Here is a 115,343-nt window from a genome sequence, read left to right as displayed (position 1 = left end):
ACTGATTCAAATGGAAATAAATTTGGTAAATCAACTGGTGGAGGAAATCTTTGATTAGATAAAGAATTAACCAAACCTTACTCAATGTATCAATTTTTAGTAAATCAACCAGATAGCGAGATGGAAAAGTTGCTTAAACAATTAACTTTCTTAAGTATCGCTAGAATTAGATTAATTTTAGATAAGCACGAAGAGCAGCCACAACTGAGATTAGCTCAAAAAGAGCTTGCTCATGAAGTTATTAAACAAATTCATGGCGAAAAAGAAGCTAATTTAGCTCAAAAAATTTCTGAACTTTTATTCAATAAAAATGTCAACTTTGATTCTTACTCACTTGAAGATATTGAACAAATTGCAAAACAAATTATCACTTACGAACTTGCTCAAAACCAAAATTTAATTGAACAATTAATTGAAAAGAAAATCGTTCAATCAAAAAGAGAAGCTAGAGAATTCTTGCAAAATAAATCAATAAAAATTAATGGTAATCCAATTACTGAAGACTTTAATTTACAATCAGATTTATTTGAAAACAAGTATGCAATCTTGCATGTTGGTAAGAAAAACGTTTACTGCATTAAAATTAAATAATCTACAGAGAGCACAACATTAGTAGTTGTGCTTTTTTAGTCCTATTTTTAATCAAAAAGAAAGGACTTTATTAACAAAATAAAATTTGTGTTTATAATTAAATTACTATGTCATCACAACAAGAGAAAATTCAAAAAAAGATCGAATCACTCACTAACTTAATCAACAAATGAAACAAGGAATACTACGTCGAAAATAACCCTTCTGTTAGCGACCAGGAGTATGACGAAGCGCTCCTTGAATTAGAAGAGTTGGAAAAACAGTTTCCTCGTTTTATCTTGGCTAATTCGCCGACATTGAGTGTTGGCGGTTTTGCTGAAAATAAATTCGCTAAATACACTCATGAAAAACCAATGCTTTCGCTTGCTAAAGCTTATAGTTTAGATGAAGTGGGTAGATTCTTTGATAACACATCTAAAGCTTTAAATGATAATAATTTAAGCTATAGCCTTGAGCCAAAAATTGACGGTTTATCAATTGCGCTTCACTATAATAATGGTGTTTTAGAAAAAGCTGTTACAAGAGGAGATGGTGTAATTGGAGAAGATGTCACTGAAAATATTTATCAAATTCAAACTATTCCCAAAAAAATTAATTATCTTTCTAAAATAGAAATTCGTGGAGAAGTTTTCTTACCAAAAACCCGTTTTGAAGAGCTTAATAAGCAGCTAGCTGCAAAAGATCAAAAAACATTTGCTAACCCAAGAAATGCGGCAAGCGGGACGTTAAGACAACTTGATCCTGAAATAGTAAAAGAAAGAAAACTTGATGCTATTTTATATGATATTGTAAGTCCGATTGAGCACAATTTAAAAACCCAAAAAGAAGCACTTGATTTCTTAAAAAAGAATCACTTTAATGTTAATCCTTATTCTTTTATTTCTTCCGATCGTGAATTTATCTTAAGGAAAATAGAAGAATTTAAAGCGATCAAAAATAACTTTGAATTTGATTGTGATGGTTTTGTTATTAAACTAGACAATGTAACTATGTGAGATAGTTTAGGAGCAACAGCTAAATTTCCAAGATACGCAATTGCTTTTAAATACGAAACTGAAGAAGCAATTTCAACAATTATAAATATTAAAACAACAGTTGGCCGTACTGGCAAAATTACTTACGTAGCAGAATTAGAACCAGTTTCCTTAAATCAAACAATAGTACGTAATGCGACATTACATAATTATGATTTTATTGACACTATGAATATTAATTTAGGTGACGAAGTTAAAGTAATAAAAAGTGGCGAAATCATTCCTAAAATTATCGGTTTGGTTAAGAAAAATTCTAACTCTATCTTTCCAAAAGTTTTAAATTGCGTTAGTTGCGGTAGCTTACTTATTGAAATAGATGATAATGTTGATCAATTTTGTATGAACGATGAATGTAGTGAAAAACAAATTAAAAACTTGATTCACTTTGTTTCTCGTCCAGCAATGAATATTTTAACTCTTGGTGAATCAAATATTCGCACATTCTTTGAACTTGGATTTTTAAGTGATATTCCGAGTGTCTTTGAACTTTTTAAATATAAAGATCAAATTATTCAGTTACCAAGTTATAAAGAGAAAAAAACAGATAACATTTTAAATAGCATTGAAGCTTCAAAAGAAATTTTCTTATACAAAGCCCTTTTTGCATTAGGTATAAAACATATTGGTGCACAAATTGCTGAAATAATTGCTCAAAAAATTAATAAACTCTCTGATTTAATTAATCTAGATTTTGAAACCTTAAGTGAAATTAACACAATTGGCCCAAAAATAATTGATTCACTACGTGAATATGTCTCAAATCCAAAAAATCAAGAAATATTAGTAAGATTAGACGAAGTTTTAGTTTATAAACAAAACAAGAAAAACGAAAGTGAATTGTTTTCTGGTTTAGTCTTTGTAATTACAGGAACACTGTCTAAAACCAGAGATTACTTTAAAAATCTAATTGAGCAAAACGGCGGTAAAGTTGCAAGTGCTGTTTCTAAAAATGTAAATTATCTTCTAGCTGGAGAAAATGCCGGAAGTAAACTTGACAAAGCTCAAAAAATAGGCGTCAATGTTATTAATGAAGAAGAACTAAATAAATTATTAACACCAAAATAAATTCTATTTAGGAATAAGCATTTAGATAAAATTAATTGTTTGAACATTAGACTGTTAGCAATTTATTTGCATTAATTAAATGAGTTTTTTGATGTTTTTAATTTTAAAAATATACAAATTTTCATAAAAAAATAAAATTTTAGAGAGTTAAAAACTTATAAAAACTTTGATGCTATAATTATTTTGTAGTTTCAGGTTACGAAACATAAATATAATTTTTCGAAATTAACTATTTATGTTTCTTTTTATTAATTTTGTGTTTAATTCAATAATATATCTGATGAAAAAAATGAAAGTAATTGAACGCAATATTATGAAATTTTTTTAAAAAAAAGGGGGTAGGATATGAATAAAAAATTTTTAGGCCAAGTGTTTACTCCTGATTTTATTGTTGATAAAATGATCAATTTAATTTCTATAAAAAAACCTAATTTAGTTTTAGAACCTAGCTCGGGTTCGGGAAATTTTTATAAAAAATTAATAAAAAAATATGAAAATGTAATAGGTGTAGAAATAGATGAAAAAATCGCTCACAAAAATGCCGTTATAGCTTCATATTTTGATACTAATTATCATCCAGATATTAATATTGGCAATCCTCCTTATGTAGATTTTAAAAACATAACAGATAAGCCGGAAAATTCTGTATTAATTTACAAACCTAATTTATATCTTTATTTTTTAGAAAAAGCACTTAATGAATTAAATGAAAATGGAGAATTAATTTGAATAGTTCCGGCATCTGTTTTTACAAATTCTAGTTCTAAAAAACTCAACGAAATTATTTATAATAATTTCTCTATAACTCATTTTGAGATGGTGCCTGAAAATATTTGAGAAAACGCATCTGTACCTACTGCCATTATCAAGATAATAAAAACAATAAATCATAAAGATAAAATTAATTACTTTTTTTCTAATGGAAAAATTTTATTTGGAGAAAAACCAGAGTTGATAGAAGAAATTATTATTAAAGTCGGCGGAGCTTCGGGTTTTAATTCAAATATCAGAAATGGCAATGTACCATTTGTGATTTCTTCTACAGAAAGAACCAAAAAATTAAAAAATATTGTTTATGAACCAAAAAAATGAATTAGACCCGTTCCTAAACCTCCTAAAAGATTTACTTATCAAATTTTTGTCAATTGTAAAACCAGAAGTAAAAATCCATTTTATATTCTAGAATATCAAAATAAAAATGAATTTATTAATTATGACGCTTCTGTTTTATGCTTATTTGTTAATTGTGATAAAGGTAATGCTTTAAATATTGTCAAAAAATTAAATACAATTAATTGAGAAAAAATGGGAATATTAAGAGATGGCAGATTTCATTTTTCACAAAGTATATTAAGTGCTCTCGTCTAAATTTATAAAAACGGTCTCAAATTCTTCTTTAATTTGGGCTCGTTTTTTTATTGACTTATATAAATTGTTGATTAAAAACTCTTTAGCTTCTTGAAATGTTCTTGTTTCTATTTCTCTGTTTTCTATTCATTTGCACTGAAAAGGTAAATTATTTCCGTTTGGAGTTAGTTTTTTTAACCTTCTCATAGAGTTAAATATAATATCTCTTCTATCATTTTTATTGAAAACAATAAAGAAATAATCTGTATTAGTTTCTTTTATATTTTCACTTAATGATTGGAAATATTTACTTCAATTTATAATAGTTTCGTTAGATGTACCAGTTAAAGAGAAATATAAACCTTCTTTAGAACTAATATTATCTGATGCCGAATTAGAAAAATCACTTATTTTAATATTAATAGGACAATAAAAATTGTTTTGATTATCCTTGATTAAAATATCATATCATCATCTAGGTCTTGGTTGCTTTTCAATACTCAAAGCTTTTTCTTTGAATATAGGTATGTTTTTATAAATTCTTAATATTTCTTTGATAACCTCTTCTTCATTATAAATAGAGTTAATTCTTCCATCATTATTATGTTTTGTTAAGTTAATACCATCTTTTTTTAATTCTTCTATTAATTCTTTTAAAACTAAATCGTAATCTTTTAATGTATATTTCATATAAATTCCTTTAAATTTATTCTTTTATATATAAATTATACAAATTATGATTTTTAAAATAAAAAAATAAACCAATGCAAAATAATGACTGAACATATTTAAGCATCGGTTTCTTTTTGAAGATAATGGAAGAAAAATTATTTTGTTCTTTTGATTTCTTTAAGACGAGCACTTTTACCTTTACGGTCTCTCATGAAGAATAATCTTTTTCTACGTACTTTGTTTGAACGAACAACTTCGATGTGTGCAATTAATGGTGAATTAACTGGGAAAGTTCTTTCAACACCAATTCCATATGACATTTTTCTAACTGTAAATGATTCTCTTGTTCCTGATTCTTTTTTAGAGATAACTAATCCCTCGAAAATTTGGATACGTTCTTTTTCACCTTCACGAATACGAACGTGAACTTTAACGTTATCTCCTGTTTGGAACTCTGGTAAGTCTGAACGTAATTGTGACTTTTCAACAACTTCTAATAATCTATTTCTCATTTTTAATCCTTTCAATGATGTCTGGGCGATTTTTGAGAGTTTTTTCTCATTGCGCCTTATCTTTTCATTCTTGTATTTCCTTATGATTTCCACTAAATAGAACTTCTGGAACTTTCATTCCTTTATATTCTCTTGGTCTAGTGTACTGAGGATAATCAAGTAAACCTATCCCTTGGAATGAATCATATTGATGTGATTCTTCCTTAATTACTCCGGGTAACAATCTAATTATGGCATCTGCCATAACCATTGAAGGTAATTCACCACCTGTTAAAACATAGTCTCCAATAGATAATTCTAAATCAACTAGTTCAACAACTCTTTCATCAAAACCTTCATAACGACCTGAAATAAATGTGATTTCTTTGTATGAAGCTAATTCTTGAGCTATTTCTTGTGTAAATTTTTTACCTTGAGGCGAAACAAGAATTTTAATTCCTGCTTTGTCTTTTAGAGACTCTAAAGCTAGATCAATTGGTTCCACTTGTAAAAGCAAACCGTGTCCGCCACCATAAATCTCGTCATCAACTTTGTGATGTTTATTAGTACTAAAATCTCTAAAATCAATAATTTCAAACTCTATAAGCCCTTTTTGTCTTGCTTTATCAATAATACTTTCATTGATAAATGGCTCATAATAATTCGGGAATAAGGTTAGAAAGTTGATTCTCATTATTTTTTAAGTTCTTCAGTTAATTTGTTTGCTCTGAATAAGTTAGCCACAGTTACAGTTGGTTGTGCACCTTCTTTAAGTCATTTTGCAGTTTGTTCTTTGTTTAAAACAAGTTCTTTTGTAGATGGATTGTAGTGTCCAAGTGCTTCGATAAATTTACCGTCACGTGGTGCTCTAGCATCAGCAGCAACGATTTTGTAAACAGGTCTAAATTTGCTTCCCATTCTTTTTAATCTAATTTTTACCATTTTTTCTCCTTTTAAATTTAGGTGTCAAGCAGTAGTGCTTTACACATAGTGTATATATTATAAAGAAAAATTGAGAAAACGTTATTTTATTTTAATTTTTTTATATAAAAAAGAGCAACTTTAAGCGAGCTCTCCTTATGTATTATCTTCTAAATAAATTATTTGCTTTTTTGTATTCGTATTCTTTAACTGTTTCTTTAAGTTTAAGAATTGAAGGCATATCATCAAAAGGTTTAACTTCTTGTGCATTGACTCATAAAATAACAAGGTAGTAGACAAGAATTTTTTGCTGAATTAAATATTCTTCTCAATATGTATCATAAGCATTTAAAAACACTTCTTCTTGTTCTTTTGTTAAAAAACTACCACAAATAAAGTAAGCTAAATCAAAGTGTTTATCACCCATTGAAGCATATTCTCAGTCGATAAAATAAACTTTGTTGTTTTTGTCCACTAAAATATTTGCAGCATATAAATCATTGTGTAAGGGTCTATTATTTTCGCTATTTTTAAGTATTAAATTAATTCTTTTGAAATATTCATTTAAAACATCAATATTAATGTTTTTTTCTTTTAGAATTTTACGATATGTTTTGACGCGAGAAGCGATGTTTCTCTTTGGAAAATCTAAATTTGAATCATGTAAGGTTTTGAAATTATTTGCTATTTGAATAAGAATATCATTTGTGAATTCAAGTGGTTTGCTATCAATTCATTCTCATGAAACTGAATTATCATCATTATGAATTAATTTAGGTACAAAATCGAATTCTTCGAGAAGGCTATAATCTAATTTGTGATTAAATTCATTTTGTTTTTTTTCTTGAAAAAAAACATTATTGTCTTTATAAGAGTTATTTGTGTGTCCAATTGTAATTTTAGTTTTCATACTCGCTACCTCGTTAATTTTTAGTAAGTAAATTATATTACTTAATTATTTTATTTAATCAAAAGTTAGCTAACTAAAATCGATTATTACAAAGTCACGAGCATTAGAAAGAAACGATTTAAAGATTTCTTAATTCATAAAAAAGAAAAATCTTAATAAGTAAGAATATATTAATCTATAGTATTATTATTGTTTCTATTAGTAGTATCAACTAAAAATGTAACCTAAAGATTTTATGTTTAAAATAAAGAAAATAAAAATACTGCTCCTTGAATCAAAAAGCAGCAAGTTTTATTAACTTTTTTGGACAACTATTTGTGGTTTAAATCTAAAATATGATCAAATTGATGATGAATATGGTTTGGTATGTGGTGAGAAATTAAGAGTATTGTTTTGTCGCTTTCGAGTAATTTATCAAGCATTTTATATCTACGGCTTTTATCAATGTTGCTTAATGATTCATCCAGAATATAAAGTGATCTTTGGTGTTTAAAGAGATCAAATAATAAAATTCTTTGTTTTTGACCTAAAGATAAATTATCTGTTTTAGTTGTTTTATTAAAATCAATAAAATCAATTTCGAAAATTTCAGCAAGCGCCTTATTGTTTTCAAGATCTCAAAAATCTGAATCAATTTCGCTTGGTAAAGTAATTGCAGAAGTTAGAAAACCAATGTTAGCAGATAAATTATCTTCTTTTTGAATTTTGTAATCATTTAAGAAAACATCACCAGTGTAATTATAAATATTGTTATTCAAAATGTTAATAAGAGTGGTTTTCCCGCTTCCACTTTCGCCTATAACTAGGTATTTTTTACCCTTTTCTAAAAGATAATCGAAATTATCAAAGATTGTTTTATTATCATATTTGAAGTTTAAATTTGACACTTTAAGAGATGCAAATTCTACTTGTGGTACAAGTTTTCCTTTTTCAAATTGATTAAAGAAGTTATTAACTTTTTTGTTATATTGTCTAATTGTGGACACCCCTTCAACCATCGAAAGAAGAAATTGGAAGTTGTCATCAAAGCTTTTAAAGTTACTTAAGAAAAGTATTAAAATAGCTAAATCTATTTTATTGTTATAAAACAATGTAAAACCAACAACAAAACAAATCACAACTTGAAGCACTTCGATCAAAAGAGAGACAAAATCAATCAAATCCTTTGTCAAGTTATAACCGAGCTTTCTTCTATAGTTTTGATTTACATCATTAGCAATAATTGAGACAATTAATTCTGTTCTATTTCCAAATAAGAAAGCAAATGCATTTCTAATGAAGTTAGAAACTTTCACATATCTAGATTCGCGTAAAGACACAATTTGAACGTTCTTTTTCGCTCTTAACATCATTCCTAAAAAGTTTAAAAGTAACTTAACAATTGAAATTCCTCAAAGTAAAAGAATTATTGCTCAAGATAAATAAGCGTATAAGAATGAAAATGCAATTAGATTAAAGAAGCTTCCGAAAAATACTACATAAACAAGCGAATATTGAGCTAAATACATCGAATCAGTTTCTAAATTATTCAGAAATATTTCTGGCTTACGAGTTTGAAATTCACGGGGGTGAAACTCTTTGTATTTTTCCATAAATGAAATTCTTAAGTTATTTTGAGTTAGATAAATAAGCTTTAAAAATCTCTTTTGATTTTGAATTTCAAGCGCTATATCTAAAATTTGCACTAGTAAAAATCCAAGAATATAAAAAAGACTTTGTTTAATGTCGCTGTTTGTTTGACTTAAAGATTCTAATGCCTTAAAAAAGAATCAAAGTCCTAAAGCATTAAAAATTGAGGTAACAATACGTAAAAGTATTGTTGTAAAAAACATTTTTTTGTCTTTTCAAATTAGTTTATCTCACCTCATAAAGTCCTCCGTCTCTAACTTCATAAATTCTAGTGAAATTAGAGTGTATCTCTGGATCGATGTTATGTGAAATCATGATTATTGTTTTGTCGCTTTCAAAAATGTGTTTTAAAACAGGTTCTACATTCTTTTTATCAATGTTGCTTATTGCTTCATCTAGAATTAAGATATCTTGGTCTGAATTAAAAGCACGAATTAATGCCATTCGTTGCATTTGTCCTTGTGAATATTGTAGGTTATGGATATTAACATTCTCTTGTAAATTAATATCTTTTAACTTGAATTTTTCCATTAAAACTTTGGTTTCTGGTTCTTTTGCAGAATCAAATAAAGTTAAATTCTCTAATAAAGTTCCTGTGATAAACTCACTTTTTTCTCAAACAGGAAACGCAAATTCTGCAAGATGGTTTTGCTCTGGATCGTCATTAATAGATATACTTTGTTGATCTTTAAAAGGAAGTAAACCAAGCAAATGATTTACAAAAGTGCTTTTCCCACTTCCACTTTCTCCAAATATCAAGATTTTTTCGTTTTTATTTAATTCAAAATTAACCTCTTTTAAAATTGTGCTATCAAGCTGGTTATCTAAAATTGTAACTTTAGTTAATCTTAATTTTTCAAAATGTTTTGGAGATTTCTTTGAGCCTTGAAAGTTTGGTAGATTATTAATTTGTTCATTTGAGATCTTAAATGATTTAATATACTTATCAAACTCCATTTTACCCATTACCATATTGAAGAATAAGTTAATTGCAATCGAAACATTATTCTTCAGTGTTGGAATATTTGAAACAAAAGTAGCTAAAAAGCTAATTGCCATATACTCAGGAGCAAAGATTGCTAAAACGAATGTGATAAAAATGTTTAATGTGTAAAATATAGCACTAAATGAATGTCGCAAAAAGAATAGCATTGCATATTTATTAGCAAAACGTCCAATTCTTTTTACTACTAATTGATCCATTTTCTCAATATATTTAGCTTCTAGTGCAGTCAAATCGTTTTTGTTAGCATAAGAATAAAGATTTTGAACCAATTTTGATGTCACATTTTCGGGTTCAATAATAATCTCTGAACTTAATTTTCCAACTTCTTGAGATTTAACTTGAGCTAAAACTGGTGCAAGTAGCACTAAAATGATTAGAGGGATTAAATAAGATAGCACAATAGGATTTAAAATTCCTAACGAAACAACTACACCTATAATTGAAACTATTTGTATTCAAAATGTAAGAATATTATCGTAAAATTTATCAATTAGAGTGTCAGAAGCTCTTGCTACGGCTACTATTTTTTCTTCTTTCTGTCCATATTCAATTTTAGCTATGTGTTGAGAAAGAAATTTCCTAACAACTTGTTTAAAAGCAAATTTTGATAAAAAATGCTTAAATATAGTCCTAAACAAGCTATTTAAAAATAAAAGTAGTCCGGCGGCGGCAGTAATTATTAAAAAAAGTATTAATGACCCCTTGGCTTTTTCGAAATTAACACTGCTTTCTTGTAATGTTTTTAAAAAACTATTTAATGCTCTAACTTCTAAAAAATTAAAAGCAAAAACTAGAGCCGAAAAAGCTAATATAAAAACAAAAGAAAACCAGTGATGTCGCAATTTGATTTTCATTGTTTTCTCCTTTTTTGTTTTTTATTTTTTTAAATTTTACAAAATTCTCTACTTCAAAAAAAAAAAAAAAAAAGCTAATTGAAAGTGGTTCTTTCGCCTCGGTTTCCTTATTGTTAATTTAAGTTTGGTTTGAAAAATTCAGTATAAAAAACACAGAACCTTTTAGGTTCTGCGAAATTAGAAATTTGTATTTTATTTTGTTAAAATGTTCATTAATAAACTTTGAATTTGTTTAATTTTTTCTGTGTTAACTGGACGACTTGATTCGGAAGATCTGTTTTCAAGACTTTTCACAACACCATCAAATAATTTTGAAAGTGTTTTAGATGCTTCCGGTTTATCTTGAATGATTTCATATTTAACAAAATCTACTATTTCTTTGTATGATGCTGCTTCTGTAGAGAAATTAGGATCATTAAGAACTTCTTCCATGTTTTCTTCATAACGTTCTAAAAAGTCGATTGCTTGATCTAATTTGGAATCTGAAAAAATCTCATCTTTGTACTGTGGATACATAACTGAAGCTACTACATTTATGTTTTCGACAAAAGCATTAATTAATTTTTGATCTGGATTAGAGTCTAAAAGTCTCTTAATAATGAACAATGATCTTAAAATACTTTCATCTCTATTTGCTAAAATAGGATATGTTTCAGCAATAGTAGCTCCTGAACTATTTTCGTTTGTGCTACCGTTTTCTGTGGTTGTAGTATTTGTATCGCTGTTTGAGCCTGCATTATTATCAGTTGTGTTTGTCGATGTATTAGATGTGCCATCATTTTGATTTGATGTAGTTTCTTTTTCTGATTCGTTTTTATTTGAACTTTGATTTTTAAATTCGTTATATGATTCATCATTTGTTGATTCAGCTATTTCATTCAATGTAATTAAAGCTTTGCTTGCATCAGAAATTGACGTACCTTGTCCAAAAGTTGCAATACTTGTACCAAAATTAATAAAACCATTAAGTGATTCGTTTTTAGTATAAAGAGTTGCTGCGTTTGACACAAGAGCTGCACTCGGAAGAAATGCTATAGTTAAACCAAAACCAGAAATTAATCTAATTAAAAATGATTTTTTACGAATGATTTGCCCGCCTGAAAGATAAGCTTCTTTGAGTCTTTTTGATTTATCTCTACTGTTTAAGATAGCAGAAATAATTAAACCTATGATAAAGAAAATAAAAGAAATCAAAATCGCAAAAAGAGGGTATACTATACCAATAAATATACTATTTAATGATTCAAATGCTTCTTGATATTTTTCATTATTATTCGCGTTTTCTGGGAAAATTTTACGAATAATCAAATGTGAAAATGTCTTATTTAAAATAATAACAAGAATTAAACTGAAAATAAATCCAACATAAATTGAAATAGCAATAGCTAATGATCCTTTTCAGCTTGTTTTAAGTCCAAGCAAAAAAGCAAATATTAAAACAAGAAAAATAAAACCTATTCCTACACTGGTAAATATTCTTTCATGCTCTGTTAAAAAAGATAAAACGCTTTTTCATCCTTCCATATTTAACCTTCCTTTAAAATTAATCTTAATTTCTTTTATTATAAATAATTCTTAGAAATATTAATTCAAATATAAAAATATTTACATTATATGTTTTATAATAGAAATATGAAAAAACCCAAGATTATTTTTATCGATTTAGACGGTACAGCAATGGATGCAAGTGCTGAACATAGATTTCAAAAAAGACCTTCAGAATACACTAAAAGAGTTATAAAAAAATTGAGTACTCAAATCCCGGTTGTTGTTTCAACAGGACGTGGAGTCAATGAAACTACCAAGGAAATAGTTCACTCACTTGGTAGCGATACATACATTGCGTGAAACGGCGCACAAATCGTTATCGATGGTGAAGTTGAACAAAAAGAAATTATTCCTAACGATGTTGTAGCTCAAGTATTTAAAGAGCTTCGTAAAAATAACTGTTTTGTTATTTTTAACTCAAATATTAAAGAACAAACATATGTTAGAAATAAATTTTATAAAATGTTAATGCATGTTGGTAAAGCTACTGCACATACATATAAAGAATTTCAAAATGATTTTCCAGTTTATAAAGCTCTTGTGTGATGTTTATCTAAAAATAAATTACACAAGGTTGCTCAAAAATTAAGAATCAAGTTTCAAGATAAAATTGAAGTTTCTTTAAGTGGTAGCCGTAACAATATTATTGAAATCACCAAGAAAGATGTTTCAAAAGGTGATGCTGAAGTTTGATTCTGTAACAGATTTGAGATTGATCCAATGAATGCAATCCATATTGGAGATTCTTTAAATGACGCTTCTACTAAAGGTAAAATAGGTAAATTAGTTGCTATGAAAAACTCTGTTGATGCTGTCTTATCAATAGCAGACGAAGTCACAGAATATGATTGCAACAACCAAGGTCTTGCTAAATATTTAGAAAAATTTATCGAAGAATAGTTCTTAATTTCATAATAAAAAATCCGCATAAGCGGATTTTCTTTTATAACTGAACCATTTTATTAACTAATTTGTAGTTTGTTTCATCATATTTTTTAAGATAAGCAAGTCCAAGTTTTTTCATTGTTAAAATAAATGCTACTTTACCTAAATCTATTTTGTTTGGATCTTTCTCATTTAAAAAACTTTGTACAAGTTTGATTTCTCTTCTCATTTCATCATCACTTGGTCTAATGTGCATTTTCTTTTGCACAATTGTAGATCAAAAGAATTGTGAAATCATTTTTCTTGCACCTTCGAGAACTTCTTTTCTTTCTGTTTCAGGTACATTTTGATCTTTAAGTGTGCTTAAAAGTAACTCATTTGGTATTTCAAGTACTGGATTTTTTGCTTGAATTTCTTGTAAGATTTTTTGTCCATACTCAAAAAGAGCATCTGTAAAAATTTGATTTGCTGTTGATTCGCGCACAACTTTTTTAGCATCTTCTAATGTTTTCACATCAGGCATATTTAAAAGATGCACAGTTTCATCTGTAATTGGCATATTTTTTTCTTCTTTGACTTGAAGGACTTTAACTTCCAATCTAAATCCATCTTTTTCAATTGTTTTAGAATCTCCTTTAGTAAGACCTAAAATTTCTTTCTCCACTGGTGTTTGTGCATTTTCATTTGCTTTAACTTGAATTTTTTGTTCGCTTGTTTGATCATTTTGTGAAATTTTAGCATCTAGCACAACAATATCATCATTTTGAATTGCACGATCAACATCAATATAAAATTTATAACTTTTAACAAAAGATTCGATAAATTCAGCAATTTTGCTTTCATAATCTTTGTCGTACTCAAATTCTGCACTTGGTTTAAAATCCAGTTCCACTTCATTAAATGAATCAAAGTAAAACTTCTTAAAAGTGAAGTGAAGTTTATCAATTGTAAACTCTACTTTTTCTAAAAGCGGAACAAAGGAAATTAAGTTTTCTTTCCCTAAATCTGCTTGAAAAATTTCGTTTCTCTTCATTTCAATATATGCATTTTTAGCAAGTTCTAAAATCATGCTTTGTTTAACTGCTGAAGGGTTATCTTTGTGTTTTTGGTTTAAGAAATTTAAAGCATCATTTTGTGCTTTAATTCATTCTTCACCTTCGAGGTTAAAATCTAATAATTGTTCTTTTAACATCTTTCTCCTTAATTGACTAATATATTAATTTTATCATTTTCCGCATTTAAATTTTAAGTAAGTTATTTCTATTCTTAACCTAACTTATTTTTACAAGATTTATTAATCCACAGATTTATGAAACGCAACTATAATAATAAACAATTTGTTGTCCTGAATAATTAAAATTCTAACCTAAAAAGTAGTTTAGCGGGACTATTGCTTTTGTCGAAAATGCACTTTGAGCATATTTGTTAAATTACAGGATCAAAAATAGATCGCTTAGGCTTGGCTACATACGAATTTTTTCTTGTTTAGAAAAAAGTTCAATATAAAATATGTCTTTTGTATTAATTTAATAAAGATAATGTGCTTGTCGATAAAACTCAACAAGGTTCAACTGACTTACTGGTTTAAAACTGAAATTTAATGCAAAACAAATCTAAATTCATTCAAAAGTAACAGATGTTAAAGAGTTCGCTCAATGATTAAATGATTTGCTGGAATTAAATTAGACTGACAAGCAAAATAAACTCAAAAAAGTAATTAAGGTTAAAAAACCTTTAAAAAGTGTTAGTATAATAATGAGTGATTTAATCACTTATACGAAAGCCGTCATAACAAGCAACCATTGCTGGGCGTATGAAAATAATAAAGGGTAACGTTTTTAGAAAGCGTCTAGCGGTTATGCGTAGGACGCTATTTTTTATCTCGTTATGCACATTAAAAACCAAGAAGAATTTATTTTATTAATACAACAATTAAAAAGAGTTATTGATAAATTTTATTTTAAGCACCACAATTTATACGTTTACGATAAAATGCTCTTTCAAACTAAATCAGAAAACATTGAACATTTAATTAGATTCCATTACATAAGCATGATTTATGGATATATTGAGTAACTAATCCCGAGCAATAAAGTTCAAAACCTATAACTGTCTAATTTTAGTCAGTTTTATTTTTTTCTTTTTTTAAGGAGATAAAAAACAAAGCCTTGCAGCTTTGTGAGATTAGATATAAAGGATTAGATAGGTTTTTAATTCGTTTTTTGCATTAATTGCTTTTAAGCTCTCACTAAAATTAGAATAATTTCATTTGGTCAGTGTCGTCTAAATGATTTAAAATTCCCATTTCAGCAATCGTTGTATATAAAGTTTGATTAATTCCAGAACGTTTTTTAAAGTCTTCTCTCGAACGAAAATCATTTTCTTTACGTGCTTGTACTATTTTTTCAGCAGCAGAGAGGCCTAGTCCTTTAATCGCTGAAAAAGGAGGGATTAATCTTTTGTTAGCAACATCGATAACTCATTCTTTTTCAAGTGACTGTTCTAAAATGATGTTCGAAATTGAAAAACCTCTTGCATAAAGCTCGCGAGCGATTTCCAAAGTTTGAATAAGTTCTTTATCTTTAACTTTTTTATTCTTAATAGCATCAAGCTCTTTTAATTTTGAATTAATTTTTTTAGCTCCAAAATCATCACTTAAAACTTCAACATCAAACTCATCAACTCTTGTTGTTAAATAAGTCGCATAATATGGTAACGGATGATAAAGTTTAAATCAAGCAATTCTTCATGCCATAAGCACATAGGCAGTCGCGTGTGCTTTAGGGAAAAGATACTTAATTTTCTTCATACTTTCAATGTATCAACCTGGTACGTTAGATTTCTTCAGTTCTTCTTCTTGCTCTGGCGTAATGCTTTTACCTTTACGCACTTGTTCCATGATTTTAAATGAATTTTGTGGATCTACTCCTTTATTCATTAAGTAAACCATAATATCATCACGACATGAAATAACATCTTTAATAGTCATTCCTTGATCTTTAATTAAATCTTGTGCGTTGTTTGATCACACGTCAGTTCCATGTGATAAACCAGATAATGAAATTAAATCAGCAAAACTTTCTGGTTTAGCTTCATAAAGCATTCTACGAACGAAGCTTGTTCCAAATTCCGGAAGTCCAAGCGCTCCAGTGATTTCACCTCCGATACTTTCTGGTGAAATATTAAGTGCTTCAGTTGATGAGAAAAGCGAAAGAACTTTCGGATCCTTGCTTGGAATATCTTTTTTAACATCAACTTTTGTAATGTTTTCAAGCATTCTAATAGCAGTTGGATCCACGTGTCCTAAAATATCTAGTTTTAAGACGTTATCGTGAATTGCGTGGAAATCAAAGTGAGTTGTTTTTCAATCAATTGAAATATCATCAGCTGGATAATTAATAGGCGTAAAGTCTTCAACATCATATTCTTTAGGTATAATGATAATTCCACCTGGGTGCTGTCCTGTTGTTCTTTTTACCCCTTCAATTTTTGTCGAAAGGAAGTCAATAAAGTTGTTTGAATATGTAAATCCATACTCTTCACAAGCTTTTTTAATATAACCAAAACCAATTTTTGATTTAATTGTTGAAATTGTTCCAGCTCTAAAAGTATGTGACTCACCAAAAAGTCTTTTAACTTCATTATGAACTTCGGCTTGAAAGTCTCCGGAGAAGTTCAGATCAATATCAGGGACTTTGTCCGCATTAAATCCTAAAAAGGTTTCAAATGGTATTGTTTGACCATCTTTTTTCATCACCACTTTACAATTAGGACATTCTTTGTCATCTAGATCGTATCCTGAAGTGATGTTTTTATCATCGGATAATTCGAAATAGTGACATTTTAAACAAATATAGTGTGGAGCAAGCGGGTTAACTTCAGTGATTCCTGCCATAGTAGCAACTAAAGAAGAACCGACCGAACCACGGCTACCAACTAAATATCCATTGTCCATTGACATCTTAACAAGCTTATGTGAAATTCAATAAACAACATCAAAACCATATTTCAGAATTGGTGTGATTTCTTTTTCAAGCCTTTTTTCTACTATTTCAGGTAAATTTTCACCATAAATTTCGTGTGCTCTTTTATAAACTAATTCATGTAATTTTTCTTTTGAGTTGTCGAATTTTGGTGTGTATAAATCACTATGAATTACAACTATGTCGTTTTCAATTTGATTTGCAATTTTATTAGTATTTTCAACCACAATTTCTTCAATGAGCTTGGCATCATTTAAGAAGCTAAATTCGTTTTTCATTTCGGTAGTAGTTAAGAAAAATAAATCAGGTAGAATAATTGAATTTGATCTTGCTTTTTGATAATTAAATAAAAAGTGAGCAACGTTTCCAATTCCTTTTGAATAAACTAAAGATTTATAAAAAATTTGGTCATCAGGATTAGCATAACGCACATCACCAATTGCAACAACTAATTTTCCTCTTTCTTTAGCTCGATTAATAAGAAGCGAAATCATATTTAAAACATCTTCTTTTGTAAAATCATTTTCGTCAACAAGATGTTTAAACGCTCTTGGGTGCGGCACCTCAATATAATCAAATTTATCAATTAATTCATTAAGTTTTAGATCACTAGAGTAAAATAAAGCATCTAATAATTCACTTCTAATTCCACCTGAACCATAAAGAAGGTTTTCGCTAGGCATCTTAAGATCTTCTCAAAATAGTTTTGGTGACTTAAAAAATCTTTCTGTAAGTTGTAAAGTCACAAGCTTAAAAAGTTCTTTTAGTCCAGCTTGATTTTTAGCTAAAACTGTAATTTGAGCTGAACGTTTTTTTTGTCTCAGTTCTGTTTGTTCAAAGTTATATAAAGTGTTTAAATCGTAAATACCTAAATTTTTTAAAAGAGGTAAAGCTAAAACTCATGCTTTTGCTAAAACTTCAGCATCATAATCAGCACGGTGAGCTACTTCAGAGTTATATTCAACCCCTAAATTCTTACAAAAGTCACCTAAAGCGTGTTTACTCTTATCATAGAAAACAAGTCTTGAAATAACAAGCGAATCAACAAACACAGTGTTAGGAAGCTCCATGTCATTGTCAAGAAATTTTTGTAAAATGAAATGCATATCGAAATTAGCATTGTGAGCTAGAGCAACTCTATTATTAAGAATTGAATAAATTTTTTCTAACCCTTCTCTTTCTGATAAACCTTCATTTTCAAGCATTTGATCTGTAATGTTTGTAAGGTTAATAGTAAATGCTGAAAGCTTCTTTTTTGCTTTCATGAAAAATTGGAAGTTGTTGTTTTGAACATAACCATTTTTGATTAAAGAACCACCAAACTCAATAATATCTCCAATTCTTGGCGAAAGGTGAGTGGTTTCAATATCGAATGCAACAACTTCTGAATTAAGAAAGTCGACATTCGTAAATTTAGGAGTTAAAATTGCTCCATTATTCTTTTTGATAACATCAAAAGAAACTCCATAAATAGGTTTTATACCAGCTTTTTTAGCAGCAAAGGTAAATTCAGGGAATGATTGAACACTGTTTGAATCAATGATAGCCACAGCTTCTTGGTTAAATTTTTTAGCTAAATTAACAATTTCTGTTGGCTCTAGAATACTATCCATGGTGTTCATTTTACTTCTAGTTGAAAGTTCAACACGTAGCTTCTCGTCTTCAAGCTCTTCTTCGCGTTCTAAAGTTTTTGACGGAATTTCAATAACCATGTTTCCATTGTTACATTGAATGTATTTAACATTATCGAAAGTATTAGTCTTAACTTCACCTAAAACATTAATTCATTGCCCTTCATTTAAACCAGAAAGTGAAATTTGCTCACCTTGTGAACGAATTGTCACTTTGATTGCTTCTTCAAGGTCTGTAACAAAAAAGTGATAGTAATAATTTTCATTAAATTTTGAGACTTCTTTTTTGTAAATCATCGCATCAAATTTAACTTTAATATTAAAAGCGTCATCAGGAATAGTGTGAATATATTTAATTGAAACTGGTTTAAAGTTTTCATTTTTATATGAGTTTTTATAGTAGCTATTTGATAAAGCTTTCTTACGTGCTAAACCAAATTCAGAGCTGGTATTATCAAATTTTGAATTTAAGTTTTCAGTAGAATTAGCTATATTTTCAAAAAACTCATCAATCATAGCATCATCACGAAGCTTGATGTCTTTTTTAATACCAACAAAGTTAGGAATAATTTCAACATCTAAAAAACCTAATGTTTGCATCTTTTTTGACAAATTTAAAATCGTAAGCTCAAAATCATTTTTATCTTCTTCCGAGCAATCAAAATTAAAGTTTCAATTGTTGTTTGCTTGATTATAAACTAGAACATTGATTAATTTAAATTGATCTTCAAGTGACTTAAAACTAGGGTCAATTTCAATTAGTTTGCGACAAAAATCAGCTATTTCAAGCTGTGAAACATCATAGTTTTTAATTTTAAAAGAAACTTCAAATTTTGCTTTTTTGCTATGTTTAATTAGATTTTGTAGTTTTAATAAATTTTGAATTTTTGGAATACCATTAACAATTACTGTAAATTCATAGTATGGAGCGTTATTTTCATCTCTTTTGATTGTAATTCTGGAATCTTCAATATAAGCGTCTTCAAACCCTTCAAGTTCCTTAACTTCAAGAGATTCCATAACCTTTCTTAAGGTCACATCTTTAAATTTATACATATAAAACAACCTTTCTTAATGGTTTTATAAAAAGAGAAAAATAATAAATCAAAGTGCAAATACAACTGAAATACTGTCAATTCGATCTAATAGACCACCATGACCTTTAAGTAGATTAGAAAAATCTTTAATACCTGTTTTTCTTTTTAAAAATGAAAAATATAAGTCACCTAAAATAGCAAAAGCTGGAGAAACTAAAAGATTCATCATAAAAATAAGTTTATAAGCGCCATAATTTTTTGAACCTAGAAAAATTTGACCAAGATTATCATCACTAGGAAAAGCTGCATTTCAAGCAAAGATAAAAGCAAAAGCTAAAAAGAGCGCAAAAAGATAACCAACAAGCGCTCCTTCAATTGTTTTTTTAGGGCTAATTTGCGGTGCTAATTTATTAGCAAATAATTTGTGTCCAAGTAATTTACCGCCAAAAAAACCACCAATATCAGCACCAATTGAAACAAGCACAAAAAGTAAAATGTACTCTAAACCATTTGAATGAGACATAAAAATGACAAATGTTTTAATAAAAGCAATTAACACAAACGATGTTACAAAGTAATATAGTGTCATTAATATGACTTTTTTTCAAATAATTCTTTTTCTAATTTCAATGACTTTAGCAACTAAAAACAGAATAGGAAGCGCAAAAAACATTAAGAAATTCACACTGTAATTTACATTGATAAAAAGAAATTTAACTTGTCCAAAAGCTGTTAAAACAGCATTTCCTGAAAGTAATCATGTTGATTTAAAATATTCAACATCGAGCAAACTTATTGCAAGCATGCAAACTATTAAAAAGACAATAATTAACTTGTTTTTGAAAAACACCTTGTTTAATTCATAAAAAATGTATGAAATAAGAATAATAAAAAATGTTAGCGAAGTAAACCTAAATGTTCAATATAAGCTTTTGTAATCAAAAATTAAATTACTAAATGATAATTTAAAAATAGAGATAAAAACAATAAATAAAAATGTTAAAAGTAGAGCAGGAAAAATTCTAGTTTTTCATAGATTATCTCTTTTTGGTAAAGTGTCTGTTTTCATATTCTAATTATACAAATCATAAAGGGAAAAAATAGAATATTTTTTATGCTTTAAAAAAGTTCTTTTGTTAATTTTGTGGAAAAATTTTCATTTTTCTTTTGATTTTTAAGGTTTTTGAGCTTGAGATAGTATAATTGAAAAGGATATAAGCTGAATTTATATCCACAAAATATCCAATTCATTTCGTTTTTATAAATAAGTTTTATTCATTTTTAATACATTTTTAGACTATATCTAATATGCTTTAACCATAAATTATATGGTTTTAATATAGTCCCTCCTTTCTAAGTATTTATTAGTCCAAATAGCTCCTTTATAGTGTTAAGTTTTATTTTTAATAATATATTACAAGAAAGTACATTATAGCTGCATTAATTTTATGCAGCTTTTCTTTTACAAAAAAAGACACAGCTTCTAAATTGAAGTTGTGTCTTTTTGAATTAACGATATGGTATAACGTGAATGTGTGTGTGCATCACCTCTTGTCCGGCTGCCGAGCCAGTATTAATGTGAATTTTAAACCCTTTGACAGAGCTATCTTCGCGCATTAAATTAGCAGCAAGCTCACGTGCTTTTAAGAAAGTGTAAGCAATTGTTTCTTGGCTATTTTCTAAAATGTTCGCACCAACCTCTTTAGGAATTATTAAAAAGTGTCCTGGCTGTTTTGGTGCAATATCGTAAATAGCAATAACTTTGTCGTCTTCATAAAGAAATTTAGCTGGAATTTCTTTATTAATTATTTTTTGAAAAATATTCATAATCTTAATCCTGTTTTACAAATGATAATGACTTAATTGTTTCATTAAAGATTTCATTATCACCTTTTTCTAATAAGTAACCAAGCGTCACAAAAGCGTTTTGAGCGTTTTGGTATAAATTAGAGTCATTAAGTGATAATAAAGCACTTAATTCAAGAATTTTTGAATCATATGGTGTACCTTCAAAACTGAGAACTTTAATTGTTTCTACTTTGTCACTATTATCGTCATTTTTGCCTGTTACCATGCTTTTATCTTTTCCGATTGGAGCTATTACATTAACGTATTTAATATCAATAGTTGAATTGTTTCTAGCAACTGGTACAGGTTCAACTGTCATATTTTGTTCATTAATTTCAACTATTTTATGGTCAATGTAGTTGTAAAAACCAACATAGTTAGCTTGGTAATTTGCAACATGTCTCATTGATTCAAAACTAAATGAAACACCTGCTAGATCACTAATAGCAGTGACACCTTGATAACCTGAAAGATTTTTTTGGTAACTGTTTTGCTCATTTAATCATAATTTGTCGCTAATTTTAGATGTGCTAATTGTTTTATTACTTAAAAATTGGTTATATTCAGCAATGCTATTGATTGTTTGGAATGCTTCAGCAAAAATTGCATCAGTATTTGAAGTTGTGTAACCTCAAACTTGCGCTAATTTTTTATCAACTGCATATTTAATCAAATTAAAGTTTTGTGTGTCGTATTTAAGTTTGTTACTATTAAAATTTGATCCATCTAATTTCTTTAAACTCTCTTCGTTTTCAATTTGGAAATATTTATAAACAAGTAAGGCTTTATTTGTTTCTCTTGCAACTTCAGTATCAAGATTTTGATAAAGCTTAATGAATTGTGCTTCGCTAACTTCATCAACGTAAGGATTTGTAACTAAACTTTCAAGTTCACTTGAAGCAGAAAGTGTCCCATTTGATAAAAGTGTATTAATTTTTTTAGCTAATTCACCTGGTTTTTTAACACTGTTTTGTGCTAATAAAGTGTTATAGATTTTAAAAGCGTCCGCTTTAAAATTGTCGTTTTCAAGTAGTTTAACATTCAATTTAAGTAGGTTTGAACTATCTGATTGCACGTTGTATAAACTTGCTAATGTGTTTGAAAGTCAAATATTTTCAGCTAAAGCTGTAATTTTTTCTTTGTTTGAAAGTTGTTTATCTTGTTCAGTTTTTTCTAATGTGTTTTGTTCTCTACCACAAGAAACAACTAAACTAGCAACAAGTGGAGTAGGAACTAATAAAGTTAAGAATTTTAAAGCTTTTTTCATTAGTTTCCTCCTTTAGCTGTTTCTTTGATTTTTTGTTTAAAAATATTTGTAATAGTTGTCTTTGCTTTGTTATTCTTTTCAACAATTTCCCCGTTAGCATTACGGTAAGAAATTACAACAGAAGCATTATTAATGTGTACGTTATAAGATTTTGTTAAACTCTTTTGAGCTTCTACTCATGTATGAATTCCTAATAATGAGTTGATAATTTTCTCATTTGAATTTCCCTGCACGATTGAATTATTTTGTGTTTTTAATTCTTGAACTTTTTCATCTGTATATTCAGAATTTGTTTTAAGTTTGGCTATAAAAGCATCATTTTTAAGTGCTTTAGCTAAAATAGTATTTTTAGTTTGTAAAGAGTTAATTGAGCTTAAGAAGTTAAGATCTTTAACTTCATCAAGTCTTGTTTGTTTAATGTAATTTTTTAAGAAAGCAAGAATTGTGTTTTCGTTAAGGTTTGTTCTTCTTACTCACTCAATTTTTCCGTCATTTAAAACAACAAATCCACCAAGATTTTTAACTACGTAAGCAAATGATGTTTGTTTGCTTAAATCAGGGTTATTAATAACAAATTGTTTTTTGAATGTATTTTGAATAAATTCACCAAACACAGCATCTGAAGAATTCTTAACAAAGTTATCAATTAAAGCATTGATTTGAGCAACTTTTTGAGCTAAAAAGTTTACATTTTGTGAATTAACTGTTTGATCTAAAATTAATTGAATTTGATTTTGAATATCTGTAGGTAAAACAAAAAGCTCGCTAAAATCAATTGTAGGAAGTGAATTAGGATCTTGATCCAAATCAAAGATTTCATTAGCTAATAACGCAATATTTTCAGCTGTGTTTGAAGCAAATTCATCAAGAAGTGAAGTAATCCCTTCTGTTCCAAGTTCACTTGCATTTTTTGATAAAAGATTTAAATAAGTTTTATACTTACCTACTTGCATCATGTTTGCTGAATTATTGATTGATGACATAAAATCACTTGCTTGTTCTTTAAAAATTCCATTTTGTGAGTTAAAAGCAATATCAGCTACTCTTTGGATTCTTGGGTTTTGTCTTTCTGAATCAGTAACTAAAGAATACTTAAGAATGTTAGCAAGAACTTTTTTATCTTCAGCTTCAAAGTTAAATTGAGGGTCTACACCGTTTTTAAATACACCTGGTAAAGTTAATTTAGTTGTAACACCTAAATTGTTTGTAGCTAAATAATCATTAATTAATGAATTTGGAGACATGTGACTAGGAATAAATGACTCAGTACTAATTGTAACAATTTGATCTGTTCCTGGAATTTCATAGTAATACATTCCTTGGAAATCAGAGTCTTTTAATGCTTGTTCATCTTCTATGCTTCTAAGATAAGGGAAAATAAGTTCGTTTTGACCAATTACAATCGACTTTCCGTTTTCATCTGTTGCAGCAATACCACCTTCACTAATTTGTTTGTATTCTTTTGAAGCTCTCTTAAGCATATTGATACTTTGTTTTTGAACTTTAATTCTAAATCTTCTTGTCGCTTCTTTTTCTACAATTTTGTAAGTAGCATATTCAATCGCTTCATCTTCTGTTTTGCTTTTTCCGTAATTATCACTTAAAAGTAATTGGTTGTATTTTTCTTCTCATCCTGATAGATATAACTTTTGTAAGTTTGCTTTTTGGTCAGCTAACTTATCTTTTTGTTCTTTACGAATTTCTTCAAGAGTCTTAAGTGCAATATTAGTTTTTTGCGTATCACCAGCATTTAATGAAGCATTGTAACGGAATTGATATGTTACAGAAGCTTTTTGTTCTTCTTCATATCAAAAGAAAACTAGTTTTTTATAGGCAGCATCTAAATTTGTTTCTACTTTTTCAGCATTAGATGAAAAAAGATTGTTTAAGCTTCCGATATTTTCAGCGTCAGTAGTTTTATTTCTATCGTTATAACGTAAAACAACTTTGCTATCCGCGCTTGGTTGTATGTAATTAACTTTAGCCACATTAAGTGCTAAAGGAACAGCAATACTTACTGCAACACCTGCTGTTAAAGCACCTGCTAAAATGAAAGTTCATAAACTTCTTTTCTTTTTGTTTGTTGTTTTTTTAGTTAAATTATTGTCATGTTTGTCATTGATTTCTGCTAAACGTTCAAAAAAACTTTTTTGTTGTTTTTTAGCCATAAAATTCCTACTTTCTAATCTAAAGTTTTACTTTATATAATATATATAGTATTTTTTATTATATTATAACAAAATAATTTTTTTTATTTATTCAAAGAAAACGAAGAAAAACCCCGCATTTTTACGAGGTTTTTGAAAAAAAGGAATAAAAAAAAGCGGCGTTCTATTTTCACCGTTAGGCTATCGTCGACGCTAAAGGGCTTAACTACTGAGTTCGGAATGGGATCAGGTGCACCCCTTTGCTATGGCCACTGATAATATTGTACTATATTTAAATTAAGTGTCAAGTAAAATTATAAAAAAAATAAATAGCCGAAGCTATTTATTTAATTTGATTGCTTTTTTAGAATATCTATTTTTAAATCATTGTGTTTTTTTCAAGTAGTGAATTGAAAGTGTTTGACCAATTTGTCATAACCCTCCAAACATTCAGTAAACTTGAATACCCGCTGTAAAAATAAGTGTAATTACTGTAAACACAATCATCATCATTTTTTGTGTTTTTTCTGATTTTTTAAGAGCTTCGATTTCCGCAATAGTTGCTCTTTCGTGCAATCTACGACGATTAAGCATTTGTGGTAAGAGTTGTGAAACAAGTTGAACAGCGACAGCTACAACTAAAATTCATAAATAAGCTCAATTTCCAGCAAAAAGCTCACTGTATGATGTTGCAGAGAAGTTTAAACCTAATCAGATAGTTGACTTAATTTCAGGTAGACCTTGAATAACACGTCAAATAGCAAAGAAAATTGGCATTTGAATAAATAATTGTCCAAATTGATCCATTGGATTAATATTGTATTTGCTTGATAAAGCACTTAATTCTTGTTGTTTTCTAATTTTCATTGCTTTGTTTTGTTCAAAGCCTTTGTATTTAGCTTCGATTGCAGCTTTTTTAGATTTAAAGTCTTCTTGTAATGATTGCATCATTGTTGCTCTAAATGAAAGAGCAAGAGTTAAAGCACGAGTAATTATAACAGCAATAATAATAGCAATAATAGATGCTCAACCATTTAATTCAGGCATTGGTCTACGAATTGATTGCATAAGTTTTCCAAGTGGATAAACTAATAATCCGTAAAATGGCCCAAGTTCTCAAGCTTCACCTCATGTGGTGATACTTTTTTGAGCAACATCTCCTCTTAATGCAAGTACGGAAGAATTAATTTCTAATTCTCTTCCTAAACCTGTTTCAACAAGAGTAGCTGTTGTTGTGCTATAACCAGCCATTGCTAAATAATTCTTCATTAATGTATTGTATTGAAGTACATGATCATATACTTCTTGATCAATAGTTCCAACAACAAATGAAGAAACTTTTGAATTAAATTCTGTTGCAAAGGCTTTAATTAAAGCATTCATTTTTGTTTGATCATCAGATGAAAAGGCAGTTGCAGATGAAGGATCAAAAGCTTTTGCTGCTGCTAAAGCTTCTTCTAATTTTTCTAAATCTTGAATTTGGTATTCTTTAGCTTTTGCAACTTTTTGCTCTAAATAAGCAAGAACTTTTGATTGATAATCTGAAAGATTTTCTGCATTAGGAGCCAAGAAAGTTTTGAATTCCAATTTATCAGCATCAATATAGTCTTTTGCTTTTACAACAAAATCGTATGTTGAACTGATACTTGGATCTAATTCTCTAGCTTTTTTGAAGAAAGCACTAGTTTCTCCAAATGTGTATGCGTACATAAAAAGTAAAACATCAGAAGCATATGCTTTATTTGCTTTTTCAATTGCTTGATTTTTTTCTTCTGTTGTTGCATATGAATCTTGAACAGAAACATTGTCGTATAATTTTACGTTTGCTACTGAATCAAAACTAGCATTTAAAATGTTGTAGTATTTTGATCCGTCTTCTCTAGTAAGAACTTGGTATTTTTTATTTGATTTTTGTAAATCAAATAATGTTCTTCAGTATGCTAATAAAATATTATCATTAAAAAGTCTTTGGTATCCTGTGGCTGTATCAGATTTGAAAAGATATCTAGTTTCACCATTAACTTCTTTAGCTACGATATTATTTGAATTAGACACAAGTCCTAATTCTTTTAATCTAGCATTAACATTGTCTTCATTTGAAGCTTCAACTCTAATTGAAGATGTATAGTGACCGTATTTTCCATACTCACCTCCATCTGCTTTAGTTTGTTTGCTTAATTCTTCAATGAAGTTATCTGTTCATTTAACATTAACATGGTGGTTAATTTTAGTGGTTGTTAAGAAATCATAGCTTTTATCACTTGATTCTTTATCTTGTAATGTAGTAACTCTTGGAGCTATCTCAGATTTATCACTATAAATCTCGAATCCATTTCCTACGGTTGAAGATGTTTTAATTGTAAAGTTTTGAATACACCCTGTGAGTGTGAGTCCGAAAATAAAAACATAAAGAAAGGCTTTAATTCATTTTCATGCTTTCTTTAGTCCTTCTTTTCGCTTTTCTTTAGAATCGCGACCTTTGGTAAAATAATTAAATTGTTTAGATCTATGCATTTTTCCTAAATTTCTCAAAGAGTTTTTGAATTTCAGCTTTTTTATGAGCGTACTTTGTTTCCAAAAAATCTTTGCGTGCTATTATCACGAATTCATAACGTAAATCATAAAGTTTGATTTCGTGTAAAATAGCTCTTAATTGTCTTTTATATAAATTACGACCTACTGAATTAGCGAATTTTTTTGGTACAGTAATTCCAACTTTAAAGGCGTCTGCGTTTTTGTAATAAACAATGACATATTTGTTGATAATTTGTTTTTTGGAATTAATCACCTCATTAAATTCTCAATTTTTTTTGAGTCGATAGATTTTTTTCATTTTTTAAGAAATTATTTGTCTGAAACTGTTAATCTTTTTCTACCTTTAGCTCTTCTATTAGCTAAAACTTTTCTACCGTTAGCTGTTTTCATTCTAGCTCTAAAACCATGTACTTTAGCGTGTTTACGCTTATTTGGTTGGTAAGTTCTTTTGCTCATTTAATCCTCCTTATAATTTCAATGTTTTAATTATATTTATAAGCTTGTATATTATACCTTAAAAACATAATTGTTTATTCCTTATTTTACACTACTCTTTTAAAAGTTCAAAATTAAATCTTTTTTATGAAAAATAGCAAGTGAAAGTATTAAAAATATTGTTATTTAATTACTTTAATATTTGTATAATTTTAAATAATAGAGACAAGAAAGAAGGCTACAAATGTTAGACATTAAATACGCATTAAATAATAGAGATAGCGTTCGAAAAGGATTAGAAAGTCGTGGTTTTGACCTTGCTTTATTCGATAAATTTTTAGAATTAGCTGAAAAACGTGGACAACTAATGTTCGACGCACAAAACAAAAAAGCTGAACTAGCAAAACTTTCAAAACTATTTGGACAATACAAAAACGAGCCAGATAAGTTAAATGATTTGAAAGCTCAAATTGCTAAATTAAAACAAGAAGAAAGTGAACTTACTTTAAATTCAGATAATCTTAATTCAGAAATTGAAGAACTTTTACTACAAATTCCTAACATTCCTATGGAAGATGTTCCTTTTGGAGAAGACGAAAATGATAATGTTGTTTTAAATACACACCCTGATTTAGGACGTGGTTTGGTTAAAGCGATGCTTCCACACTATGAAATCGCTAAAAAATTAGATATTGTAGATTTTGAAAGAGCTGTTAAACTTTCTGGTTCAAGATATGTTATTTACAAAAATTTAGGATCAAGATTAGTTAGAGCTTTAATTAATTTTATGCTTGATACTCACGCCGAAAGAGGCTACAACGAGTTCGCTACACCAGTTATTGTTAAATCAAAAATGATGTATGGAACAGGTCAATTGCCTAAATTCAAAGAAGATGTTTATAAATTAGAAAATCTTGATGAATATTTAATTTCAACAGCTGAAATTACACTTACAAATATTTACAATGATGAAATTGTTGACTTAAGCACACCTTTTCGTGCTACAGCTTACACAGAATGTTTCCGTTCTGAAGCAGGAAGCAGTGGAAAAGATACTAAAGGACTAATTAGACAACACCAATTTAAGAAAATTGAATTAGTTAAAGTTACAAACAAAAACGATGCTTATCACGAATTTTTAAGCATGCTTGAAGATGCTAAAAATATTCTTGAAAAACTTGAAATTCCTTATCGTGAATTACTTCTTTGTACAGGGGATATGGGGTTTAGCTCTCAAAAAACTATTGACCTTGAGCTTTGACTTCCATCTGAACAACGTTTTAGGGAAGTTTCATCAGTAAGTTATATGGGTGAGTTCCAAGCTCGTAGAGCAATGATTAGATACAGAAACGAAGAAGGTAAAACCGAATACGCTCACACAATGAACGGATCAGGACTTGCTGTTGACCGTGTAATCGCTGCTATTTTAGAACTTTACCAAAACGAAGACGGAACAGTTACAGTACCAAAAGTGCTTGTTCCTTATATGAATGGAATCGAAATAATAAAATAAAAGCAAGTAATCTTGCTTTTATTTTGTGGAAAGTGAAAAATAATGAGAAAAATATTTGCTTATGACCTTGATGGTACATTGCTTTTAAAAGATAATACAGTTCATCCTTTTACTAAAGCAGCTTTAGATGAAGTGCACAAAAAAGGCGGATTAAACGTTGTTGCTACTGGAAGGGGTTTTAAAAAAGTTATTCCACTCATTGAAAGTGGTGAACTTTCAAATATTGATTACTTTGTTTGTTCTAATGGTGCAGCAATTTATAATCGTCTTGAAAATAAAGTTATTTTATTAAAAGAACTGAAAAAAGAAGCTTTTGAAGTAATGAAAAAAACGGCGCAAAAGTATCAATCAATATTAACATTAGATACAACAACATATAATGGAACATTTTTACCAAACGGTAAGTTTCCTGACTGAATGTCACAAGAACAAATTATGGATCTTAACGTTCTTAACCTTGCTTCACTTGAAGAAATCCAAAATATAATTAATGATCCAGAAACTAAAATAACACAAATAGCTCTTCGTAACCCTGCTAATCTAGCTGTGAAAATAACTAATGAAGTTAGAGAACAGTTAAATCCTAATGATTTTGAAATTTATTTAACCAATTCAATTTATACAGATGCTAACCCAAAAGGTGCATCAAAATGAAATGGTTTAAAAGCGCTTTTAGATATGTTAAACGAATCTTCAAGTAATCTAATTGCTTTCGGAGATAGCGGAAACGACGTAGATATGCTTAAAAATGCTTCAATTGGTATTTCCCTTGGAAACGGAACAAAAGAATCAAAAGAAGCTGCAAATTACGTTATTGGTGACCACCAAACAGGCACAATCGGAGAAACTCTTCTCAAAATAATCAACGAACAAAAAATATAAAAAATATGCGTCTATGCGCATATTTTTTCTAACTATTTTTCTTCTTCTTTTTTGTATTTTTTAATTAACAATAATACTAAAAGGAGTAATAATAAAAGACCAATGATTGTACTTGCAATTAATCCTGCTTTGTATTTTGTTGTGTCAGAATTTGCATAGCTTTCATTTTTTTGTAATTTTAGATTTTCATTTTCTAATCTTTGTTTTTCTGTTGAAAGAACTTCAATTTCTGCTCTAAGTTCTGTTGCTTTAGCTCTTAATTTTGAAAGAATATCTTGAATTTTTGAATGGTATTCATTTAATGATTCTTTATCAAAAATAACTTCACCAGCTTTTGTGATTTCGAAGATTTCATTCATTTTATCAACAAGATCACCAAAGTTTGCTTGTTTTAAATCAGCTGCTTTGTATTTTTCAATTAAAGCTTTTAAGTCAGCAATTTCTTTACTGTTTTCAGAAAGAACTTCGTTTGCTTTATCTAACTCTTTAACTTTTTCATTGGCTGCTTTAAGTTCTGTAGCTGCCTTTTCGTATTCTTTTGATTTTTCTTCTAATTTATCGTTTGTTTCACCTCATTTAGCTGAAAAGTCTACTGAAAGATTTTCTAAATAAGCTGATATATATGTTTCAGCACCAGGTTGGAATGTAACTTCTCAAATGAAATCATTCATTTCTTCTTCGCTTCAATCTGAATGTTCATTTTTATATGCTTGAAGTTTTTCTTTGTTTTCTTCAGTTTTTGCTTTTTCCGCAGTTTCTATTTTTTTAAGAGATTCGATTAATTTGTTGTAAATATCTTGATTAATTTTTCTTTCTTTTATTTGTTCTTCAGTTAAAGTTGTCCCTTCTTCTACTGGTTTAACTTTGTATTTAGAAATAACAGAATTTAATGCATTTGCTTTATCAAGTTCTTTTTCAAATAAAACGTAAATAGAAACCATAGATTTTAAAGCATTTGTTAATTTCATGGTTAGACCAGTAAGAATCATTCTATCTAGAGGCTTCGAAACTTCATCTGGTTGTTCATTATATTCTGCAACTGTTTTTTTAAAGTCCTCTTGATAGTATGCAAACCTTTCTTTTTGAAAATTAATAAATTCATCATTTAATGAAACCCCATAATCTTCTTTAAATTTAGCAAAAACAGGTTCCACTTCTTTAAGTTTAGAATCAAAACTTGTTCTCGCATCTTCAGCTACACCTTCTAATCCTTCTATTAAAAATTTATCTTTTTTCTCTTTTGCTCCTGTTGCTGACATAGCCACAACAGAAAGTGGTACAACACCTGCAAGCGATAACGCTCCTAAAAATATTTTTTTCTTCATTTTACCCTTCTCTCACACATATAACGTTTTTTAAAAGTAAATTTTAAGTTTTAAGTCAATTTAACCTAAATTTACTTAATAAATATATAATAAACTTAATAACTGTTTTTATACATTCAAGTTTTTCACATTGTTTATGTGGAATAAATTTATTTTTTCATATATATATTTTATTTTTTTTATCAAAAAAAAAAAAAAAAAGACTGCTTTTTTATGTTAAGATATTCATTTTATATGTCTAAAAAGTAGGTTTTTGTTAATTCTTTGGTTTTCTGCAAAAAAACTGTTGTTTTTTTTGTTGTTTTTTTATTTTTTGTTTTTTAGAAAGTTTGAATATTTTTATGTTTTTGTGGAAAGTTTCACATTTGATTATTGTTATTTCTTTTTAAAACATTTTGTTTTAAAATTATATTATGCTAACTAATTTCACAAAAATGTTTAGTGGTGGTGAAATTTCTTCAACACCTTATGACACTTGATATAATATTTTTTTATGGCTTTCTAGCGTTCTTATAGTAATGCTCAGTTTGCCACAACTATACAAAATAATAAAGGATAAAAAAACCGGAAACATTAGCTTTCTTTCTTTTTGAATCTTTCATATAGGTATTTTAGGTTGAGTTATTTATGGAGCTACCAACCCTCACAATCTTTATAACGTTGTTGTAGCTGATGGTACATCTATTTTTGTAAATGGTGTTATGACTTATCTTCTTTACCATTACAAAAAAGATTTTACAAAAAAACAAAAAATTATGGGTGCAATCGGAGTTGCAATAACTTGAGTAGTCGCAATCATATTTATAATTCTTTTTGTTTATGATCAAAAAACAACAGGTGCAAAACTTATTCAATTACCAGATAAGTTTTCAACAATCTTTGGTATTATTTTCCCTGCCTTTACTACATTTGCTTTTGCACCACAACTTATTAAATCATTTAAAACAAAAAAATGACAAGGGGTTTCGATTTGAATGTTTGTTATTTACGAAGTTAATAACATCGTTTGAATAATTTGATGAATCTTGGGAATTTCAAAAGAATTATATGTAAATCCTGGACAACAACCTTGATCACTAATTGCTGGTTTAATTTGACAATTTATTAGTTTAACTATTTTTGGTGTTCAATTAGCATTTACCTTGTATGATAGACATTTAATTAAAACAGGAAGAAAAATAGAATAACAATTAAGCTTTATTAGTTTTTACTAGTAAAGCTTTTTGTTTGTCTTTAGGTAGGTTTCATACTATTAAAATAAAAAAATCTTACCCTAGGTTGGGTAAGATCCGTTCTATTTTTAATTTGTGTTAATTATTCGAAAAAGTTATTTGTGTTGCCTGTCATTCCTTGATAGACTTTGTTTGCTAAATCCTTGCCATAAAGATGTTTAACAATGTAATATCCAAGCTCCATTGATGCATCCGCTGCTTTTGCTGTTACTATTTTTGAGTCAGATTCTACAACGTAGACATCTTTGACATAGTTATTTTGGCGATAACTGCTTGATCATTCACTTGGAAAAGCAGCAAATTTTTTGTTTGTTAAAACATTTGCTTCAACTAAAACATTTGGTGCATCACAGATTGCAAAAACGTATTTTTGATTTTCTATAAATTTTTGAACAACATTAAGTGAATCTTTGTTTTCCCTTAAAGTTTGCGCACCTTTTCCACCAGGCACAAAAACCGCATCATAAGCATCAATATTATCAAGTTTATTAATAATATGATTGATGTATCCAATTCCATATTGTCCACGTGCTTCTTTAAGGTCTTTGTGGTAGTAATCAATCTCTGCACTTGAATCTGCTCTTTTGATGCAAGAAAGTGTAGTTGTTAATTCAATGTCATTAAAATTGTTTTCGAGTATAACTAGAATTTTCATTTAATTATTTTGCTCTTCTAATGAATTTTTTGTAAAGAAGGTAAGCAAATACTGCTAAAGGCATTAAAACAACAAGTACAAAGATAATAATGTAAGCTCTCAATCAAGCTTTGTTTTCGCTTCTTTTTGATGCGTTAATATCTGCTAAAATAGTTGCAAAATCAGAACCTAATTGTGATTGTAAGTCCATTTTACGTTTTTTGTCATATAAGATTACAAATAAGTAAACAATTGTTGTTCCTAAAATTGTAATAAGTCCAATGCTTAAAAAGCTTTTTACATTTCCATACATTTTATTTAAAACATCATCTCAGTTAACATTAAGATAAAACGAAGATACTCCAGCATTTTCTTCTGGTGCGTGTCCAATACTTCAAACTCCGCCATTAATTTTTCATAAAGCAAGAGTAATTAATAATAAAAGTCCAAAGTAAGTCACAAAGAAAAGATAAATTCAAGTAATTCTAAGGCTTTTCATGACTAAACTTTTTAACATTTCTGCAAACATCGCATGTGATGCTGCATCACCTGTTCTTTGGTTATATCTAAATTGTTTTTCTGTTTTGTTAATTGCTGTGTATGTAATTAAGTTTTTTACAAGTAAAGGTACTGAGATTAATAGAATTGCACCAAGTAAAATGTATCATCCTATTGCGTTTGCTTTATATTTAACTCCAACAATAATTAAAGCAATAGTTGCTAAAAGAGCAATAATTCCAAAGAATAATGATCCTAAAACTCTAATAAAACGTTCTTTTCTTAAGATCGATAAAAGAGCTGGGTTAAGTCCGTCACGGCTTTCTTCATAAATTCTTGTTGGTTTGTGCTCATTTAATCCAATTGGTGCTGTTGCATTTCTAAAATTTAATGAACCTTCTGTATTTTTTGGTTTGAAATCGTTATTGTCATGCATGATTTCTCCTTCCTAACAGTTGAATATAACTAAAGATATTTAGCTTTTTTATTTTTTAAAAACGGATTTTTTTGTTTAATACGATCAATAAAAAGCATTCCATTTAAGTGATCAAGTTCATGTTGGAAAACAATAGCAAGATAATCAGTCGCTTCATAACGCATGTATCTACGTTCGAAATAGCTATATGCTTCAACAACTATTCTTTGTGAACGGTGTACATAACCTTCTTGGCTTGGTCATTCTTCACTAACACTTAAACAACCTTCACCTTCACTTAAAGCGACTTTTTTATCACTCTTCAAGATCACTTTAGGGTTAAAAAGCACATCTTTAAAAATTACATTGTTGTTGTCATCTTGTAAAAAGATATAAAAAGCATTTTTAAGAATTCCATATTGTACAGCAGCAACTCCTACTCCTGGACGAAATTCTGTTCCTTCTTTTTGTGAATCATCGATATGATAAATCATTCTTTCTGCAAGTTCGATGTCTTCTTCAGTTAAAGGAATTGGAACATCTTTTGATTTTTGACGCAACACTTTTTCAGGTAATTCAACTAATTTAATATCAAATTTTTTCTCCATAGTTTTATTATATAATAATAAAACAATATTAATCATAAAGAGGTAATTTTATATGTTAATAAGTTTTGCTATTTGTTTGCACCTAATTTTACTAGGTTATACACTTGGATCATTAAACACTTCCATACTTTTAAGTAAGTTTTGAAAGAAACAAGATGTGCGCGATTTTCATTCAGAAAACGCTGGAGCAACCAACTCATATCGTGTTTTTGGCAAAAGTTTCGCTATCACCGTTCTTTTAATCGATATTGCTAAAGGTTATTTAGCTGTACTTTTAGGTTATGTTTTTTGAAAACACTTTGAAGGACAGTACAATTACATTCCGCTCCTTGCTGGTTTAGCTTGTGTAATCGGACATACTTTCCCAATCTTTTTCAAATTTAAAGGTGGAAAAGGTGTAGGGTGCGCAATTGGAGTTTTAATAGCATTAAATATTGTGCTTCTACCAATAGCTGCTCTCTTCTTTTTTGGAATTATTTTTGCAACTAGATATGTTTCGCTAGCTAGTGTATTAACAGCATTAATAATGATTATTTTTGTTTCGATTCCTTGAATGAGTAATGGAATTTTAGCTTATACCACACCTCAAACATTGCCTTTTTATGCTAATTCAATCGTTTTTGCTCTTTGTGCCTTCTTTATTGTTTTCACACATAGATCAAATATTAAAAGATTGCTTAACAAGAGTGAACGTAAATTTACTTTCTAATTAGTTTTAATAAAAAAACACCTTTCCTGTTTTTTAAGGAAGGGTGTTTTTCGTTGCGTTTTAGGTTCTACCAAAACGTTTCTTAATCTTTTAAGTGAAGACCTTTTGGATGAACTCTCTCTTTGTTGTAGATCACATCACTAATTTTTCCGTTTTTAACGTAAATAACTTTGTCTGCTATTTTATCAATAAGCGGATCGTGAGTAACCATAACAATTGTGGTTCCATATTTTTTGTTGATATCTCATAAGTAAGAAAGAACAATTTCAGATGTGTTTCCATCAAGAGCACCAGTAGGTTCGTCAGCAAAAATAATTTCTGCGTTTTTAGCAAGTGCTCTTAAGATTGAAATACGTTGTTGTTGTCCACCTGACATTTGGGCAGGATATTTATCCTTAACATCCTCCATATCAAATTCAGTAAAGAGCTTATCAAGGTCTAATTTTTTATCTTTGTTTTTTTGTAAATATGCACCTGTTTCAACATTATCATAACCAGAGAGGTTTTGAAGAAGATTGTAGTTTTGGAAGATAAAGCTAACATGTTCTCTTCTAAATAAAGTAAGTTGTAAGTCACTTAAATAAGGTAAGTTAGTGTCACAAACAATAACATCACCATTACTTGGACGATCTAGTCCACTAATTAAGTTTAATAAAGTTGATTTACCACCTCCGGATTTACCAAAAATAAGGACGAATTCACCTTTATTAATTGTCACCGAAACATCTTTTAAAACTCTTGTTACGACGTTTCCTGAGAGATAATATTTTGAAACATTTTTAACTTCAATGATTGCGTTTTCGCTATTCTTGAGATCTTTATGGTCGTCTTTTGGTCTTTTTTTCGTAGCTGCTTTTTTAAGTTTTTTCGCTACTGAACGATCAACTGTAATTTTATTACCACCAACTTTGTTATTTAAAACTTCAAAAACATTTTTCTTTGTAATTTTTGTATCTAAACTTTTTTTAGAAACAACTTGTTCTTCTTGAATTTCGTTTTTTTCGATTTCTTTGTTCATTATTTACCTTTCAATAAGTCAATTGCTTTAATTTTATTAATGTTTCTTCATGTTAATAACGAAGTTACAATAAATACCAAGAAAACAACAACTACGGTAGCTAAAATGGTTAATAAACCAATATTTAATAAAACAGCAATTGAGGCAGTTGATGTTAAGAATGAGCTAAATAATACCATAAATCCTATACCGATAGGAATAGCGATTAATAAAGCTGTTAAAATGAATGGTATGTATATACCAAAGAACATTTTAATTTTTTCGCGATTATTATAACCCAAAATACTTCAGATTGCAATGTTCTTCTCGTTTTCATTAATTAAGATTGTTGAAATAATAATTAAGATTACAATCGACACAAGGAAGCTTAAGATTGAAATTATCGTAATAATAATTTGAACTGTTTTAGAAATTGTTCGCACAAATCCAACTTCAATTTCTTTTGCATCTAGTGTATAAGCACTTGTAATATAAAGTTTATCATCAAAAATTCTTGCGAATTTTTCAATATAAACTGAAGGGTTTTCTCTTGCTTTTAAATATTCTTCTTTGAGAGTTTGAATTGATGCATTTTCAACATTAAATTCTGGGTTTAAGAATTTAATAATTTGGCTTGGTGATTTACCTTCTGAAGATAAGTTTCCTGGTAGCATATTGTCCATGAAAAGAGGATCACCAAATAGTCCATCAAAGAAGTCTCTTTTTTCCGAATCTTCTAATCCGTCAATATCGAAACTTCCGACACTAGGGTTGTAACCAGATAAGCTATATAAGCCTGCTGATCAAATTAATTGTTTTGGTTCAAGTGATTTTGAAAGGATTCCGTTAAATGGAATTGTACCTTCTTTGCGTGGTAATTGATCAAGTCCAATGATTTGATCCGCTGCACTTTTTGGAATTACAAATTCATTATTTATGTAGGTATTAATAATATCAACAACTTTAAATTTGTACTCTGTTTGATATGAAGTATTTTCTATTCCGATTGCTTCATTTATTTTGGTTGTATATTTATTTACATTGTTTTCAACATCAAGTTTGAATGTTGAGCCAACTTTAAGTTTAAAGAGATTTTTTGACACATTATTAATAGCAACAGGAATTTCTTTCGTAATATCGCTGCCATTTTGAATAAATAGATCATCTAGCTGTTTAACTAGATTATCACCATTTTTGTTTGTGATTTCGACAAACTCTGAATCTTTTTGGTATCCATATAATTTAACACTTGTATTATTTAATTTAGCTTGCACATAAGTGTAAAGTTCATCTTGTAAAGGATCAAAATACATACCGTTAAATAAGACGAAGAATTCATAAATTGGTTTATTAGACTCGTCTTTGTCATTTGCAGAATATTTCTTTTCTTTTTCGATATTATCTAAAGCGATTTTTGAGTAACCCTCGATTAAGAAATCACGATATTCTGTTCGTTTGTTATCTGTCGTAATTGTTTGACGATCATATTTCGCAGCTAATGTGTTTCATTCGTAGTAATAGAATTTTCCATCAACTACATTTTCTTCATTCGGTACATAGTGGAAGAATGAATTACGGTTTTCAATTGTCTTTTGTACATCAATAATTTTCTTCAGCACACCATTACGATCAGTTTCATATTTATAAACTAATCCACTTTGAGTTTCCTCAAGTGCTTGTCCAACCGAATCACGCACCTTAATAATTCTAGATTTTTGTGAGTCTGGTAGTGAGTTATAAACCATTGATCAAGGATCAATTGAAACTCCTTTGTCAATTAAAATGTTAACTGAGAATTGTGTGATAAGGTGTCCTAAATAAGGATTTGGATCACCATTTTTGTCTAGATAATTAATTGCTGATGACCTACCAGGAGCAAAGTAATCATTTTGGTATAAATTAAGCTCTGTTCCCATACCCATAGGTACATATAAACTATTTTCAATATTTTCTTTGTTAAGCTCAAAAAGATTGATTGCTCCACCTTCTTTAGTTGGTGTTTGTAAGTCATATTTGTAATTAAAGTATCTTGATTTGTATGTTGAATTAATTGATTTTTCAAAGACACCAAAGGTACCAAATGCAAAAACAGAAATTACACTAGCTAAAATTACTGAGATTGCAAATGATAATAATTTTCCAAAACTGTTAAATAGTAAAGCTGATGAGAATTTAAATTTAATATTTTTCTTACGAATTAAAGTTTGGAATTTATTGTTGATTTCATTAATATTTAATTCAATAATTCCACTCATTAAGTCAATCGCTTTAAATCTGAGTGCACGAATTGAAATTAAGACAATTAAAAGTGACATTGAAACTAGTGGAACAATAATATTAACTAAAAATGAAATTAGTGAAAAGTTAAGTGTTTCAATCGGTATTGTTCAGAAGTTTTTAAGAAGGCTAATTGCTGCTCCATGTAACATAAATCCAGTGAAGTATCCAAGCACTCCACCAATGAAAATTGTAAAGAAAGCAAAGGTTGTCATTGAAAGTGCGATTTGTAGTGGTGTATAACCTTGAGCAACTAAAATTCCAATAACTTTATTTTTACTTGCAATATATCTTTTAATAATAAAGACGATTGAAATAGTTACTAAAGTTACTAAAATGATTAAGAAGATATATGAAACCGTTTTAACAGATTTCATAATTCCTTCTGTTGTAGAAATTCTTAAGCTCCGCTCTGGGTTAAGTGGATCTACTTCTGTTTTGAAGAATACTTTTTGTAATCTAAAGTTTGAATGGATTGAATTTTGAACAATTTCCTCTAATTCTGCCTTAACTTCTCTTTGTTTTGCAACTGAAAAATCAGAAGGGAATTTAACGGTTAAATATTCTTTAACAACATTTCCTCTAAACGCTTGTCTAACTCTATCAAAACCATAAGTGTTAACATAAACTAAAGCTTGGTTTTTTGTATTAACTTGAATGTTATTTTCATCAATTACTGGGTAAAGGTAATCGAAGGTCATTTCGTCACCTATAATAAGGAACTGTGATCCAGCAATATCAATTTTATATTCGTCACTTATTTGATCCATTAATGCAACAATATCAATTGGGTTATTTGGAATTTCTCCATTATAAATTTTCTTGTTGTTTTTCTCAAGTCAAGCGTAATTTGCTTTAGCTACATAAGCATCAACTTCGTTAAATTGTAATAATGTTGAACTGTATAAAACCGCAGTAATTGAATCCATGATTGAAATAATAGTTTCAATTAAATTAATTCCAAATGGTGAATATATTTCTTTATTTTGAGAGATGCTTTTTTGAAGTGAAATAATGTAATCGTTGTCAATCGCAATTTGGAAGACGAAATCTTTTTCAATAACTGGGTTTACACCACCTTGATCAACTTTTTGGTTTAATAATGAATCAAGAAATTCATAAGTTCATTTTTTGTTGCTAAATAAAGTTTCAAAGTTAACTAATTTATTATTAATGAAATAAGCAATGTTTGAGTTATTTTCAGCAGCTGCTCCAACATTATTTGTGTCAGCTAAAAGTCAAATTAAAAGTTGTGGATGTTTTGATCTTAATAATGGATTTAAAAGAATGTCTGGTATTCCAATACTTGATAAACTGATTTGTTTGTATTTAGTTTCAAAAATGTAGTTTAAGATATTGTAATTTTTATAAACATCAGCATCTGCAAAAACACCATTAATAAGGTTGTCTAAAACAACAGAGTAAAGGTTGTGATATTTAAGATGGTAACCATTAATTACATCTAAATCACCGTAATTATCATTCATTTCTGAACTAGCAATGTAAGAAAATAGTTTTGTTAAATCTAATTCGTTGTTATTAATATAGTCAGCAAATTCTGGATATTCAGCGACTAAATGATTAAGAAGTCCGTTTTGATAATCGTTATTTTCGCTTTTAGCAAAGAATACTTCACGCATCATTTGCGGATTAACAAGTGAACGAGTAACTCCGAATTTAGTTTTTTGGTAACCAGCAATATTTTGTGCAGCTGGTTGGAATAATTCGAATGAATTAAAGCTTGCAATTACATTTGGATCATTACTTAAGCTTAATAAAGCATTTAAGAATGCAATTTTACGCTCATGAGTTCCATTTTCTTTAAGTAAAAGTCAAAGTGTTCTAAATAAAGGATATCCAGCTTCTAAATACGAATAGTTTGTTTGAGGAGTAAATTTATCAAACTCTCCAAGTAAACGGTTTGTAATGACAAAGAATAATGAGTCATTAACCACATCATTTGTGGTTGCGAAATAGCTAAATAAGCTTGAAACACTCAGATTTTCTTTTAATAAATTATTGTTGTCTTTGAATTTAAGTTTACTAATGATGTTTTTTCATTCTCTAACTTTTTCAGTAATTTGTTCTTTTGAATATTCAATAGTTTGATTATTCTCATCTTTTCCAGTTCATCCAAAATACTTGTTCAAGAAAGTTTTTTCGATGTTCTTCATGTTGTTTCATACAATTTTATCTTGTGTTTCAATAAAGCTTAAGAAGTATTCGAGTTGAATAAAATCATTAAGTGAATCTAAATTAATTTCGTTACTTGAAGTTCCCGAAGCACTTGGGTTGCTACTTAAAATTGAAACAAAGTCGAAGAAATCTAACTTATCTGGATCATTAGTTGGAATTGTAATGTAAGTATTATCATCAATTTTAATTGATGTTCCCTTACTTGAAAGATTAAACATATTAATAATGTTTTCTTTCATCTCTCTGTTTGAACCTGGATCTGAAAAGACTGTTTCTAAAAATGAACTCAGTCAGTCAATGTTACTAAGATATGCAGTAGCATAGTGTTTTTGGACTTTTTGATAAGAGTTAAATTCTTCATGAAAAATAACATCTTCAATATCAAAGTTATTAACGATTAATTTCTTTTCTAGAATTTGAATAAATCTATTTAAATCCAAACTCGAAATAAAGAATTTGATTCCTGCTTTAATATTTTCAAAGCTTTTTGCTGGATCATTTGGATAAGCATTCATTTGATCAAGTAATTGACCAATATTAGAAAGGAAAGCGTTAAGTATATTAAGAAGTGGGCTGTTTTGTGATTTTGTATCAATTAAATATTGAAGGTCAATATTATCAATAATTTGATTTAAATAGTTTTTAGTATCTTCTCAATCAATTGATTTTAACAATCAAACACCAATTTCGTGGTAACTAATTTTTCTTTGGTAAAACACTTCCTCTGGGTGAGCTTCAACATATTCGTCTGGTACCAAGTTTTCTTCTGCATCAAAATATTTGTTATATGAATTAACAAAGAAATCTTCAACTCTTTCAGTAAATCCTCTAAAATCGACTGAATTAACAAGTCCAATTAATGAATCAATTAGAACTAGTGGGTCTTTAAAAATATTAACAATTGCATCTAAATTAATTGAACCTACAAAACTTGAACCAAATGCAAGTTCTGCAAAGTTGCTAATTTTAGTTATTTCTTGAACAAGATATTGTTTTTGTTCGTTTTTTGGGTGTTCTGAAATTTTTTGTTTAATTCTAGTTAAAAAGTTAACTAAAAGTCGATTTAAGAAATCTCCATTAACATCATGAGAAAGTGAATAAAGACCATCTAAAATCATCTTTGGTAAGATGTTTAAGTTAATTTGACCTGAAGAGAAAATTTTCGCAAAGTCGTTTTTTGTAATACTAATATCAAATGCACGAGATAATGCGTAAATTGTTTCTTTAGTCATAAAACCTTCTTTAACTAAATCTGAGTTTAAGAACGCTTTTTGTGTGTTCTCAAGTGCTTTAGTTAAAGTGTTTTTATTACGCGCTTCAGCTTCAATTTCGCTATCTGGTCCTCTAAAACCAAATGGCACATAAACCAAATTCTGAAATTCTTTTGAACGCTCAACTCACCCTTCAGGGTTAACTGTTGCTTTAATTGTCATTTGGTTTTGTTCAGATGAAATTAAATCTATAAATTCTTTAAGTTCAAAAATGCCGTTTGGATGTCCTTCGGTTGGAACATTTTCTCAATAAAGAATTTTAGTTTGGTTAGTATTATAAACTGGGTGAATAAGAATTAGTTTACCTTTTTCTCAAGTTACACCTAAATTTACAAAGTTAGGTTCAACATCATAACCGTATTTTGATAATTTATAAATTTTTCTTGAATTGTAGGTTAAAACTTCTTTAGTTAAAAAGTTAGTAAACAACACATTTGAATAAGTTATGTCTGTGTTGATATAAGTTGGATCTGGTGCAATGTTAAATTGACCATTTTTTAAGATATATTCGCTAACAAAAGGTGGAATTTGTTTGCTTTTAAAAATATCTACTTGATCACCTTTAGGGTTATTTAAATTAATTTGAGAAGCATCGTTTTTGAGCTTGTCAATATTGATTGGAATTCCAAGAATTTTATTGTCGCTATTTCCAATATTAATTAAGTGGAAAACATATTTCTCATTTTCGTTAAATGAATCAACAGTTAAAGATTCTCTAATTCCAACTAAATCTGTTGACCCTACTTTTTCAAGCACTTTTTTGTAGATGTTTTGTTTAGTGATTGCTAAAGCACCATTTTTAATGTAACTAAATCTTAAATCACGAATTTGTTTGTTTGTAATTTCTGTAAAAGCTTTAATTGATAAATTATTATTTTGAAACTCAATTTCTGAAATTGTTTTAGGTTCATTTAATGAGTAGTAAGAATTGATACTTTCGCTGCTTGTAATATCGTTATTTTTGGTTTTAATAATTGAATTATCATTAAATGTTCGATCTGTAATATCTTGATATTGTGCGTCTGCTAGTTTTAATTTAACATTTGTTGCTTCTGTAAAACTAATTGGACTAGTATTAATGATTGAACCGTTATCTTCACTTAATTCTTGTTTTGATAAAAGTTCACCTTGTGAGTTATATCTTTGAACAAACGATGTGTTGGTTTTTTCTCAATATGAAAAACTTTTAAGATCATCAGTTAATTCATTATTTTCAATTAAACTTTCCAAGAAAGTAGCGTAAGTTCCTGTTCAATCTTTTGAGTGTCATTCATCATAAGTCAATTTATAGTTTTTACGCGCGTAGAAAGTAAAATTTTGTTGAATACCGGTTCATTCAACTGGAATGTTATATTTTCGATTTTGACCAAAAATGAATTTTTGATAAGCAGCTAAATTAATAAACGATTCTTGAATAATGTCACTAAATTCAAATTCAGTGTTAAGTTTTTTATTTAAAATTTTTGCATAAGCATCTGTTTGATCAATATTTATGATTCCGTTTTGGAAAGAAGTGTTTTTAGCACGTGTATAAACGTTTTTTGAAACTTCAATACCAAAACCTAAACTTCTGGCCACTTCACTTGCTGGAACTTTATAAATAAGTTTGTTTTCTAGCATTCATTTTTTACCTTTAACAGCACTAAATGTAGCTCTGTTAAATGATGAATTAGTAAAATCGATATAAAGGTCAGGTAGTTCACTAATTGTTAAATTATTATCTGAATCTTGTTCAACGAAAGCAATATCTTGTAAACTATATTCTTTGTCGAATACAATTTTGTAGGCATTACCTTGGTTAACTGTTTTTCTAATTTCAACTTCTTGATATTCACCGTTAATTCTTTCGTACATTGAAACTAAATAATCTTTTTTAAGTACTAAACTTCTTTCATTACCGTTAAATTCTAGGTTTACTAAAGTTTGTTCTTCTAAACTTTCTTTTTCGAGATTGTAGTTTGAATATAAGTTTAGAAAATCTTTTGTTTTAATATATTTTGAAGAAAACTGTGCTTTGTCTGCCTCATTAGTAAAAAAAGTTGACAAATTAATAAATTCTTGATTTTTAAGTAAATTAAAATCAATAATTTTATAAACTTGTTTGAATTTGGGTTTTCCGTTTTCATCTATCTCAATGTAATGAAGTGCTTTATCATAATCTGCTTTTGAAATATTTTGTGATAAACCATTAACATAATAACCATTGTTAAAAGCTTCACCCTCTGCAGGTAAATTTAAATCAATAGTTAAATCATGTCCTATTGATTTTTGTTTATAACTATTGAATTGTTTTTGCATTGATTGATAAGTATCATTTAACAATGTAAAGATACCAGCAGTTAAAAAAATCAAAATAGTAAGTCCAGAAACAACTATTTTATTTTTAAAAAGTGCTCTCCATACTTCTTTAAATAACCTTAGCATATTTTTTCTCCTTGGTGAATATTAATCGTTTTAAAATAAATTATAAATTTTATTATAAAATAATTTCCAAACATTTTTGCAATAAAAAAACCAAATCCCCCGGTTTTTAAAGGGTTTTGGTTTTATTTGTTTGAATTTTCTAAATCTTTTTCTAAATCACCTGTTAAATTATCTGTTTTTTCGATTAATTTATCAATTGAAAGAAGTTCATCTTTTTCAATTTTTTCTTCTTCCTTCTTAGGAGGAAGCGCAAGGTTTTTAGCAATATATTCGATTTCTTCTGCAATAATAGTTTCTTTTTCAAGAAGAAGATCTTTAATAAGTTCAAGTAATTGTTTGTTTTCTTTAATTACTTTTGTCGCAATTTCTTTTGCTTCTAAAATAATTTTTCTAACCTCTAGGTCAATTTCGTGACTAATTTGGTTTGAGATTGATGAACTTGTAGCAAGTGTTTTTCCTAAAAATGGACTACCACTTTCATCTTGATATTTAATTGGACCTAAATCACTCATACCGAATTCAGTTACCATTCTACGTGCAATAGAAGTTGCTTTATTGATATCATCAGAAGCACCAGTAGTAATTTGGTTTTTACCATAAATAATTTCTTCTGCTGCTCTACCACCCATAAAGCTTGCAATGCTTGCTAGAAGCTCTTCTTTTGTGTAGTTGTATTTTTCGTTTTCAGGCATCATTAAGTTATATCCACCTGCTTGTCCACGTGGAATAATAGTAATTTTTTGAACTTTATTTCCACCAGGAACTTTAATTCCTACAACAGCGTGTCCTGCTTCATGGTATGCAACAAGTTTTAATTCTTCATGAGTAATTGTTCTTGATTTTTTAGCAGGTCCTGCCATAACTCTATCGATTGCTTCATCAATTAATTCTAAGCTAATTGATGAAATGTTTTCTCTTACTGAAAGAAGTACAGATTCGTTAATTACATTTTCTAATTGAGCACCAGAAAAACCAGGAGTTCTTCTTGCTACTCTAGCAAAATCAACATTTTTATCAAATCTTTTTCCTTTGGCATGTAACTTAAGAATTTCTTCTCTTTCTTTAACATCAGGTAATCCAACGGTAATAACTCTATCGAAACGACCTGGACGTGTTAAAGCTGGGTCTAAAACGTCTGTACGGTTAGTTGCTGCGATGAATAATAAACCTGAGTTTTCTTTAATTCCATCCATTTCAACAAGTAACTGGTTTAATGTTTGTTCACGTTCATCATGTCCACCACCAATTCCGCTTCCTCTAGTTCTACCGATTGCATCTAACTCATCGATAAAGACGATAGCTGGAGAATTTTTTCTTGCTTCAGCAATAACTTGACGAACTCTTTTAGCTCCCATACCAACAAATAACTCAACAAAGTTAGATGCTGACACAAAGAAGAACGGAACTTCAGCTTCACCAGCAGTAGCTTTTGCTAATAAAGTTTTCCCTGTTCCAGGAGGACCTCCTAAAAGAATTCCTCTTGGCATTCTGGCACCTGATTGTTCGTATTTTTTAGGATTTTTTAAGTAATCTACAATTTCTTTAATTTCTTCAATTGGTTCTTTATTTCCTGCCACATCAGAGAATTTTTTATCTGATTTAATAATTTGTGCAGGACTTTTTTCTCCAAAAGGACTTCCTCCACCATTCATGGCTTTTGTTTGCATTCTAAATAACACAAAGAATGCTCCAATCATTAATAACACAGGTAAAAATGCTATTAATAATTGTCAAAGAAGATTTGGGCCTTCTACTTTAATAGCAGAAAATCCACCTTTCACAACATCACCAACAGTGTAAATCGCATCACCTTTGATTAAATCAATGTGTGCTGAAGATAATAAATTAATGTTACCATTTACTGTTCCTGTAAGAACTTTTTCACCTTCATGATAGATATACGAGATTGTGTTATTGTTGTTTTGAATTATATTTTGGAAGTACATTTGGTCGCTTGTATCACTAGCACTACTTAAAAGTTTTTGGAAACCTGTAAGTGAAATAGCGCCTTCAGCACTTTTACCAAAGATAAATCACAAAATTCAACCTACAACACCAGCTATTAAAACAAAAGTTAATAAAGCTATTCATGGGCTTCTTTTTTTGTTTGACATAGTCATCCTTTCTATTTAATTTAAATTTAAATCAATAAAATATTAAATTTTTAACTATTAAAATAATTTTATATTATTTTGGGAATTAGAATAAAATTCTTTTCCCATTAAATAGATAATAAATTTTGATAAAAAACGATTTTTAAACTAAAAAAATACTTTTTATGCTATTTTTCCTATTTTTTTCATGCTCTCCCCTTTTCCTTTATACTTATTTAATTTAAATTAAATAAATATTATAATTAGATTGTAAAAGAGAATTAATTAAAAAAAGTGAGGAAAAGTTTATGTGACACGCTCAAAACCCTGCATACATGATTATGATGCAAGCTGATTTACTTAAAAGAAAGATGGTTAAATCTTTAGTTCTTTGATTAATTGTTTATCCTATATTAATATGTATTCCATTTGGTCTTATAGCTGGTTTATATGGAAAACAAATTGTACAAGTTGGTATAGAAAATTATGATTATAAAAATATAAATATTGCTTTGTTAGCTTTTTGTGGTTTTTATCTTTTTATAATAGGAATAGCTTCTTTTGTAACTTTTATTTCAACAATTGTAAAGTGTTTTTCATACACAGGAAATATTCAAACATTTTTATTGTCTAGCGGATATTTTGGTTTATATAATTTTGGTATTTGTAGAACATTCTTTATTATCGGAATTTTCTTTCCAATATTTTATTTAATTGCCATGATTATGACCATTTCAAGAGCTTCTGCTTTAAAAAGAAATTTAGCTTTAGCAATGAGTACTCAACAAAATCAATGAAATTAACTAAAATAAACAATTAAAAAGGAGAAATATGAAAATTTTAACAAAAAACGGAAAAGCTTTTATGGATATCATTAAGAAGTATTTAAAACCTTCTTTAATCACTATTGCGGTTGTTTGTTTAATTGGTATTTTAGGAACAACGATTAGAAAACTTTGAGTTAACAACTGAAATTTTGGAAGTGTAAATTACGGCGGAATTATCGGTGGTGGTATTGGTGCATTTTTTGGACTTGTAGCTCTACTAGTTATTATTTTTGTTGTTTTAAGATATACACTATTTAAAGGTCCTTTTTATATGATTGTTGAAAAAACAATTCATGAATTTGTCTTAGAACCATTAAATGAATTTTTTACAACCAAAGAAAGTAGATATGACTTATATTGCATGCAAGATGAAAAAGTTAGAGTTGATAGTTCTTTAGTTGAAGAAAAATCTCAATCAACAGTAAATAAAATCGAAAAGAAACACGAAGCAGTTGAAGCACAACACGAAGGTGATCTTCAAGCTCTTCGTATTGGCGTAGTTAAAGAAAAAGAAGAACAAAAAATCGAGCAAACACAAGAAGCTAACGGAACAGATAAACAAGAAACACAATTATCTTCAGTAAGTGAAAAAACCTCATTCTTAAACGGAGCAGGTAATAGAATAGAAAACAATACTGATTTTGGTCAAGAACGTAGTGTTTTAAATACCGAAAAGCTTGAATACAAATTGGTTGCTATGGATATTTACATGTTAGATTTACAAGAAAAATTATCTAAAACATTATCAGAAAGAATTAAATCTCAATACAGCAATCAAACACTTTTAAAATTTTATGAAGGTTTTTTAGCTATCGAAGATTTATATTTCCACACATCAAGAGATCAAAAATTATCTAAAAAAGAGAAAAAACTCTCAAAATACAATCTAAATACACAACAACCAAAAAAAGTAAAAATGTCTGGTATGCAAATAGTTTACTCTAAATATTTAGCTCCATTAGTTCGAAATAAAGATGGTGTAATTGATGAAGAAGCTATGGATGTTGCTTTAGATATGTTATTGAAAAACTACACAAACGCTTTAATTAACAACATGGGGCTTCTTAGTTTTCTTCTTACAACAAAAAGACAAAGAGCTGAAATTGATAAAGTTGAAGAAAGAATCAATTCAGAAGATTGACTTTTATTAAAAGAAATGGTTAAATATTTGTTAGAAATTAATATGGGTCCTTCATTATAGTTATTTCTTTCTCGTTTCGTTAAGAAACGAGTTTTTTTATCAAGATTAAAAAAACACCTTTAATTAGGTGTTATTTTGCTCAAACTTAGTTTCCCCTGTTTTTTAATTAAAAACAAATTGTTTGTAATTTTATATTTGCTAGTTCTATTTTTCGATAATATAAATTCTTGAATATTGGTTAAAATCTTGTCTGTTAAATTTAAATTTTCTTCGTGAGCAAATTTTCACAAAAATTTATAAATTAGCTTTTTTTGAAAAAATAAGCTTTTTAAAATCTCTTGCTCAAACAACGATTCTTCTCAGATTTGAAACTCGATATTTGCTTTTCTTTCGTTTGATATTAATTTAATATTTTTAAATAAATAAAGATAAAACAAAGCTTCTTTTTTTATTCTAGAAAACAAATTTATTTTTTGACGGTATTTGTTACGAGTATAATTAGTCTCAAAATTAGTGTAATCATCCCGATAAGGGATGTTATTTTTTTTACATTTTTTTAAAATTTGGTTTTTTCAATATCTATGGAGCAAAGGTCTTTTTGTTTTCATACCAAACACAAAGTTTGTTTTTTTAATTCCATAATAAAAGATGTTTTTATTTCTGTTTTGCTGCATTAAAACACTCTCAAGAAAATCATCTTTGTGATGGGCTAACAAAAGTACATCACAGCGGTTTTTTTGGTAGATTTTCTTAAAAAACTCATATCTTTGTTTTCTTGCTCAAGTTTGAAAATTACCGTGCTCATAGTCATTTTTTTGTAAAACAAGCACCTCAAGTGGAATGTTGTTTTCTTTACAATATTTTTCAACCAATTCTTGATCAAGATGAGCGTCCAATCTTTGGTTGTAGTTTACATATGCAACTACAATGTTTTTGTGTTTATATTTTGATAGTAAAAACATACTATCAGCACCACCACTAACACCAATTAAGTATTTTTGTTTTTTCATAATTATTTTTTAGAGTTAAATTTATTCATAACAGTGAAAATGTCGTTAAAAGAGAAAGAAATTGCTGCTTCAGCACATTTGTTTAAAACAGGTTCTAAAACAAGCATTTCTTCTGGTGTAAATTTACCTAGCACAAAATCTTTAAGTGCTGATTGGTGCGGAACGTTAATACCTATTTTTAAGCGCTTAAAGTTGGTTGTTCCTAATTGATTAACTATATCAATAACACCATTATGACTTCCGCCACTTCCTCCGATTTTAATTGCACTTTTACCTAGCGGAAAGTCTTTTTCGTCATGAATAACTAAAATATCATCTGGTGCAATTTTAAAGTAGTTTGCTAAAGAAGAAATAAATTGACCTGAATTATTCATATAAGTCATTGGTTTAGCTAAAATTAAATCATCAATTTTTGCATATTCACCATTAAATTTACTTTTATATAAAGTTACACCTAGTTTTTTAGCCATTTTATCAATGGTTAAAAAACCTACATTGTGTCTTGTGAATTTATATTGTTCACCCGGATTACCAAGTCCTACTATTAATTTCATTAATCCCCCTTTAAGAAAGAACTTAAATTAGTTAAAATCATCTCTTTGTTAATTAAATTTTTTTGTTGAATATTTTTATATGCATTTTCATTTGTTGTTGCGATAAATAATTTTTCTTTTGGTCTTGAAGTTGCTGTATAAAGCATTTTTTTAGATAACATAAAATCATGTTTTGGATGAACAACAAAGATAACTTCATCAATCTCGCTACCTTGAAATTTATGTACTGTAACACCGTATCCAAGCCCAATTTGTTGGTTAAATTCAGTTTCGGTGTAATCTACAATTTTCTCTTCGTCATTATTTTTGAATAAAACTTTAATGATTTTTGTTTTATCAGGTAGTTGAACTATATCTTTAATGTATCCAAAATCACCATTTGAAATTTCTTCTTCGATTCTGTTTTCAAGTTGAATTATTTTATCGTTAATTTTAAAGTTTACTTGCACATTTTTTCTTTTGTATTTATAAACAATTTGGCCATTAGGATTAATCTTTTCTTGGATTTTATTATTAATATTAATAAGTCCTTCTTCCCCTTTGTAGGTTGGGCACAAAATTGTAATATCATCTAAATCTTTTTCTTTTAAACGCTCGCAATAAAGGTCTACAAGTGAATTTGTAAAGTCAAATTTATCACAAATATATTCTTCAACAACACCTTGTTCAAATTGTGCTAATTTACCTGTTTTGATTGAATTAAAATGTTCTCAAATTGTTTTTGAATCACTTCTAAAGTATTCTTTTAAATATGTGGTCGGAAACTTGTTCGATTTAATTAAATCTTCAAGTAGGTTTCCAGGTCCAATGGCAGGGAGTTGATCAACATCACCGATTAACACAATTTTTTCAAGGTTTTCACAAACTGTTAGTAATTTATAAAAAATATTTAAATTAACCATTGAAAACTCATCAATAATTAAAACTTTAATATCTTCTTTATCAATATCTGTAGGTATAAAATCATCATCACTTGAAATTCTTAAAAAACTATGGATTGTTTTGACTTTTCCATCTATTTTTGAACTAACATTTGAAGCTGCGCGACCTGTTGGAGCGAGAATAGCAAAATCATTTAAGTTTGTATATTTGTTGTTTTTAAGGGTTTGAAAAATTTTATCAATTAAGAAGGTTTTTCCTGTCCCAGGGCCACCGGTAATTATCGACACATTGTTTAATAAAAAATGTTCATAAGCTTCTTGTTGGTTGCTAGAAAGGTTTTTAAGTTGTTTAGGATCTAAAGAATTTAGAAGATAAATTTTACTATTAGAAAGTTCTGTTAATTTATCTTTGATGAAAAGTTCTTTTTCGTAAGTTGAATTTAGTGTGCAATAAAATTTTCCATAAATATCTTTAGTTATTAAAAATCTATTATCAATTTGTTCGAAAATTAATTGCTCAAGTTCGATAAAAGGTAAATCGAAGTATTGCTGCATATTGTGGAATAATTTATCAATCTGAATGATTGTGGAATTATCATTTTCAAGCTCAGTCATTATGTGTTTAATGTATGCTTTAACTCTTTGTTCAGAAGTTATGCTTCAGTTTAGTAAGAGCGCAAAACTATCAACCTCTTCAAGTTTAAAATTATATTTAAAATAAAGAATGTAAGGGTTGTTGTGAGTGTAATATTCTACTAAATCTTTGTGTGGTTCTTTTTCTCAAATCGCAAGAAGTTTTTGATATAGCTCAACCAAGTTGTTTTCATAAAAGAATTTAGCTTTTGAAACAACTTCATGTGAATTATCAAGCAAACTATGAATATTCTCTTTGTTGTTTTTATTTTCATAAAATTTTATAAAAGAGTTTAATTGAGTTTCAGTAAGAACAGATAAAAGTTGTTCTTTGTTTGTTTCAACATCATTTAATAATGATCAAATTTTAATCCCGAAAGCATTAAAGATTTTTTCAGCCGTTTTCTTTCCAATTCCAGCAATGTTTTTTGAAAGAAAATCTTCTCAATCAACTTCTTTGTGAGGTTTTGAAACCGGAACATATTTAACAAGTTTAAAATTGTTTTTATACTTTGTTGTATTTGGCACAATTTCAATTTCGTAATATGTTCTTAATTTTGGTGCAACCCCGCCAGCAAATATGGTTCATATTTTATTATTTTCTTCGTCTTTGAAAGAAAGAAGTGCTCATTTATCTTGTACTTGTGACAAAATTTTTACAAATAATCCAACTAATTTTTTACCCTCATTGTTCATAATATTTTAATTATATCAATATATAAAAATTGCATCTGTCTTTTAAAAAATTTAAAAATCCACAATAGTTTTGCACAATAAAATATGTTTATAAAGTAGTGGATAATTGTTGTGGATAATCTTATTTTATGAATAAGTTATCCATAATTTAATAAACAAATTAAACACACTTTTTTCCACATAAATTTTCATATGTGTATAAAAGAGTTTTTCACTTATTTTAATGTTATAAAAGATGTGAATATCTTATGTTTATAAACAAGAAAAAATAATATTTTTTTAAAAATATTTTTTTATTAAATTAATAGAATAAAATTTAAATATGAATAAATTAATTGGTGGTGATTTAAATTCTTTATCTAACTCTTCATTAAAAGCATATACAGATCAATTAAAAGAGTTTTTGAAAAACGAAATTAATGATAATATGCTTTATCAAACTTTCTTTAAAAACATCAAGGTTTTAAAAGTTGAAAACGGAATAGTTACTATTTATATGGTTTCAAATTCTATTTTCTCACTTAACAAGATTGCTTACTTGTTTGATGATAACATCAACAAAGCAATTAGAGAGATATTTGGGCCAAATATTAAATACACTTTAGTTGATAAAGAAGAAATTGAATATGAAGAAAAAATCAAAAAAATAGATCTTACAAAACCAGTTGCTCAAAAGCAAGAGAATACATCTAAAAACTCTGGTTTAGAAAAGCAATTTATATACAGTAATTTAAATCCTGATTATATTTTTGATAACTATGTAAAAAGTGATTTTAATAGCGAAGCAATTAAAATTTGTTCGCAATTAACATCATTAGATTCAGATATAAATTTAGTTTATATTTCAAGTAAATCAGGGTGCGGAAAGACACACTTATTACAAGCTGTTGGTCATGAGTTTTTAAAACAAAATAAGAAAATCGCTTATATTAACCCTACAAATTTCACAAGAGATATTGCAACACTTTTACAAGAAAACAATCAGTTTAAAATTTCAAAAGTTATTAGACATTTTTGTGATTTAGATTTACTTTTATTTGATGATTTCCAAATTTTTGGTGACGGACAAAAGAAAGCTACCAAGAACTTTATTTTTCAAATTATTGATGGTAGGATGCAAAATAATAAATTAACCGTTATTGCTTGTGAAAATGAAATCAATGAGCTTTTAAATGTATTTGAAAACAGAATGATTACTCGTTTACATTCAGGTTTTTTAACTAAAATTAAAAGTCCGGAGAAGGAAGATTTAGAAAAAGTTTTAGACTTCTTTTTAAGAAACAATGGAATTGATATCGAAAAAATTGATGAAAAATCGAAAGATTTTATCATTAGAAACCATTCGAATAGTGTTAGAGCATTAAATGGAGCAGTTAAAAGAATTAATTACTATAAAAAAGATATTCTTTCGTCAAATTATGTTTACGGAGTTATTACAAATATATTTAAAGATGTAATTAAAGAACCAGAAAACATAACATCAGATATTATTTTAAAAACAGTAGCGAAATACTACGCTGTTTCTGTTAAAGATATTTTAGGAAAAAGTAGGGTTTCAAACATTGTTGTGGCAAGACATATTTCAATGATTATGATTAAACAAATGCTAGATTTATCTTCAATAGAAATTGGTAAACTTTTTAATAGAGATCATTCCACCGTTTTAAATGCATTCAAGAAATATAAAGAAGAAGATCTTGATAAGACTGTGCAAAAGTCTTTAGAGTATTTAAGGGATAAGATAACAAAAATCAACTAATATCCATAGCTTATAAAAATTCTTTAAACAAATTAAAAAACACAAAAAGATTATTTTTAGGTATAAAAATGATTGAAAATGATGTTTCTGTTGTTTATACACATATTAACATATACATATTATTTATTTACAAAAATTAAAGAAAGGGATTTATGAAATTCACAATTAATAAAAACACAATCGAACCAGTTGTAGATTTTTTATATAGTTATATTGATCAAACAAGCTCTTCTCATTCAGGTAAAAATATCGGTATTGAAATTGATTCAAGCTCATTAAAATTCACAATCAGTAACTCAATCTTTGGAGTTAAAAAAGAACTTTTAGTTGATGAAGATAAAATCAAACTAGAAAATTCAGGACGCATTCTTTTAAATGCACATGTTTTAAAAAGTATTATTAAAAAATTTGATAATTTCATAACTATTGAAGTTAAAGGTGAAACTGCTTTATTATATGAAGGTAGAACAAAATTTGAAATTTCATCATATGAAGATCATAAATTCTTTATGTTAGATTTTAGTGATTCTTATAATAAAACCGAAATTGATTCAGCTAGTTTAGAAAAAACAATTAATGATGTTTTTATTTCAACTATTTCAAACACAGATAAAGCAAATAGTAATTCAGTATTCAAATGCATTCATATTAAAAGCGACAATGAAAATCAAATACGTTTTAGTGCAACTGATTCATATCGTATGTCAACAGAAAAATTAAAATTAAATAAAAACATTGATATTAATATTTCTGCTGATGCTAAAGCTCTTAAAAAATTAATAACAAAAGAAACCCCAAAGAAAATCTTTTTATTCTTTAATAATAGTAAATTTGGTATTTCTTACAAAAATACAATAATTCAAATTAATTTAACTAATATACCTTTTCCAGAAACTGCAGGATTTTTTGATTTTGAACACATTAATGTTGTTAAAATTGACAAAAACGAACTTTTAAAATTAATTAACAAAGCAGTTTTCTTGATTACAGATAAATCAAGAAGATTAGAATTTAAATTCACTAATAGCGGAATTGATCTATCATTTGAAGTTCCAGAAGTAGGAAGTGCAAATGCATTTACAAACAAATATGAACTTGAAGGGCCGGAATTTGAAATGGATCTTGATTTTAATTATTTAAAAGATGCGTTAAGTGTGTTGGAAAATGATACAATACATATATATATTTCAAAAGAATACAACAAGTTGCTATTAATTTCAAATAAGTACAAAAACAACAAACAACTTATCACCCCATTAAGAAGATATTAAATAAGGAGAATGATGGTAGTTAAAATCAAAGGAGACTCAATCAAAGTTAGTCAATTCTTAAAAAAAATCGAAGAAATTCAAACAGGTGGAGCAGCAAAAGGATTTTTACAAAATAATGAAGTAAAAATTAATGGAGAAACCCCAAAAGGAAGATCTAGCAAAATTAGACCAGGCGATGTTATTTGAGTGTTTTCTATGAAGCTCGGTTACGCCAAATTTCAAAAGAGCTTCTTGGTGCGATTTTGTACCATAACCTTTATTTTGGTCTCACTTATATTCAGGGTGTTTAAACGAGTATTCTTCCATTAAGCTATCTCTAAAATATTTAGCAAGAATGCTGGCAGCACCAACAGAGATAGCGATTCCATCACCTTTAACTAGATTGATTTGATTTATATTTTCTAAATCTATTTTTTCATAATCTGTTATTACTATTCCACCTAACTTTTCGAGATTATTAATAGCTTCTTTCATACCTTCTTTTGAAATTTGTTTTGGATTATATTTTGAATCATAATCTTGACCTACAACAACTATTTTATAATCGATAGCGACTTTTTTAATGTATTCAAAGAGCTCTTTACGTTTTTTGTGCGTTAATTTTTTAGAATCATTTATTCTTTTATCTTGAAAATCAACAGGTAAAGTAACTGCCGCAACAACAACAGGACCAGCTCATGCTCCTCGACCAGCTTCATCAACACCAGTAACTGTTTTATATTGTTCTTTAAGGTTTTTAATTTCGTAATCTAACATATTTAAATTATAAAAAAACAAAGCAAAAACTTTGTTAATCGATCTTAAAATTTAGTTTACATACTTTTTTTAGATTATCTTGACCATAAATTTGCGAAAACTCTTTGACTTTTTGTTTAACTTGTGAACTTGCACCAAGTGGAAAAGTGAAGTTTCACTCCTTTTCTTGACTATCCATAGCAAGATAGAGTGCATAGCGAGCTATTATTGAAGCACAAGCAACAGAAACATGTATTTCTTCAGCTTTTTCCAAAAAAAGCACATTCATATCTAAATCTTTTATTTTAAAAACATTTTGGTTTTGAACTATTTTTGAATAGTATTTATTGATTGAATTAGTAGTTGAGTATTTATCAACAACAATAAGTGAAGGGTTATTGGTTTTTGTAAGTAAGGAATTTAAAACATTAATATGAGAAAAAAACTTCATTTCATTTGAATTGTAAAAATTAAGTAACTTGTTATACCCTTCTTGAGTTAATCGGTAAATTGAATATTTAATTTTATCCATTAATAATGGAGCGATTTTCATGATTTGATTTTTAGATAATTTTTTAGAATCTTTTACACCAATTTCTATACATCAATTAATTAAATCATTAGGTACATACGCAGCGCAAGAAATCAAAGGTGTAAAATAATCTCCAACACCAGTTTCATCTACTCCGATTACTTCTTCTTTGTTTAAATCAAACAATAATAAACTATCAAAAATTTTCATAATTATTCTTCTTCTGTAAATTTAGCAACTTTCTTTTGTCTTAATCTTGATTTTTCAATCTCTTCTTCTGGATTATCTAAAAATTTGTTAATATATCAACCAACCCCGCCATCTTTATTTGTTTTTGGAATACGGATTGTTGCGTATTTTTTAACATCTTTAGAAGCGTTTGACATAGCTACAGAGATATTAGCTACTTTAAACATAGGAACATCATTAAAACCATCTCCTAAAGCGATTGTATTTTCTACATCTACGTCATAGTAACGAATTAGCATACTGAGTGCTTTACCTTTATTAGCTGTAATGTTAGTCATGTCAAAAACAGGTGATAAACCTTCACCTTTTGATCAGTATGAGAATTCAGCTAAATCACCATAACGTCTTTTTAAATACTGTCTTAATTTTTCAACGTCTGTAGTTTTTTGGACGTCAAAAATAATACCTGTAGGCATTAAAGGTAATTTATGAAAGTCTAAACCAATTCTTAATTTTGAAGTTGTTGTGAATCCGAAAACTTTTTCTAAATCTTCATCTCTGTGTTGTAATTGTACTCAATCAGGTCCTTCGATTGCGATATTAGAAATTTCAGCTTGAACTTTAGGATCACCTAAAATATAAAGCGCTTCATTAAGGTTTAAATATTTAATGTATGGTATAAATTCATCATCATAAGGGTGGTGAATGTGTGCTCCGTTATAGTTAGAAACAACTGTTGATAAACCTAATTCATCATAAATAAATTTAGTACTTCTTCAAGGTCTACCTGTTAAGATACAAACAATATGCCCTTCATCGGTTGCTCTTTTAATAGCAGCAACAGTTTGGTCGTGAATTTGACCTGTTGCACTGGATTTTAATGTTGTTCCATCTAAATCGATAGCGAATAAAAATCTTTTTTTATTATTAACATTTGAATTTCTTAAAACGTCTTTCATATTACTCTCTTTCTTTTAAAAAATGTAAATTTTTTTTTAATATTTAAAGTTAATAAATTATACACTTTTTTTCAAAATATGGTTTTGTTTCCATATAACAACAACCAAAAAATGAAAAAAATTTACATTTTAAATAAACACGAAAAATCAAAATAGTTATTTTATTTTAAATATAAAATTTTTATAATGTTAAAATAATTGTAATAAATTAAATTGTAGATTTAGTTTGAAAACCAAGGAGAGCCAATGAAATACAAGCGGATTTTATTAAAACTTTCAGGTGAAGGTTTTGCTAATAAAGAAAAACATTTAGCTATTGATTACGAACTTGTTTCAAAAATCGCTAAACAGCTTAAAGAGGTTGTTTCAAAAGGGGTTGAAGTTTCTATTGTTATTGGTGGAGGTAACTTTTGACGTGGAGCTTCTGCTGAAAAAAACGGAATTCCTAGAAATAGAGCTGACTACATTGGGATGTTAGCAACTATTATGAACGGTTTAGCTTTACAAAGCGGATTTGAACATGCAGGACTTAAAGCTAGAGTGCAAAGTTCTTTAAATATTGATAAAAGAGTTGCTGAATATTATATTAACGAAAAAGCTACAAAATACCTTGAAGAAGGAGAAGTTGTTATTTTCGTTGGTGGAACAGGAAGACCTTATTTCACAACAGATACAGCCGCTACTTTATATGCTTCTGAAATACAAGCAGATGTTATTTTGATGGGTAAAAATAATATTGATGGTATTTATGATTCAGATCCAAAGAAAAATCCAAATGCACAAAGATTTGATCACATTACTTATGATGAAATTTTAGAAAGAAGCTTACAAGTTATGGATTTAACAGCAACAAGTATGGCGAGAGATAATAATATTAATTTAATTGTTTTCAACTTACTAGAAGAAAATTCAATAATTAAAGCTCTTGAAGGTACAATCAAACATACGGAGGTCACAAAATAATGGAATTCGATTTATACTTAATGGAATTTGAAGAAAAAGTAGAAAAAGCTATAAGTCATTATCGTTTTGAACTTTCTAAAATTTCAACAGGAAGAGCTAATCCTCAAATAATCAAAGGGATTAGAGTTAATTATTATGATGTTATGACACCACTTGAAGAATTAGTAAATATTAGTGTTCCAGAGCCACAACAATTATTAATTAAACCTTATGATATTACTTCTGTTAAAGAAATTTTAAAAGCTTTAGATAAAGCAAATTTAGGAATTACACCAGTTGACGAAGGAAACCAAGTGCGTTTAACTTTTCCGGCTTTAACAACAGATCGCAGAAAAGAAATGGTTAAAAGTATTTCTAAACACACAGAAGCAGCTAAAGTTGGTGTAAGAAATGCTCGTCAAGATGTTAATAAATCAATCAAAAATGATGAAGAATTATCAGAAGATGTGCAAAAAAATTATTTAGATAGAATTCAAAAATTAGTTGATAAAGAAATTGAAAAAATTAACGAATTATCAAAAGAAAAAGAAAACGAATTAATGAACAAATAAGAAAGTCGCGAAATATAGCCGCGATTTTTTTATCTTAAAGAAAAATAATATATCATATAAATAATATGTATGACACTATAGCAGCAATTAGCTCGGGAATGCACATAAACCAACCTATTTCAATAGTGAGAATTTGCGGTCCTGATGCGCAAGAAATAATTAAAAAAATATATAAAGGAAAAATAGGTAAAGACCACGAAATTACTTACGGACACATTTATGACAACGATGAATTTGTTGATGAAGTTTTAGTAATGTGATTTACTGGAAAAGAAAAGGAAGGAAAAATAATTTACAACAACTTTGTTGGCGAACCAATTATCGAGATAAATTGTCACGGCGGAATTGTTGTAACAAACAAAATATTAGAACTTCTCTTAAATAATGGAGCAAGACTAGCTGAAAAGGGTGAATTTACAAGAAGAGCCTTTTTAAATGGAAAAATGGATCTAGTTAAAGCGGAAGCAATACACGATTTGATTTTCGCAAAAACTTCAAAACAAGCAGCAGCATCTGTTAATCGTTTTAAAGGTAAAACAAGCAACTTAATTGATAAATTTTTATACGATTTAGCCTACCTTATAGGTGTTTGTGAAGTTAATATTGATTATCCAGAATATGAAGATATTGAAAAAATTGAAACTAAAACAATGTTAGAAAAAATCAAAAAAATGATTGCAGAGTTAAAAACAATTGTGAAAGTTTCAGAAGATTCAAAATATATTTTTGAAGGGGTAAAGGTCGCAATTTTAGGTAAACCAAATGTTGGTAAAAGCAGTATTTTAAATGCTTTATTAGCAGAAGATAAAGCTATTGTGACAGATATAGCAGGAACTACAAGAGATTTAGTTGAAGCTTCATATCAAATCGATGGGATGCTTTTTAAATTAATTGATACTGCAGGCCTTCGTAAAACAGAAGAAAAAATCGAACAAATCGGAATTCAAAAATCATTAGCTCAAATTGAAGAAGCTGATCTTGTAATACACGTAATTGATCCGTCACAAAACGAAGATGAGTTTGATCAAATTATTGAAAATGAAACTAAAAATAAAGGTAAATTCTACATTAAGGTGCAAAACAAAAAAGATTTAGGATTTGAAAATCGTGATCAATTAGTTCATATTTCAGCGAAAAATAATGATATTAAAGAGCTTGAAGATGCATTGGTTCAAAACTTTAAAAATATTGATATTATGGACGAAAGAATTTTTAACAACACAAGACAATTATCTTTAATCAAAGATGCTTTAAGATCAATGCAAGAAGCTGAAAATGCACTTGAATACGATCAAACTTTTGATCTTATTATGATTGATCTTTATAATGCTTGAGATTCACTTCAAAATATTAAAGGAAATGTAAATAGAGAGGATTTATTAGACATCATGTTTAGTAACTTTTGTTTAGGTAAATAATATGGGAAAAAAGAGAAATAAATTTATTGATGCACACTGTCATTTAAGTTTGGAATTTTATAAAAATGAAGCAATTATTGACGAAATCATTTTAGCTGCAGAACACAATAGAATAGATTTTTTTATAGTGAATGGTGGGCACGAACAAGAAAATCACTATGTTAAAGAGTTAGCGAAGAAATATGATATTATCAAACCTTGTGTTGGGTTCCATCCAGAAGATAAAGTGCAAGGAAATGAAGGAGAAAAACTAGAAAAATTAATTGACTCTTCAGTTGTTGCGGTTGGAGAAATTGGATTAGAATACTTTTATGATTGAGGTTCAACACGTGAGCAACAACTAAATAGTGTTAAAAGTCAAATTGCTATTGCTAAAAAATACGATTTACCTGCTGTTGTCCATTTAAGAGACAAAGAAAATTGCTATCAAGCATATGAAGATTTTTATCAAATAATGCAAGAAAATAAAGATTTAAGAGTTATGCTTCACACTTTTGCTGGAAATAAAGAATGAGCACAAAAATTTATGGAATTTAAAAATTTATATTTCTCTTTTAGTGGTGTAGCTACATTTGGAAGTGCAGAAACCACAAGAGAAGTTATTAAAGAAATTCCTTTAAATAGAATTTTAGTGGAAACAGATTCTCCATTTTTAAGAGTGCATCCATACACTGGTGAAACAAACGAACCTAATACGGTTTTATACGTTTATTACTATGTAGCAGGTCTAAAAGGCATTGGTATGGAAAAATTTGTTGATAGAGTTAACCGTAATGTTCGTGAATTATTTAGGATTTCATAATGATTAAAAAAGAAAAATTTGCAAAAAAAGAATATGGTCAAAATTTCTTACATGACAAAAATTTTATTAAAAAAATAGTAAATGTTTTTGATTTTGAAAATCATGATGTTTTAGAAATAGGCCCTGGACGTGGAGCTCTAACTAAAGAGCTTGTCAAGAAAGCTAAAAAAGTTATTGCTTATGAAATCGACCAAGATATGGTTAATGTTTTAAATCAAGAAATATTAGCTGACAATTTTGTTTTAAATCATGAAGATTTTTTAAAAAGCAATCTCAAAGAAATCAATAAAAATACATACGTTATCGCAAACATTCCCTACTATATTACAACCGATATACTTTTTAAATTGTTTGAAAATAGAGATAAATTTAAATGTTTATTATTAATGGTTCAAAAAGAAGTTGCTCAAAGAGTGGTTGCTAAACCTAATCAAAAAGACTACTCAAAATTATCTTTAAGTTCTCAATATTTAGCTGATTGCAAAATTGAGTTTATTGTTCCATCAGGTGCGTTTGTGCCTGCTCCAAAGGTAGATTCAGCTATTTTATCTTTGGTTTTTAAAAACGAAGACAAAACAAAAGATTGAGATGAATTAAAAAACTTTTTTAAACTCTGTTTTTTAGCACGTAGAAAAAAACTTTCTTATGCACTTAAAACTGTTTATTCGCAAGAAAAAATTAATTCAGCTTACCAAAAACTTGGTTTTACAGATAATATTAGAATTCAACAACTTGATCTATCGCAAGTGATAAAACTTTATGAAAATTTAAAATAAAAAACGCAAAAACGCACAGAAGTTTTTGTGCTTTTTCTATAATCTAATTAGATATAAAAAATAAGGTGGTATTTAGAATGAAAAAAATTAAAATCAAATTAAAAAACATTGAAAATTACGAATTTGAAATTTTAGAAAGCGCAGAAAAAGGTGATTATTTTTCACTCAAAGATTGAGATGTTTCTGATCAAGCGTCGATAATTGATTATTTATCAAATGCTAGAGATGATTTTGGACAAAACATTAAAAAACAGTTTAATGCAGAAATTAAAAATAACCCTTATGTTGTTAATTTGGAAAAAGATCATTTCAGTGAAATTAAAGACAAAGAAAGCAAAATAAAGGAACTTGAAAATATAATTAATTCAATTAAAAAAGAAACAGAATTAGAATTTAAAAATAAACTTTCAGAAGCACAATTAAAATGACAAGAAGAGAAAAATAAAGAAATTGAAAAAATTAAAAACGAATCTCATTCAAAAATAGAATCAATGACAGCAGAGCTTAACAAAAAAGAGCAAAAAATTCAATCTGCAGAGCTAGAAAAAGAAACAATCAAAGTAAAACAACAAGCTGAATACAATGACAAATTACTTAATGAAAAACAAAAATGACAAGAAGAGAAAAATAAAGAAATTCAAATCCTTATAGAACAAAAAAATAAAGAAATAAAAGATAAAGAAGAACAATTAATAAAAGTAGAAAAAGAAAGAGATGAACATAAAAATAAATATCTTGGATTTATTGAAAGAAAATCTCAAGGTGGAACAAAAACATGAGGAAATGATTTTGAGGATGATGTTTTTGGTATTCTTCAAGAAACGTTTGGACATTTAGAAGATGTTGAATATCACAAGACAACAAAACCAATAAATGGACAAATGCCCGATTTTGAAGTTGTATTTTATGATCGTAACAATAGCCTAGAGATTGGAAGAATTGTAATTGAATGTAAATCTTTAGAAAATCAAGAAAGCTCAATGAAAAATGAGAAATTTTTCCCAAAACTCGAACAAGACAGAATTAGACACAAAGCAAATTTTGCCATTCTCGTAACTGAAGTTGAACCAAATAGCGACTTTTTTATAGTTAATCCGAGAGATTACAAAAACCTTTATATGATTCGGCCAGGTGTTCTTGCACACTTATTAAAACTATTTTATTTAATGGCTAAAAAACAAAACGAAGAAGAAAAGAAATTACAAACATACAAAATCAAAACAGAAGAAAAAGAAAAGATTTTAAAAGAATTTGATAATTTTAAAACAAAATTATTAGACACACACCTTAAGAACATTAAAAATAACATTAAAGATATTGAAGATTATTTAAGCAAAATAATTAAAGCTGCTGAAGATGCAAAAGATAGCGCAAGAAAAATACAAAATACCCACTTTGAAAACGCTTATAACTTAGTTGAAAAATTTGATATTAGAAAAAAAGTAATTACACCACTTATTGAAAATGGACATTTTGATGATCCAAGTAATATTGCAAGCCTTGAAGAACAAGATTCTAATCTTTTGGAGATAAAAAATAATGAACAATAATGAGCATCAAATTAAATGAAGTAACTTTAAAAAGATTTTTGATAAAAATCCAGTTTTAATTTTCGAGACTAACGAATCATTATTAGAAAAAATCCCTAAAACATTTGATTTTGATAGCGAAGATGAAATTGATGAAGATGAACAACAAGAAGAGGTTTTTTCAGAAGAAGAAATTGAAACTTTAATTGAAAAAAATCTTTGAAAAGAAGCGGAATTCAATGCTAAAAGCTATGAAGAAATTAGTCACAATTTTGACTGATTTGACATTGATGATCAAAAAAATACCGCTGAATTTGAAGAAAAATACATAGTAGTTAAAGCAAATGCTTTTAATAAATACAAACTTAAAGCGATTGAGTTTTATCTAAACAAAAATAAAATAAATCCATCAAAAGTTAAATATATTAGTATTAAAAATAATTTAGAAGCTAGAATTGCGCTCACAAAAGAGATGCTTTCGAATATTGATGTTGATGTTATTATCAACCCTTGTTTTGAAACAAAAATCCAGTATAAAGATAAAACGCTAGTTTTCCAACTTAATAACAGTATTTACGACAAAAAAGCAAAAAAAATTATTGATATTAACTATAGAAGTACAACTTTGGTCACTGATAATTACAAATGTCTTTACACATATCTTTGTCTTAAAAAAAATGAAGAAACTAAAGATCTTTTAGAAGATTATAGCGTGATAATTATTGACCCACTTGTCAAAACAAACAAGAATTTCTTAAAAAATGAAATTATATTTTATGAAGCTTTTGCATCGGTTTATAATGAAAACAAAACAACATCTAAAAGTGAAGAATTATCTGTTTTGAAAAAAATACTAATTGATTCTGGTTTAATTGCGCTTTACGATGTTGCTACAAATACTTTTGATACTAAAAATAGCAAGTTTACGTTTTTTAACACAGTTAAATATAACAATGCTTTAAATTGAAAAAACACTTGACCTAAAGGTGAATCTACAATTAAGTACCAACAATTTGATAGTTTATTTCAAATGCAAGAAGGATATGCCAAAAACAATGGATACATCTTTGAAACACCTTTAGAAATTATTGATTTTTACCCTAGTTTTGAATATTTCTATGAATATTTAAATAAAACAATAGACGAATTTAAAGATAAAAAACTAAATAGAGAAGCACTTAAATACTTTTGTTTTTCAAGCGGAGATTTTAAAAATAATTCAAAAAAATTTGCACTTGATATTCATAAACACAAAGAATGGTTTGAAGAACGAGCTTTTGATTATAAGTTCTTAAATAAAAAATATGAAGATGAAGCTAAAACTAACGATCGAGATAAATATAGTAGCAAATATGCTGGTATTAGACTCCCTAAATATATCTTGAAAGATCCTGAACTTAAAAATGCTTTACTTAATTATTTGGTTGGCGAAGACTATGCTAAACTTTCTGGAAATTACTACAATTTAGGACAAATTATTGGAAAAGACTTTATTGATTTCAAAAACAAAAAATTCTTTGAAACGGATGATTATTTTAACTTTAATATCGCTAATTTTATTAGAAAATTACATATCAAAGACGCTAGGGTTGTTTGATATGATTATGAGGGTTTTTCAGAGTTATTCCCTATTATGGATCATTTAAATCCTTATAACCAAATAATAAATCAAGTTTCTGTCATAGTCACAAAAAATGGACAAGAAGAAAAGTGTGTGAATATTGTTAAAGACACAAAAAACATCAAATTACAAGATCTTTGTGAAATGATTGAAGAAATATATTCAAATAAAGCTGATTATTTTGTGGTTTTCAATAAAAATTACGAAAATACTAGAAATAAAGAAATTTTAGAATTTGTTAGAAAATCACTCAACGATTTAACATTAGATAATGTAAATCATGATGTAAAAGAAAGAGCGAAAGAGTTTGCTAATTGATTTTTTACTAAATATAGTGGAATTGAAGATTTTGCAGAGATTATCAACCACATAAATAACAACACAATAGATTTAGCTGATTGTTTTGCAACAAAAGATATTAAAAAAGTTGCACAAATAATGAATTTTAATCAAGACAAAATTGATGAATATTACTTATTTGCAGCTAAAGATGGAAAAATAATTAATGAGGATACAAAAGGAGAAGATTTTGTTAAAAAAAATTCAGCTACATTCCAAAAAATGATGATTAGCATCAAATTTTTAAAATATTTCTTTTCAATTAAAAAGATAGAAAAATATATAACAGAAAACAAAATTATTTTAAGAAATATGATCAAACCTTATTCATCACTAAAAGAAGTTCAAAAAGGAACTGATGCAATGGAAAAAGCAATCCAAAGATATTTGGGTTCAATTGGGGACAATTTATGAAATGATGTTTTTGTGCCAAATTTAAAAATTTATTGTGAAAACGATGTTCGTGCAATGATGATGGTTTATGATTTTGTGATTGAGTTAATTAAATCTGCTCATCCTGAAATTGTTGAGTATGAATATAAGCTCAAAGATGAAAACGACTGATATATAATTGAAAATAACAAAATTAAGACGATAAAACTATAAAAAGAAGCAAGCTAAAAAGCTTGTTTTTATATTTTTAAAAAAAATTAAAAAAATGATACACACGGACGTGTTGTCGTGTATAATATGTAAGCTATTTATTAATAGAATTAGCCAACAAATTTTATGTTTTTATAGAATTTAAAACTTTTATCAACAAAAAAATTAAAAGAAAGGAAGTAGAAATGCCTACAACAAACCAATTAGTTACTAATGGTCGTAGTTCAAAAATTAAGAAACAAAATGCACCTGCATTGAACCTTAGCTACAACTCATTAATTAAAAAAGCTAAAAAAATGGCTTCACCATTTAAACGTGGAGTATGTACTCGTGTTGCAACAATGACACCTAAAAAACCTAACTCAGCGTTACGTAAATATGCCCGTGTTAAATTATCAAACGGAATGGAAGTTACAGCTTACATCCCAGGTGAAGGACACAACTTACAAGAACACTCTGTTGTTTTAATCCGTGGAGGACGTGTTAAAGACTTACCAGGGGTTAGATACCACATCGTTCGTGGAACACAAGATGCAGCAGGAGTTGCAAAACGTAACCAAGGACGTAGTTTATACGGAACAAAAAAAGCTAAACAATAATTAAACTAGCTTATTACATAAAAAACTTTTATTAAAAATCAAATAAATCAAAAAATAAATTAAGGAGAAGGAAAATGTCAAGAAAAAAACAAGCCCCTATCCGTGAAGTACTTGCTGATCCAGTTTTTAACTCAGTTATTGTTACAAAATTAATCAACCAAATTATGCTTGACGGAAAAAAATCAATAGCTCAAGATATTTTATATTCAGCTTTTGAAATTGTTAAAGAAAAAACAGGAAGAGAACCAATGGAAGTTTTCTTAGAAGCTGTTGAAAACATTACACCACAATTAGAAATTCGTACAAGAAGAATTGGTGGAACAAACTACCAAGTACCTACAGAAGTACCTGCTCGTAGAAAACAAACTTTAGCTCTTAGATGATTAGTTCAATACTCACGTTTAAGAAACGAAAAAACAATGGACGTGCGTTTAGCTAACGAAATTATTGATGCATCAAACAAAACAGGTGGAGCTATCAAAAAACGTGAAGATACACACAAAATGGCTGAAGCTAACCGTGCTTTTGCTCACTTCAGATGATAATCATAGGATAAGGTAAATTATGGCAAGAGATTACGAATTAAAAGATTACCGTAACATCGGTATTATGGCTCACATTGATGCTGGAAAAACTACAACTACAGAAAGAATTTTATTCCACACAGGAAAAATTCACAAAATTGGAGAAACACACGATGGTGCTTCTCAAATGGACTGAATGGCTCAAGAGCAAGAAAGAGGTATTACAATTACTTCTGCTGCTACAACAGCATTCTGAAAAGGAAAAAGAATTAACATTATCGATACCCCAGGACACGTTGACTTCACAGTTGAGGTTGAGCGTTCACTTCGTGTATTAGATGGTGCTGTTGCTGTTTTAGATGCTCAATCAGGAGTTGAACCTCAAACAGAAACAGTTTGAAGACAAGCAACAAACTATAAAGTTCCACGTATCGTTTACGTTAACAAAATGGATAAAGCAGGAGCTGACTTTGCTGCTTCTGTAGCATCAGTTAAACAACGTTTAGGTGGAAATGCAGTTGCTATCCAATGACCTATTGGTGCTGAATCAGATTTCAAAGGAATTATTGATCTTGTTACAAGACAAGCATTCACATACAATGGAGAAGCTCAAGAAGAAGAGTTTCCAACAGAAATTCCTGCTGATTTAGTTGATATTGTTGAAATCAAACGTCAAGAATTACTTGAAGCAGTAGCTAACTTTGACGAAGAACTTATGATGGTTGTTTTAGAAGGTGGAGACATTGATGAAGCAACATTTAAAGCAGCTATTAGAAAAGCAACTTTAACATCAGAATTCTTCCCAGTTGTTTGTGGAACTTCATTCAAAAACAAAGGTGTTAAAAAGATGATCGACGCAGTTGTTGACTATCTTCCATCACCAATTGATGTTCCGGCAATTAAAGCATACTTAGGAGATCAAGAAGTTTCAGTACAAGCAACAGATGATGGTGCTTTCGCTGCACTTGCTTTCAAAGTTATGACTGACCCATTCGTTGGATCATTAACATTCTTCCGTGTATACCGTGGAGTATTAGAAAAAGGAAGCTACGTATATAACTCAACAAAAGAACAAAAAGAACGTATTGGACGTATTCTTCAAATGCACGCAAACAGCCGTGTAGAAATTGATGAATGTCGTGCTGGAGATATTGCTGCTGCTGTTGGACTTAAATTCACAACAACAGGAGATACATTAATCGCCGAAAAATCTGAACCAATTGTTTTAGAAAAAATGGTTTTCCCAGAACCTGTTATTTCTCAAGCTCTTGAACCAGAATCAAAAGCTGCAACAGAAAAACTTTCATTAGGACTTCAAAAACTTGCAGCTGAAGATCCTACATTTAGAACATACACAGATGACGAAACAGGGCAAACAATTATTGCCGGAATGGGTGAATTACACCTTGACATTATTGTTGACCGTCTTAAAAGAGAATTTGGTGTTCAAGCTAAAGTTGGAGCACCTCAAGTTTCATACCGTGAAACAATTACAAAAACAGCTGATGTAGAAGGAAAACACATCAAACAATCTGGAGGTAAAGGACAATACGGACACGTATGAATTAAGTTCGAACCAAACCCAGATGGTGGATTTGAATTTGTTGATAAAATTGTTGGTGGAAAAATTCCTAAAGAATACATTAAATCAATTCAAAAAGGACTTGAAGAAAAAATGGCAGCAGGGATTCTTGCTGGATACCCAATGATTGATGTTAGAGCTACATTATTCGATGGATCATACCACGACGTCGATTCATCAGAAATGGCTTATAAAATAGCTGCTTCTAAAGCTCTTACAAAAGCTAAAGATCAAATCGGAACAGTTCTTCTTGAACCTATTATGGATGTTGCTGTTGTTGTTCCATCAGACCACATGGGAGATGTTATTGGAGACTTATCACGTCGTAGAGGACTTGTTAACGATCAAGAACAAAGAAACGATGGAGCTGTTATCGTTAGAGCACACGTTCCTCTTTCAGAAATGTTCGGTTACTCAACAGAACTTAGATCTATGACAAGTGGACGTGGAACATACCAAATGCAATTCGATCACTACGAAAAAACTCCTAAAAACATTGCTGATGAAATCATCAAACGTAGAAATATCCAATCAAAAGACGAAGAATAATTTTAAATTTATAATTAAAAATCAAGACACAAAATATAGAAAACACTGTATTTTGTGTTTTTTTATCCTGAGTTTCCAAGTTAGACCTCATTTTTTGAGGTCTTTTTTTAACCATATATCGTAGATATATGAATTTTCGAAAAATTTTTATTTTTTACACACTTTACACACTTAAATATGGTATAATATATATGTTATGAAATATAATTTATGCAAGAAAAAACAAAATGGTAAGTATTATTTGGTGTTAGCAATTTCAAAAGGTTTCGGCAAAGGATATGGAAGTCAAGTAGGTTTAGGATACTGAGAAGATATTAAAGAGAAATATAACCTTTCCGAAATTGATGATATTAAACCAATAGCAGCACAAATAAACACTAATTTAAGTAAAAAAGATGTTAAAGCAGAGTTTTTTAAAATGTTGGATCCAACTTCTGTTAAAACTAAATTTCAAAATATCGGAATTGAAGCAATTTACAAGATTATTAAAGAATTGGAGTTATTCAAATCTCTTCCAAAAACTAAACACAAGGCTTTAGAAGAAGTTTTGGATTTTATCATTGCGACTCGTATTTTGATACCAAGAAGTTATACATCACAATTTAAAAATAAAAACGATTTTATAAATAAAATAGATGTTCAAAAATCATCAATTTTTAACTATTTAGATACAGTTTTGGAGCATAAAAATACCATTTTAGCTGATTTGCATAAAAAAATTAACGAGCTAACAAATACAAATGATCATATACTTCATTTTGACAATACAACTGTTTATTTCGAAAGTTTTGAAAGAAAAGGAATAAGAAAAAAAGGCTTTTCAAAAGATGGGAAACATAATGAAGATCAAGTTGTAATTGCTATGTCAGTGGATTCAAATGGAATACCATTTCATTACAAAGTTTTTCCAGGAAATACTGCTGATTCTAAAACAATGATTGATTTTCTTGTTGAAATGAAGAAAATTTACAATATATCAAACTTGACAATAGTTGCAGATCGTGGTTTAAATAACAATGCAAATCTTCGTTTCCTTGAACAAAAAGGCTTCAAATACATTTTCCAAAAAAGAATTGATACATTGAATGAAGAAGGCAGAAATTTTATCGTTGAGGATAAAGATTACATGTACAAAAATGAAATTTTTTCGAAAGAAAGATATGTAGATTCAGTGTGAAACAAAAAGAGATTTAATGGTGAAATAAGAAAACAAATTGTTTACTTTAGTCCAGCAAAACAAACACTTGATAGAATAAAAAGATTAAATTTCTTATCCAAAATAGATAAAAAATCCACAAATCAAAAAATTTGTTTGAGTGATTTAGTGCCTGAATACAAGAAAAAATACATGGATATTGAAGGTAAAACAGTTGCAAAATTGAACTATGAGAAAATTAAAAAAATAGCCGATCAAGACGGTTTTTACATGATTGAAACAAATATTCACAACCTAACAGCTGAAAAAGCTATAGAAATTTACAGACAACAGTGAAAAGTTGAAGAGAATTTTAGAACTTTAAAATCATCAATTCAAATTAGACCAGTATATGTTCACAATGAAAATCATATTTTAGCTCATATACTATTATGTTTTTTATCACTTGTGACATTAAAGTATTGTCTCTTTAAATTAAAGAAATATTATGATGATAATGGAGAAATACAAGAAGTAACTTTAAAAATGCTTATTGACTCTATAAATCTAATAAAAATGTCCAAAAAGGAAGTGAATGGAGAAATTGTAAACACGACAACTAATGAATTTGATGAAGATCATAAAAAATATTTCAAAATTTACAAAGACTTCATTGCTTGCATAGGTTAAATTTATGTGTGTAATTTAAGACACAAAAAAGACGAATATCGCTATATTATAGTAATATTCGTCTTTTTTATGCTTTTTAACTTGGAAACTCAGGACACAAAATATAGAAAACACTGTATTTTGTGTTTTTTTATATTCAAAAACTCTGTGTTGATCAAATTGAATCGAAATTAATTGTTCACAAAGAAACAAAAATAATTTTATTTTGTTATATTTAATATAATTTATTAAAAATAAGGAGAACAAATATATGCAATCAAAATTAAAAAATGATTTTTATGATTATGTTAATAAAGACTGAGAAAAAAGAAAAAAAATCCCCAAAGATTTAAGTACTCTTAGTTCATATTCTGAATTACACCTTGAAATTGAGAAAAAATTAAGAAAATTAGTTGAGGATTGATCAAAAAACAAAAATGTTCCTAACAATCCTCAAATTCAACAAATGATTAAGTTCTACAAAATGCTAAAAAATACCAAAATGCAAGAAAAATTAGGGTGAACACCAGTTAGAAATGAAATTGAAATTATTGATAATTTACAAAAATGAGAAGACTTTGATCAAAATTATTTCTTATTAAGAAAAATTTCTAGCTGAATGCCATATGAGTTTGTTGTTGCTGAAGATTTTGTAAATAACAAAGTATACACGCTTTGATTTGAAGAACCTAGCTTGATTTTACCTTCGAAAGAATATTATGAACGGAAAGAAGCTAAAAAAATTTTAAAAACTATCAAAGAAGTAGCTACAGAACTTTTTGTATCATTTGGAAAAACCAAAAAAGAAGCTTTGGATATTATAGAAAAAGCATATAAAGCAGACTTAAAACTAAAAGAAATTCACTTATCAAGTGCTGAATTACACAAAGTAGAAGTTGTTTATAACCCTTACACAAGCAAGGATTTTGCTAGTTTAAGTAAAAAATTTGATTTATTAGGCCAAGCACAAAAATTAGTTGGCCAAGAAGTTGATCAAATTGTGGTTGTTAACAAAAAATATCTTGAACAACTTGATTCATTATATAGTCAAGACATTTATTTTGAAGAAGTAAAAGCTTTAATGCTTTTAAAAACTATTTTAGGCATTGCTAGATATTTAAATCCATACACTAGATCATTAATGTTTAAAATTTCACAAGTACTCTCTGGTGTAGAAAAACCTAAATCTATTACAAAATGAGCTTATTCAACAACTCTTAGTTTCTTTAGTGAACCGTTGAGTTTATATTATGGTAAAGCAAACTTTAGTGATGAAGCTAAAGCTGATGTTCTAAAAATGATTGACAAAGTTATCAAAGTATATCAAGATAGACTTGCTAAAAACACTTGATTAACAAAAGACACTGCACAAAAAGCAATTGAAAAATTAAATAAAATTAGACCTATGGTAGGATATCCTGATTATATTTACCCTTACTTTGATAAATTTATTGTTACAACATATAAAGAAGGTGGATCACTTACAAGTAACTTCAACCACTTTAGTGATATTATGGAAGAATTCCAATTAAGTTTATACAAAAAAGAAGTTGATCAAAATATTTGAGGAATGAGCTCGTTTGAAGTAAATGCTTATTTTAATCCGCTTGCTAATGTCATTGTATTCCCAGCTGGATATCTTCAAGCTCCCTTTTATGACTATAATCAAAACTCAAGCGCAAACTATGGTGGTTTAGGTATGACTATAGGTCATGAAATTTCACACGCTTTTGATAATAATGGTGCTCAATTTGATGCTAATGGAAGTTTTGAAAACTGATGAACAGAAGCTGATTATGCTGCTTTTAAAGAAAAAACACAATTAATGATTGACTTATTTGATGGTTATGAAACTCCATTTGGAAAAATCAATGGTGAACTTACAGTATCAGAAAATATTGCGGATCAAGGTGGAATTATTTCAGCTCTTGAAGCAGCTCGTACAGAAGCTGATTTTGATATTGAAAAATTCTTTGAAAACTATGCTTACTGTGAAAGAAGCTTAACAAAAAAAGAAACAGCAATTCAAAGACTTTTAACTGATCCGCACTCACCAGCAAAAGAAAGAGTTAATCTTCAACTTATGATTTCAAAAGATTTCCAAGATCACTACAAAATTTCTAAAGAAGATAAAATGTACACTGATCCAAAGAAAATTTTTGAAATATGATAATCTAAATGCAATTTGTGAACATGATTTGCAAATTGTTTTTTTTCTTTCTGGTTAATTTATTAATATAAGATATATATTAAAGCAAATACACAAAAAAGAACTAAATTATTAAAGTTTATAACTTTAGGAAGTGTTGTTACTCCCACTCTTTTTCTAACGACATTAAGTGCTAATTTCAAAAACTCAGAAGAGACTAGTTATCTTCTGTCGCCAAGACAAAGAGATTCTTTAAGAGTTTATATCAGTGGTTTACCAAACTTAAGTTTTGTAGAAAAAAACCACTTTTGATATCGAATCGATAAAAAATTTATGAAGAATTTAATGATTCTATCACATTTGAAGCTTCTAACTTAAATTCTGAAAGAGAAGAGTTTATAGCAGAACTTGAAGCAAATGAAAGTTTGTCTACTGAAATTAAAAACAGATATAAAAATAGAATGTTTCAAGAAGTAAATTTAACAAAAGGTCTAGAAGCGGGTAGAGAAAAACTTCAAACCTTATTAAACGAAGCTAAAAACAACCCTAATTTAGATTTTGCAACGTCACATCCAGTTGAATATTATTTTACAGAGTTTGATAATTTAGATGTTGAATTGCAGCAAAATGTTATTGAAAGCTTAAAAAGCGATGAATTACAATATCAACAACCACAAATTTATTTAGAAAACCTTTCAATCTTAAAAGAAGCACAAAACAGCTTTACAAACTGAAGCAAAAGTCGTTTTCAAGTACAAGAGATAAATAATCTAACTAACCAAATAATAAATGTAGAACTTAAAGAAATTAGTTTTGAAAGCAAATTTTTCAATCTTTATTTAGTGCAAAAAGATGTTTTAGAATTTATTAAAGACTATGTTAGCAATGCAAATTCGTTTATTTTAGCTATTAAATCAAAAAACCTAAATAAAGCTATAGCTAGCGCGGTGTTTTTTAAAAAGAATTATTTTGATAACTACACCATTTTTTGATCGAAGCTAGATTCTTTAAAATATTTTGATAAATCACAAACATTAGATCATGAACATTTAAAAAAACAAATAGAACCTATTTTAATTGATAAAATTACAAAATCTGTTTTTGAAGCTAATATTAGCGAAAATAGAGAAACAAATCCAGAAACAAATTCAAAAAATAATGAGGATACAAAAACAGAAGAAAAAAACAAAGAGAGAAGAAAAAAATAACACTATGACTATTTTGTATATTTTAGGTGGAGCAACACTACTTTTAGCAGGAGTTATTGGTGTAACTTTCTTTTATAAGTCTAGAAAATAAGCTAAATTGATACAAAAATAACCAGTTGAAAAAACTGGTTTTTTGTTTTGGGTAGAACAATTTGCGCTTATTTTGGATTTCTTTTTAAATACCTAAAATAAGAATTAATAAGTTTAGGATTTTCTTCTAGAGCAAGAGATAATTTTTCAAAACCAATAGCTTTATCAATTAATTTATATAATGCAACAACATCTTCTGTTGCGTTATGAGCGTCATATTTAATACCAAACAAAGTACAAAGTATTTCTTGTTTATATCCAACTTCTTTTGGGGTTTGCAAAATGTTTTTAAAGATTTTTATACTATCAAAATACAAGAAATCAGTTTCGATTCTTTCGCTTATTTTGAGTAATTTATTTCGAAGTACACTAATATCAAATGATGCATTATGTGCAATAATAATATAATTACCATTAAAGAATTTTTTGATTTCTGGTCATTGTTCTTTAAAAGAAGGTGCTCTGTTTACTTTTTTTTCATCGACATTTGCTGCTAATACGGATGACATATTTAAAGTAGGCTCTGGTTGGAAATAATATTCTTTAACTCTTTCTTTAGGGGAAGCGGAGGTATCTAAAATAGCCAACTGAACAGGATTCTCGTGAAAATTTCATGTTTCAAAATCAATTATTACAAAAGGTTTGTGTTTTTGAGTTGGAGCAATAGATTGCTCTTCTTTCGCATCAACAGAGGTAGGACTAATTAAATCATCATTTTTTCTCATTTTTTCAAAAGCCTTATTTATTTTTTTAATTTCATCATTTAAGAAAACATTTTTTAAATTAAGATTCTTTTTATCTTTGTTTATCTTAATAAATGTTTCTTCAAAAAGTTCATCATCAACATTTTGATTTGTTTTTTCATCAACTAAGATTTTGATCATTTCTTCGAGTTTGTCATCTTCTATTTCTAGCTTGTAGCTATAGTTGTTTTTAATGTTAAATAAAACAAATTGATATTCTTTATATTTATCATAATCTAGTTTGAGAAGAAGGTATTTATAGATAGCCAATTGATAAAAGTGAGCGGCTTGAACATCGTTTGTAAATTTAAATTCATAAACTACCTTATTCTCATCATCGATAGCATCAATATCACCTTTAATAATATTGTTTTTAGGGCGATAGTTGTGTGTTACCCTAAATTCATAAGTTGCGCTTTCTGGTAAAAAAATACCAAACATTTTGTTAATCATTTCTAAATCATTCTTTGTTAATCAATTTAAATTCTCTTCTGGAATTTGAGAAAGCTGCACAATATTACCTGATTGTAATGTTGAGAACACAATTGTGATAAAAAGAATTTCATTTATTTCAAGTGGTTGTTTAGTAATTTTTTTCAAGATTTGTTCTATTTTTTCAAGAGCTCACGAGTCAAATCTTAGTCTTATTTTAGGATTTGTGCTTTCACGTCTTTCTTTTAATAACTTATTAAATTCTAAAACAAAAAGTTTTGCATCTTTTTTAATTAATGCATTAACTGCAAGAAGGCTACCATTAATATTTGAAACGTTCTCTGTAATTTCTTTATTTTCGCTATTTTTAAAAGTTATTTGATTAGGAATTTGTTTAAAAAAAGTTGTTGGAATTGTTGATATTGGTGTTTCAAAAAGAGTAACAGAGAAAAAAGATTTGATTAAATTATCAACTTTATAATCTAAAAATTTAACAAGCTCTGTTGCGACAAGATCGACTTCATCAATTTTATTTGTTTGATTATCACTAGGTTTTATGTATCCTGTTAATGATTTATTTCAAAAAGTGATGAAATGATTCTTTTCAAGCTGTGAAGGTGAAATCCATGGAAGATAACTTTTTCTAACGTTGTGCACGAGCCAAAGTTCTTTTCGTGCCCTTGTACAAGCGACATAAGTTATATTAGGAACTTTTTTTCGATCAAATTTTTTAGCAAAGCTATCGTAATAACTTTCGTCAAAACTTAAAACAAAAACAATATCTCTTTCAATTCCTTTAGCTTGATGGTATGTCGAAAAGACAAGTTTGTTGCGTGTTTCGATTTCATTGATAACTTTGTCATTATCATTTTTAGTTTGATAAATGTAGATGGTTTTATTTAAGTTTTCATATTTATCAATTTCATCTATTTTTTTGATTAAGTTATTTACCAAAGAAAACTTATCAACACTAGGACTTAAGATCATGATATTTTCTGCACCAAAAGTTTTTGCTTTTTTGTAAATAGTGTCAGCTAGTAAATATAAATTTTGATCATGCAAGTAAAAGTAATTGATTTTATCGTTACTTTGACGATTACCGTATTTTATTATTTCTTTGTTATAGAATATTTTATTGATTAATAATGCGTTGTTTGATGTTAAACGAAAACTAGTAGATAAATTAAGTTCTTTTCACTCTTTGTTGCTTTTAAAAAATGCTTCAGCCCTTTTTAAAAAGAGTGGGCTCGAACCTAAAAACTCGTAAATACACTGTTTTTCGTCTCCTAAAATCATTAAATTATGATCAGAGTTTAAATTATCTTTACGAACTGTATTTTCAGCAAAATGATAATAAATTGGTGTTAAATCTTGTGCTTCATCAATGATTATTAAATCATAAGAAAACATAATGCTAGGAGTTACATTTTCTTTTTGAATCAATTTAATAAGTCCATCATCAGTTCGAGCATCAACTTTGTAGAATTTTTGAGCAAAAGAGTGAAAGGTATAAACATCCAAGTTGTAAATTTGTTCTTTTTCTGCTCTTTGTTTTGTTTCTTCCATCAAAGCACGGTTATAAGTGAAAAGGAGAATTTTTTTCTCTTCTAGAAGTTTTGAAACAGTTAAAACGGTAGTGGTTTTTCCACTACCTGCAACAGCATTGATTTTAACATTGTGACCTTTGAATATATCGTAAAAAATTTTTAATTGCTCGTTTGAAATTTTCATTTAATATCCTTTCTTTAAATTTTACTTAATTTGTTTTGGTTTAATAAAAAAAATCACAGCCTTAACAGCTGTGAAATTTGATTAAACTAATTTTAAGATTTTGTCTTTAAAAGTAATTTTTCCATTTTCAACTAAATAACTTATTGCTTGATCAACAAGTGCTTTTAGTTTTGGTGTTACTGTGCTATATAAGCAAAGTTCAGTAATTTGTTTGTAAATAGTATCTAATGTTGTTTCTTGTACGTAAGTTAAAATTTTGTAAATTCCACTTGCTACTTCAACATAGTAAATACTTGTTAATTTACGTTTGTTTTCTTCTGAAGTTGCTTTTCTGAATTGTATATCATCAACTTTAGTTTGATCAAAAACAAAATCATCAACTACAACAAGTGAACCATCCAAGATAATTAATGTTTCTAAAATTTTTGTAAACTCTGTTTTTAAAGTTTTAGTTAGACTAGGTTTATTGAAAATGATTGGAGCCATTTTCATAAGCTCTTCTTTAGCTACAGGTGCTAAAGTTTTAATTGTTTCTGTAATGTATTCTTGCTTATTAGCAAAGCTATTCATATCAATTGACTCTAATGTAGGGTAGTCTTCAAAAATTTCGTTTAAAGAAACTTCTTGACGTTTTTTAAACTCAATAGGAGTAGTTTTTTCAACTTTTTCTTCTTCGTCTAATTTAGCTTTACTTTTAGCTAATTCAAGTTCAAATTGCTCTTGCTTTTCTTCTTTTTCTTTAATTAGCTTGATTTTTTGTTCTTGTTCTTTTTGCTCTTTTTGTTTAGATTTTTTAAATTCTGCATCTTCAAGAGCTTTTTTGATGAAATTATCTAATTGAATAACTTGTTGTTCTTTATTTTTGAATCAATCTGTTGATCAAATACGATAAATATTTCATCCTCTCATTTCAAGAACTTCTTGTCTTAATCTATCACGATCACGTGCAGATTTAGATGATTGGTATGTAGCACCATCACATTCGATACCTACGATATATTTGTTTTTATTGTTTGGATTAATGATCGCTAAATCAATTTTATATGATGAATTACCAACATTTTCTTTAACTTCGTATCCAAGTTTTTGTAATTCTTTGAGAACACTTTTTTCAAAACCAGCTTGGAAGAGTTGTTTTGCTTTTTCTTGATGTGAAACAACTTTTTTACCTTGACCATATTCAGCAAAAAGTAAGTATTGTTTAAGGAATCTAACCCCTCTAGCTTCTGTTTTGTTTAAGTCAATATCATCTTGAGTAATTGAACTTACTAAAATGGTACATTCTTTAGCACGAGTTGCAGCAACATTAAGACGTTTGTAACCTTGTTGTTGGTTAATTGGTCCAAAACGCATAGCGAAGTGCCCTTTTTCATTTGGTCCATAACAAATACTCATAATAATGATATCTCTTTCGTCCCCTTGAACGGTTTCGATGTTTTTAACAAAGAAAGGATCTTTAAGTTCACGACTAAAGAATGGTTCAAGCGAAGAATCTGATCTTCTTAATTTATTAATTTTTTGTTCAATAAGCATTTGTTGTTTTTTGTTAAATGAAACAACTCCAACGCTTTTTGAAGTTCCGTATTTTTTATAAAGAGTTTTGATAAGTTGGATAATTGTATCTGCTTCAACTTCGTTTTGGTTGTTAATAAATTTACCATCAACTTTGATAAATTGAACTCCTTCAAATTCTTTTGGTTTACGTAATGAAGGGAAAGTGATCAAGTTGTCGTTGTAAATTTCAACGTTTGAAGGTTGGATAAGCTCTTCAAATTTACTACGGTAGTGTCATTTTAATCTAATTGTTGGTAAGAATCCTTTAACAGCATTAAGAATTGATTCGTAATCATCTGTTTCTCCACGTTCGTCTTCTTGTAAAGCTTCATCCGCTGCGTCAGCATTAAAGAAGTTTGTAGGTGGCAATTGGTGTTCATCTCCAACAATGATGTGTTGATTTGCTCTAAATAAAGCACCAACAGCATTTTCAGGGAATACCTGTGAGGCCTCATCGAAAATAACTGTATCAAACACAATTGGACTAGTTTTTAAGAATGAACTAACAGTAAAAGGCGACATCATTAAACAAGGTTTAATCATTAAAATAAGTTCGGGAATTCTTTCGAAAAGAAGTCTAAATGGCATTGATCTACGATCTTTAGTTGCTTCTTTAGCTAGGATTTTAACACTTGCGTTTAATCCTTCGATTGAGTTGATGTTAGGTAAGTTTTGGTAAAGTTGTTGTGTAACTTTTAATTCAGCAATTTTTTGAATTTCTTTTTCAACTTCTCCAAACTCTTCTTTCATAACTTGAATTGCTTCACCGTTATATCCTAAGTTTAAGTTTGCTTCTTCTAAAAAGTGCTCAATTAATAAACCGTAAAATCTCTTGATGAAAATTTCGTAGTAGTCTTCTTTGATTTTGTTTTCAATTAATAAATCAGCAAATTCTTGTAGTCCTGATTTAGCTATTTCGATATAAGCTGTAATAAATTCTAAATAAGCATTTAAACTATTAAAGTTTGAAATATATGTAGAAACATTAAGTTTAGCCATTTTAAGTGAAAGGTTATTAAAGTTGACTTTAGATTCATCAAAGTATGACTGTAATTCTTCAAATTCTCTTAAGACATTTTTAGCTTTATTTAAACTTTCATCAACAATTGGGAAAACATTATTTTTGTTAAATAATCAGTTAATTACAAGTGAAACTCAATCATTATCGTAGAAAAGCACTTCTTTAGATAATTGCATGAATTTTTGGTATCACTTAAGGTCATAAAGAGCATTTTCAACATCTGTAATAGTTGAAAGATTTTTGGTATATGTCACACGTTTAATTAACTCTTCTAATTTTTCACTTCTTGCTTGAATATCTCTAATGAATTTAGTTTCGCTTAAAATTTCTTCATATGTAGCTTTTGCGTCATATCTATAAAGAGTTAATTTGTTTTTAATTTTTCTAAAATCTCATGATAAAAGTCTTGAAGCCATTGATTGTAATTTTTCAAGAACTAAAACATTCTCTTCAGCTTTAAAGTTATTAAGCACTTCTAATTTGTATTTTTGAGCAAGTTGAGTTTTTGATGCTTCAATGATTCTTGATTCTGTAAGAATATCTTCCATTAAAAGAACTTCTTCAGGTAATTCATAAATTCTTTTAATTCTTTCATCAACTGTACGAGCAACTTTAACGTGTTCTAATAAAGCAACCAAGTTTCTTAATGTTTCAACAAAAGGCGCATTATCTTTAAAATAAATATGCATTTTATTTTTAACATTGAGTTCTAGGTATTGTTCAAGATCTTTGATATCTCTTTGCAAGTTAGTGAGCAAGTTTCTAAAGTTTTCTTTTTCTCTGGCTGAATGAACTTCTTTAAAGAAACCATATCATGGGTTTGATTTGATATCAATATCTATGTTGTGAACTTTATTTTGGAAAGTTTCGATTTTCTTTTGTAAATCAAAAAGTTGATCTTGATCAATATTTTTAACATTTTCGATTTCGAAAAATAAACTTTTAATGTTATCTTTTTGTGAGTAAAGACCATAAAGCTCGTATAAACTATGATTTAATGGTTTTCTAATTTCTAAAATTTTCGCATAATAATCATTTAAATCTGCTTTAGTGTTTTTATATCTGTGAATTTTATCTTGTGCATAAAATTGTGGAACACTTGGAATATCTTCGGTACCTTTTAAAAGTGTTGTGTATAGATCTTTAACAACACCTTTTTTATCAAAGTCACTGTCGTGAATAGGTAAAGCAAAAGAACCTAAACCTATTTTATTAAGGTTTCTTCAAACAACGTCAAGAGCAGCTTTTTTCTCTGCAACAAAAAGAATTTTTTTACCACGAGCAATTAATTCTGTAATGATGTTTGTAATTGTTTGAGATTTTCCTGTTCCGGGAGGACCTTCAAGTACAAAACTTTTTCCTAGAATAGCTGATTGAATAGCTGCTTCTTGAGAAGAGTCAGCATCTAGTTTATGGAAGTAGTTTTTTGGATCGATATATTCATCAACTTGTGATTCTCTAACAAGATCATTATCAGCAATTTGTTGTTTTTTAGAAGTTAATTTTTGGTAGAAATCACTATTAATAATTCTTTTTTCATTATCTTCTAAATCTTTAACTAAGTTGATTTTAGTGAAACTAAAAGTAGCAAGTTCAATATTATCTAAAATTTCTCAACGTTTATCGCTAAATTGACTTAATGATTCATTTATTTTGTTTTTATAAGCTTCGTAAATTTCATAAGGGGATGCATCTTCTTTGATTTCTGGAAGGTCTAAATCAAGATCATAATCAACCTTCATTTTTCTAATTAAAGCGTTGTTAATTAAAAGCTCATCATCATTAATTTTTACTTCGAATGCAGCATCAAAAGATTTTTGAGACAATTCTGCATTCATGAATAAAAGAGGAGCATAATGTGTTTTTTTAGAATTTGGATCTTCATATCATTTAAGAAATCCAACAGCAAAGAAAAGCACATCAACAGCATTTTCTTCTTTAAAGAAAGTTGCTGTCTTCATTAAGTTTCTTAAAAATTGTGTTTGTTTAGGCCCGCTAAGGTTAGTGAACAACTCATTTTTATTTTTATTACCTCTTTTGTTACGATAAATTTCTACCAAAGGTAAAATTTCATCGGCTTCATAAAAGTCTTTTTTAGGTAAAATTTGTCCTAAGACTTTTACTTCTTCTTTTCTTGTTCTTTTGAGGGTCATTTCCTCGTCTTCTAAGTCGTCATCATTTTTATCAAAAAGACGAGCAAAAGAAGCTAATTTAGATGAAACTATTTTTTCAAAAAAGTGCTTTAAATCAGGAAATAATATTTGAATAGTTCCTGATTTATTGCTTTTATGATTTAATGCTTTATTATTTAAAGATAAATCAAGTAACTTTTCTTTTCATCTATTTAAAGTAACTACATTTTTAGCCATATTTTAGCCTTTCATTTATTTAAATATTTATATTCATTATTATTATAATTTGTTTTTAAAAATATTTAAAAGATAGCCAATAATAATTTAATACTAATTGAAAATTATTTAAAGAGTGGTAAAATATGTTTAAAGATTTAAGAAATTTAATTTTTGAGATTTAATGCGTTTTTAAAACGCCATTGATCTAGTATAAATTTAAGATTAAAAAGGAGACAAAATGTCAGCAATTAAAAAAATTCACGCACGTGAGGTTTTAGACTCACGTGGTAACCCAACTGTTCAAGTTGAAGTTTACACAGAAGCAGGTGCTTTTGGTTCAGCTATGGTTCCATCAGGTGCTTCAACAGGTTCACGTGAAGCTTTAGAACTTAGAGATAAAGGTACAAAATACGAAAACAATTGATTTGGTGGAAAAGGAGTTATGACAGCTGTTGACCACGTTAACAATGATATCGCTCCTCATTTAGAAGGATTAGAAGTTACAGAACAACGTAAAATTGACTTATTAATGATCAAATTAGATGGAACACCAAACAAAGAAAAATTTGGTGCTAATGCTATTTTAGGAGTTTCATTAGCTGTTGCTCGTGCTGCTGCTAACGAATTAGACTTACCACTTTACAAATATTTAGGTGGATTCAACGGACACCAATTACCAGTTCCAATGTTAAACGTTATTAATGGTGGAGAACACGCTTCAAACACAGTAGACTTCCAAGAGTTTATGATTATGCCGGTTGGAGCTAAAACATTTAGAGAAGCTTTACAAATGGCTAACTTTGTATTCCACAACTTAGCTAAATTACTTAAAAAAGCAGGACACGGTGTTCAAGTTGGTGATGAAGGTGGATTTGCTCCAAACTTCAAATCACACGAAGAAGCTTTAGATTTCTTAGTTGAAGCTATTAAAGTTTCAGGATACGTTCCAGCTAGAGAAGGTGAAAAAGCAGTTGCTATTGCTATGGACTGTGCTTCAAGTGAATTATATGACGGAAAAGTTTATACATTTGGTAAACTTAAACAAGCTATTGAAGAAAAACGTCCAGGATTCGAAAACCTTACAGATGTTAAATTATCATATACATCAGAAGAAATGGGTGAATACCTTAAAGGTCTTGTAAACAAATATCCAATTATTTCTATCGAAGATGGTTTTGCTGAAGGTGATTGAGCAGGATTTGAAAGATTTACAGCTGAAATGGGTGATAAATTACAAATCGTTGGTGACGACTTAACAGTTACAAACACAGCTATCCTTAAAAGAGCTATCGAAGAAAAAGCAATGAACTCAATCTTAATTAAAGTTAACCAAATTGGTTCATTAACAGAAACATTTGATGCTATTCAAATGGCTCAAAAAGCTAACATGACTGCAGTTGTTTCACACCGTTCAGGAGAAACAGAAGATACAACAATCGCTGATATTGCTGTAGCTATGAACGCTGGTCAAATTAAAACAGGTTCAATGTCACGTACAGACCGTATTGCTAAATACAACCGTTTATTAGCAATTGAAGAAGAACTTGGAGAATCAGCTGAATACCAAGGAATTAAATCATTCTACAATATTGTAAAATAATAAAAAAGAAAGAAAAATATCACTTTTTAGTGATATTTTTTTCGTACTTTTTAGTATTATTTAAATAAATATACTTAAAATAAATAATTAAATAATTTAGAAATCATTTAAGGAGCATTTTTATGCATAATAAATTTACCGAACAAGAACAAGTAAGAAGAAATAAACTTGATTTTTATAAAGAAAAAGGAGTTGAAGCTTTTGCAAAAGCAGATAACTTAAAAGCACTTTCATATTCAGATGAGATTGAATCTAAATATGCTCCTTTTTCAAAAGAGGAATTAGCAGAAAAAGCTGAAAGTGTTGCTGTTACTGGTCGTGTTATGACCAAAAGAGGACCTTTTATTGTTTTACAAGACTATCACGGTAGAATTCAAATTTACTTTAACAAAAAAGAAAATGTTGAACTTACAGAAATCGTTGATTCATTTGACCTTGGTGACATCATTTATGTAGTTGGTCAAGTAATGAAGACTAATACTGGAGAAGTTAGTGTTAAAGCAACTGAAATTAAATTATTAACTAAAGCTTTAAAACCACTTCCTGATAAATTCCATGGACTTAGTGATGTTGAAGAGAAATATAGAAGAAGATATGTTGATTTAATCACAAACGAGGAATCTAAAAAAGTTTTCTGAACTAGAACTAAAATCATCAGCGAAATTAGAAGTTACTTTGATAATTTAGAATATATGGAAGTTGAAACTCCATTTTTACATGACTATTTATCAGGTGCTAGTGCACGTCCATTTAAAACTCACCACAACGCTTTAGATCAAGAATTCGTGTTAAGAATAGCAACAGAAATTCCGCTTAAAAAATTATTGGTGGGTGGAATTGACAGAGTTTATGAGATTGGAAGAATTTTTAGAAACGAAGGAATTGACACTACACACAACCCTGAATTTACCTCAATTGAGTTTTATGAAGCATATACTAATTTAGAAGGTATGATGAACCGTACTGAAGAGCTTATTAAAAGAATTGCTCACAAACTTAACAAAACCACAGTTATTAACAAAGGTGTTGAAATTGATTTAACTAAACCATTTAACAGAATTGACATGGTTGAAGCCGTTAGTGAGGCAACAGGACATAACTTTAGAGAAATTTCTTTCGAAGAAGCTGTTGAAGTGGCTAAAAAACATGGTGTAAAAATTCAAAAATTCCACCAATTAGGCCACATCATTAACGAACTTTTTGAAGAATTAATTGAAAAAACATTAATTCAACCTACTTTTGTTTATGGACACCCAATTGAAATTTCACCACTTACAGCTAAAGGTGATGACCCTAGATTTACAGAAAGAGCAGAACTTTTCATCAATACAAAAGAATATGCAAACATGTATACAGAGCTTAGTGATCCAATTGATCAATTAGAGAGATTTGAAGCTCAATTAGAAGAAAAAAACAACGGTAATGATGAAGCTAGTGACATCGACTGAGATTTTATCGATGCAATTGAATACGGAATGCCACCAGCAGGTGGATGTGGAATTGGAATCGACCGTTTAACTATGCTTATGGCAGAAAAAGATTCAATTAGAGATGTTTTATTATTCCCTACAATGAAAAAAAAACAATAATGCTAAACAAAGAGATTGCGTAAGCGATCTTTTTTTGTGCTTTCAGCTTGGAAACTCAGGTTGAAAATCATTTTTTGATATCAAATTATTTTTGCAATCTTCATAACTTTCAAATAGTTCTAGTCATTCGTTTTACTCTAATTGTTTCATCATATTCTCCCTAAAAATACAAAAAACACGAAATATGGTTTTATCGATATTTCGTGTCTTATTTTAAAGAAATTAAGCTAATTGCTTTTATTGTGTAGGATATTGCGATTGAGTAAAAATCAACTTATAACTTAGCGTGGTTTATATATAAATTTCGTATTTCATCAATAGAAACTCTTTTGTTATCTCTCTACAAATCAATAATTAAAACCATTTGCTCTTTGTGACTTAAGGTTAGAAAGAAGTGCAGCACCAGTGTGTATATCTATTATATTTCCGTTCTCTAATATTAATTTGTGAGCGAACAGTTTAAGCCAACAAGACAAAAGCAAGTCCTAAAAGGGGCTTCCTTTTCATTTTCTACGAAAGGAGAATAATTCAAATTGAAATACTCCACAAGAGAGCTTTTGGAGTTTGGTTATTCGCAAGAAGAAACTTTTGAAACACGATCAAAATTGATACTGCTCAAAAAATCAAAGAAAGCATAAAAAGTAAATTTGCTTCTGCTGAAATTGAGCAATTATTAAAAGAATTCAAAGAAAGTCCAAACTTTTTCATAAATGAAGAAGCTTTAGTTAATTTAAAAAATAAACAATTGCTTATCGCTCTTTTGGTTTTTCACCAGATTTCAAAAAAAAGAAGCATTAATTGTTATGACTTTTACAAGAAATTCAATTTTACAAAAGATGAATTTTATAAAACTCTAAAAAAGATTGAAGCTCATTCGAAGCAAATCAAAATTATTAGAGAAAGAATTACAAACAAAAACAAAAAGACAAAGAGCAAATATACACCTACCACAAGAAAATTTATTAAATTTAATGAATTTAACCAAATTGCTTTATGTCTGCTTTTGAATGGTAAGAATTTTGTTTCTTTTTTCAGAATAATGAAAACAAAATACTGAAATAATAAGGGAGCGGAACAACTATGAACCTTACAAATGTCTTAATTTATGAAAAACCGAACTTTTTTATGGAAAATACAATTAGGAATTGAAGAGACTATAAGGCGATTATTTCAAGTCAGTATGACAACAAAGCAATTGAAAAAGATGGTAGATATATCAAAATTTCAGAGCTTAATTTTCAAACTAAACACGAATTATTAAATGACAATACAGAGCATGGGTATGTAGGTGTAGATGCTCAAAAAGAATACAAAAATTGAGAAAATAATTGAAAAAAAAGTCTTAAAAAGAATTATTAATCCACAGTTAAGTGATGAGCAAAAAATTAAGGCAGTTTCTTGATATATTGCTCTAAATGTCTCATACAATTTAACAAATCAAGAAGTAAGTGTCAATTAATTTACAGCAGATGGTTATGGTTTTTATAGTCCGTTTTCTTTATTTAGCAGCGATCGAGAATTAAGATGTGTTGGTTATGCGCAAAATTTCTCAATGGCAATGACTTTACTTGGAATTTCAGTAAGACTAATCGCATGAAATATCTATAATAGAGACGATAATGTTTATACAGGACAGCACGCTTGAAATGAAATGTATATTGACGGCAGATGAAAAGTAGTGGATTGAACTTGGGCTGATAAAACTTATTTTATGGATGAAAGCTACTACAAAAAAGTGAAAAAATAAACTAGGGCACGAAATGTGTTTTATTCATATTTCGTGTCCTAGTTTACCGATTCTTCTAAATGCATATTAGAATCACACAAAACTACAAGAATCTATCTTATCTCTCTTTTTTTGTAATATTAATAAATATGCTATAAATTCTTTATTCAAGATAAAGTGATAATTGCAAGAATTCTAATAAATAATAAATGTTATATACATCTTGAATAATATCTTTTAGAATTCCATTTAATATCACATGTTCATCTGCAGAAAAAGGAATATTAAGTTTCATAAAACCAGCATTTGATTTTATTGTGTAATAAATATGATTGCGTTTTGAGTAAATTTGGAAATTATTATAAGGTAATTTATCTTTTTTCGTATATCAATTCACAGTCATTTCTTGAGCCAGAGGTGTATACATTTTTCTGGCTTTTAATTCATCATAACCGCAAAGACGAACTTTTTTGTTAAAAATATCATTTTCCAATTTTATTTGCCGATCACCTGAAAAAAGCGACTTTTGAGTAAATAAAGAAAAATTAAATTGATTATCTTCTAAATTTTCGGTGCTTAATTTAATAAAAGCATTTCAAGCTTGATATTCAGTTGTTGTTTTGTCGGTGTTTCGATATCAATGAAATAGCACATTTCAAAAATAGACTTGATATTTATTATTTAGTAACAATTTTATTGGCTTATCATATTTTTTAATTTTTGCATCTTTTGGTATTGTGATTGTTCTAAACTCTTTTGCTTCAGCTAAAGAAATTGGTCGAGTGTGCACAACATTTGAATCGTTTAGATTTTCGTCAAAAGATCAAGGATCGTAATTGTAGTTTTCTCCAAAAAGATCGAAAGCTTGCTTGTAAACAAAATTAGTATTTAATGAATTGGCAATTGCTTGTTTTATTCTTCTTTTTTTATTGATTGATAAAAACAAGAAAAGAGCAAAAATTGCAAATAATATTATAGTAATAAAAAGTGAAAACAAGATTCATTTTCAATGACTCTGACTGTTATATTCAAAAGTTGCATTGATACCCAATTTCCAAAAAAGAATAATAAAAATAAAAAAAGATAAAATACCTACGCCTAAAAATGCTCATGCTATGATACTTTGTTTTTTGCTTTTTAATAAAGTTGCTTGATACTTGTTTAAAGTTTGTTTAATTATAAGCTTAACCTCTGGTTCTACTTTTTCTTTAAAAGATGAATAAAATTCATTTAAAGAAATAGGATCTTTAAGAATTCTCATTTATACCTCCTTTGGCATATTTTGAAATTTTCTTACTTTTTTGTTTAGGAATATTTAAAACCAAAGTAAATTCGCCCTTCATAGCATTTTGTGCAATAACTTGCTCTAAAACCTCTCTAGGTTTACCAAAAAATCAATTTTCATGTATTTTAGTGAGCTCTTTTGCCAAGCAAATTTCGCAGGACTCACCAAAAACAGTTTCTAGATCAAGTAAAGTTTTTTCAAGCTTGTGTGGCGAAACGTAAAAGATGTAAGTACCAATGGATAATGTTTGTAGGTAGTTAATTCTCTGGCCACTTTTGTCTTTCATAAATCCACAAAAAGTAAAAGTGTTATCAAAGTTAGAACCCACAAAAGCAACGATAGCAGCATTCACACCTGGAATAATTTCCACTTCAATATTATTTTGTTTTGCTTGCTTAATAACTTCAAATCCTGGATCACTTACAACCGGCATTCCAGCATCTGAAACCAAAGCAACTGAATGTCCACTTTCAATTAGGTTTAAAATACCTTTAGTTGAATTTTTTTCAGTGTAATTATTATATGTAAGTAATTTTTTGTTGCTTATTTCAAAGTGTAAAAGTAATTTATGAGTAACTCGAGTATCTTCACAAGCAATATAATCTACTTCTTTAAGAATTCGAAGAGCACGAAGGGTAATGTCCTCTAAATTTCCGATTGGCGTTCCAACAACATATAACTTACTCATATTTCTCCAATAAATTTAATAGTAATAATTCTTTTTGAATAATAAAATTAGCGTTTTCATTAATAAATTTGAAAAAAGCATCAATAGCTAAAGGAAATTCTATGCTTTTTGGAAATTTTAAAACAAGTTCTTTGCTGATTTGCTTAATTTGTTCTAAATATTTGTTTTTAATTTTTAAATCGTTAAAAAGCACATTTCCAAAAGTTATTAATTTCATTGAATCTAAAAGAAAAATATTTTTTTGTTTGTTTTCTTTAGTTAGCTCATTTAGTAAAAAAGAGTACAAATAATGTTTATTATTTCTTTTGATTGTCTCAATTAAAGCGGCGAGCAATTGATCAAATAATGCTATAAAACTATCTTTTGAGTAATTTTGAGCCTCGCGAAAGTCATCTGCTAAATATGAAGCCACTAAACAAAATGGCTCCAAAGTACCTTGAGAGACAAGTTGTCCATAAATTTCTTGAGCCGACATTGTTAAAGAAACAATTTTTTGTGCCCTTGAGAGAATTGTTGATAAAACATTTTTTTCTTTTGTGGTCGATAGAATAATTAATAAATTATCAAATGGCTCTTCGATTGTTTTCAAAATTGAATTTAAAGCTTGCACAGAAGCTTTTTCGATATTTTTAAGCACAATAATTCTTTTGTCATTTGTATCCTCATAATTTGTTTGTAATGACATATCGTAAAAAGCTTGTTCGATTTCAGCCTTGCCAAGTTCTCCTTGGTCTCCATCAAGCACGATGCAATCATAATTTTTAATTTGTTCAAGCGGCTGTTCTCAGTTTATTTCAAAATCATTGATCTCTTTCAAGAAAGCTAAAATATCTAAATCAATGGTGTTTTTTGATTTACCTACAAAAAGATAAAGGTGTGCTAATTTATTCTCTTTTTTTGCTCATGAAATTGAGTTTAAAACATTTTTATTAAGCATATTTTTGGATATATTCTTGGAATTTAGGGTGCTTATTAAGTTCTGTTCACACAATTTCAAAAACTTCATTAGCAGTTAAAGAAGCGTCAACTGTAATAAATCTTTGCGGCTCTTCTCTTACTAGTTCTAAATAACCATGATAGACTTTTTCGTGAAAAACATTTTGTTCTTTTTCGAGGCGATCAACAATTAAACGATTTTTTTCTCTGCGTTCTTTTGATTTTTCAGGAGAAATGTTAAAAAAGATTGTGATGTCTGGCATTGTCCCGTCAATTACAAGTTCGGTCATTTTACGAACATAATCAAGCCCTAAATTACGTGCAAACCCTTGATATGCGTAAAAACTATCGACATAACGATCACAAAGCACTAAAATATTATTTTCAAGAGCTGGTCAAATGACTTTTTCAAGGTGCATTCTTCTACTTGCTGAATAAAGAAGTGCTTCTGATATATCTGAAATATTTGTTTCTGGGTGTAAAATAATTTCTCTTAATTTTTCTGCTTCAGGAACATTTTTACCACCCGGTTCTCTTGTGAGAATATACTTAAGTCGAGGATATTCTTTTTCTATTTTGTTAACAAGTTTTGTAATGATGGTTGTTTTTCCAGAACCATCTAATCCCTCAAAAGATATAAACATAAGTTCTCCTTCTCTTAATTTTATTTACTTCTGTGAATTAATGATAACTTAAGTGTAATATCATCAATGTAATCTAACGAAGAACCTAGTGGTAGCCCTATTGCTAATTGACTAACTTCAAGTTGCTTTTCGCGTATTTTTTTTCTTAAAATGTTGTTAGTAATTTCTCCTTCTAAAGTAGGAGAAATTCCTAAAATAATTTCATTAAAATTGGTAGAATAACTTACTAAACGATCAATTTCGTTTTGTATTTTACTTAAATCATTTTCTGTTTTAATTAGTTGTTTAAACACAAAATACTTTCCATAATAAAATTTTGCTCGTTCGATTTTTTCAATAATTCCAACATTTTCGACAACTAATAAAATATTGTCACGTTGTGGGTCGTGACAAATAGCACAATTTTCGATATCTTCGACTGCATTACCACATAAAGGGCAGAACTTAATGTTCTCTTTGATTTTCTTCATTAAGTTCGAAATATCAAAAACTTTTTGTGTGTCTGAATTTAGAATTCAAAGCACTATTTTTTCTGCTTGTTTTTTACTAATTCCAGGTATTTTTTTGGCTTGATCAATAAAATTTTCGATAAGATCAGATTTAAACATTAAAATCCGAAACCTGATGGCATTTGTGGCATTGCTTTAGCTTGTTCTTCTTTGATTAAATCAATACCTTCATTGATTGCAATTACAATAAGGTCTTCTAAAATATCTTTATCTTCTGGGTCTACTAAAGCTTCATCAACAATAATTTGTTTTACCAAAAAGTTACCTAACATGATAACTTTAATACCTTGTTTTTCGACAACAAACTCTTTAGCTTCGATTTCTTTTTGCTTTTTCTCCATTTCGTCTTGCATTCTTTTTAATCTTTTAATCATTTCTGGGTTCATAATTTTCTCCTTTTATTCTTTAACTAATTTGATTTGAGATCCAAAGATATCATATGCCGTTTGGGTTTCTGGATCTACATCGCTTTTTAACACTTTGAGTTCTTTAGGCTCATCAACCTCTTTAAAATCTGCAAAATTATTTGATTTTCATTTTATGAAATAATTTTTCAAAATGTCTTTTTCTTCAGTTGTAATCGCTATGATGTTTAAGTATTTACCAAAAATATTCTTAAAGAAACCTTGTAAAGATTGGTTATATTTATTCATATTTAAAGAGTGCACTTTTTCATCGTTAGCAATAATAATGATGTATGTTTGACCTACGTCAATAATTTCAGTTCCTTTGAGAAATCTTAAAACCTCTTGCACTTGCTCTTCATCTGAGTTTTTAAGCATTTTAATTTTTCTTTGAATTTCTTGGATTCTTACAACTGATTTTTGTCGATTTTTTTCTTCCTTAAAATTGTTTGTTAAAAGTTTTGCAACATATTCTAAAGAATATTCTTCTTCAATTGGGCTTGAGATACCTTCATTCATATCGAGCATAATTTCATCAACAGTGATATCAACTGGCTTTTTCTTTTCAAGCATAGCCTCTTCGGTATCTGTGCTATCATGAATTAGAATTTCCTTTGTCATTTGCTTATATTCTTCTGGATTGCTATTAAAAATATATTCTTCATTTTTGGCCACAGGAACTTCAAGTTCAATTTTATTTGATACTTCTTTTTCTAAATTAGCCTTATACATAGGTAAATCACTCGCTTTTTGTTCAGGAGCAATATTAGTGACTAATGTATTTAAACTTGATTCTTTTTGATTTTGTGGAGTTTGCTCAACTTCTTTTTCTGGAACTTTTACACTTTCAATGTTTTGCTTTTCTTCCGCTTTCACCACTTGAGTAGCTACTTGTACTTTTTGTTCTTGTTTTATAGGTTGGATGACTACATTATTTCTTTCGATTATTCGATTAATAATTTTCATCATACCGATTTCTAAAATATCAAATGGGTAGTCACTTCTACTAATTTCGACCATAATTTCAAAAAAACAACCAGAAAGTAAAAACGCAATCTCAAATGAAGGGTATTCGATTTCTTTAAGCTTGTCAATTGTGATATATTCTATGAGTTTTGGATCATTAGTTTTATAAGCAATTATTCATTCTTTGTTGGCTTTAATTAAATTTAATAAAAATTGATTAAGATCAATTCCTTTGTTATTGAAGTCGACAATTTTATTTAAAACATAATCAGCATTACACTTTACAAGTTCATTGAGAAAAACAATAATTTCATTTAAACTGAGTATTCCGTAGTGCTCTTGAATTAATTCTTCAGTTACTTTTCCACTTCCAAAAACACTAATTTGATCAGTTATCGAAAGAGCGTCTCTCATTCCGCCCGAAGATAGGGTAGCAATATTTTTAAGAGCCTTGCTTTCGTACTCTATCCCTTCTTTTCTTAAAATAAGTTCTAAATGTTTTACAATTTCCGGTTCAGTAATTCTTTTAAAATTAAATCTCTGTACTCTAGATAAAATTGTGACCGGAATTTTATGTGGATCTGTCGTTGCTAGAATGAAAATCACGTGCTTCGGAGGTTCTTCTAAAGTTTTTAAAAGAGCATTAAAAGCATTTTTAGTAAGCATATGAGCTTCATCAATAATGTAAATTTTATATCTTGAACGTAGTGGTGATTGCTCGATTTTTTCTTTTAAATCTCTAATTTCGTCCACACCATTATTTGATGCCGCATCCATTTCGATAATATCGATAGAATCATTGATATTTTGTAAGCAATTTTTACAAATTTCAGTAATTTCCTCTGAATGCATACAATTAACTACATTTGAGAAAATTTTGGCTAAAGAGGTTTTTCCTGTCCCTTTTGGACCACTAAATAAATATGCATGCGAAATTTTTCTGGTTTCAATAATATTTTTTAAAGTTTGAACAATGTGTTCTTGTCCAACAACATCATTAAAATTCACTGGGCGGTATTTTCTATAAAGTGTTTTGTAGCTCATTTTTGATTTTCCTTTATTCTATTTTAATTATTATAATTAAAAAAAGTTCTTTATACTGAAAATACAAATTTTAATTTAAAAATGAATGATAAGATTTCTTGGTTTTCATTTTTAAGGTTGCTAATAAAATTATTAAAAATATGTTTTTAAAATAAAAATTTAATTAAAATTGATATTTTAATAAAATTATAAATATGATTAAAGTAGATAATATTTCTTTTAAATATAACCCAAATTCTCCAAAATACGCATTGAAAAATGTGTCTTTTGAAATCAAAAAAGGGGAATATGTTGCGATACTAGGGCACAATGGTAGTGGGAAAAGTACGCTATCAAAAATTCTTGTCGCATTGCTCAAACCGCAAGAAGGCTCACTTTCAATTGATAATATTCTTTATACCAAAAAAACTCTCAAAGAAGTCCGTAACAAAATCGGAATTATTTTTCAAAACCCTGATAACCAGTTTATTGGTTCAAGTGTTGAAGATGACATTGCTTTTGGTTTAGAAAATAAACTTTTCGATCGTGAAACTATGAAGGAAAGAGTTTATGAATTTGCTAAAAGAGTTGATATGCTTGATTATTTGGAAAGAGAACCTCAATCACTTTCTGGTGGTCAAAAACAAAGAGTTGCGATCGCGAGTGTTTTAGCTTTAAACCCTGATGTAATTATCTTTGATGAAATTACCTCTATGTTAGATCCGAAAGGTAAAACTGAAGTAATTAAAATTATCGAAGAAATTAAAGCATCAAAAAATAAAACATTAATTTCGATTACACATAACATGGATGAAGCAATTCTTGCTGATCGTTGCCTTGTGTTTGCGGGCGGAGAACTTGTGGCTCAAGGTTCACCTAAAGAAATATTAAAAAACAAAGAAGTTATTGAAGTTGCTAAAATAGATTCACCTTTTATTTACAAATTGAGTTCAATGATTGACGGAATTGATCCAACATACAACAAAGAGGAGTTAATTGAAGAGATATGCAAATAAAAGTAAAAAATATTACTCATACCTTTAGTCCTAAATCTCCGTGAGAATTTACGGCTTTAAAAGATGTTTCGGCAGAATTTAAAGATGGTGAATATGTTGGAATAATTGGATCAACAGGAAGCGGTAAAACAACATTTATTGAACACTTAAATGGTCTTTTAAGACCTACTATCGGGGAAATAGAATGAATCTTTTTTGATACAAACCCAAAAACTAAAGAAAAAGAACTTGTTAGTGAAGTTTACAATTCTAAAAAAAATAAGATTAAAAAAGTACGTCCAATTAGAAAAAGAATTGGTATCGCCTTTCAATTTGCTGAATATCAGTTATTTAAAGCAACAATTAAAGAAGATATTGCTTTTGGCCCAATTGCTTATGGAATGAGCAAAGAAGAAGCTTACAAAAAAGCTGAAGAAGCTCTTGAGCTTGTTGGCTTAAAAAGCGAATATCTTGAACGTAGTCCTTTTGAACTTTCGGGTGGTCAAAAAAGAAGAGTTGCTCTAGCTGGACTTTTAGCGATGGATCCTGATTTTCTAATTGTTGATGAACCTACCTCCGGATTAGATCCACAAGGTGTAGTTGAAATTTTAGATATACTCACAGACCTTAATAAGAAAGGTAAAACAATTATTAATGTTTCACATGACCTTGATAAAATTCTTGAAAGAAGTCATCGAGTTCTCTTATTTAAAAAAGGTGAATTAATACTTGATGGTAGTCCTTATCAAGTTTTAAATGATGTAAAGTTACTTAAAGACAATAATCTACAACCCCCAAAAATTTTAGAATTTGTACATGAACTACGTGAACGTGGCTTACCAATTGGTGAAATTCACTCAATGGAAGAATTAGTTGATGAAATTAATCGAATTAGAAAAGAGAGGGGTAAATAATGAATAGCATTTTCGGTAGATATATCCCTGGTAATCAATTTATTTACAAAATTGACCCTCGTCTTAAGTTATTAATCACTTTAGTTTATATTATTTTAGTTTTCTTTGTCTCTTCTTTTTTTGATATTTTAATTCTCCTAGTTCCTTTAATTTTAATTCACATTTTCGTAACAAAAAGACCTCGAAATACCTTTAGAATGATGAAATTACCTTTAGTTATTACTATTGTTATTTTCTTAATTAACATTTATACTTTGGATTTAAAGGCAGTTGTGGAGTACAATTACTTTCCGACACATTTTGTGCCTTTTTTTGCCTCTAAAGGTACAATTATTGAACAAACTGCAAATCAAGCCAAAATAAATCAGTTAGTGCATATTTACAAAAAACTTAATCTTAGTTACCCCGAAATAGCTAATTTATCAAGTGAAACAGCTGGATTTAAAAATTATGTGGGGATCTCATGACTTTCAGCAAATCGTTCATTAGCTTTATTTTTTAGAATTTACACAATGATTTTGGTTATGTCAATTCTTACAAATACAACTCGTCCAATTTTACTTACTAAATCAATCGAAGATGTTTTATATCCATTTAAGCTTATTAAATTGCCTGTCCACATCGTAGCGATGATTATTTCGATAGCACTTCGTTTTATCCCTACATTATTAGATGAATCAAGCAGAATTATGAAGGCACAATCATCAAGAGGGGTGGATTTTAAAAATGGAAAATTGAAGGATAAAATTGTTGCTTTTACAACTTTAATTATTCCTTTATTCGTTTCTAGTTTTGCTAAAGCTGAGGATTTATCGAACTCTATGGAAACAAGAGGATACGACCCTTATCAATCGAGAACAAAGTATAGATTGCTTAAGTTTCAATGATTTGATTTTGTTGTTGTTTTAGTAATTTTACTTTTAATCACTTACATGGTTGTTTCAATTTATTTCTGAAGACACTATGAGTGAACAGCAAAGCTATTAGATCTATCTAACTCTGCTAAAACAATTCTTTTATACTTTAAAATAGTTTAAAAGAAAGATGATTCGAAAATTTATAAATAAAAACGAATAGCCCTATTTTTGTATTCTATTCGTGACAGAGTATAACTTGCAGCACAACGAAAATTCACCCTATTTTCTTAAATGAAAAAGGGTGTTTTTTGTGCTATTAATAGGGAATGTCGGATTAATTAATTAGGCTATTTTATCGCTTCTCTTTAATGACTTTCCGAATAACAAAAAATAAAAACTCAACACTTTTGTGTTAAAGGCAAATAAGCATTGAGTGCTCGATTGTAATTTGCATTGCAACGAAAAAAATTGAAAAACAAAAGAAAAAAAGCATGGTTTTATTCCACGCTTTTTGTGTTTTTTAAAAATTATTTAAAATTTTTTTGTGGTGTTTTTGAGAATAGTTACACCATATCAATTATAAAACCTGTGTTTCCAAGTCGTCATGAAGAAAAAACGAATACGACTACAAATAAAGCGTATTCTTTTTTTGTACTTTTAAATTACAATGATACACCATCCACTACATATTGAAAACCACTATATATTTTGTTTAATTCCTTATGTTCCGGGTCTAAATTATTCTTGATTTCAATTACAACTTTACCATTAACAGTTTTTGTTGTGATTGTTATAAGTTTCAATGCATCTATAAACATATTCATTGTGATTTTTTTTGGATCTCTCCATTATCTTTATAAAATTTCTTTAATTTATAAATGCAATATTTCAAAACAATTAGAGATAAAAAGCATAAAAATACATGAGATTGAATATGCTCGTCTTTATAGACGTACATCGGTCTAACTTCGATTGCTGATTTTAAAGTTCTAAAACCTTCTTCTACTTTTCATTGTCCCTTATATATTTCATTTGCTTCTTTTGAATCTATATTTGTTATGTTGGTTTCAATCATATAAAAACCATCTTCATTAGCGACTTTTTTAATTTTTTCGATATTTAATCTTCCGACTGTTTTACCATCTACATGCATATACTTTTTCTTATATTCAGGAACCAAAGCACTTAATGGCAATTCACCGTTAATAGACTTTTTCTCAAATTTATTAATAAGATTTTGTCTTTTTGTTTTGTCTAAAGTTTGTTTTGAAGAGCTAAAAATAGACAAATTGTTTTCTAAAAATATCGCTATATCTTTTTTTATTTTTGTTTTTAGTTCAAACAGATTGGACCAATCTAGATTTAGCAAAATAATCATTTTCTTGAACAAAACCTTGATCATTTACTATAAATGCTTTATCTTCTTTTCCGAGAATATTAGTACGTTTCTGGACTATATATTTATATCCTTTTTGTTCTAAATATCTTAAATTTCCATTTTAAATAATACCTTTATCAGCAACAATTATTGTGTCTTTTATTTTGTAAATTCTTTGCATTTCGACTAAAAATTTCACAAGAGTTTTAGAATCTGCATTTTGTTTAGAATTTTCACAAGAAGCAACAAATGCCACAGAAATTAATGTCAAACCTGAAATTGATGCAATTTTTAAAAAAGTTTTAATTTTTTCATAATTTCATAATAATTACTATACAATTTATACTTATATATATAAGGCGGTATGTTATGAAAAATAGAAAAAAGATTAAAAAAATGTTATTAACAGTTAGTGCTACAAGTGGATCTTTACCTCTTTTCTTTTTACCTATTTCTCTAATTAATACAACAGTAAGTTCAGAGGTAGTTGATAGTAAATACATGAGTTATAGTCAATATAACAAAGTGCAAGACGATGGTATTTATACTAATTACAATACCATTGAAGGTATGTTTTTTGAAGGATGAGCCGCAGGACAGAAAAAAGCACCTATTTACATTGGAGCAAATCCAAGTTACAGTAAAAATGAATCTGGATATCATAAATCTAAATACTATATCAATAATAGAAATAATTGATATAGATTGTATGACTATAATACGAATAAAGAAAAAAGTGATAAATATGGGAATAATTATAATCCAGCATGAGATTTATTAAATCCCTCTTTAATTCTTAATGACAGCACGATTAATACAAGATACTATTGAGAAAAAAACAATAATAAAGATTCTTCATTTTTTAATGGAGATGGATGAGATTCAGTTAATGATACAAAATCTTTTAGGGTTGGATTCAATGTTGATAAATTAAGATCTGATGATAGAAAATTTTTAGTAGGACTTTGAATTTCAGAAGATTTAATTTTAACTGGAAATATTAAAGCTATTGTTTCAACTAGAAATACAAACGATCCTTTTCAAGAAGTGATTGCTAATCCATCAAATGTTAGAACTTATAATATTTCCGTTGATGAAAAATATGATGTAAATGATGTAAAAGACGGAACAAATTCTGAAACATGATATGGAAAAGAAGAGTACAAATATAGAATAAATCCTTGAATTTCCAAATCTTATGATTACACAGGTGAATTTAAAGCAGGTGATAATCATTCAGGATTTAAATTTTATAATTCTAATAAAAATAATGAATATGCTGAATTTACTAGATATTATGTTTCTGATAAGAAAAGATATACAACAGGTAAAACTTGATTAAATTCCATGCATTATGGATCTTTTTATAAATCTTTTCCAAAAGAAATAAATCAAAAGATTACTGATCAATACGGTATATTATGAGGTGGTGTTGCTAACGATTATTTCAGAAAAAGAAAAATTGCTAACATGATTATTCATGATGAACCAGCATTATCTGGTGATTGAAAATATGCTCCAGTAGCATATAATGGAGACCAATATAAATTAGGTTTATATCAAAAACAATATAAAGATAATAATAACTATATCTATGATTCTCTTAATAATAATGCAGGTTCATTATTAATTTTGGAAATAAAATCTGAAGATGAAAGCACAGCAGGTTTTACACCATCATTACAATTAGAATTTACAGTAAAAAGAAATCCAAATACAATCGATGTTAATGGCGTACGTAGTGGAAATAATGCCAGTCCTTTTACAAGAGATTCTTCATCTAAAAAAACATATATTGGATTTGGACAATTTAAATATGAATCAAGTGGTTGAGCTGATAGACAATTTGGTTCATTTATGAAAATGGCAGATCGTCAAGCATATCAAAATATTAAATTCAATACCACTGAAAAATTGGTTAAAAGCGAATATCTTTTAGACAATGATAAATTGCCTAATACTACTTTGTCCTTAATTCAATATAATAATGGATCTGAAAGACTAATTCATTCAGTGAATAAATCAAAGTATAATGAAGTAATAAATCAAGACAAAATTCTTGCAGAATATAAAACAAAAAATAATGTTGATTCTTTAACTCAATATTCAAACATAAATAATTTAAAACTTAAAACTAGTTTTGTAAATTCTGAAGACAATAAAAAATGAAAAATTGTTTCTGAAAATTCTTATTTATCTCCAAATCCAAATATTTTCTCTTTTAATACAACAGATCATGATGGATACCTTAATTTTAATGAAATTAGCTATGATTTAACAGATTATGAAAAACTAAAAAGATTTGCAAATGACAGAACAAAAAATAAATGATTAACTATTAAACAAATTAATCATTTATTATCACAAATTGAGCAAAACGAAAACTTTGATAAAACCACATATTCTTTCAATAGTCCTAAATGATTTAAATATTTCAAGGAAGAAATTTCTAATTTAAATAATTTACAAGGTCAAGCGGAAGCAAAAAGAGCTGAATTAAGAAACTTAGTTCTAAGCACAACAGATAAAACGGATTGAAATAGTGAAATTAGCAATAAAGTTCTTTTTGCTTTTGCAGATCAAAGAGAAGCTAAAGGACCGGCTTTAAAATTATTAGAAATTGAAGGATGAAGTAGCAACCCTTCTACAGCAAAAACATATGATTTACAATCAGAACTAAACTTAAATAGTGCAGCGGTAGATAGAAATGATGATTCAAAAGTTACTTTACAAACTGAGACTGAAGTTACAAAATATATATCAGATGTAAATGATGTTATTACTAAAATAAAACAAACAGGTAAAAATAATTTAGAAAATGAATTCATTAATGCTTTAAATAGTCAAAGTATTACTAATAAGAATTGAAGTAATTATAATTACATACAAGGTACTAAATTTATAATTGATGCAATTAATTCTGCACTTTCAAGATATAACACTCCCTATGATATAACTACTTTTGTTCCGGCTAATAATATACAATATAAAAGTAATAAAAACACAATTTTAAACAAAATAAAAGCTTTATCCACTTTATATGATGAAATTCAAAAGATTCAACCAATTATTGAAAATATTAAAAATGATAAATTGGTGTATGGTAAAACAAGTAGTAAACCAACCATTGATAATGCTTGATATACCAATTTTGTTACAAAATTGCAGAACAGCAATAATGTATCAAATGATACATCTTATGCTTTTTATTCACAAGGTAATTTGGATACTTTTAAAACACAAAATGCAAGTAAGTTAAAAACTAATTGAATTGATAAAATTCTAGAATTAAATGGAAATAAAAATCAATTTACAACTGATATTAATTCATTTACTTATTTAGATAGTTCTGTAAAACAATCATTTATTCAAAGAATACCAACAGATAAAAACTTTGTTTATTCTGAATCAAATTATCAATTAATTGATAATAGAAAGACAATTAATGATCAATTAACTACATTAATTGAAGAAGCATTTACTCAAGCAAAAACAAAAGCAAAAGAAAAAATAAATGGTTTTTCTTATGTTTCACAAACATTAAAAAATACTGCTTTAAATAATATTGATAGTGCTCAGCTTTATAAAAACAAAACTGATAACGCTCAGGATAGTTGAGTTTATTTTGGAAATGACAAAAATTTAAAAACTATTGTAGATGAATTAGAAAAACAAAATAATTATCATAAACAATTAATTGATTATTTAGAATCAAACACATTAAATGGTAAAAATAATGTTTTAACTCAAAAACAGAAAGATGCATTTAAAAATGATATTCTTTCTAAAAATTTTGCCGATCAAAACGCAGTTGATGAATATAAAAAATCTATTAACAATGTAAATGATGCGACACAAAATTTAAAAAATTATGTAACTAATTTAAATACTCATACAGATAAATATAATTTTGCTTCTCCAGATAAAAAACGTGATTTTAATGCTTATAAAATGGTTGCTGATTCATTAGTAAGTGGCAAATCAAGTGTCGTTGATGCTTCAAAAATTACTAAACTTCAAAGTGATTTAACTAATGCTTATAATGCCCTAGATGGTGATAGTTTTATTAATAAAATAAAAAGATTAAACTATTTAACTGAGAATTTACAAAATCTTATAATCAATCAAATCAAACCAGCAGATCCAAATCAAAGACAAGCAATTTATGAAAAAGCAAAAAAATTAAATGATGATTTTGGCACAACTGATTTAACTTTAATTAATACATATAATTCAGCTAAATCAAATTCTGATTATACTGATGGATCAAAAGCAAGAAAATCTGCCTTTGATTCTGCTTTAACAAGCATTAACGCTAAATTAAATGCATCTAAAAATAAATTGGAACAACCAACTTTAATTCCGACAAATTACACAAACTTTATTGAAAATTATATCCGCGAATATAATGAATTAAAATCTACTATTGTAACTGCTTATAACAATCTTGATGGAAATGAAATTACCGCTGAAAAAGCAAGATTAAATGCAATTAATTTAACTTTTGATTATACAAGTAAAAAATCAACATTACCTTCGCGAATTACAGAATCAAGAATTACAAATGATTTGGCAAATAATAGTAACGCAAACGTAATTAACACCAATTTCAACAAAAATGACACTGATGGAACCGTCGGTTTTAACTATCAATTAGTTTCAACAGATTCTAAATTTGATTATTTACCAACAGATGAAAAAATTAAATCAGATATTAAGCCTGCGACAATTAATGGATTTTTAACTCTTCTTGAACAAAAAAGACTTGAGGTTATTAAATACATCAATGATAGCTCACATTTAATTCAAAGTGAAAAAACAACTTTGAAAAGCGAGGCAAATTCTGCCGATTCAATTACTGCTTTAGAATCTATTAACGAAAAAGCTAAAATTTGAGAATTATCAAATACTGTAAAAACAGAATATTCATACTTAAATAACAATCAAATTCAAGCTGTTGTCGACAAGATTCGTGCTAAAACAACATTAACAGAAGCAAACACAGTCTTTACTACTGCTCAAAACTTAAATGGAGCAATGAAAAACTTGCATAACAAAGTTATTGAAGAATTAAAAGTTCTTATTCCTAATAATTCATTAAATGATGATCAAAATAAGAGTACAAAAACAGCAATTCATTATAAACTTTCTGATCTAAATAAACAATCAGCTTATGATCAAGCTTTAAAAAATGCTCAAGATCTTTTAAATAAAACAAGCGGAGAAAATAAAAATCAAAGTGAAGTAAATGGAATTTTAAGTGCTTTAAATACTGCATACACAGCATTAAATGGTAATGAAAATAGAAGCGATTTACATTCAAAAATCGAACAATTATCTCATTTATCAGCAACTCAAAAACAAGATCTTAAAGATTTAGTTGATGCAGCTAATTCAAAAACTGATGCTCAAACCATTTACGAAAAAGGTAAATTACTTAACGATAAAATTGGAGAATTTAAAGAAAAAATAACCGAAGCAGAGCGTGCTAAAGCTACTGAAGCATATACTGAAGATACAACTGCCAACCAAGGAACTTTTGACAGTGCCTTAGGTAATGCAAAATCAGAATTAGCAACTTTACAAGGTAAAAGTTTAAGTTCTTTAAATGCATCTGCAATTGAAACTAAAGCTACTGAGGTAGCAACAAAAACAACAACTTTAAATAATGCTATTGAAGATTTAGACGGATACAGAAACAAAGTTAAAAAATCATTAGATAACTGAGAATATTTAACTCCAAAGCAAGTTAAAGATTTACAAGATAAGGTTGATAGTAAAAGTAAAAAACCTACTGATGATGAAGTTAATGCGATCTTAGGTGAAGGTCTTCGCTGAGCAAAAGAGACTGCTAAAACCAAAATTACTTCAGATATTTATCCAAATTTAAGTGCTTCAGAAATAAATACTTATAAAGGATTTATCGATTCAGGTTCAATAACAAAAACAGCAGATCAAAAATACGACAAAAAACTTAAAGACTTTGTTAATCAAGCTGCTCAAGATAATAAAACCAAACAAAATGCAATTGATGCAATTCAAGCTCTGAATAATTTAACTCAAGCTCAAAAAGATCGGTTAAAAAACAAAGTTAAGGCTCAAGTTGTTTCTCAAAGTGAATCAATCAAAAACGAAGCTACTAAATTAGATAATGCAATTCGATTGTTAAATGAAGAAGTATTCAGAGAGCTTAAGGTATTAAGTGAAAATAATGCTTTAACTATTCAAAATATGTTTGCTGCAAACAAAACTGCAAATAAATATGAATTAGCAGATACAAAACTAAAAAATACTTATGAAACAGAATTAACTAAAGTTCAAGGTTTAATTGCTAAAGTAAATGTAACTAAGAGTGAAATTGACGATGCCAAAACTTCCTTAAAAGCAGCATTTAATGCTCTTAATGGTGATACTAAATTAAATGAAATCGAAAAGGAAATCGATAAATTAAATAATTTAACTGATAATCAAAAAGAACAAATTAAGAATTTAGTAACAAATGCCGATACACAAGAAAAAGCAAATCAAATTCTTGAAAAAGCTAAAGAATTAAATAAAGCAATTGGCGACTTAAAAGCTAAAATTGAAGAAGCTAAAAATACAAAACAGGATTCAATTTACTCAAGTGATACAACTGATAAAAAATCAGCTTTTGATAATGCAATAACTGAATCTGAAACTAAATTAGATGAGCACTTAAAAGTTAACTTAGGTCACTTAAGTGTTGAGCAAATTCTTGAAAAAGCTAAAGAAGTTCAAGCAGATATTAAAACTCTTGATGATGAAATTAAGAAATTAGACGGTAAAAAACAAGCTCTCAGAGATGAAATTAATGCTTACAGTACTAATTTAATTTCTGAAGAAGAGAAAAAATCTTACATTGAACGAATCGATGCTTTAGATCAAACTAATCCAGATTCAAATCAAGCAAATCAGATTTTAAGTGATGCATTTAATAAAGCTAAAGAAAAAGCAAAAGAAATTGTTAATGCTTTAGATAACTTAAGTAACGCAGATAAGAAAACTTATACTGATGCTCTAACTAATGCATCTAAAGGTGTAGCAAGTGCTCCAGATAGTAATTTAAAATCAATTATTGAACAAGCTAAAGCGGCTCAAAAAACAAAACAAGACGCAATTGATCGTATTAAAAAATTAACTAATTTAACTCCTGATCAAAAATTAGAATTAGAAAAACAGATTAAAGAAGGTACGACTGGTGGCGTTGCGGATATTGAGAAAAAAGCTAATGACTTAAATAATGCAATTCCTGAAGCGAAAAATGAAATTACCGCTAAAGAAAATAGTAAGGACACTATTAACTACAAATGAGCTGATGATGATCTTAAAACTGCTTTTGATGAAAAACTTAAAGCTCTAAAAGATTTAATCGCTTCAAAAGATGCAACCGCAGAACAAATCAAAGCGGCTAAAAAAGAAATACAAGATGCTGCGGATGCATTAAATGGCGATCAAAAACATACAGCTTTAGATAATCGAGTTGATCAATTAAGCAATATTAATGAAACACGTAGAAATGAACTTAAAGAAAAAATTAAGACTCTTGATAATTACTCTGAAGCTGAAAAATTAGCAACTAACGCCGAAAGTTTAAATGAAGCAATTAAAAATCTTAAAGATAAGATTTTAGAAGCTGAAAATACAAAAAATCAAGAATTTTATACTTTAGATTCAGATGCCAAGAAAAATAAGTTTGATAAAGCAATTAATACAGCTAAAGAAGAATTAAAAGCATATCAAGATACTAATTTAACTACTTTAGACGATACTGCAATTGAAACTAAGAAAACTGAAATCGCAACTAAAGTAACTAATTTACAAGGTGAAATTGACAAATTAGATGGTTACCGTCACGCGTTTAAAGAGTCATTGAAAGATAAATGAAACTTATTAACCGATAATGACTTTAATACCTTAAATAGAATGATTGATGATCCAAACTTTAAGAAAAATCCACAAGATGTTGATAAGAGAACGGTTTTAGATAAAGGTTTAGAACTTGCTAAAAATAATGCAACTTCTAAACTAAGAAAGCAAAATTATCCTAATTTATCAGATGCAGACTTAAAAGCTCTTAAAAATGAAATAACAAATGCTACTTTAAATTCAACTGCTACAAATTCAGATACAAAATTTGATGACAATGTTCAAGCTGTGTTAAATAAAGCTAGTCAACAGAATCAAGAAAAACAAGCTAAAATTGCCGAAATTCAAAACTTAAGTAACTTAAATCAATCACAAAAAGATGCTTTAGTGCAAGAAGTTAAAGATTCATTACATTCACAAGCTCAAAGTGTGCTTGAAAAAGCTAAAACTCTTGATGAAAAAATGAAGCAATTAAAAGATAAAGTTGCTGAAGAGTCTACAAATAAAGCTTTAGACGCATACCAAAATGTTTCTGAAGGTGTTAAAAAAGCATACGAAAATGCATTAGAAAACGCAAAAAAAGTTATTAATAACCAACCTGCAAATAATGGAGTTTCAATTCCGGCAAATGCTGATGCAACTCAAGTAGATCAATTAATTAGTGCTTTAGATACAGCTTTAGTTGATATTAAGAAAGATGCAGCTAAAAATGCTGTTGATAATCTAAACAATCTTTCTAAAACCGAAAAGAATGAGTATAAAAATCAAATCGATCAAGTTAATACTCCAGAAGAAGTTGAAACTATCAAAGAAAAATCTAAAAATGCAAATGATAAAAAAGAAGAATACATTGATCGAATTAATCAAACACCCGGCTTAAGCGAAAAAGAAAAACAAGATTATATTAATCGAATCAAAGACACAAAATTTGATAGTAGTGAAGAAAATAATGACCAAAAATTCGAAAATATTGTTCTTGATGCAACAAAAAAAGGATTGAAAAATCAAATTGATGGTACTTACGCTTACTTAAATCCAAAACAAAAAGATGATTTAAAAAACTTAATTGATTCTAAAACAACAATTGCAGAATCTCAAGAAGCATTTAATTCATACTCAGAATTAAATGAAAAAATGAAAAAACTTAAAGATGAAGTAATTCCTGCAATTGAAGCAAAAGTTCAACAAGATCAAAATAAAAAATACTCAAAGGCAACTGCGATAACTAAAGATGCTTTTGATGCACAATTAGACGCAGCTAAAGATTTATTAACTTCAATTACAAACAATGGTAAAAATACTTTAGGAACTTTTATCGCTAATGTTAATACCAATAACAGTTTAGAAAACTTGTTTGCAAAATTAGATGGCGAAATTGTTGTAGCTAAAGAAAAAATTAACGATAAAACTCAATTTGAAAATCTAAATAAGAGTGAAATTGAAAAATTAAATGAAAAATTAGATGCGATTAATTTATTGGATAGTGATTATGTAACTCAAATTTCTAAAGTAATTGACCAAGCAAGTGCAATTAACACTGCTAAACAAGAACGTATTAATCAAATTAATGGTTTAAGCAACTTAAGTGATGATACTTCAGATGCTAAACCTGTTTCAGAAAAACAAGCTTTAATTAATGAAATTAAAAATACAGTTGTTGAAATTAATGCGAATGCAAATCCGGTTTCAATTACTGAAGATAGTGCAAACGCATTAGATGCGATTGTACTTAAAGCTCAAAAACAAGATTTAATTAATCAAATTGATACAGCTTATGAACACTTAAATCCAAAACAAAAACAAGATTTAATTAGAGCAATTCAAGACGCAAATGACTTAAATACAGCACAAAACGCATTTAATGATGATGCAAGTGTTAATACTAATATGAAGTCATTAAAAGACATTGTTAAAGAATTTACTGATAAAGATGTTGCTAATTTATATGATTATAAATTTGCTTCTAATCCTGCAAAACAACACTATGATGATGTTTTTGCTGCTGCAAAAGAATTAATTAACTCAAGTCAAAATAATGGTAGTGCAAATCCTAGTTTAACAACCTTAATTGCAGATAATACAACTTTAGGAAGTGTTAAAGAAGCATTTACAAATCTTGATGGACTTAAAAATAAAGCGATTTTCGCTGTTAAAGCATTAGATAATTTAAACCCTACTGAAGTGCAAAAATTAAGCAATGAAATTAATAATGTTTCAAATACTGATGCAAACAAAGCTCAATTAATTGACGCAATTGTTGCTAAAGCGAATGAGTACAATCAAGCTAAAGCAGATACAATTGCCAAATTAAAAAAATTAACTGATTTAACTGAAGAACAATTAAAAGATTATGTTAAACAAGTTAAAGAAGTTGAATTTACTGACACTGACCAAAATCCAAGTGCTCAAGACAAATTGGACAAAATCTTAGATAAAGCTAAAAAACAAGGTTATAAAAACTTAATTGACCAATTAAATTCAATTAATCAAAACCAAAAAGATGCTTATAAAGCTCGTATTGAGAATGCTCAAGATGAAGCTACAATTAATCAAATTCTTGAGGAAGCTCGTGATTATGATGAGCTTAAAGCAAAAGCGGATGCATTAAAAATTGAATTGGACAATTACAAAAATACAATCGATTATCCTTTATCTGAAGATGAATTCAAAACAAGTTATGATGATAAATTGACTGATTTAGCTAATGAAATTAATGATCAAAGTCACGCAAATGATTTAGCTGCATTGCAAGAATTAGTTGAAAAAGCTCAACAAGCAAAAGAAGCTTTAAATGGAATTGAAAAGAATTTGGAAATTGCTCAAGCTATCGAGAAGTTAAACAATTTAAGTACAGAGCAACAAACACAACTTAAAACTCTAGTTGAAGCTCAAAATTCTTTAGCTGATGCACAAACAATCAAACAAAACGCGTCTGACTTGAATACTAAATTGACTGAATTAAAAGCAAAATTAACTGATGCAAATGAAGTTAAAAATCAACCAATTTATCTTTTAGAATCACAAAATGAGCAAGATGCATTAAATAACGCTATTACTCAAGCAGATCAATTGCTAAGTAATGTCCAAAATACTCAATTTGATCAAAATAATTTAACTAATTTGGCAACTTTAGATCAAGATGCACAAGCTAAAACTGAATCATTAAATAATGCAATCAAACAATTAAATGGTGTGCATAAAGATTTAATTGCAAAAATTGATGAATTTAAATTATTAACTGCTGAACAAAAAGCAGCATTAAAAGAAACTGTGAAAACATTTGATAAAAACTTGACTAAAGAAAAAGTTTTAAGTCATCTAGAAAATTATTTAGAAAATTCAAAATCAAATGCACAAACACAAGTAGCTCAATTAAGTAATTTAAGTGACAGTGAAAAAACTGCTTACAAACAAAAATTAACAAATGCAGGCTTAAAATACGAAAATTCAACTAATCCGGATTGAGTAATTCAAGCTCAAGATGAAAATAATGCAAAATTAAAATTTGATCATGATGTGGTTGTTATCTTAAAACAAGCACAGGCAGATAATGCTGCAAAAGAAGCTTTAATTGATCATATTAATAATGATTTAGCAAACTTAACTCAAAATCAAAAGACTACTTTAGTAAATAATGTTAAAGCTGCAGATGCATCACAAGTAGCAGATTTAACTAAATATACTGATGATTTAGATAAAGCGATGTTAGATTATAAAAATGAAAACTTTGCTGATATCAAAAACGAAATTGACTATACACAAGCTTTAAGCGAAAAACAAAAAGCTTTTGATGTACAACTTGAAAACCAAAAGAATAATACTAACGTTCAAAATGGAGCTGATTTTGATTTAGATACAGTTAAAGCTGAACATGCTAAATTAATCGCAGCTCGTGAAGCTCTTGATGGTGAAGAACGTTTGGCAGAAGCCAAAGCTAAGGCTAAAACAAAAGTTAACAATGAATATAATAACTTAAGCGATGCACAAAAAGAAGCTGCTAAAAAATCAATTGATAAGCAAAATACAATTGCAGATGTTGAAGCTAAAGATGTTAATCATTCAGCTCTTGATTCAGCAACCGAATTGTTGAATAAACATATTTCTGAAGAAGCTGCAACCAAAGCAGATATTAAATATACTGGTTCAGAAGCAGCAAAACGTCAAGCATATGATGATGCAATTGCAACTGCTAAAGAATTACAAGCAAAATTACAGGATACAAATACAGTAGCAGATGAATTACTTAATACTCAAGCAATTCAAGATATAAATAATAGAGTTCAAAATGCATTGGATGCTCTAAATGGTGAACAAAATATGCAAAAAGTTCGCAATGACGCAAACAATGTAATTGATTCATTAGAAGAATTAAACCAATCTCAAAAAGATAGTTTAAAACAAACTATTTCAAAACAAACAACTCCTGAAGCGGTTGCACAAGAAACTGCAAAAGCACGTGAACTTGATGCGGCAATGAAAAAATTAAATGACGTATATAAAGTTGAGTTGGTTAACAAAACTAAAGAATCAATTCGTTATACCAATGCGGATGAAAAATTGCAAAAGAATTATGATGATGCATTACTTGCAGCTGCAAAAGTTTCAAAAGTTGATGAAAGCCAAACTAATAAGAAAACTGCATTAGTTGATATTGAAGCTGTTAAAAAATTAGCAACAAACCTAGAAAATGCCAAAGTTGCATTAAATGGTGATGTAAAATTAAACGAAGCTCACAATGATGCTGAAGAATTTATTAACAACTTACAACACCTTAATGATGCACAAAAAACAGAATTAATCAAACAAGCAAAAGAGAAAGATTCAATTGCTCAAACTCAAGCAATTAAAGATAAAGCTCAAAAACTTGATGATGCAATGAAAGCTTTAAAAGATGCAATTGCAACTGTGCAAAAAGAATTGCAAGCAAATCCAGTTAAATACGATAATGCTGATCAAGAATTAAAAGATGCATACGATCAAATTGCTAAAATTGCTAAAGATCTAGTAGCTCCAAATGGAGAAAATAAGGATCAAAATGCAGTTGAAACAATCAAAAACAGTTTAATTGAGGCTAAAAAAGCATTAAATGGTGATGTAAAATTTGCTAAAGATAAGAATAATTTAATTAATGAAATCATTCAAAATCCTGACTTGACTCCAAGTCAAAAAGACAAGCTAGTTGAAGTTGTAAATCAAGCAAGCGACAGCGATGAACTTGAAAAAGCAAAAGAATTATTTGATACTATCAAGTCGAAAATGGAAGAGTTGCGGAACGTACAAAAACAAGCAAAAGAGTTACAAAATAGTGACAAATATGCAAATGCAAGTATCCAAACTCGCCAACCTTTAGATCAAGATATTGTCAAAAATGATGAATTCTTGAATTCTGATTTAAGTGAACCAATTGATTGAGCTGCAATTAAGGATCAAATTGATCAATTAATCGCTAAAACCAAAACAGATATTGCTAACTTATCTCAAGAATCTCAAGAGAATTTAGATCAAGCTAAGGAATCAGCTCTAGCGTACTTAGATGATTTAAGTAGCTTAAATAATGCTCAATTAGACAATTTCAAAGATCAAATTAATGCTGGTAACTTAATCTCAGATACTTCAGATTCAATCGAAAGCATTAAAGAAATTGCAAATGAATTGAATGATTTAATGTCAAAATTAAACGATTATATTGAAAATGTGGTTGAATCAGCAAATAATGTTGATCCTCGCACAAGTGTTAACTATATTAATGCGGATCAAGAATTAAAAGACACTTTTGATGCTTCATATGCAAATGCAACAACATTAGTGGATAAAGAATTAGGTGCAAATCTTAATTTTGATGAAACTAATGATGTGTACTTAAAACTTAAAAAAGATTTTGAAGCACTTAATGGTGAACAAAACAAACGCTTAAATGCAGGGGAATTAGAAAAATTAGTCAATGAAGCAAGTGAGTTTGTCCAAAAAGCTCCTTACACCACTTCGACTCCAGAAAAACAAAATTCTTATAATGTTGCGATTGAAGATGGCAAAAAAGTTCTTGAAAACCTTGAAAGTGCAACAGTTAAAGAAATTCAAGAAGCAATTGATAAAATCAAAGATGCAATCAAGCAAATTTATGACAATAAAGATGACTTGAAAAACATTGTTGATGAATTACCAAATCTTTCTGAGCAAGAAAAAGAACATTTTAAAGATCTAATTCAAAATGAAGAAGATCCAGTTAAACGTGATGAAATTCTCCGTGAAGCTCAAAAAATCAACAATCAAAAACAAGAATTAATTAATTTAATTAATGAACAGCCTAATTTATCTAACACAGATAAAGAACAATTAATAGATAAAGTTATAAATGCTGACTCAAGTCAAGAAAACTGATATGACAAACTTAAAGATGACATTACTAAAGCTAACGAATTAATTAAGAAATTAGTTGATGACATTAGCAACCATACTTTAAATAATGACGAGTTAGATGAATTAATCAAAGATCTTGCTGATGCTGGCGTAACAAATCCAGATTATGACAAGATTGTTGATGGATTGAAAAAATACAATGACTTAACAAATGCATTAACTAACTACCGTAATTCACATGTTCTTGATGAAAATTACCAAGATCTAAAAGATGCTTTAGTTGCTGCAATTAACGACACAGTCGATTTTGCAGTTACACACGAAGAATTAAGCAAATTAAAAGATCAGTTAGTCTTACAAAAAGAACAATTGAATCAAGTTGCTAACGGTGAAATGAACTTAGTTAATTCATTAATTAATAAAGATCAAAGTAAGTTTGATGAAGCGTTAAATTCAATTAATCAAATTATTTCAGATAAATATAGTGAATTTAACAAAGAATTAAAGGATAAAAACTACTTTAAAATTACCAATAAACCTGCTTCACAAATTAGTGAAAATGATATTAATTTAATTAATAGCATTGAACAAAAAGATGCTTCCAAAGTAATCTACAGTGCACTACAAGAAGCATTAAAAACAAAATCAAAAGCAGATAATTTAAGTATTTTCTGATGAATTTTACTTGGATTATTTACCGCAGGAATTGGTCCTAGCATTTACTTTATTGCTAAAAAGTCGAAAAAAGACGAAGAATAAAAACTAATTTCCTAAACAAAAAGTTGAATAGCAATATTCAGCTTTTTTATGCAGTTTAGTGGTATATTAGGTCGACTGTCCCCAGGGAAGGTTTGTAGATTCAAATATTAAACTAATATTAGGGTAACTGTCCCTAGGGGAAAATTCAAAGATTTAAGCGATATGAGATCAAAAAAAGACAACTCATTTGAGTTGTCTATCTTGATGGTTGAATTAGTTAATCAATTTAGTTAAGAAGTAGAAAATTAGCATACACAATATGCTTAAAGCAAATAAAATTATCCTGCGTTTCCAAGTTGTAATGAAGAAAAAAACGAATACACCTACAAATAAGGAGTATTCGTTTTTTGCGCTTTTAAATTACAATGAGAGCCCATCAATCTGATATTGAAAATCACTATATATTTTGTTTAATTAATTATGTTCCGGATCTAAATTATTCTTGATTTCACTTACAACTTTACCATTCACAGTCTTTGTTGTGATTGTTATAAGTTTCAATGCATCTATAAACATATTCATTGTGAGTTTTTGGATCTCTCCATTATCTTTATAAAATTTCTTTAATTTATAAATGCAATATTTCAAAACAATTAGAGATAAAAAGCATAAAAATACATGAGATTGAATATGCTCTTTTTTATAAACGTACATCGGTCTAACTTCGATTCCTGATTTTAAGGTTCTGAAACCTTCTTCCACTTTTCATTGCCCCTTATATATTTCATTTGCTTCTTTTGAATCTATATTTGTTATGTTGGTTTCAATCATATAAAAGCCATTTTCATTAGCGACTTTTTTAATTTTTTCGATATTTAATCTTCCGACTGTTTTACCATCTACATCCATATACTTTTTCTTATATTCAGGAACCAAAGCACTTAATGGTAATTCACCGTTAATAGACTTTTTCTCCAATTTATTAATAAGATTTTCTCTTTTTATTTTGTCTAAAGTTTGTTTTGAAGGACTAAAATAGACAAATTGTTTTCTAAAGGTATCGCTATATCTTTTTTTATTTTTGTTTTTAGCTCAAACAGATTTGACGAATCTAGATTTAGTAAAATAATCATTTTCGTGAACAAACCCTTGATCATTTATTATAAATTCTTTATCTTCTTTTCCAAGAATATCAATACGTTTCTGAACTATATATTTATATCCTTTTTGTTCTAAATATCTTAAATTTGCATTTTGCCTAATACCTTTATCAGCAACAATTATTGTGTCTTTTATTTTGTAAATTCTTTGCATTTAGACTAAAAATTTCACAAGAGTTTTAGAATATGCAGTATTTCCTTGGAAAACTTTATAGTGAAAAGGAATGCCATTATTATCAACTGCCATAGCCACAACAATTTGATCTTCATCATGCTTTCCGTCTTTAGAAAAACCTCTTTGTCTCAAACCATCTCTTGAAAAACTTTGAAAATAAACAGTTGTATTAGCAAAATGCATTAATTTTGTGTTTCTAGTTGTCAATTCTTGCATTTTGTTATAAATATTGACTAAAATTGCATTTTTATATTCTAAAAAAGTATCAAAACAGTTATAAATTGAAGATTTTTTTATATCTATCTCATGTAAAAAGTCATTTTTGTTTTTGTATTGACAAATATAACTTCTTGGTTCAATTATTCTTGTTGCAACAATAAATTCCAAACTTCTTCTAAAGATTTGTGTTTAGTTTTCGGTAATCCTTTAAATAAATCTAGTTCTTTAATTACTTTATAAATAAGTTCAATACCAACGTTTTTTACATTTGTTTCGACAGATGTTGGGTTAAGCAA

The 115,343-nt window shown here is 28.3% G+C and carries 73 protein-coding genes, 1 rRNA gene and 3 pseudogenes (1 of these 77 running past the window's edge); 35 read left to right on the top strand and 42 right to left on the bottom strand.

All coding sequences use genetic code 4. From position 1 onward, the window contains the following. The 3 genes from tyrS to EXC46_RS03755 all read left to right on the top strand — a co-directional run. Nucleotides 1-591, top strand: the end of a protein-coding gene (gene tyrS, locus EXC46_RS00385) for a tyrosine--tRNA ligase (RefSeq protein ID WP_187468990.1). 645 nt of this gene lie to the left of the window's left edge; the window shows 591 of its 1,236 coding nt (coding positions 646-1,236); its start codon lies off the left edge, out of view; its stop codon occupies nucleotides 589-591. Between the two features lie 107 nt (nucleotides 592-698). Beyond that, complete coding sequence (gene ligA, locus EXC46_RS00380) at nucleotides 699-2,690, top strand: NAD-dependent DNA ligase LigA (protein WP_027333686.1); 1,992 nt, start codon at nucleotides 699-701, stop codon at nucleotides 2,688-2,690. Between the two features lie 345 nt (nucleotides 2,691-3,035). Further along, nucleotides 3,036-4,058 carry an SAM-dependent methyltransferase gene (locus EXC46_RS03755; protein ID WP_027333685.1) on the top strand — a complete coding sequence of 341 codons (1,023 nt, stop codon included), beginning with the start codon at nucleotides 3,036-3,038 and terminating at the stop codon, nucleotides 4,056-4,058. On the opposite strand, the gene EXC46_RS00370 is transcribed toward EXC46_RS03755, so the two are convergent. The 8 genes from EXC46_RS00370 to EXC46_RS00335 all read right to left on the bottom strand — a co-directional run bounded on the left by EXC46_RS00370 (nucleotide 4,041) and on the right by EXC46_RS00335 (nucleotide 12,044). Beyond that, nucleotides 4,041-4,727, bottom strand: coding sequence for a hypothetical protein (locus EXC46_RS00370; RefSeq protein WP_027333684.1), 687 nt, complete (start codon nucleotides 4,725-4,727; stop codon nucleotides 4,041-4,043). The genes EXC46_RS03755 and EXC46_RS00370 overlap by 18 nt on opposite strands. A gap of 137 nt (nucleotides 4,728-4,864) precedes the next feature. Then, nucleotides 4,865-5,221 (bottom strand): 50S ribosomal protein L19, encoded by a 357-nt coding sequence (rplS, locus tag EXC46_RS00365; protein ID WP_027333683.1) that lies wholly within the window; start codon nucleotides 5,219-5,221, stop codon nucleotides 4,865-4,867. Next, nucleotides 5,211-5,894: a tRNA (guanosine(37)-N1)-methyltransferase TrmD gene (gene trmD, locus EXC46_RS00360; protein WP_027333682.1), complete on the bottom strand. Its 684-nt coding sequence runs from the start codon at nucleotides 5,892-5,894 to the stop codon at nucleotides 5,211-5,213. The genes rplS and trmD overlap by 11 nt, the downstream gene beginning before the upstream one ends. After that, on the bottom strand, nucleotides 5,894-6,142 hold the full coding sequence (gene rpsP, locus EXC46_RS00355) for a 30S ribosomal protein S16 (protein WP_027333681.1): 249 nt from the start codon (nucleotides 6,140-6,142) through the stop codon (nucleotides 5,894-5,896). The genes trmD and rpsP overlap by 1 nt, the downstream gene beginning before the upstream one ends. A gap of 142 nt (nucleotides 6,143-6,284) precedes the next feature. Then, nucleotides 6,285-7,031, bottom strand: coding sequence for a phosphotransferase (locus EXC46_RS00350; protein ID WP_027333680.1), 747 nt, complete (start codon nucleotides 7,029-7,031; stop codon nucleotides 6,285-6,287). Nucleotides 7,032-7,342: 311 nt separating this feature from the next. Beyond that, nucleotides 7,343-8,899: an ATP-binding cassette domain-containing protein gene (locus tag EXC46_RS00345; protein ID WP_027333679.1), complete on the bottom strand. Its 1,557-nt coding sequence runs from the start codon at nucleotides 8,897-8,899 to the stop codon at nucleotides 7,343-7,345. Then, the gene (locus EXC46_RS00340) at nucleotides 8,886-10,520 is read right to left on the bottom strand and encodes an ATP-binding cassette domain-containing protein (RefSeq protein WP_027333678.1); all 1,635 of its coding nucleotides are present in this window, start codon (nucleotides 10,518-10,520) and stop codon (nucleotides 8,886-8,888) included. The genes EXC46_RS00345 and EXC46_RS00340 overlap by 14 nt, the downstream gene beginning before the upstream one ends. 192 nt (nucleotides 10,521-10,712) lie before the next feature. Continuing rightward, complete coding sequence (locus EXC46_RS00335; protein WP_027333677.1) at nucleotides 10,713-12,044, bottom strand: hypothetical protein; 1,332 nt, start codon at nucleotides 12,042-12,044, stop codon at nucleotides 10,713-10,715. A gap of 108 nt (nucleotides 12,045-12,152) precedes the next feature. Between EXC46_RS00335 and EXC46_RS00330 the strand changes: the two genes are divergently transcribed. Next, on the top strand, nucleotides 12,153-12,968 hold the full coding sequence (locus EXC46_RS00330; RefSeq protein ID WP_084262950.1) for an HAD-IIB family hydrolase: 816 nt from the start codon (nucleotides 12,153-12,155) through the stop codon (nucleotides 12,966-12,968). Between the two features lie 43 nt (nucleotides 12,969-13,011). Here EXC46_RS00330 and EXC46_RS00325 read toward each other — a convergent pair whose 3' ends face one another. Next, entirely contained in the window at nucleotides 13,012-14,145 is a 1,134-nt protein-coding gene (locus EXC46_RS00325) for a trigger factor-related chaperone (RefSeq protein ID WP_027333675.1), read from the bottom strand. A gap of 695 nt (nucleotides 14,146-14,840) precedes the next feature. Between EXC46_RS00325 and EXC46_RS00320 the strand changes: the two genes are divergently transcribed. Then, nucleotides 14,841-15,029, top strand: coding sequence for a hypothetical protein (locus EXC46_RS00320; RefSeq protein ID WP_027333674.1), 189 nt, complete (start codon nucleotides 14,841-14,843; stop codon nucleotides 15,027-15,029). 178 nt (nucleotides 15,030-15,207) lie between these two features. Here EXC46_RS00320 and EXC46_RS00315 read toward each other — a convergent pair whose 3' ends face one another. From EXC46_RS00315 to rpmH, 9 genes are all read right to left on the bottom strand, one after another. Further along, nucleotides 15,208-19,623 carry a PolC-type DNA polymerase III gene (locus EXC46_RS00315; protein ID WP_129622105.1) on the bottom strand — a complete coding sequence of 1,472 codons (4,416 nt, stop codon included), beginning with the start codon at nucleotides 19,621-19,623 and terminating at the stop codon, nucleotides 15,208-15,210. A gap of 24 nt (nucleotides 19,624-19,647) precedes the next feature. Further along, nucleotides 19,648-20,673, bottom strand: a complete 1,026-nt coding sequence (locus EXC46_RS00310) for a phosphatidate cytidylyltransferase (RefSeq protein ID WP_027333672.1) — start codon at nucleotides 20,671-20,673, stop codon at nucleotides 19,648-19,650. Nucleotides 20,674-21,113: 440 nt separating this feature from the next. After that, the gene (gene hinT / locus EXC46_RS00305) at nucleotides 21,114-21,431 is read right to left on the bottom strand and encodes a histidine triad protein HinT (protein ID WP_187468989.1); all 318 of its coding nucleotides are present in this window, start codon (nucleotides 21,429-21,431) and stop codon (nucleotides 21,114-21,116) included. A gap of 4 nt (nucleotides 21,432-21,435) precedes the next feature. Then, the gene (locus EXC46_RS00300) at nucleotides 21,436-22,719 is read right to left on the bottom strand and encodes a HinT-interacting membrane complex lipoprotein P60 (RefSeq protein WP_027333670.1); all 1,284 of its coding nucleotides are present in this window, start codon (nucleotides 22,717-22,719) and stop codon (nucleotides 21,436-21,438) included. Beyond that, the gene (locus EXC46_RS00295) at nucleotides 22,719-24,887 is read right to left on the bottom strand and encodes a HinT-interacting membrane complex protein P80 (protein ID WP_027333669.1); all 2,169 of its coding nucleotides are present in this window, start codon (nucleotides 24,885-24,887) and stop codon (nucleotides 22,719-22,721) included. The genes EXC46_RS00300 and EXC46_RS00295 overlap by 1 nt, the downstream gene beginning before the upstream one ends. Nucleotides 24,888-25,037: 150 nt before the next feature. Continuing rightward, a 5S ribosomal RNA gene (rrf, locus tag EXC46_RS00290) occupies nucleotides 25,038-25,143 on the bottom strand. A gap of 62 nt (nucleotides 25,144-25,205) precedes the next feature. Beyond that, entirely contained in the window at nucleotides 25,206-27,380 is a 2,175-nt protein-coding gene (gene yidC / locus EXC46_RS00285) for a membrane protein insertase YidC (protein ID WP_044888910.1), read from the bottom strand. Beyond that, nucleotides 27,373-27,699, bottom strand: a complete 327-nt coding sequence (gene rnpA, locus EXC46_RS00280; RefSeq protein ID WP_027333700.1) for a ribonuclease P protein component — start codon at nucleotides 27,697-27,699, stop codon at nucleotides 27,373-27,375. The genes yidC and rnpA overlap by 8 nt, the downstream gene beginning before the upstream one ends. 11 nt (nucleotides 27,700-27,710) lie before the next feature. Beyond that, nucleotides 27,711-27,857: a 50S ribosomal protein L34 gene (gene rpmH / locus EXC46_RS00275; protein WP_027333701.1), complete on the bottom strand. Its 147-nt coding sequence runs from the start codon at nucleotides 27,855-27,857 to the stop codon at nucleotides 27,711-27,713. Nucleotides 27,858-28,080: 223 nt separating this feature from the next. Between rpmH and serS the strand changes: the two genes are divergently transcribed. Together serS and EXC46_RS00265 are read left to right on the top strand one after the other, a co-directional pair. Further along, the gene (serS, locus tag EXC46_RS00270) at nucleotides 28,081-29,349 is read left to right on the top strand and encodes a serine--tRNA ligase (protein ID WP_027333702.1); all 1,269 of its coding nucleotides are present in this window, start codon (nucleotides 28,081-28,083) and stop codon (nucleotides 29,347-29,349) included. A 42-nt stretch (nucleotides 29,350-29,391) separates the two neighbouring features. After that, nucleotides 29,392-30,231 (top strand): HAD-IIB family hydrolase, encoded by an 840-nt coding sequence (locus EXC46_RS00265; protein WP_027333703.1) that lies wholly within the window; start codon nucleotides 29,392-29,394, stop codon nucleotides 30,229-30,231. Nucleotides 30,232-30,263: 32 nt separating this feature from the next. On the opposite strand, the gene EXC46_RS00260 is transcribed toward EXC46_RS00265, so the two are convergent. Continuing rightward, nucleotides 30,264-31,556 carry a coiled-coil domain-containing protein gene (locus tag EXC46_RS00260; protein ID WP_027333704.1) on the bottom strand — a complete coding sequence of 431 codons (1,293 nt, stop codon included), beginning with the start codon at nucleotides 31,554-31,556 and terminating at the stop codon, nucleotides 30,264-30,266. 413 nt (nucleotides 31,557-31,969) lie between these two features. Here EXC46_RS00260 and EXC46_RS00255 point away from each other — a divergent pair, with 413 nt between their 5' ends. Next, on the top strand, nucleotides 31,970-32,743 hold the full coding sequence (locus EXC46_RS00255) for a SemiSWEET family transporter (protein ID WP_223211549.1): 774 nt from the start codon (nucleotides 31,970-31,972) through the stop codon (nucleotides 32,741-32,743). Between the two features lie 127 nt (nucleotides 32,744-32,870). On the opposite strand, the gene EXC46_RS00250 is transcribed toward EXC46_RS00255, so the two are convergent. Genes EXC46_RS00250 through def form a run of 3 tightly spaced genes read right to left on the bottom strand, consistent with a single transcriptional unit; the run spans nucleotide 32,871 to nucleotide 34,943 of the window. Then, a complete protein-coding gene (locus EXC46_RS00250; RefSeq protein WP_027333706.1) occupies nucleotides 32,871-33,443 on the bottom strand; it encodes a DJ-1/PfpI family protein in 573 nt (190 codons plus the stop codon). A gap of 4 nt (nucleotides 33,444-33,447) precedes the next feature. Beyond that, entirely contained in the window at nucleotides 33,448-34,356 is a 909-nt protein-coding gene (locus EXC46_RS00245) for an MSC_0882 family membrane protein (RefSeq protein WP_027333707.1), read from the bottom strand. Between the two features lie 29 nt (nucleotides 34,357-34,385). Continuing rightward, on the bottom strand, nucleotides 34,386-34,943 hold the full coding sequence (def, locus tag EXC46_RS00240; protein ID WP_027333708.1) for a peptide deformylase: 558 nt from the start codon (nucleotides 34,941-34,943) through the stop codon (nucleotides 34,386-34,388). A 52-nt stretch (nucleotides 34,944-34,995) separates the two neighbouring features. Between def and plsY the strand changes: the two genes are divergently transcribed. After that, nucleotides 34,996-35,652: a glycerol-3-phosphate 1-O-acyltransferase PlsY gene (plsY, locus tag EXC46_RS00235; protein ID WP_027333709.1), complete on the top strand. Its 657-nt coding sequence runs from the start codon at nucleotides 34,996-34,998 to the stop codon at nucleotides 35,650-35,652. A gap of 82 nt (nucleotides 35,653-35,734) precedes the next feature. Here the strand turns inward: plsY and EXC46_RS00230 are convergent, their stop codons facing one another. From EXC46_RS00230 to ftsH, 3 genes are all read right to left on the bottom strand, one after another. Then, nucleotides 35,735-36,670: an ABC transporter ATP-binding protein gene (locus tag EXC46_RS00230; protein WP_027333710.1), complete on the bottom strand. Its 936-nt coding sequence runs from the start codon at nucleotides 36,668-36,670 to the stop codon at nucleotides 35,735-35,737. Then, nucleotides 36,670-44,817 carry an ABC transporter permease gene (locus tag EXC46_RS00225; RefSeq protein WP_129622196.1) on the bottom strand — a complete coding sequence of 2,716 codons (8,148 nt, stop codon included), beginning with the start codon at nucleotides 44,815-44,817 and terminating at the stop codon, nucleotides 36,670-36,672. The genes EXC46_RS00230 and EXC46_RS00225 overlap by 1 nt, the downstream gene beginning before the upstream one ends. Before the next feature lie 122 nt (nucleotides 44,818-44,939). Beyond that, nucleotides 44,940-46,931, bottom strand: coding sequence for an ATP-dependent zinc metalloprotease FtsH (gene ftsH / locus EXC46_RS00220; RefSeq protein WP_044888911.1), 1,992 nt, complete (start codon nucleotides 46,929-46,931; stop codon nucleotides 44,940-44,942). A gap of 320 nt (nucleotides 46,932-47,251) precedes the next feature. On the opposite strand from ftsH, the gene EXC46_RS00215 reads away from it, so the two are divergent. Both EXC46_RS00215 and EXC46_RS00210 read left to right on the top strand, forming a co-directional pair. Beyond that, a complete protein-coding gene (locus EXC46_RS00215; protein WP_129622104.1) occupies nucleotides 47,252-47,713 on the top strand; it encodes a hypothetical protein in 462 nt (153 codons plus the stop codon). Nucleotides 47,714-47,741: 28 nt separating this feature from the next. Further along, complete coding sequence (locus EXC46_RS00210; protein ID WP_027333713.1) at nucleotides 47,742-48,938, top strand: hypothetical protein; 1,197 nt, start codon at nucleotides 47,742-47,744, stop codon at nucleotides 48,936-48,938. Between the two features lie 59 nt (nucleotides 48,939-48,997). On the opposite strand, the gene tilS is transcribed toward EXC46_RS00210, so the two are convergent. From tilS to EXC46_RS00195, 3 genes are read right to left on the bottom strand one after another with little or no spacing between them, the layout of a single operon-like run. Then, complete coding sequence (tilS, locus tag EXC46_RS00205; protein ID WP_044888912.1) at nucleotides 48,998-49,888, bottom strand: tRNA lysidine(34) synthetase TilS; 891 nt, start codon at nucleotides 49,886-49,888, stop codon at nucleotides 48,998-49,000. A gap of 2 nt (nucleotides 49,889-49,890) precedes the next feature. Beyond that, complete coding sequence (gene pth, locus EXC46_RS00200) at nucleotides 49,891-50,442, bottom strand: aminoacyl-tRNA hydrolase (RefSeq protein ID WP_027333715.1); 552 nt, start codon at nucleotides 50,440-50,442, stop codon at nucleotides 49,891-49,893. Then, nucleotides 50,442-52,652, bottom strand: coding sequence for an ATP-dependent DNA helicase (locus EXC46_RS00195; RefSeq protein WP_044888913.1), 2,211 nt, complete (start codon nucleotides 52,650-52,652; stop codon nucleotides 50,442-50,444). The genes pth and EXC46_RS00195 overlap by 1 nt, the downstream gene beginning before the upstream one ends. Nucleotides 52,653-52,974: 322 nt before the next feature. Here EXC46_RS00195 and EXC46_RS00190 point away from each other — a divergent pair, with 322 nt between their 5' ends. The 3 genes and pseudogenes from EXC46_RS00190 to EXC46_RS03795 all read left to right on the top strand — a co-directional run. Then, complete coding sequence (locus tag EXC46_RS00190) at nucleotides 52,975-54,411, top strand: DnaA ATPase domain-containing protein (RefSeq protein ID WP_027333717.1); 1,437 nt, start codon at nucleotides 52,975-52,977, stop codon at nucleotides 54,409-54,411. Nucleotides 54,412-54,563: 152 nt separating this feature from the next. Beyond that, a complete protein-coding gene (locus EXC46_RS00185; protein WP_027333718.1) occupies nucleotides 54,564-55,682 on the top strand; it encodes a DNA polymerase III subunit beta in 1,119 nt (372 codons plus the stop codon). A 9-nt stretch (nucleotides 55,683-55,691) separates the two neighbouring features. Next, a pseudogene (locus tag EXC46_RS03795) lies at nucleotides 55,692-55,805 on the top strand (RNA-binding S4 domain-containing protein); the annotation flags it as partial. Here the strand turns inward: EXC46_RS03795 and EXC46_RS00175 are convergent. Genes EXC46_RS00175 through EXC46_RS00165 form a run of 3 tightly spaced genes read right to left on the bottom strand, consistent with a single transcriptional unit; the run spans nucleotide 55,788 to nucleotide 58,097 of the window. Beyond that, nucleotides 55,788-56,438, bottom strand: a complete 651-nt coding sequence (locus EXC46_RS00175) for a ribonuclease HII (RefSeq protein WP_129622103.1) — start codon at nucleotides 56,436-56,438, stop codon at nucleotides 55,788-55,790. The pseudogene EXC46_RS03795 and the gene EXC46_RS00175 sit on opposite strands and share 18 nt — an antisense overlap. A 34-nt stretch (nucleotides 56,439-56,472) precedes the next feature. Beyond that, nucleotides 56,473-57,159 carry a ribonuclease HIII gene (locus tag EXC46_RS00170; protein WP_027333721.1) on the bottom strand — a complete coding sequence of 229 codons (687 nt, stop codon included), beginning with the start codon at nucleotides 57,157-57,159 and terminating at the stop codon, nucleotides 56,473-56,475. Nucleotides 57,160-57,161: 2 nt separating this feature from the next. Then, the gene (locus tag EXC46_RS00165) at nucleotides 57,162-58,097 is read right to left on the bottom strand and encodes a Cof-type HAD-IIB family hydrolase (protein ID WP_044888914.1); all 936 of its coding nucleotides are present in this window, start codon (nucleotides 58,095-58,097) and stop codon (nucleotides 57,162-57,164) included. 246 nt (nucleotides 58,098-58,343) lie between these two features. Between EXC46_RS00165 and pyrH the strand changes: the two genes are divergently transcribed. From pyrH to EXC46_RS00100, 13 genes are all read left to right on the top strand, one after another. Next, complete coding sequence (gene pyrH / locus EXC46_RS00160; protein WP_027333723.1) at nucleotides 58,344-59,060, top strand: UMP kinase; 717 nt, start codon at nucleotides 58,344-58,346, stop codon at nucleotides 59,058-59,060. After that, nucleotides 59,060-59,611, top strand: coding sequence for a ribosome recycling factor (gene frr / locus EXC46_RS00155; protein WP_027333724.1), 552 nt, complete (start codon nucleotides 59,060-59,062; stop codon nucleotides 59,609-59,611). The genes pyrH and frr overlap by 1 nt, the downstream gene beginning before the upstream one ends. A gap of 65 nt (nucleotides 59,612-59,676) precedes the next feature. After that, nucleotides 59,677-61,029 (top strand): tRNA uridine-5-carboxymethylaminomethyl(34) synthesis GTPase MnmE, encoded by a 1,353-nt coding sequence (gene mnmE, locus EXC46_RS00150; RefSeq protein WP_027333725.1) that lies wholly within the window; start codon nucleotides 59,677-59,679, stop codon nucleotides 61,027-61,029. A 1-nt stretch (nucleotide 61,030) separates the two neighbouring features. Next, on the top strand, nucleotides 61,031-61,831 hold the full coding sequence (locus EXC46_RS00145) for a TatD family hydrolase (protein WP_027333726.1): 801 nt from the start codon (nucleotides 61,031-61,033) through the stop codon (nucleotides 61,829-61,831). Beyond that, a complete protein-coding gene (rsmA, locus tag EXC46_RS00140; RefSeq protein ID WP_027333727.1) occupies nucleotides 61,831-62,607 on the top strand; it encodes a 16S rRNA (adenine(1518)-N(6)/adenine(1519)-N(6))-dimethyltransferase RsmA in 777 nt (258 codons plus the stop codon). Before EXC46_RS00145 ends, rsmA begins: the two co-directional genes overlap by 1 nt. Nucleotides 62,608-62,684: 77 nt before the next feature. Continuing rightward, nucleotides 62,685-64,157: a DUF2130 domain-containing protein gene (locus tag EXC46_RS00135; RefSeq protein ID WP_129622102.1), complete on the top strand. Its 1,473-nt coding sequence runs from the start codon at nucleotides 62,685-62,687 to the stop codon at nucleotides 64,155-64,157. Next, a complete protein-coding gene (locus tag EXC46_RS00130; protein WP_052353031.1) occupies nucleotides 64,147-66,702 on the top strand; it encodes a UU173 family protein in 2,556 nt (851 codons plus the stop codon). The genes EXC46_RS00135 and EXC46_RS00130 overlap by 11 nt, the downstream gene beginning before the upstream one ends. Before the next feature lie 182 nt (nucleotides 66,703-66,884). Then, nucleotides 66,885-67,298 carry a 30S ribosomal protein S12 gene (gene rpsL / locus EXC46_RS00125; protein ID WP_027333909.1) on the top strand — a complete coding sequence of 138 codons (414 nt, stop codon included), beginning with the start codon at nucleotides 66,885-66,887 and terminating at the stop codon, nucleotides 67,296-67,298. Between the two features lie 74 nt (nucleotides 67,299-67,372). Further along, nucleotides 67,373-67,843 carry a 30S ribosomal protein S7 gene (rpsG, locus tag EXC46_RS00120; RefSeq protein ID WP_027333908.1) on the top strand — a complete coding sequence of 157 codons (471 nt, stop codon included), beginning with the start codon at nucleotides 67,373-67,375 and terminating at the stop codon, nucleotides 67,841-67,843. A gap of 19 nt (nucleotides 67,844-67,862) precedes the next feature. Then, nucleotides 67,863-69,953 carry an elongation factor G gene (fusA, locus tag EXC46_RS00115; protein ID WP_027333907.1) on the top strand — a complete coding sequence of 697 codons (2,091 nt, stop codon included), beginning with the start codon at nucleotides 67,863-67,865 and terminating at the stop codon, nucleotides 69,951-69,953. A gap of 196 nt (nucleotides 69,954-70,149) precedes the next feature. Next, nucleotides 70,150-71,778 (top strand): IS1634 family transposase, encoded by a 1,629-nt coding sequence (locus tag EXC46_RS00110; RefSeq protein WP_084262976.1) that lies wholly within the window; start codon nucleotides 70,150-70,152, stop codon nucleotides 71,776-71,778. A 250-nt stretch (nucleotides 71,779-72,028) separates the two neighbouring features. Beyond that, complete coding sequence (locus tag EXC46_RS00105) at nucleotides 72,029-73,930, top strand: M13 family metallopeptidase (protein ID WP_027333871.1); 1,902 nt, start codon at nucleotides 72,029-72,031, stop codon at nucleotides 73,928-73,930. A 437-nt stretch (nucleotides 73,931-74,367) separates the two neighbouring features. Then, complete coding sequence (locus EXC46_RS00100) at nucleotides 74,368-75,114, top strand: hypothetical protein (RefSeq protein WP_129622101.1); 747 nt, start codon at nucleotides 74,368-74,370, stop codon at nucleotides 75,112-75,114. Nucleotides 75,115-75,272: 158 nt separating this feature from the next. On the opposite strand, the gene EXC46_RS00095 is transcribed toward EXC46_RS00100, so the two are convergent. Both EXC46_RS00095 and EXC46_RS00090 read right to left on the bottom strand, forming a co-directional pair. After that, on the bottom strand, nucleotides 75,273-78,110 hold the full coding sequence (locus EXC46_RS00095; protein ID WP_027333873.1) for a UvrD-helicase domain-containing protein: 2,838 nt from the start codon (nucleotides 78,108-78,110) through the stop codon (nucleotides 75,273-75,275). Between the two features lie 81 nt (nucleotides 78,111-78,191). Next, nucleotides 78,192-83,054 carry a DUF4011 domain-containing protein gene (locus EXC46_RS00090; RefSeq protein ID WP_027333874.1) on the bottom strand — a complete coding sequence of 1,621 codons (4,863 nt, stop codon included), beginning with the start codon at nucleotides 83,052-83,054 and terminating at the stop codon, nucleotides 78,192-78,194. Between the two features lie 220 nt (nucleotides 83,055-83,274). On the opposite strand from EXC46_RS00090, the gene eno reads away from it, so the two are divergent. The 4 genes from eno to EXC46_RS00070 all read left to right on the top strand — a co-directional run bounded on the left by eno (nucleotide 83,275) and on the right by EXC46_RS00070 (nucleotide 87,972). Next, nucleotides 83,275-84,636, top strand: a complete 1,362-nt coding sequence (eno, locus tag EXC46_RS00085; RefSeq protein WP_027333875.1) for a phosphopyruvate hydratase — start codon at nucleotides 83,275-83,277, stop codon at nucleotides 84,634-84,636. Nucleotides 84,637-84,758: 122 nt separating this feature from the next. After that, nucleotides 84,759-86,225 carry a lysine--tRNA ligase gene (lysS, locus tag EXC46_RS00080; RefSeq protein WP_027333876.1) on the top strand — a complete coding sequence of 489 codons (1,467 nt, stop codon included), beginning with the start codon at nucleotides 84,759-84,761 and terminating at the stop codon, nucleotides 86,223-86,225. A 1,080-nt stretch (nucleotides 86,226-87,305) separates the two neighbouring features. Beyond that, nucleotides 87,306-87,584, top strand: coding sequence for a hypothetical protein (locus EXC46_RS00075; protein ID WP_027333895.1), 279 nt, complete (start codon nucleotides 87,306-87,308; stop codon nucleotides 87,582-87,584). Between the two features lie 193 nt (nucleotides 87,585-87,777). Next, nucleotides 87,778-87,972, top strand: coding sequence for a hypothetical protein (locus EXC46_RS00070; RefSeq protein ID WP_027333896.1), 195 nt, complete (start codon nucleotides 87,778-87,780; stop codon nucleotides 87,970-87,972). Nucleotides 87,973-88,114: 142 nt separating this feature from the next. Here EXC46_RS00070 and EXC46_RS00065 read toward each other — a convergent pair whose 3' ends face one another. From EXC46_RS00065 to dnaX, 7 genes are read right to left on the bottom strand one after another with little or no spacing between them, the layout of a single operon-like run. Continuing rightward, nucleotides 88,115-89,212: a hypothetical protein gene (locus tag EXC46_RS00065; RefSeq protein WP_027333897.1), complete on the bottom strand. Its 1,098-nt coding sequence runs from the start codon at nucleotides 89,210-89,212 to the stop codon at nucleotides 88,115-88,117. Next, complete coding sequence (gene rsmI, locus EXC46_RS00060; RefSeq protein WP_027333898.1) at nucleotides 89,199-89,924, bottom strand: 16S rRNA (cytidine(1402)-2'-O)-methyltransferase; 726 nt, start codon at nucleotides 89,922-89,924, stop codon at nucleotides 89,199-89,201. Before rsmI ends, EXC46_RS00065 begins: the two co-directional genes overlap by 14 nt. Further along, complete coding sequence (locus EXC46_RS00055; RefSeq protein WP_027333899.1) at nucleotides 89,917-90,861, bottom strand: hypothetical protein; 945 nt, start codon at nucleotides 90,859-90,861, stop codon at nucleotides 89,917-89,919. The genes rsmI and EXC46_RS00055 overlap by 8 nt, the downstream gene beginning before the upstream one ends. Further along, entirely contained in the window at nucleotides 90,854-91,504 is a 651-nt protein-coding gene (gene tmk / locus EXC46_RS00050; protein WP_027333900.1) for a dTMP kinase, read from the bottom strand. Before tmk ends, EXC46_RS00055 begins: the two co-directional genes overlap by 8 nt. 20 nt (nucleotides 91,505-91,524) lie before the next feature. After that, nucleotides 91,525-92,112: a toprim domain-containing protein gene (locus EXC46_RS00045; protein ID WP_027333901.1), complete on the bottom strand. Its 588-nt coding sequence runs from the start codon at nucleotides 92,110-92,112 to the stop codon at nucleotides 91,525-91,527. Continuing rightward, the gene (locus tag EXC46_RS00040; RefSeq protein ID WP_027333902.1) at nucleotides 92,112-92,399 is read right to left on the bottom strand and encodes a YbaB/EbfC family nucleoid-associated protein; all 288 of its coding nucleotides are present in this window, start codon (nucleotides 92,397-92,399) and stop codon (nucleotides 92,112-92,114) included. The genes EXC46_RS00045 and EXC46_RS00040 overlap by 1 nt, the downstream gene beginning before the upstream one ends. Before the next feature lie 12 nt (nucleotides 92,400-92,411). Then, nucleotides 92,412-94,427 carry a DNA polymerase III subunit gamma/tau gene (gene dnaX, locus EXC46_RS00035; protein WP_052353029.1) on the bottom strand — a complete coding sequence of 672 codons (2,016 nt, stop codon included), beginning with the start codon at nucleotides 94,425-94,427 and terminating at the stop codon, nucleotides 92,412-92,414. 194 nt (nucleotides 94,428-94,621) lie between these two features. Between dnaX and EXC46_RS00030 the strand changes: the two genes are divergently transcribed. Genes EXC46_RS00030 through EXC46_RS00020 form a run of 3 tightly spaced genes read left to right on the top strand, consistent with a single transcriptional unit; the run spans nucleotide 94,622 to nucleotide 97,352 of the window. Next, nucleotides 94,622-95,422, top strand: a complete 801-nt coding sequence (locus tag EXC46_RS00030; RefSeq protein WP_027333903.1) for an energy-coupling factor transporter ATPase — start codon at nucleotides 94,622-94,624, stop codon at nucleotides 95,420-95,422. After that, nucleotides 95,413-96,315, top strand: coding sequence for an energy-coupling factor transporter ATPase (locus tag EXC46_RS00025; protein ID WP_027333904.1), 903 nt, complete (start codon nucleotides 95,413-95,415; stop codon nucleotides 96,313-96,315). Before EXC46_RS00030 ends, EXC46_RS00025 begins: the two co-directional genes overlap by 10 nt. Continuing rightward, nucleotides 96,315-97,352, top strand: a complete 1,038-nt coding sequence (locus EXC46_RS00020) for an energy-coupling factor transporter transmembrane component T family protein (RefSeq protein WP_044888961.1) — start codon at nucleotides 96,315-96,317, stop codon at nucleotides 97,350-97,352. Before EXC46_RS00025 ends, EXC46_RS00020 begins: the two co-directional genes overlap by 1 nt. Before the next feature lie 482 nt (nucleotides 97,353-97,834). Here EXC46_RS00020 and EXC46_RS00015 read toward each other — a convergent pair. After that, nucleotides 97,835-98,767 (bottom strand): annotated as a pseudogene (locus tag EXC46_RS00015) (IS1634 family transposase); the annotation flags it as partial. 152 nt (nucleotides 98,768-98,919) lie between these two features. Between EXC46_RS00015 and EXC46_RS00010 the strand changes: the two are divergent. Continuing rightward, the gene (locus tag EXC46_RS00010) at nucleotides 98,920-113,553 is read left to right on the top strand and encodes a GA module-containing protein (RefSeq protein ID WP_129622100.1); all 14,634 of its coding nucleotides are present in this window, start codon (nucleotides 98,920-98,922) and stop codon (nucleotides 113,551-113,553) included. A 414-nt stretch (nucleotides 113,554-113,967) separates the two neighbouring features. On the opposite strand, the pseudogene EXC46_RS00005 reads toward EXC46_RS00010, so the two are convergent. Further along, a pseudogene (locus EXC46_RS00005) lies at nucleotides 113,968-115,343 on the bottom strand (IS1634 family transposase); the annotation flags it as partial.

Source organism: Mycoplasmopsis glycophila (assembly GCF_900660605.1).
Classification (GTDB): domain Bacteria; phylum Bacillota_I; class Bacilli_A; order Mycoplasmatales; family Metamycoplasmataceae; genus Mycoplasmopsis; species Mycoplasmopsis glycophila.
Note: the sequence above shows the minus strand (reverse complement) of the source record. Positions and strands in the feature narration are given on the sequence as shown.